The organism is Neisseria subflava, from assembly GCF_005221305.1.
GTDB lineage: Bacteria > Pseudomonadota > Gammaproteobacteria > Burkholderiales > Neisseriaceae > Neisseria > Neisseria subflava.
The window spans coordinates 576,141-691,483 of record NZ_CP039887.1 but is presented as its reverse complement, the minus strand read 5'-3'; the positions used below and the strand labels follow the sequence as shown (position 1 = coordinate 691,483).

Genomic DNA, 115,343 nt, shown 5'->3' with positions numbered 1-115,343 from the left:
GGATTTCAGACGGCCTTTTATTCAATACTGCTTAAAGCCCCAATGCCTGAGCATGAAACTCAATATGCGAATCGATAAAGCTGGCAATAAAGAAATAGTCATGCCCATAGCCTGGACGTACTTTATATTGGATATTGAAACCTTTTTCGCGTGCTGAGCGGACAAACCCTTCCGGTTGCAGAACTTCAGGATACAAAGCATCTTCACTGCCGACATCAATCAAAACAGGCAATTTATGCGAGGCGGTCTGAAGCAGCTTTGTACTGTCATAGTGTTTCCATGTTTCCACGTTTTGACCCAAATAAGCTGAAAACGCCTGCCTGCCGCCTTCCGTATCGATAGGATGACATAAAGGCGCAAAGGCAGAAACCGCAGCATATCGGCCAGGATAGTTCAAAGCCAAATGCAGCGCGCCATACCCACCCATGCTGAAACCTGCAATGCTGCGCTCTTTCGCTACCGGGAAATTATGCTCGATCAAATCAGGCAATTCTTGGCTGATATAGCTTTCCATTTGATAATGCTGTGCCCAAGGTGCTTCAGTTGCGTTAACATAAAATCCGGCACCCTGTCCAAGATAATGTTCCTCGCTGTCGGCAACATGCTGACCGCGTGGCGAGGTATCCGGAAAAACCACGATAATATTCCATTGCGCCGCAAAGCGCTGGATTCCGCTTTGCCGAACCAATTCAGAACCATCACTATTTAGGCCGGAAAGAAAATATAAAACAGGCGCGGGATAACCTTTTAAGACTTGTGGCGGCAGATAGACATCAAATACCATATCCGTCTGGCAGGTTTGAGAAAAGTGGTGGTAGCGTTCCTGATGCCCGTTAAACATCTTTCTGCGTTCCAGCAAATGCAATTCTGAATTTTTCATTTTATTCCTTGTGAGGAAACAGCAATAAGCAGAATGTTAGCGCAAAACCTGTCCATCGTGTTGTTGCCCCATCTTTATTAGGGCAACCAAATCTGCTTTAAACAAGACTTACCAATCATGCGAAATCATTACGCCGACGGCATTTAAAATCTATACACAATCTCTGTGGATAAATCTGTTGATAAGCTTTGGGTAATCGTAAAATTTTCTTTAGGAACAAACCAAGTCTTAAATTGACTAAAATTTAATCAAATAAAACATAATAAAATCAAATAGTTATATTTATAAGATTTTACTATAATCATACAGTGAAAATTTATAGGTAAAACAAGGTTATGCGGCTTTGTGCATAAATTAGGGTTGACATCCCTAGAAATCGCCCCGAATCAAAAGCTCTGTGAAACAACGGCCGATTTCATCAGGTGCCATTCAAAAGACACGCAGCCATACATTTTGCGTTACAATACGCACTTATTTTTAAGAAAGAAAAATACGCCATGAAAGCCTCCCAGTTCTTCATTTCTACCCTTAAAGAAGCCCCTGCCGAAGCCGCACTTGCCAGCCACAAGCTGATGATTCGTGCCGGCTTGATCAAAGCCAACGCATCCGGTCTTTATACTTGGATGCCGATGGGCCTGCGCGTATTGCGCAAAGTTGAAAATATCGTGCGTGAAGAAATGGCCCGTGCAGGTAGCGTGGAGCTGCTGATGCCGGTGGTACAACCTGCCGAACTGTGGCAGGAATCCGGCCGCTGGGAGTTTTACGGTAAAGAACTGCTGCGCCTGAAAGACCGTCATGACCGCGATTTCTGCATGGGTCCGACTTGTGAAGAAGTGATTGCCGACATCGTGCGCAAAGAAGTCAACAGCTACAAACAACTGCCAAAAAACTTTTACCACATCCAAACCAAATTCCGCGATGAAGTGCGTCCGCGCTTTGGTGTGATGCGCGCGCGCGAGTTTGTCATGAAAGACGCTTATTCCTTCCATGCCGACTATGCCTCGCTTCAGACGACCTATCAAGATATGTATGACGCTTACTGCCATATCTTCACCCGTTTGGGTTTGAAATTCCGTCCTGTTGCCGCAGATACCGGCAGCATCGGCGGTACCGGCTCTCACGAATTCCAAGTGTTGGCTGAAAGCGGCGAAGACGTTATTGCATATAGCGACACTTCCGATTACGCCGCCAATATCGAATTGGCACCGACTTTGCCGCTTAAAGGCGAACGCGCCGCTGCTCAGGCCGAGTTGACCAAAGTACATACGCCAAACGTTAAAACCATTGAATCTTTGGTTGAATTCCTCAATATTCCAGTTGAACAAACCCTCAAATCCATCGTGGTTGAAGGCGAAAACGAAGGCGAACTCGTCCTGCTGCTGTTGCGTGGCGACCATGAATTTAACGACATCAAGGCAGAAAAACTGGCCGGCGTGAAATCGCCACTGACCATGGCAAGCCCTGCCGCGATTGTTGAACAGTTCGGCGCAAACGGCGGCTCTCTCGGCCCTATCAACTTCAAAGGTAAAGTCTATGCTGATTTTGCCACCGAAAAAGGGGCAGACTGGGTGATTGGTGCGAACGAAGACGACTACCACTATACCGGCTTCAACTTCGGTCGCGATGCTGCCGAGCCTGAATTTGTCGATTTACGCAATGTCATCGAAGGCGACATCAGCCCCGACGAACAAGGCCGTCTGAAACTGGCGCGCGGTATTGAAGTCGGTCACGTTTTCCAATTACGCAACAAATATACCCAAGCCATGAATGTCAGCTTCTTGGACAATAACGGTAAATCCCAAATCATGGAAATGGGCTGCTACGGTATCGGTATTACCCGCGTTGTGGCTGCCGCCATCGAGCAAAACAACGACGAAAAAGGCATTGTTTGGACCAAAGCAATGGCGCCGTTTGAAGTCGTTATCGTGCCGATGAACTACAAAAAATCAGAAGCCGTACGCGAAGCCGCTGACAAAATCTATGCCGAGCTTTTGGCTGCCGGTGCGGATGTATTGTTGGATGACCGAGACGAACGTGCGGGCGTATTGCTGAATGACTCCGAGCTGTTGGGTATTCCTCACCGCATCGTAATCGGCGATCGCGCATTGAAAGAAGGCAATGTCGAATATGCCGAACGCCGTGACAATCAGGCTCAAGCCGTTGCGGTATCAGAAGTTGTCGCCAAGGTTCTGACTGCATTGAACGCTTAAGTCTTTTTCAATCATAAAAAGGCCGTCCGAAACTGATTATTTCGTTTCAGACGGCCTTTTTCTGTTTTAATAAATAATGTTTTTTCCGTAGCTCTCTAATATTTCTTTGATTTTCAAAATGGTTTCTTTAGGCGGCGGATGTACGCCTTTTAATTTGTATTCATCGCCGCACAAAGCCCATTTATGTGCGCCCAATTCGTGATACGGCAAAAGCTCGACCATTTCGACATTATCCATATCACCGATAAACTCACCCAATAAATGCGCTGAACGCTCATCATCGGTATAACCGGGAACAACCACATAACGTACCCGTGTCGGCTGATTGCGTTCCGCAAGATAGCGTGCAAATTTCAGCGTTTTGGTATTAGGGATACCGACAAGTACTTTATGAATTTCAGGATCGATTTGTTTTAAGTCGAGCATGACCAAATTGGTATGAGCGAGCAAATCATCCAAAATCGAGTCATAGTGCAAAGCATAGCCATTGCTGTCGAGACAGGTATGGATATCGTGTTCCCGACAGGCCGTAAACCAATCGCGTACAAACTCATATTGCAATAACGGCTCGCCGCCGGTTGCCGTTACGCCTCCGCCTGTCGCACGCAGATAATGACGATAGGTCATGACCTGCTTCATCACGGTTGCCACATCCAATTCCTGCGCCTGCTCGGTATGGAGATCCCATGTGTCGCGATTATGGCAATACAGGCAGCGCATCAGACAACCTTGCAAAAAGAGCACGTAGCGCAAGCCCGGACCATCGACAGCACCGCAAGATTCAATCGAATGAATAATGCCTTTGCCGTTATAGTGACGGTGGCCAAGGTCTTTCAGTTCCGGCTTGGGGGTAATGGCAAAAGTCGTGGACATAGTGTTCGGCTCAAAAATGTTTTTGCTTATATGGATTGTACGATAATAAAGGCCGTCTGAACATTTCAGACGGCCTTGGAGCTTTGTTTCAAAACAAACCAAATGCAAATTTAGCTTCTGGTTTGTTTCCCCACTCGGATTACATGGTTTCTGTGAACGTACGGGTAATCACGTCAAGCTGTTGTTCGCGGGTCAGCGAGTTGAAGCGAACCGCATAACCGGACACACGAATGGTCAACTGCGGATATTTCTCCGGATGGTGCATCGCATCTTCCAAAGTCTCGCGATTCAATACGTTGACGTTCAAGTGTTGACCGCCTTCCAAAATACCGTCTTCATGGTGGAAATAACCGTCCATCAGACCGGCAAGGTTGCGTTCGCGAGAATGCTCGTCTTTACCCAACGCGCCTGGAATAATGGAGAAGGTATAAGAAATACCGTCTTTGGCAAACTCAAATGGCAGTTTGGCTACGGAAGTCAATGAAGCGACTGCACCGTTGACGTCACGGCCGTGCATTGGGTTTGCACCCGGACCAAACGGAGCACCTGCACGGCGGCCGTCTGGAGTATTACCGGTTTTCTTACCGTAAACAACGTTGGAAGTAATGGTCAGTACGGACTGAGTCGGCGTTGCGTTGCGGTAAGTTTTGTGGGTTGCCACTTTTTTCATGAAGCGTTCCACCAAGTCGCAGGCAATATCGTCCACGCGGTCGTCGTTGTTACCGAACTGCGGGTATTCGCCTTCGATTTCAAAGTCGACGGCAATACCGTTTTCGTCGCGAATCGGTTTGACTTTGGCGTATTTGATGGCGGACAGTGAGTCGGCGGCCACAGACAAACCGGCGATACCGCATGCCATCGTACGTTTCACGTCACGGTCATGCAACGCCATCAACGCGGCTTCGTAGCTGTATTTGTCGTGCATGTAGTGAATAATGTTCAGCGCGGTAACGTATTGGGTTGCCAACCAATCCATGAATTTGTCCATGCGCTCAAAGACAGTGTCGTAGTCCAAAACTTCGTCCATAATCGGCTCGGTTTTCGGACCAACTTGCTCTTTAGATTTTTCATCCACGCCGCCGTTGATTGCGTACAGCAGAGTTTTAGCCAAGTTGGCACGTGCGCCGAAGAACTGCATTTGTTTGCCGACCACCATCGGGCTGACGCAGCAGGCAATGGCGTAGTCGTCGCTATTAAAGTCAGGACGCATCAAGTCGTCGTTTTCGTATTGGATAGACGAAGTGTCGATGGATACTTTGGCGCAGTACTCTTTAAATCCTTGCGGCAGTTGTTCAGACCACAATACAGTGATGTTTGGCTCAGGAGATGGACCCATGTTGTACAAGGTGTGCAGCACGCGGAAGTTGGTGCGCGTTACCAAGGTACGGCCATCCAAGCCCATACCGCCGATGGATTCGGTTGCCCAAATCGGGTCGCCGGAGAAGAGTTGGTCGTATTCGGGCGTACGCAGGAAACGGACCATACGCAGTTTCATCACCAAGTGGTCGATAAATTCTTGCGCTTGGGTTTCGGTAATCACACCGTTTTTCAGGTCGCGTTCGATATAAATATCCAAGAACGAAGACACACGGCCGAAGGACATCGCTGCGCCGTTTTGAGATTTAACGGCGGCAAGGTAGGCAAAGTAAGTCCATTGGATGGCTTCTTGTGCATTTTTTGCAGGGCCGGAAATGTCGTAGCCGTAAGAAGCCGCCATTTCTTTCATTTGACCCAAGGCTTTGTATTGTTCGTTGATTTCTTCACGACGGCGGATCACTTCTTCCAAGTCCACACCGTTTTCCAAATCGGCTTGCAGTGAATTGAACTGGTTAAGTTTGTCTTTCATCAAGAAGTCGATACCGTACAATGCAACACGACGGTAGTCACCAATAATACGGCCACGGCCATAAGCATCCGGCAGACCGGTAATCACGCCTGATTTACGGCAACGGCGGATGTCAGGAGTGTAAACGTCAAACACGCCTTGGTTATGGGTTTTGCGGTATTTAGTGAAAATTTCGCTGACTTCAGGGTTCAACTCAACGTTGTACACTTTGCACGCGTCTTGCACCATTTTCAAACCGCCAAACGGCATGATAGAGCGTTTCAAAGGCTCGTCTGTTTGCAGGCCGACGATGGTTTCCAAATTTTTGTCGATATAGCCTGGAGCATGACTGGTAATACCGGAGACGATTTGCGCGTCGATTTTGTACGGCTCGTGCGTACGGTTTTCTACTTTAATGCCTTCCAATACGTCTGCCCACAGTTTAGTTGTGGCTTCGGTTGCTGGTGCCAAGAAAGAAGCATCGCCTTCATAAGGCGTGTAGTTTTTCTGAATAAAATCGCGAACATCTACGTTGGTTTCCCAGTTGCCACCAGTAAAACCTTCCCAAGCGGCTGGACGTTGCTGAACATCATTTGACATATCAAGCTCCTAATTTTATTGAAAATATAGACCGTAAATTTTCTGAAAGGATAGCACTAATACCCTTCCATTTACAGGAGTTTTCTTGAAATAAAATTACAGACTAGCCTTTTCTTGACTTACATCAATGAGAATAATTGTTACTTGGCACTACATCTCGGTTTCCAAACACTCGCGTTTAAAAACGGCGTAGAATACGAAATTAAGCCCTGAAGACAGACATCCTTCAGGGCTGAATTTTTATTGCATTTCATATAAAAGGCCGTCTGAAACATTCAGACGGCCTTTTATTCACTTAATCAATTAAGCAAACGGGTGGTGCAAAACGATGGTTTCTTCACGGTCAGGACCAGTTGAAACAATGGCTACAGGTGCACCGCACACTTCTTCAATACGTTTCAGATAAGCTTTAGCGTTTTCAGGCAGCTTGTCATATTCTTTCACGCCGAAAGTCGACTCGCTCCAACCCTGCATGGTTTCGTAAATCGGTTTGCAGGTTTCTACCGCATCGGAGCCGCAAGGCAGAATGTCGGTTTTGCTGCCATCAGGCAATTCATAACCTACACAGATATTGATGTTCTCAATACCGTCCATCACGTCCAGCTTGGTAATGCACATGCCGGAAATGCCGTTAACTTGAATAGAGCGTTTCAGAGCAGCCGCGTCAAACCAGCCACAACGACGCGCACGACCGGTTACAGAGCCGAATTCATGGCCGCGTTCAGCCAAGCCTGCGCCCACTTCGTCAAACAATTCAGTCGGGAATGGGCCGGAACCCACGCGGGTAGTATAGGCTTTAACGATACCCAAAACGTAATCCAGCATTTGCGGACCTACACCTGCACCGGCAGAAGCGGCACCAGCCAAGCAGTTGGAGGAAGTCACAAACGGATAAGTACCGTAGTCGATGTCCAGCAACGTACCTTGTGCACCTTCAAACAACAGGCTTTCGCCTTTTCGGTTTTTCTCGTTCAAAACACGGGAAACATCGGTAATCATCGGCGTAATGCGCGGTGCAACTTTTTCAATGACCGCCATCACATCTTCAACTTTTACCGGCTCGGCATTGTGCAGGTGTTGCAACTGAACATTGTAATAAGCCAAAACAGCTTCCAGTTTCTCAACCAGTTTTTCAGGGTGCAACAAGTCCACCACGCGAATCGCGCGGCGGGCAACTTTATCTTCATAAGCGGGGCCGATGCCGCGACCGGTTGTACCAATTTTGCCTTTACCCCGGGAAGCTTCGCGAGCTTGATCAAGCGCGATGTGGTAAGGCAGAATCAATGGGCAGGTTGGCGCAATTTTCAGACGGCCTTCGACGTTTTTCACACCGGCAGCGTTCAATTCATCGATTTCGCCCAACAATGCTTCAGGAGAAACGACAACACCTGAGCCGATGAAGCAGTCCAAAGTCTCATGCAAAATGCCGCTTGGAATCAGGCGCAAAATGGTTTTTTTGCCACCGACGACCAAAGTATGGCCGGCATTGTGGCCGCCTTGGAAACGTACTACACCACTGGTTTCTTCCGCCAGCCAGTCAACAATCTTACCTTTGCCTTCATCACCCCATTGGGCACCGATTACGACAACATTTTTAGCCATAGCCATCTAACCTTATTTCAGATACAAAATTTCAAAATAAAACTCAATCGTTCAAAGCGATTACTTTCCAAACGCCGTCTACCTGTTTCAGACGGCCTGTAACCTCTTCCGAACCGTTATAGCCGATACCGTAATCGATAACGACACATTGTCCTTGTTCGCGCAAAGCATCTACCGCTTCTTGAGCCGCAGGCATGTCTTTTACATCGACAGCCACCACGGATTCCCGTCCGATAGCAGGAAGGCGGCCGATAAAGCTGCGTAAATCAAAACTGAATCCGGCTGCAGGACGCGCGCGTCCAAAGTATCCGCCCAATCCGTCATAACGGCCGCCGCGTGCCACGGCATCATGACGGTTTGAACCATAAGCCGCATAAAGCAAACCGGTATGGTAATTGTCAACGCGCAGTTCCGACAAATCGATATGTACTTTTTGATTTGGGAACGCATCGCATACTGCCTGCAATTCATCCAAGGCCGCACTGACTGCGGACAATTCCGGTAATTTCTCTCTAGCCAAAGTCAGCACTTCACGACCGCCGTACAGTCGGGGCAACAATGAAAACGCTTTTGCCCACATACCGTCGAGTTTCCACTCTTTGACCAACTGGCTGACGACCTCGGCATCTTTGTCCTGCATTGATGAAAGCAAGGTTGCCGATTGCTGCTCATCCAAATGCGCGGCATTTGCCAAAGCACGGAATACGCCGATATGACCCAATGAAAGCAAAACTTCGCCCATATCGGCGATTTTCATGCTTTTCAGCATCAAATCAATCAATTCAATATCCGCTTCAATGCCTTCCAAGCCGTACATTTCCGCACCGGCCTGTAAAGGCTCGCGCATATTGAGCAATCCGTCAGGCCGCGCATGAAGCACTGAACCTGCATAGCATAAGCGGTTAATGCCTTGATTGGCGGAAAGCAAGTGGGCATCAATACGCGCCACCTGCGGTGTAATATCCGCGCGGATACCGAGTTGACGGCCACTGAGCTGATCAACGACCAAAATGGTTTTCAAAGACAAACCGGCATCGATATGCGTCAATAAGGAATGGCTGTATTCCATCAATGGCGGTTGCACCAATTCATAACCATGCACGCGGAACAAAGCCAATAGCCGCTCACGGGCGCTTTCCAGTTGTCGGGCATTGGTCGGTAACACGTCGGCAACGTGTTCAGGAAGCTGCCAAGACTTCATGAGAATCTACCTCTGTTTTTTTGTAAACATAAAGGGCTGCTTAAATTTAAAACCAAATCAGCCTGACGACTGAAATTTTCCTGAATGCATCAATAGCAAATCTGATGCGGCTTCAACAAAACTGATTTTAAATTTAAACAGCCCCTGAGTAACGGCTTCAAACCGTCGAGTTATTAAAATCAGACTTTACCATATTAAAACGAATTTTGCACCCTGTTTACAGAGAGCGTAAAAAAACATTAAAAACAAAGGCCGTCTGAAAACCAAATGCATAGCTGCATCGTTTTCAGACGGCCTTATTCATGCCTGAACAACCCGACGCTTAACGCCAGTAACGCCACCAAGGCATATCGTCAGATCGCCATTCGTGTTGCAAGAACGGGCTTTGTGGGAAGTTAGTTTCCAAAACGCGGCGTGTATCGGCAGCCAGTTGCGGCTTGTCCAGTTTTTTGTACGCCAGTTCCATCATCGCCAAAGCTTCTTCAACGTAACGGGTATTTTGGTAACGGCTGACGATTTTTTGCGCACGGTTGGCCGCTGCAACATAAGCACCGCGTTTCATGTAATAACGCGCCACAGACATCTCGTTACCGCCCAAAGCGTCCACCAGCTTGGCCATACGCTCGGTTGCATCGGCAGCGTATTTGCTGTTTGGATAACGTTGCACCAACTCGGCAAACGCCTGATAAGCATCGCGGTTGGCTTTCGGATCGCGGTCGGACCAGTCTTGGGAAGCCAGCTTGTTCAAGAAAGACTGGTCTTCGTTAAACAGAACCAAACCTTTCAAGTATAGCGCGTAGTCCATATTCGGATGTTGCGGATGATGGCGTTGGAAGCGCGCAATGGCAGCCAAGGCTTTTTCCGGTTCATCGTCTTTGTAATAGGCATACGCCGTATCCAACTGGGACTGCTGGGCATAGCGGCCGTTTGGAAAACGGGATTCTAAAATTTCGTATAACTTGACAGCTCGCGTATAATTGTTGCTGTTCAATTCGTCTTGCGCTTCGGCATAAAGCTTTTCCACACTCCAATCTTGAGTAATTTGGGCGTCTTTATCGATTGTGCCTTTATTTGCGCAGGCACTCAGTGCCAAACCTAAAGAAACTACTAAAAGAATTTTTTTCATGCAGAATACTTCCTTTGATAACGAAGCCGATTATAGCGATGATTTAGACTTTCCGTCATCCCCTGAAACAGAAAGTTGTGTTAATTTGACCGTTCCGCTCGAAATGGCGGGCGGAAGGCTGGATGCCGTATTGGCCAAACTCATGCCCGACTACTCGCGCAGCCGCCTGAGTTCGTGGATTAAAGAGGGTGCAGTCATTGTAAACGATAAGCCCGCGCAACCCAAAGATAAAATGATAGGCGGTGAATTGATTGCCGTTACGGTACGTCCGAGCGAAGAAAACCTCGCATTCACGCCAGAACCGATGGATTTGGACATCATTTATGAAGACGATACCGTCATCGTCATCAACAAACCGGCCGGATTGGTCGTCCATCCTGCCGCAGGCAACTGGAGCGGCACCCTGCTCAACGGCCTGTTGGCGCACTGTCCCGAATTAAGCCAAGTACCGCGTGCGGGCATCGTACACCGTTTGGACAAAGAAACCAGCGGCCTGATGGTGGTCGCCAAAACCTTGCCGGCGCAAAACTCACTGGTTCAACAGCTTCAAGAGCGCACAGTCAAACGCATTTACCGCGCAGTCGCCAACGGCATTGTTCCTTTTGACGGCAAAATCGAAACCCAAATCGGCCGCGATCCGCACAACCGCCTGAAAATGGCAGTCGTCAAATTCGGCGGCAAACCTGCCATTACCCATGTCAAAGTGTTGGAACGTTATCTGGCGCACAGCTACATCGAATGCTCGCTCGAAACCGGCCGCACACACCAAATCCGCGTCCATATGCGCGAAGCCAACCATCCGCTGGCCGCCGATCCTGTTTACGGCAACCTGCGCCATCCATGCAGCGACGCGGTTAAAGAAGCCATCAAAACCCTCGGCGCGCGCCAAGCCCTGCATGCCTACCGCTTGAGCTTTGTGCACCCGAAAACCGGCGAAACCGTTTCCTTTGAAGCGCCTATGCCTGACGATATGTACCACCTGCTTTCCGTCCTGCGTCTGGAAGCCGGTTTGGATTCGTCCCTAAGCAACGAGGAAGAATGGCAAGAGAAATTCGGCATGGACGATGACGACGATTGGAATGAAGACGACTACGATGTCGAAGTGGTTTATGTAAGGGATTAAACCCATACTTTCAGACGGCCTCAAATAATATTTTAGGCCGTCTGAAATCAATCCGTTCCAATATTTCAGCGATTCTAAAATTATGAAAACCATCACAGATACCCTAAACCTCGCCCCGCAAGGCAAGAACTTTTTGACTGCCGACTGGCCAGCCCCTGCCAATGTCAAAACGCTTATTACCACGCGCAACGGCGGTGTCAGCGAAGGCGTGTACCGCAGCCTGAATGTCGGCTCACACGTCGGCGACAATCTGGAAGCCGTACTCCGCAACCGTGAAATCGTGCAGGAACAAGTCGGCCTGCCCGTTGCCTACCTTAATCAAATCCACAGCACCATCGTTGTAAATGCCGCCGAAGCATTAGGCAATACGCCTGATGCCGATGCCTCGGTTGATACGACGGGTACGGTCGCCTGTGCTTCGATGACTGCCGATTGCCTGCCTGTCTTGTTTTGCGACAATGCAGGTACAGTCGTTGCAGCGGCTCATGCAGGTTGGCGCGGTTTGGCCGGCGGCGTTTTGCAAAATACCATTGAGGCAATGAATGTCGAGCCGCTGGAAATCATAGCCTATCTTGCGCCTGCCATCGGCCCTGATGCGTTTGAGGTCGGTCAAGATGTATTTGATGCGTTTTGCACCCCCATGCCGGAAGCTGTCGATGCGTTTGAAGACATCGGCGGCGGCAAATACCTTGCCGACATTTACGCTTTGGCGCGCATGATTCTGCATCGCGAAGGCGTGAACATGATTTATGGCGGCACCCATTGCACTGTTTTGGAACGCGATACTTTCTTCTCCTACCGCCGCGACGGACAAACCGGCCGCATGGTCAGCCTGATTTGGTTGGAAAAATAAGATTTGCGCCATCAAAGACAAGGCCGTCTGAAATACTTTCCGTTTACGGTTTCAGACGGCCTAAACATTATTCGTTATAATCCGACGATACCGTAACCGGTTTCAACGAAGGAATATCCAATGAAAAAAATCCTATTGCCTGCACTCGTCCTATTGCTTGCCTCTTGCGGTTTCCACCTAAAAGGCACAGGCGTGACTTCGCAGCCGCTGCCTTATCAAAACTGGCATGTAGAAGGCAGAGCCGTCATGCAAAAAGCGCTGGAAAATGCCTTACGCCGTGCCGACGGTCATCCGGTTAGCGAAGCCGAATCACAAATCACCCTGCGCGTTGTCGACTTCCAAAAACGCCGCGATATCTACACCATCACCCGCGCTGCTGCAATCAACGAATACCTGCTGGCCATGACCGTCAAAGCCCAAGCCTTCCGTAACGGTGAGCCGGTTGGAGAACCGATGGAAGTTAAGGTTCACCGCACCATGGACTACGCCGATAGCGAAGTTTTGGGTAAAGAGGAAGAGGAAGAAACCATTTGGTCTGAAATGCGCATCGACGCCGCAGATCAAATCGTCCGCCGCCTGACTTTCCTGAAGGCGCAATAATGGCTGCCGCGCCCATTGAGAGCCTGCGCCACGATACGCCGCTCCAACCGTTGTACATTATTCACGGCGAAGAGGATTTATTGCGCATCGAGGCGTTGGATACACTGCGTGCAGCCGCAAAAAAACAAGGCTATCTCAACCGCGAAGTCTATACCGCCGAAAACAATTTTGACTGGAACGAGCTGTTGCAAAGTGCCGGCAGCGCAGGTTTATTTGCCGATTTAAAACTGCTGGAAATCCACATCCCCAACGGCAAGCCCGGCAAAAACGGAGGCGATGCCCTGCAAACCTTCGCCGAACGCCTGCCCGAAGATACGGTTACGCTCATCCTCCTGCCTAAGCTTGAAAAAGCGCAAATCCAGTCCAAATGGTTTTCCGCATTGGCAGGCAAAGGCATCGTCTTAGAAGCCAAAGCCGTTGCACCACATGCTTTGCCGCAATGGATACAGGGCCGTCTGAAACAGCAGGGTTTGGATATCGAACCTGAAGCACTTGCCCTTTTTGCCGAGCGCGTCGAAGGCAATCTTTTGGCCGCCCGTCAGGAAATCGAAAAACTCGCCCTGCTCCACCCCCAAGGCCATTTGATCAATATTGCCGATGCAGAGGCTGCGGTTGCCACCGTCGCCCGCTTCGACGTATTCCAACTGGCAGGCGCATGGATGAAAGGCGATGCCCTGCGCGTTTCCCGTTTGCTGGACGGTTTGGAAGAAGAAGGCGAAGAGCCGGTTTTGCTGTTGTGGGCGGTTGCCGAAGACATCCGCACCCTAATCCGCCTCACTGCCGCACTCAAGCAAGGCCAAAACATCCAAAGCCTGCGCAACAGCCTGCGCTTATGGGGTGACAAGCAGACCCTTGCACCGATGGCTGCCAAACGCATTTCCATCAACCGCCTGCTCGACGCGCTCAAAACCTGCGCCAAAATCGACCGCATCATCAAAGGCGCGGAAGAAGGCGATGCATGGACTGAGTTCAAACAACTCGTTACCTCGCTGGCCGCCTGAAACCGTTGCCACGCATCAAGAAACTTGCACGCAATACGCCCCAAAAACAGAAAATACTGTAAAATAGCGTAAACTTAAATTCAGGCCGTCTGAACCTCGCATTTCAGACGGCCTCTTCCAGCAAAAAACAAGGAAACACCAACCATATGGATAATAAAACCAAACTTCGCATCGGCGGCCTGGCCCTGCTGACCACTGCTGTATTAAGCCTCATCATCGTTCTGATCGTCGATTCATGGCCGCTGGCCATCCTGTTGTCCGTCATCATCGTGGCCGCTGCCGCAGGCGGTTTCGTTTGGACTTCACGCCGTCAGCAACGCCAATTCCTCGAGCGCCTGAAAAAATTCGACATCGATCCGGAAAAAGGTCGTATCAACGAAGCCAACCTGCGCCGTATGTACCACAGCGGCGGCCAACATCGAAAAGACGCGATTACCTTGGTTTGCCTGTCACAAAAATGTTCCGTTGACGAAGCGCACGCCATCTTCAAAAAACGTCCGACCCGTCAGGAAATGAACCAAATGGCTGCCCAACAGGCACGCGGTCAAAAACGTCCACATCGCTAATCCCGACAGTAACAGGCCGTCTGAACATCCTATCCCGTTTCAGACGGCCTGTTTTTATTTCCATCAAACCCATTTCCGTTTCCATCGCATTATGACCCGTCTTCCTACCGCACCACTCAAACGCCGCCTCGCCGCACTGGTTTACGAACTTCTGCTGACCGGCGCCGTTACCAGCATTGCCGCCCTTGCAGCCGGTATTGTCGCCATCTTTCTCAATCCCATTTCCACGCGCCTGTCCATGCTGGCAACCTGTCTGATTCTGTTCTACGCATGGTGGCTCTACTTTCGCGCCAACTGGCACAAAAAAGGCCAAACCCTCGCCATGCAGACATGGAAAATCGGTTTAGCCGATAAAAACGATATCCAGCCGCCCCTGCCACAGCTGCGCCTGCGCTTTATTTGGGCAAGCATTTTCATTGTGTTCATTCCCCTGTTTGCCTATGCCGGATTGCGACATCTGCTCAATATACCGCCCAAAGGCGCATTCGGCGCCGCACTCATTTGGCTCATCCTGCCATGGGGCTTCGCCCTGTTCCATCCCGACCGCCAGTTCCTCTACGACTTCTTGGCTGGAACAAGGCTGGTGGATTTAAATCAGAAGAAAACAAACGAATAAAATCCAAAAGCGGCTCAAGCTCTAAATAAAATAAAGGCCGTCTGAAACTCAAGATAAGTTTCAGACGGCCTTTAATCATAACATCAAGCAACAATTATTCTTGCCAACGTTTGAACACCAGCGAAGTATTGACGCCGCCAAAAGCAAAGTTATTGCTGACCACATAATCGGTTTGAATCTCGCGTCCGCCTGTTTGAATGTAATCCACCTTGCCGCAACGCGGATCAATATTTTCCAAATTGATGGTCGGCGCAAACCAGCCGTTGTTCATCATTTCGATGGTAAACCAGGCTTCCAATGCGCCGCACGCGCCGAGTGTATGGCCGAGATAGCTTTTTTGCGAACTCATCGGCACAAAACCAAACACTGCCTCAGTCGCCAATGTTTCGGCAATATCGCCTTTTTCGGTCGCCGTACCGTGGCCGCTGACATAGCCGACTTTATCAGGCGTAATACCGGCATCTTTCAGCGCAAGCTCCATACATTTTTGCATGGTTTCTTTTTGCGGCTGGGTAACGTGGCTGCCGTCACTGTTGGCGCCATAGCCGACAAGCTCGGCATAGATTTTCGCACCGCGCGCACGGGCGTGTTCCAATTCTTCCAATACGAATATGCCTGCACCTTCGCCGATGACCAAGCCGTCTCGAGCGTTGTCGTAAGGGCGTGGCGTCAGCTCAGGTTCGCCGTTGCGGCGGCTGGCGGCATAAAGCGAGTCGAATACATACACTTCAGACGGACAAAACTCTTCACCGCCGCCAGCCAGCATCATGTCTATCATGCCGTATTTAATCGCTTCATAAGCATAACCAATGCCTTGACTGCCCGAAGAACACGCGCTTGAAGTCGGAATAATGCGGCCTTTCAAGCCGAAGAAAATACCGATATTGGCGGCAGTCGTATGCGGCATCATGCGCACATAAGTATTGGCGTTAAAATTGCGCGATGTGCCGGTGAGCAAAAGTTCGCCCATATCGCCGATGTCTTTGGTACTGCCGACAGACGAACCGCACGCTACGCCCATACGGCCGTCTGTAATGCTTTCATCACCCAGCAAGCCCGCATCCGTCAAGGCTTGTTCCGCCGCATCGACACACAAATGCGATACGCGCCCCATGCTTCTGAGCTGCTTGCGCGTCCAATGTTCGGGAGGAGAATAGCCTTCAATCGGCGCACCCAGTTGCGCTTCTAATTCAGGAAAGCGTTCGCTCCAGTCCATATGTTTGACTGCGTTTTTTTCGGCTTTAAAGGCCGTCTGAATACTTTGCCAATCACGGCCGAAGGCGGTAATACCGCCGATACCTGTTACTACGACTCTTCTGGTATTCAACACAAACCTCCGTTCACAGCAATCACTTGGCGCGTAATGTACGCCGCTTTTTCATCCATTAAAAAGCGCACCGCATGCGCCACTTCCTCGGGCAATCCCATACGTGCGGCAGGGACGGCCTTTAAGATTTCTTCAACAGGTACGTTCTCATCGATAATATCGGTATCGATAAGGCCCGGCGCCACGCAGTTGACGGTAATTTTGCGTTTTGCCAACTCAACCGCCAAGGCTTTTGCCGCGCCGATCAGGCCCGCTTTGGACGCGCTGTAATTGACCTGACCGCGGTTGCCCGTCAAACCGGACACCGACGCCATGCACACAATCCGTCCTGCTTTGCGGCGGCGGATCATCGGCATGGTCAAAGGGTGCAATACATTATAAAAACCGTCCAAATTGGTACGCAGTACCAAGTCCCAATCGTCATCTGTAAACGCAGGAAACGCATTGTCTCGCGTCAGGCCGGCATTCAGCACCACGCCGTAATATGTGCCGTTTGCCTCAATGTCGGCAGTCAAAATTTCACGGCAGGCTTCTCGGTCGGACACGTCAAACTGCAACACGCGCGCATTTCTACCCAATATACGGATTTCTTCCGCGACGGCTTCCGCTTCATCGCGGCGGCTGCGACAGTGGACGACAATATCAAAGCCATCCTGCGCCAAACCAAGCGCGACGGCTTTGCCGATACCGCGATTAGACCCTGTAATTAAAATAGTTTCACTCATACGTTTTCTCACTATATCGACAGGCCGTCTGAATCTTTGTCTTTTCAGACGGCCTTGTAAACGGTTTAAATGATTTAACCGTCTTTCGGACTGTACACATTTAAAGAAGCTTTTGCCAGCAAACCGTCCGTCGGCAACAGATGCTTCACATCTTCCGGCGCATCCATCCAGCGCAACTCGCAATCAAATACGCCCATGCCGCCCAAATCTTGAATGGACACATGCGCCCTGACTTCCAGCTCAGTACCGACAGGCACGGAATCGGCAAACAAATCCAGCTTGCGCGTTCCCAATAAAAAACCCAAGCGGACAGGCTCTCCGGCCTTTAAAGCCTCAATGCCTGCGAACGCGCCTATGCCCTGCGCCATCAATTCCATATAAGCCATAGACGGCAACACACCATCCTGCAGCAAAATATGCTTGTCGCCAACCGGCGCACGGCAAACCGTGTAGTCATCGCCAAATTCTTTCACACAATCGATTAGCACCATATGTCCGCTGTGCGGAAGCAGCGAAGCCACATCATAAATCGGGGCACTCGGTATTGAAGGCATAAAATGTCATCCGGGAATAAATTACGTTACAATATACATTATAACAGAGCCTAGCTTTTACTAACCCATTTCATTACAATGTATGAAAATGTAAAACATTGAAAGACATCATGCCTCAAAACGTTTGCCGTTTCAGCTTTAATATCGCCGCGTGGCAGGCCTCCTCCAGCAGAATCAGTACGCCGGAGCAATGGCAGGACTGGGCGCAGGGAAAACTCGATACCGCCTCACTACCGGAGTGCAAACCCGCGCTCTCCTTTTTGCCGCCTATGCAACGCCGCCGCTTGGGAAAAGCGGCGCGCTTGGTTTGTGATGCGGCATGGAATCTAGCCGACCAATATCCTGAAAGCGTACCGGTGTACGTTTCGCACGACGGCGAAAGCAACCGCAGCTTTGAATTGTGGCAAGAGCTTTTGAACACGCATACCGTATCGCCGACCTCATTCGGCCTGTCCGTTCACAACGCGACGATTGGGCAATGGTCGATGTTGCGCAAAGACATGAGCGAACATACCGCGTTGGCCGTTGCCGCCGATTCCTTTGAAACCGCGCTGACCGAGGCATTTGCGCTTTTACAAGACGACGCAACATCCGTTTTAGTGATTGTTGCCGATGATCCGTTGTCTGAAGACTATCCCGTCTTGGCTACACGTGCGCCGTTTGCCTATGCATTGGCACTGGTCATCACCAAAGGCGAAGACTATACCTTAAGCTTGGAAACCACATCCGAGAGGCCGTCTGAAAACCCTAACGATACAACAGTCGAGCCCTACTGGAGCAGCTTGGAGTGGGTACGCTTCCTGCTTTCAGACGACCGACAACACACGCAACACTATGCCGGTAGAAACTGGCACTGGCAGAAAAACGCATGAAGACTTTAGACTATTTCCGTCGCTTTTTTGCCACACTCTTCGGCTTCATCCTCTTCGGCGTTGCAGGCGTATTGTTCAAAATCGCACTTTTGCCCTATACGCTCAAATCGACCAAAGGCGACATCAAACGCCAACTTGAAGCAAGACGCATGATAGGCAGAGTTTGGCGTTTCTTTGTCGGCTACCTGCAATGGTCGGGAGTATTAAGCGTCCGTTTCAACGGATTGGAAAAACTCGGCAGGCCCGGCCAGCTCATTCTTGCCAACCATCCCTCGCTTTTGGATATCGTCTTGCTGATCAGCCACTATTCCGAGCCGAACGTACTGGTTAAAAAAGACCTGTTGCACAACCCCAGCATGAAAAGCCAGATTATCGCTTCAGGCTACATCCCCAACGACGAAAGCATGGAAATGCTGGAAGAAATCGACGCCGTGGTCAAAAGCGGGCAAAGTTTGCTGATTTTCCCCGAAGGCACGCGCACAGGCTGGGATGGACAGGTTAAAATGCACCGTGGCGCGATATCGCTCGGTTTGCGCAGCGCATCGGTCATCACCCCCGTGTGCATCAAAATGACGCCGCCCAATTTCAAAAAAGGCCAGCCTTGGTACAAAATACCGCCGCACAAAATCCATTATGAAATCACCGTCGGCGACGACATCCTGCCCGAAGAATGGCTGGAGGAAAAACCCTTACCCATCGCCGCAAGGCGTTTAAACGAATACCTTCAAGACTATTTCACAAGGAAAACCACATGAATAACTTAGAAAACCAAATCAAAGAATTAATCATCGACAGCTTGGGGCTGGAAGACATCACCCCTGCCGACATCGGCAGCGAAGACCCGCTCTTCGGCGACGAAGGCTTGGGTTTAGATTCCGTCGACGCGCTGGAACTCGGTTTGGCAGTGCAAAAAACCTTCGGCTTCCAGCTCGACGGTGAAAACGACAACCTGCGCGAAAACTTCGCCAACGTCAAAACACTGGCCGAGTTCGTCAAGAGCCGCCAAGCATAAGGGAGAGACAAGATGACCGAACAAGAAGTACGCACCCTGCTGACCGATGCACTGGTTAACCTGTTTGAAATCGGACCGGAACGCATCAAACCCGAAACCAACCTCTACGAAGATTTGGAAATCGACAGCATCGACGCCATCGACCTTATCGACCACATCAAACGCGAAACCGGCCGCAAACTGCAAGCTGAAGACTTCCGTAATGTGCGTACTGTAGAAGACGTGGTTCAAGCGGTTTTGAAAGTACAACAAGATTCCTGATTCCGCTTTGAATCAGCATATTTTCAGACGGCCTTGTCAATCCGCAAGGCCGTCTGAAAATCAATCATAACCATGAAAATATTAGGAAAACTCCTACTGACCCTCGCCAGTCTCGCCTATCCGCTTCTATGGTATTACGGCAGGGAAAACGGCGCATTTTTCTGGCTTGCAGCGGCCATGTGTGTGTTATGGCTGATACGCGCCGCCATGCCACAAACCACAGCCCAACGCATTACAGCGATTATCCTTGCCGCTTTTTTTGCGGCAGTACTGGTTTTCAGACGGCCTGACTCGATGTATTGGTATCCCGTCGCCGTCAACGCGCTGATGCTTGCCGTTTTCGGTGGCAGCCTATTTGCCAAACAAACGGTTATCGAACGCCTCGCCCGACTGCAACACCCCGACCTGCCGCCCGAAGGTGTGCTGCATACCCGCCATGTCACGCAAATCTGGTGCGCGTTCTTTATCTTCAACGGCGCAACCGCCGCCATTTTGGCAGGCTTGCAATATTACGATTGGTGGGCGGCTTATACCGGCGTCGTGTCGTATGTGTTAATGGGAATCTTATTTGCCGGAGAGTGGGTGTATCGGAAATTGGTTTTGAAGGTTTAATCCATTAAAAATATTTCATCAATTAGACGAATAACCATAATGAAAAAAATTATCCTACTCACCCTGATTTCCTTCACATTTACCGCATGTTCTTCGACGTCTAAAACGCCTTTACACCCTGAAGAAAAGGCAGAAGCCGAATACAAGAAAAATTATACGGAAGTTGCCAGCCACACCATCAAAACGCGCTCGGGAAACCTGACCGTCATTGACCGAATACACAATAGTTATTCTGACGATACTACAGCCAGCAGCATGAATTTGATGATTATCCGGAAATCCAATACGGTAAAAGCAAGGGCTGCACAAACAGCCGTATTTACAGCAACTTTTGCATTACTGATTCTTGCACGCAACAGCAATCATTTTGGATATGAAGGCCCTGACCTGCTGGACAAACACAATTTAAGCGGAAAGCCTATTAAACCGAATTTTGCGAATCCAGCTTTTGAACAATTCTCCCCAAAAGTTCGCGATTGGGCGGCAAAACGGTCATTTAAAGGCAATAGTGCCAATAAGAAACTATTTGTCCAACCGGGCCGTTTCTATTTGGTTTATGAAAAATTCAATAAACGAGACCACTTCTTTCTGAACAATGAAGTCAGCCTTTTTGTAGACGGACAAAACGGTAAAACCGATCGGTTACTCCATTGCTTCAAAAGAAGTGAAAGCCATTCATTGGGAGAGTGGCAGGCAAATGATTACGAATTGGTACGCCAAACGACAAACAAACAATACGATGAATGCTTGGCTCAATTCAAAGAAGATACCAAGGCAAATACATCAAAATTATAAAACCTTTGAACCATTATGCACCTAACCCGAATCCTATCCCCCGATCTACCCCAACACGATCTTATCGCCACCCATCCGAATTGGACGCGTGCTGATTTCAACCGTGCGGTTTTTCATCTGTCAGGCCGTCTGAAACAGGCAGGCGTGCAAACAGCCGCGTTGTGGTTTGACGATGCCGCGCTGTTTGCCTGTGCCGTATTGGCAGTGTGGCATTCTGGCGGAAAGGTTTTATTGCTGCCCAATTTGGCGCAAGACAATTTGGATTGGGGCAAAACGGCAGAAGCGTTTTTAACGGATTCAACAGATAAAAAGCTGTCTTCAGACGGCCTGAACATCTGGCACTTGCCTGATGTATTAGCTAAAACAGATTTGGAAGGGCTGAACACCTATCCTGAAAACCATCTGATTCCCGACCATGCCGAAGCATGGCTGAAAACGTCGGGCTCCAGCGGCGAAGCGCAGATTATTGTGAAAACCGCCGCGCAAATGCAGGCAGAAGCCCTGACTTTGGCAAATACGCTGCCATTTGGACAACATGGTGAAACTGTGGTCGGCAGCGTGATTCCGCAACACCTTTACGGCTTCACGTTTCGCTTCGCACTCGCTCTGACAATGGGTTGGACTATGGAGCGACAGCAGGCGGTTTATCCGGAAAACCTGCTTTCCAGCACGGCCGCACATGATAAAGTGGTTTGGATCGCCAGCCCGGCCGTACTCAACCGCTTGGGTGAAAACCGCAACTGGCAAAGTATCGGCCATAAAATTGTAGGCATTGTCTCGGCCGGAGGCGCATTGCCCGCAGCTACGGCAGATTTGCTGCAACAGGCTGCCGTCCGCCCGTTTGAAGTCTATGGCAGCACCGAAACCGGCGTGATTGCCTCACGTTGCGAACGCCAAGAATGGCAGACTTTCAAAGGCGTGGAAATCGGGCAAAACGAAGAAGGCGCACTTTGGGCTTCTTCGCCTTGGTCGCCCGAACGCCGTCAAACAGCCGATTTGATCGAGCCGCAAGATGACAGTTTTCTGTTACTCGGTCGCCAAGACCGCATTATTAAATTTGAGGACAAACGCGTGTCGCTGACCCAAATCGAACACGAACTTTTACAACATCCTTGGATTGCCGATGCCCATTGCGGCCGCCATCCGCAACACCAACGCATTGCCATATGGGCGGCATTGAACGCAGACGGTATCGCCGCCTTGCGCGAGAAAGGCCGTGCTGTAGTTGCCGATACGCTCAAACGCCATCTGGCCGCCACGCAGGACACCATTGCCCTGCCGCGTTACTGGCGTTTTACCGACAGCCTGCCGCGCAACGCCCAAGCCAAAATCGCCGCGGCGGATTTTCAGACGGCCTTTACCGTTGCCCAGACTTCGCCCGTTTGGTCGAAAACTTCATCTGACGACGAAACCAATACCGAAACTTTTATCGGGCGCGTGCCTTTGGATTTGGTTTATTTCGGCGGTCATTTTGCCACCTTCCCGCTGGTTCCCGGCGTGGTCGAGCTGCAATGGGTGCGCAGCCTGATCGCGCCCAAGCCGTGGGGCAAACAGCGCGTCATCCGCATCGAAAATCTGAAATATCAGCAGTTTATCCGTCCTCACGATGAAGTGTCGGTAGAGCTGAAATTTGATGAAAGTAAAAACAAACTGAGCTTTAAAATCAACAACGGAGAGCATCCGTGTGCATCAGGACGGATTGTGTTTGAGGCCGTCTGAATATACTTATTAACTTTTTAGTGGAAAACCAACAATATGCAACTCTTCCCTGCCCTAGAACAACGCTATTCCCACGAACACCAGTCCGCAGGCGAGGCGCAACGTCTGGCTCAAGAAATCGCTTTTGCACCGATTGTGTTCCAAGTTTCCCGCCTGATGGTGAAATTTGGCATTCTGGATTTGCTGAACGACCATCCAGACGGCCTCACTCAAGCCGAAATCGCCGAAAAAGCGAAAATCAGCAACTACGCAGCACAAGTCCTGCTGGAAGCTTCGCTGTCTATCGGCACTGTCTTGACTCGCGACAACCGCTATTTCATCAGTAAGGCCGGTTGGTTTGTCCTCAAAGACAAAATGGCTCGCGTCAACATGGATTTCACGCAGGAAATCTGCTACCAAGGCATGTTTGATTTGGAAAAAACCCTGCAAACCGGCAAGCCCGAAGGCCTGAAAGTATTCGGCGACTGGCCGACCATTTACGAAGGCTTGTCTTCATTGCCAAGCATCGCGCAGGAAAAATGGTTTGCATTCGACCATTATTATTCCGACAACTCCTTCACCGAAGCACTCAACACTGTGTTCGCCAAACCGGTTAAAAAACTGCTCGATGTCGGCGGCAATACCGGCCGCTGGGCGGAACAATGTGTCAACCACAATGCCGAAGTCGAAGTAACCATCATGGATCTGCCGCAACAAATCGGTTTGATGCGCGAAGCGACCAAAGGCAAAAACGGCGCAGACCGTATCCACGCCCATCCGGCCAACCTACTTGATCCTGAAATTCCGTTCCCGACCGGTTTTGATGCGATCTGGATGAGCCAATTCCTAGACTGTTTTACCGAAGAACAAGCCACCAGCATTCTTCAACGCGCCGCTGCATCCATGAGCGAAAACACCAGCCTCTACATCATGGAGCCTTTCTGGGACAGACAACGCTACGAAACCGCCGCCTACTGTCTGACCATGACCAGCCTGTATTTCACTGCCATGGCCAACGGCAACAGCAAAATCTTCCACTCTGAAGACCTGATCCGTTGCGTTGAAAAAGCCGGATTGAAAGTAGCGGAAATTTCAGACGGCATCGGCCGCGGCCACAGCATCTTGCGCTGCGTTAAGGCCGTCTGAACATCATCTTTTAAACCCTAAAAACAAACCGACCCCAACAGCCATTTCAGCTATCGGGGTCGGTTTGTTTTTAGGTATCAGCATTAAAACATCAGCCGCGCAACATCCATACTGCGCACACTAAAGCAATCGCCACCAACAAAGCGGCAAACAGTTGTCCCATTCCGGCCAATTTAGGCTGCTTGGCATCGATGGTTTTAAAGCCGTTAATCATCGGCGTAATCAAATCCTGTTTTTTCACAAAGCGATACAGCAAAACAGCCGCGATATGTACGCCCGCCAAAACAGCTAAGACATTAAAGAAATTGACATGGATTTTTCGCGCCAGCGTACCGGCGTGTTCGCTGACCAAATGATTCAAAAAGCCGGAATTGGTAAACGTATTTTCATCGGCGGCAAATAAGCCTGTGGCCGTCTGAAAAAACAACACGGCCAATAAAGCGATCACCATCAGCGCGCCCAAAGGATTGTGACCGACCAATTCGTCTTCAGACATTTGACCTTGCGTGTAGCGGCGGATTTCGGAAAACGGGCGCACAAATCGGCTGAATTTTGTCGTATCGCTACCCCAAATCCCCCAGCACATGCGGAAAACCACCAAAGCCAGCATCAACAAGCCGCCGCGTAAGTGCCATACCAGCATATCGCCGCCTTGGGTTGCGCTGTACCACATGAATCCCATCATTAGCACCAAGAGCCAATGGAACAGGCGCGTAGGTGCGTCCCAAACTTTTATTTTTTGCTTCATTACCTTTTACTTTCTGATTTAAAATTAAATTTCTTATCTTGGAAGGTTACGCCATGCAGCCCATCTACACGCTTCCCGAATCGCTTCAAGCTTTTCAGACGGCCTTAGCATTTCCCGACGTATTCCGCCCCCGCGCCCAAGAATCACACAAAGGCACATACGGCACGCTTGCCATTATCGGCGGCACAACGGGAATGAGCGGCGCGGTCGTTTTGGCAGCCACAGCCGCGATGTATCAAGGGTGCGGCAAGGTTTGGGCGGGCTTCAACCAAGCCACGCTACCTTTTGCCATTATTCCCGAACGTCCTGAAATTATGCTCGCCACTGCGACCCAACTGATGGAGCGCAACGATGTCGGCGCACGGGTAATCGGCTGCGGCTTTGGCTTGGACGGATTATCAGAGCAGCTGCTGCCCCAAATCCTGTCTACACACCATAACCAGCCTTTATTGCTCGATGCAGATGCTTTGACACTGCTTGCCCGTTCTTCCGAATTAGCCGAACGCCTCAAATCGTACAAACATATCGTCCTGACACCTCATCCGGCCGAAGCCGCCCGCCTACTCGGCACCGATACCCAATCAGTTCAAGCCGACAGACAGAAAGCCGTAACCGAAATCAGCCGTAAATATGGCGCGACCGTCGTGTTGAAAGGCCATCATACATTGGTGGCCACGGCAGACGGCATAGTCTATACCAACACCAGCGGCAATGCCGGTTTGGCCACTGCAGGCAGCGGCGATGTCTTGAGCGGCATTATCGGCAGCTTGCTGGCACAAGGCATTCCGACATTCCAAGCCGCCTGCGCCGGCGTATGGCTGCATGGTGCGGCGGCCGATGTCATCAAACACAGCGGCCAAATCGAAACCGGTATGCTCGCCGGAGAAATCGCACCTGCCGCCCGATGGCTGCGCAATATTTTATCAAAAGAATAATGCCGTCTATATAGCAAATACAAATCACAGGCCGTCTGAAAATCAATTCTTATCTTCAGACGGCCTTATTTATTTTAAGCCATTTTGCAAATTAAGGTTAAGGCGTGTATCCTTGGTTTCCCTTAAAAACAACTTCACAACATATCATCATGAATACCCTCAACAAAATCAGTAATTTTATCGGAAAGACCTTTTCCCTCTGGGCCGCGCTCTTTGCTGGCATCGCTTTTTCTGCACCCGACACCTTCAAATGGGTCGGCCCTTACATTCCTTGGCTACTGGGCGTCATCATGTTCGGCATGGGCTTGACCCTCAAACCCTCCGACTTTGACATTTTGTTCAAACATCCCAAAGCCGTCATTATCGGCGTGATTGCCCAATTCGCCATCATGCCTGCAACTGCCTATCTGCTGGCGAAACTGTTGAACCTGCCTGCCGAAATCGCGGTCGGTGTGATTTTGGTCGGCTGCTGTCCGGGCGGTACGGCTTCCAATGTGATAACCTATTTGGCGCGCGGCAATGTGGCTTTGTCGGTTGCCGTTACATCGGTTTCTACCCTGATTTCCCCATTGCTGACCCCTGCCATCTTCCTGATGCTTGCCGGTGAAATGCTGGAAATCCAAGCGGGCAGTATGTTGATGTCCATCGTCAAAATGGTTTTGTTCCCCATCGTTTTGGGCTTGATTGTCCATAAAGTCTTGGGCAACAAAACTGAAAAACTGACCGATGCGCTGCCGCTGGTTTCCGTTGCCGCCATCGTGCTGATTATCGGCGCGGTAGTCGGCGCCAGCAAAGGCAAGATTATTGAAAGCGGCCTGCTGATTTTCGCGGTTGTCGTACTTCACAACGGCATCGGCTATCTGCTCGGCTTCTTTGCCGCCAAATGGACCGGCCTGCCTTATGACGCACAAAAAACGCTGGCCATCGAAGTCGGTATGCAAAACTCAGGCTTAGGTGCCGCCCTTGCCGCCGCACACTTTGCCGCCGCGCCGGTTGTTGCCGTTCCCAGCGCATTGTTCAGCGTGTGGCACAATATCTCCGGCTCGCTTCTGGCAACTTATTGGGCAGCCAAAGCCGACAAAAATCAACACTCCTAACTACGTATAATTATAAGGCCGTCTGAACAGATTCCGTTCAGACGGCCTTTATTTTGAAATCAAGCAGGATTATTGTTTTACTGCTTCGATTTGGATATTGATGTTTACTTTTTTGCTCATACCGGCACTTACCAAATAATCCAAACCCCATTTGGTGCGGTCGATGGTGGTGCTGAAGTCGCCGCCGCACACTTCTGCTTTTGCCATCGGGCTTTGGTAGCAGTTGAATTTATCGGCTTTGAGTTTTACCGGCGCAGTTTTGCCGTTCATGGTCAGGTTGCCGTCAACGGAAAGCAGTTTTTTGCCGTTGAAATTGAATTTGGTGGATACAAAACGAATTTCAGGGTATTTGTCTGCATTGAAAATATCGGCAGATTTCAAATGTTGGGTAAAGTGGTCCGAACCGGTTTGCAGTTTGGACAAAGGCAATACGATATCGATAGAGCCTTGGCGTTTGGCACGGTCAAATTCCAAATTGCCGGTCAAACCATAAATACCGCCGACGTTGGTGCTGGTGTTGAAATGGTCGATGGCAAAGCGGGCATTGGCATGGAATTCGTCCACTTTATAAACAGCGGCAGACGCAGCAGAAGCCAACATGGCCGAACACAATGCAAACATGATTTTTTTCATCGTCTTATCCTTAGAAATGTGAGAAGTTCCCTATCATATCACTTTTTGATGCCAACATCTTTTGCAACTGAGAAAGACAGCGTTTCATCCTAAGAAAACTTCAGGCCGTCTGAAAGAATGATCAGCAAATTCAGGTGAAGCAAATACAGTTTAGTTTTATTACAAAATAGCGTGCTTTATCGCTCGTAATTGGTATAAAATACCCAGTTATTTCTACAACGGGCCGCCAACCAACCAGCCTATTTCAGACGGCCTCAGCATAAAATAAAGGAACAAAAATGCCTGAATACCGCTCCAAAACCTCTACCCACGGCCGCAATATGGCGGGCGCGCGCGCATTGTGGCGCGCCACCGGCGTGATGGAAACCGACTTCGGCAAGCCCATCATCGCCGTTGCCAACTCCTTCACCCAATTCGTGCCCGGCCATGTCCACCTGCACAATATGGGCCAGCTGGTTGCCCGCGAAATCGAAAAAGCCGGTGCAATCGCCAAAGAATTCAACACCATCGCCATCGACGACGGTATTGCTATGGGACACAGCGGCATGCTGTACTCCCTGCCCAGCCGCGATTTGATTGCCGACTCCATCGAATATATGGTCAACGCCCACTGCGCCGACGCGCTGGTGTGCATTTCCAACTGCGACAAAATCACCCCGGGCATGCTGATTGCCGCCATGCGCCTGAACATTCCGACCATCTTCGTTTCCGGCGGCCCGATGGAAGCCGGTAAAGTTATCGGCGTAGCCAATATTCAGCCTGAACGCCGTTTGGACTTGATTGATGCCATGATCGAATCGGCTGACGACAATATTACCGACAAACAAGTCGAAGAAGTCGAACAAAACGCCTGCCCAACTTGCGGCTCCTGCTCCGGCATGTTCACCGCCAACTCCATGAACTGCCTGACCGAAGCGCTCGGCCTGTCCCTGCCCGGCAACGGCTCCTACCTTGCCACCCATGCAGGTCGCAAAGAATTGTTCCTCGAAGCAGGCCGCATGATTGTCGAAATCACCAAACGCTATTACGAGCAAGACGACGAAACCGTGTTGCCGCGCAGCATCGCCACCAAAAAAGCGTTTGAAAACGCCATGACCATGGACATCGCCATGGGCGGCTCCACCAACACCATCCTGCACTTGCTCGCCGTCGCCAACGAAGCGGGCGTAGATTTCAAAATGGCCGACATCGACCGCTTAAGCCGCGTCGTCCCCTGCATCTGCAAAACCGCGCCAAACAACCACGACTACTATATGGAAGACGTGCATCGCGCAGGCGGCATCTTCGCCATCCTGAAAGAATTGGACAAAGCGGGCAAACTGCACACCGACGTGTACACCATCCACGCGCCGACACTGAAAGACGCGATTGAAAAATGGGACGTGACCAACCCTGAAAACACCCATGCCATCGAGCGTTTCAAAGCGGCTCCAGGCGGCGTGCGCACTACTCAGGCGTTCTCGCAAAACCGTATGTGGAAAACCCTCGACCTTGACCGCGAAAAAGGCTGTATCCGCGATGTTGAGCATGCCTACTCGCAAGACGGCGGCTTGGCAGTATTGTTCGGCAACATCGCCGAGCGTGGCTGCGTGGTGAAAACCGCAGGCGTGGACGAGAGCATCCTCAAATTTACCGGCCGCGCCCGCGTGTTTGAAAGCCAAGAAGACGCAGTAGAAGGCATTTTGGGCAACCAAATCGTTGCCGGCGACATTGTCATTATCCGCTATGAAGGCCCTAAAGGCGGCCCGGGCATGCAAGAAATGCTGTACCCGACTTCTTACCTGAAATCCAAAGGTTTGGGCAAAGCCTGCGCCCTTTTAACTGACGGCCGCTTCTCCGGCGGTACTTCCGGCCTGTCCATCGGCCACGCTTCGCCTGAAGCGGCAGAAGGCGGCGCTATCGGTTTGGTACACGAAGGCGACACCATCGAAATCGACATTCCAAACCGCAGCATCCGCCTTGTTATTTCCGATGAAGAGCTTGCCGCACGCCGTGCCGAAATGGAAGCGCGCGGCAGTAAAGCATGGAAACCGGAAAACCGCGACCGCTACGTCTCCGCAGCCCTGCGTGCCTACGGCGCAATGGCGACTTCCGCCGACAAAGGCGCAGTACGCGACGTATCGCAAATCGAACGTTAATTAACCTGACATTAAGGCCGTCTGAACGCTTTCAAGTGTTTCAGACGGCCTTCATTCAAACGGACAAATATGGACAAATTCATTTTAGCGATGATCGGCATGGCCATTGCCCTGTTGATTATTATTGGCGGCGGATTTATCGCTGTCGAATATTTCAAATCCCATCCTGAAGCCTTCCAAGTCAAGCCGCTATCAAAATAATCATTTAACGGCATGAGTTTCAAAGGAAAGAGCCGTAGCTCAAGGCCGTCTGAACGCAGTACATATAATGAAACACATTCTTTACTGGCTGGGTGGTTTTGCCGTCGCCCTCGGCATATTCAAATACTACGAAACCCATCGCTATTCCGAAGACCAGCTCATCTACGCCCAACCGCCGCAAAATCGTTCTGCCGTTGCCGATTTTGACGCCTTGGCGTATTTAAACTTCCTCCGCTCCTCAGCCAATCTGCCCGCACTGGCGCACTCAGACACACTCGAACGCGCCGCGCGCAATCATGCCCGCTATCTGCTGCAAAACCCTGACGACGGACATGACGAACACAATACGCGCAATCCCTTTTATACAGGCCCACGCCCATCAGACCGCACGCGCAAAGCCGGTTATGCCTATAAAGGCGTGCACGAAAACGTCAGTACAGGCCAGCATCCGCCAAACGAAAAAATCAACGACCATCTACCTGCCCAACATCAGCTGGACAATCTGATGACGGCGATTTACCACCGCCTCTCCTTACTCGACCAAAATATCGACGAGGCCGGAGCCGCATTTGAATCGCAAGGTAAACAAATCGCGTTGAGCATCAATCAAGGCGACAGCAGATTCAACAACCTCTGCCAAAAAAACCGCCCCCTATCCGACCTCAGCCGCTCGTTTTATCAAGATGCCTGTCATGGCCACGCTATTATTTATGCGGATGAAATTTCCAACCGCAAACTCCGGCCTTACATCACCTATCCGCAAGGCAACTTCGCCTCGCCGGTTTTCCATGGCGAACGTCCCGACCCTATGCCACATTATGAAATGACCGGCAATCCGGTCAGCATTGCCTTCTCAGAGCAATCGCCTCCGGTCAAAATGCGTTCGTTCAAACTGTATCAGGACACAAAAGAAATCAGAGACGTCAAAATCTTAGATAAAGATAATGACCCAAACCGCCTCCTGACCGAACGCCAATTTGCGCTATTTCCTTTACAGCCATTGGAATACGACACCGACTACCGTGCCGTGTTCGCATACCGTCAAAACGGAAAAGACAAAACGGCCGAATGGACATTCAGCACACAAAAACCCGATTATCCTTACTTCATCGTCAAAGGCGGCGAAACGCTGGCCATCGAGTCCGGACAAAAATATTTTATCCATTGGCAGGATTTTTGGTGCTTGAAGCAATGCGAACGCTACAACTACCGCATGAACCGCGACACCCAAATCGACATTATCGAACGGCAGGCCGGCGGCATCATTATCCGTGTCAACGGAAGCAAAGGCAGCAGCATCCGCTTAATGCCCGAAGGCGAAGACAGGCGCGCCATTACACTTTATTTATGGAAATAAAGCCGTTTTCAGACGGCATGAAGCACCAAAAAGCTGATAAAATACCGCCTCATCACCCTACGGCAAGCTATCCAACATGACCAAACATCCGCAAACAGCAGCCAATACCCGCTATGCCTTTACCAGCATTGCCGCCATGTTGGCCGCGTTTTTACTGTTCGTTGCCGTGATGTTGCTGCCTTTGGGGCTGACGGCGGACACCCAAGTGAGCCTGATACGGTTTTCACTCTACGCAATCGTGCTGTTTGCCGTACTTGGCGGTATTTTTTCTGTACGCGTTGCCTATTTGCGTAAAAAGAACGGAGCATGACATGACCCAAGCCGATAAAATTCCACAAGAAATCCGCCTCCAGCAAGAGCGGCGCGTACTGACTTTGGTTTATGTTGACGGTGCCAAAAGCCTTCCTGCCGAATACCTACGCGTGTATTCGCCCAGCGCGGAAGTGCGCGGACACGGTCCAGGTCAAGATGTTTTGCAAACAGGCAAAGCCGAAGTCAGCATTACCGATTTGGACCCCGTCGGCCAATACGCATTGAAAATTACTTTTTCAGACGGCCACAACAGCGGCCTTTACGACTGGGACTATCTCTACCGACTGGCGCACAATCAAGACGCGCTTTGGCAAGACTATCTCGACCGCCTCGAAAAAGCCGGTGCGTCCAGAACCCCAAGTGCCGAAGATTTGAAACCCAAACACACACATTCCTGCGGCAGCGGCGGTTGCGGCGGAAAGGCCGTCTGAAAAAGGCGAGACCGTAATATTGGACGACGGCAGAATCATTGACGGCAAAGCATTCCTCTCCCCGCCCAAAAAAGGATGGGTAGCGGCCATCTTCGGCGATACCAAAGCCTGCCTTCAGGCAGTGCGTGCCGCACAAAACGCAGACGTTTTGGTGCATAAAGCAAGCTTTGCTGCAGGAGATGTGAAGAGACAGCGGAACGAGTGTTCCGTTCAACCGTATCCAATGCCGCCAAGCTGGCCTTGCAAGCCAATGTGAAACAACTTTACCTGACCCACATCAGCGCACGTTATACCGAAGAAGAGCAATGCCTGATGCTGGAGCGGCAGGCACAAACTATATTTCCCGCGTCGAAAGTGGTTGGCGATTTCGACGTATTCGATATCTGAATCCGTATTATTTTAAGAAGGCAGACACTATGAGCGACCACAAAACCCATTTCGGCTTCTCTACCGTTGACGAAGACGAAAAAGCAGGCAAAGTTGCCGAAGTCTTCCACTCCGTGGCAAAAAACTACGACATTATGAATGACGTAATGTCCGGCGGTCTGCACCGTGTTTGGAAACATTTCACCATCAATACCGCCCGCCTGAAAAAAGGCGACAAAGTATTAGACATCGCCGGCGGTACTGGCGATTTATCCCGAGGCTGGGCGAAACGTGTGGGCAAAGAAGGCGAAGTTTGGCTGACAGACATCAACTCCTCCATGCTGACCGTCGGCCGCGACCGCCTGCTCAACGAAGGCATGATTCTGCCTGTATCGTTGGCAGACGCTGAAAAATTGCCGTTCCCCGACAACTATTTCAATTTGGTTTCCGTCGCATTCGGCCTGCGCAACATGACGCACAAAGATGCCGCGCTGAAAGAAATGTACCGCGTATTGAAACCGGGCGGTACTCTGCTGGTGTTGGAATTTTCCAAAGTATACAAACCTTTGGAAGGCGTGTACGATCTCTACTCTTTCAAACTGTTGCCGATTATGGGCAAACTGATTGCCAAAGATGCCGACAGCTACCAATACCTCGCCGAGTCCATCCGTATGCACCCCGACCAAGAGACCTTAAAACAAATGATGCTGGATGCAGGTTTCGACAACGTGGATTACCACAACATGAGCGCAGGCATTGTTGCCCTGCATAAAGGCGTGAAATTCTAAGGCCGTCTGAAACGAACAAAAGGGCGTGATTAATAGACACGCCCTTTGTTTTTATAGTGGATTAAATTTAAATCAGGACAAGGCGACGAAGCCGCAGACAGTACAATTAGTACGGCAAGGCGAGGCAACGCCGTACTGGTTTAAATTTAATCCACTATAAACCTTATCCAAGCCAATCTGACACAAACCAAAGGCCGTCTGAACAGCCGTAAAACGAAATCAAAGATTTCGGTTACACCATTCAGACGGCCTTAATATGTTTAAATCAACTTATGTCCCTGCTTTCACGCTTTGCCATTGACGGACCATAAATTTCAACGCCGCAGGTTGGATAGGCACCATGATAAAGCTGTTTTTCAAATCCTCATCGGTCGGGAAAATCGTATTGTCGTTTCTAAACTCTTCATCCATCAGCTCTTGAGCCGGTTTGCTGGACGGCGCATAAGTAACAAAATTGCCGTTTTTCGCCGCAACTTCAGGATCTAAGAAATCATTGATATACGCATGGGCATTGGCTACATGTTTGGCATCTTTCGGAATCACAAACGAATCCACCCAAATCCCCACGCCTTCTTTCGGCATCATCACACGGATTTTTTCCTTGCCGCCTGCTTCTTCGGCACGGCGTTTGGCAATGTTCAAATCGCCGCCAAAACCAATCGTTACGCAAGTATCGCCGCGCGCCAAATCATCGATAAAACCGGACGAGGTAAAACGCTTGATGTACGGACGGTTTTTCTTCAAGACTTCCGTAGCTGCCTTGATATCCGCCGTTTCGCTGCTGTTTGGGTTTTTACCCATATAGTTCAACACCATAGGATAAATTTCCGCCGCGCTGTCCAAATAGCTGATGCCGCATTGCTTGAGTTTGGACGTGTATTCGGGGTTAAACACCAAATCCCATTGATTGTCCGGCAGCTGATCCGTACCCAAAGCCTTTTTCACACGCTCGGTATTAATGGCGAAAGTATTGGTACCCCAATAAAACGGCACCGCATATTCATGCCCCGGATCGACACCTTCCATCAGTTTCATCAACTGTGGATTCAGGTTTTTATAGTTGGGAATCAGGGACTTGTCTATTTTCTGATACGCACCTGCCTTAATCTGCCTACCGACAAACGCATTGGAAGGACCCACGATGTCGTAACCCGACTTGCCGGTCAATACCTTGCTCTCCAGCGTTTCATCGCTGTCATATACATCGTAAGTTACTGAGATACCGTGCTTTTTCTCAAACGCGGCAACCGTCTCAGGATCGACATATTCCGACCAGTTGTAAATGCTCAATACCTTTTGATTATCGGTTTGAGCCGCCTTGTCGGCAGAAGTTTTGTCCGAGCCGCCGCAGCCGGCCATTGCCAGCGCAGTCAGTACGATGAGGGGCAGATGTTTGGTCATTATCATTCCTTGCGTATCCGGTTGAAAATAGAGAGGCATTATAAAGCAGGCAAGCCCGAGCGGATAGGCTTCATTGTTAAAAGATATCGCCCCGCTTAAGGCCGTCTGAAAGACGGATTGCAGCCAACTTAAAACCTTTCTGCCGATAGCTTGAAATATGGTTTTGCGGTAAGATAACGCCCATTCGTTTTTAATCGCAACGCGCCGTCCGGGCCGTCTGAAATCCTTGTAAAAAATTTATCGAGACATTATGAAAACCACCGAACTACGCCAAAAATTCCTGAAATTTTTCGAATCTAAAGGCCACACCATCGTCCGCTCTTCCTCGCTCGTGCCACACGACGACCCGACCCTGCTGTTTACCAACGCAGGCATGAACCAATTTAAAGACGTATTCCTCGGCTTTGACAAACGCCCCTACAACCGCGCCACTACCGCACAAAAATGCGTACGTGCCGGCGGCAAACACAACGACTTGGAAAACGTCGGCTATACCGCCCGCCACCACACCTTCTTCGAAATGATGGGTAACTTCTCCTTCGGCGACTACTTCAAACGCGATGCCATCCACTTCGCTTGGGAATTCCTGACTTCCCCAGAATGGTTGAACATCCCTAAAGACAAACTCTTGGCAACCGTTTACGCAGAAGACGACGAAGCCTACAACATCTGGTTGAACGAAATCGGCATGCCTGCCGAGCGCATCGTCCGCATCGGCGACAACAAAGGCGCAAAATACGCGTCCGACAACTTCTGGCAAATGGGCGACACCGGCCCTTGCGGCCCTTGCTCCGAAATTTTCTACGACCACGGCGAAGAAATCTGGGGTGGCATTCCGGGCAGCCCTGAAGAAGACGGTGATCGCTGGATCGAAATTTGGAACTGCGTATTTATGCAGTTCAACCGCGACGAGCAAGGCAATATGAATCCGCTGCCTAAGCCTTCCGTTGATACCGGCATGGGCTTGGAACGTATGGCCGCCGTCATGCAGCATGTCCACAGCAACTACGAAATCGACTTGTTCCAAGACCTGCTCAAAGCCGTTGCCCGCGAAACCGGCGCGCCGTTCAGCATGGACGAGCCAAGCCTGAAAGTCATCGCCGACCACATCCGCTCCTGCTCATTCCTGATTGCAGACGGCGTATTGCCTTCCAACGAAGGCCGCGGCTACGTATTGCGCCGCATTATCCGCCGCGCCGTACGCCACGGTTACAAACTGGGTCAAAGCAAACCATTCTTCCACAAACTGGTGGCCGATTTGGTCAAAGAGATGGGCGATGCTTATCCTGAGTTGAAAGAAAAACAAGTTCAAATCGAAGAAGCGTTGAAAAACGAAGAAAGCCGTTTTGCCCAAACTTTGGAAACAGGTATGGCTTTATTAGAGAAAGAATTAAATACTGATGAATTTCTGAACATTTGGAATGTATTACCAAAAGGAGAAGATGGAGGTAGGGACTTCAAACTGCCAGATTTTCAAAAATTTACTGCCGCAGCTTGTGTTAAAAACTCCGAAAAAACTATCGTTGTATGGGAAAAAAGTGTAATTAATAAAAAAACAATCAAATCTAATGACCCGCTGCCTGATAGTGTAGATAACACCTACTATTTAACATTGGATAGTTATCAATCAGATTTTTACAGAAAATATCTTGATGCGCTACATGGTGAATTAGAATTTCAAAAAGTGTTGCGCCCTAATAAGTTAAATGGTTCTATTATTTTTAAACTTTATGACACTTATGGCTTTCCATATGATTTAACTGCCGATATTTGTCGTGAACGTAATGTCGCAATGGACGAAGAAGGCTTCAACCGCGAAATGGAAGCCCAACGCGCACGCGCACGCGCCGCACAAAGCTTTAAAGCCAACGCCCAACTGCCTTACGACGGTCAGGACACCGAGTTTAAAGGTTATAGCGAACGTCAAACCGAATCCAAAGTCCTCGCCCTCTACAAAGACGGCGAGCAAGTCAACGAATTGAACGAAGGCGATGAAGGTGCCATCGTTATCGACTTTACCCCGTTCTATGCAGAATCCGGCGGTCAAGTCGGCGACGTCGGCTATATCTTTGCAGGCGAAAACCGCTTTGAAGTACGCGATACCCAAAAAATCAAAGCGGCTGTATTCGGCCAATTCGGCGTGCAAACTTCAGGCCGTCTGAAAGTCGGCGACAGCGTTACCGCCGAAGTGGATGACGAAATCCGCAATGCCAATATGCGCAACCACAGCGCGACCCACTTAATGCACAAAGCCCTGCGCGATGTATTGGGTGAACACGTTGAACAAAAAGGCTCTTTGGTTACCGCCGAATCCACCCGTTTCGACATTTCCCATCCTCAAGCGGTAACTGCCGAAGAAATCGCCGAAGTCGAACGCCGCGTCAACGAAGCCATCTTGGCCAACGTTGCCGTCAACGCCGCCATTATGAGCATGGAAGATGCCCAAAAAACCGGTGCCATGATGCTCTTCGGCGAAAAATACGGCGACGAAGTGCGCGTACTGCAAATGGGCGGTTTCTCTACCGAATTGTGCGGCGGTACACACGTTTCACGCACCGGCGACATCGGCCTCTTCAAAATCATCAGCGAAGGCGGTATTGCCGCAGGCGTGCGCCGTATCGAAGCCATTACCGGCCTGAACGCACTCAAATGGGCGCAAGATCAAGAGCGTTTGGTGAAAGACATTATTGCCGAAACCAAAGCCCAAACCGAAAAAGACGTACTGGCGAAAATCCAAGCAGGTGCGGCACACGCCAAAGCACTGGAAAAAGAATTGGCACGCGCCAAAGCCGAACTCGCCGTCCACGCAGGCGCCAAACTCTTGGACGATGCAAAAGACTTAGGCTCAGCCAAACTCGTTGCCGCACAAATCGAAGCCGACGCAGCCGCCCTGCGCGAAATCGTTACCGATTTAACCGGTAAATCCGACAACACCGTGATTCTTTTGGCGGCAGTAAACGACGGCAAAGTTTCCCTGTGCGCCGGCGTATCCAAACCGTTAACCGGCAAAGTCAAAGCAGGCGATTTGGTTAAATTTGCAGCCGAACAAGTCGGCGGCAAAGGCGGCGGAAGACCGGATTTGGCGCAGGCCGGTGGTACAGATGCTGCGAAATTGCCTGAAATGCTGGGAAGCGTGGAAGGTTGGGTGAACGGCAAGCTGGTTTGATGAGTAATATGTAGGTACAAAGAAGGTCGTCTGAAAAATTTTCAGACGGTCTCTTGTTAGAAGGTTAATTTCATTTAAGCTTTCCTCTAATACATTAGAAAGCTAGGTAGAAGAATTGTTCTATATTCAGTTTAATTTAAAAAACAATCTTGACAAACAAGGAAATTATTATGGCAGTTAATTCTGAATCAACAAAAGAAGTAATCAGATCATATCTAGATAAAAATTCATTAAGATATAAAGATAATAATAAAGATGTTGATAGCTTTGTATTGGGTTTTTCTTATAGGAAAGATCAGGACATACAATTCAAGCTAGTAATCTCTGTGCAAGAAGGTGGTGATTTTATACAATTTTTTTCTTTATTAAAATTAAAACCAAATTTCCCTGACTTTCAAAAAAGATTACTTCAAGAAAATCTAGAGAAAAAGCTAATTAAATGGAGTGCTGATGAAGAAAAGAATGTTGTTTGTTCAGTTGATATATTAATTGATTATAAAGAAGAAATTTCACATAATCAAATTGAGCGTGCATTGCAGAGCATACAAAGCAGTATTGTTGCATTATCAGATTTATTCTCTTTTGAATAGTGGTGTTTAATTATGTCTAAAAATACTGATACTGTATCTCAAGATGATAAAAAAACTAGAAAGAATACTTGGAACATTATTTGGAATGTTTTTTGGTTGCTAATCATATTTGGTTTATTTATTATCATATTTAGAATCTCTCCATTTAACCAATCAAGTAATATACAAAGTAGTAGTAAGAGCTATTTAGATAAAAGCTTGCTTGAAAATACAACAATTTCTTGCACAAACAGAAAAGAATGTCAGGCTATAAAACGAGAATTTCAGCAGATTAAGGATGATATTTATAGGGTAGATATAGAAAAGATACAACTAAAAATAGATAACCAAGATAAAATAATTAACTCTCTAACATTTTCAGTTTCTTTGTATGCTGTATTAATAACTGTAATTTCTATATTTTTCTCATTGCGAGAATCTCAAAGAATTGATAAAGCATTAGATGATATTAAGAATTTTAAAGAAAAAGAAAGAGATGAAAAACTGAGTGTAATAGATAAAAAACTGAGTGTAATAGATAAAAAACGGAGTGCAATAGATAAAAAACTGGAGAAGTTAAACAGTAAAGTTGATGATTTTAAAGGTGAGTATAATGAATTTGTAAAAGAATTGGACAATTCATTTAGCGGAAATAAAGAAAAAAATGGAGATTTTATTCAGCAATCTGTCGGTAGGGATACGGATATAAGTGATGAAATTAAAAACGACGTATTGAAAAATAAAACCGATGAAAATAACAAAAATAAATTACATTTCAAAGAAAAATGAATTATATCTTACTCTTTCCTTTATAAAAACTAGCAAGCCATAACCTGCATCCCTCCCAACCGCGTGCGTGGCTACGCCACACACCCTACCTGCGGGCGACGCAAACCTTAAGATTAAGGTGTAGGGTGTGTGCGGTACGCACGCACGCGGTTTTTGTTGCTACCGAATGATTCCAAACCATGCCGTAATCCAGTCAGAAGCAAACGCAGCTTGGGTCATGTACCAACAAAACTCAATATCAAAGGCCGTCTGAATTTCAGGCGGCCTTTCTGTTTTCATTTCAAGCTGATATTTAAGCTTTTTATTCAATCATCTAACAATCAATCTTTCTCAACCGTGAAAAACAGTTCTTCCTGTTTCAAAGCATTGCCGTCTGCATCGGTTAATGCTGCTTCTGCTGCGGAAAACTTGATAACGGCAAGGCTGAGGCTGCCTTGCTCAGTCAGTGCCGTGTTAAGGATAACGCCTGCTTCTTCCTCGCCGACTTTGACGGCAATACCGGCGGCTTCCAAAGAATCACCGCTTAATACAGCCAGACCGCGTTTGACTTGGCCTCGGTATTGGGCGCGGGCGATGATTTCTTGGCCGGGGTAGCAGCCTTTACGGAAGTGGACTGCGCCGATGATGTGTTGGTTGAGCATTTGGGCAACAGCCGCTTCTTTGGTTGCGGCGCAAATCCACGGATAGCCGCTGCGGATTTCGTGCAGGTTCCACGCGTTTTCGGCTCCTGCTTGATATTCGGCTGCGTTTTCGGCTGCTGAAATTTTCAGACGGCCTGTGTGCGGCAAGGCAATTTCTACGGCGTTTTCTTGAATTTGGGCTGGGAAAGACAGTTGCGGTTCGGCAGCAGGATGAGGTTCTGCATTGTCTGCCAACTCGCCGCTGACTACTAAATCGGGCATCAGCTCGAAGACGACTTTTGCACGCAAGACAAACATTCTCAGGCGTTTGACGATGGCTTCGGTCAAATCTTGCGCCATGACCAACAGTAAATCTTCTCCGCGATTGACGACCAGCATATTCGCCAACACACGGCCTTTAGGCGTATTGTATGTGGCGTAACATGCCTGACCGGAAGCTAAATTATTAATATCATTGGATAATTGACCATGAAGAAATGAAGCTCTGTCTTCTCCGCTGACACGGACAACGCCGAAAAAAGGCAGGCGGGTTTGCATAATCGACTCCTTAAATTGTAGATGCTGAATTATCGCTCAAATTGCTACTTATTATCAAATAAATAAATTTAGGCCGTCTGAATGTTTCAGACGGCCTGTTGTTTGGGTTCAAACAATCAAAATTATTTGATGATGACTTTGCGGATAATCACGGCTTCGGTTGGAACGTCTTGGTGGAAGCCGCGTGTTGCTGTTTTTACTTTGCTGATTTTACGGACCACGTTCATGCCGGAAGTGACTTTACCGAAAACAGCATAGCCGTAGCCTTGAGGGGTTTTGCTTTTGAAATTCAAAAAGTCGTTGTCGGCTGTATTGATAAAGAACTGGCTGGTTGCTGAATTCGGATCGCCGGTACGCGCCATGGCGATGGTGCCGACGTTATTTTTCAAGCCGTTGTATGCTTCGTTGTTGATGGCTTTATCGGTGGATTTTTGAATCATATTCTCGGTAAATCCGCCGCCTTGAATCATAAAATTGTCGATAACACGGTGGAAAATCGTGTTGTCGTAAAAACCTTTTTTGGCGTAATTGACAAAGTTTGCCACGGTTTTCGGCGCTTTGACTTCATCCAGCTCCAGTTGGATGTTGCCCATATTGGTTTCAATCACGGCATGGGTAACTGCTTGCGCTTGCACGGAAAGTGAGAGTGCGAGGGCGCACAGGGTCAGTTTGATGGATTTTTTCATATGTCTTCTCGAAGGATGTATTGTGAAAATGGAATATTAACCTTGTTTCGCGTGAAATCCATAAAAAACATGTAAGATTTTTCAAGCAAAAAACATAAGGCAATCAAATCAGGCCGTCTGAAAAGGGATAAAAACCAAATTCTTGCTCTTTATCATTCCCTTTCAGACGGCCTGCTATTACGGTCAAACCGAAATCAGATTAGAAATCCAATTCCGCTTTCAGCCAATAAGTGCGCGGCATACCGACAACGGCGAAGCTGCGGTCGTATTGGCCGCGCTGTACTTGCCAGTAGTTTTTGTTAAACAGGTTTTCTACCGAGCTGCTGACGGTCAGTGTGTTTTTGCCCAGCTTGGTTTTGTAGCGCGCGCCTACGTCAACCAAAGTGTAGGACGGGAAGGCGTATTGTTTTTGCGTGTCTTGGTAAGACTTGCCGAAATACGAAACATTGCCGTTCAAGGTTAGACCTTTGACAAACGGTGTGTCCCATTCCACGCCCGCTTTGGCAATCACGCGCGGGTTGGCGACTTGTACGCCGTTAACCAAATTATCGGCGAAATTCGGATAATCTTTTACGGTTGATTGTAGATACATCAGACCAAAAGTCGGACGCAGGGTTTTGTTCAACAAGTTGGCATAGGTATTGAACTCAATACCGCGGCTGCGTTCTATGCCTTGCTCCGAACCGCTATAAGCCAAGCCTGCATTTTTGCGCGCTGCGAAATCAGTTCCTGAAGTCGTGTTGCCGCGCCAGTAGCCCGGGCGTTTGATTTGGAACACGTTTAAAGTGGTGACAAAGTTGCCCCAGTTTTTGCGTACGCCGACTTCAAATTGGCGGCTGACGCGCGGATCTGCCATCGTTACATGACCGTCGTCATCGGTACGGATGTCGGACGGCTCCAAATCTTCCATATAGTTTCCGTAAACCACCAAATCAGGCTGCGGAACCCATGCCGCCATCAACATCGGGCTGAAACGGTTCGCATCCGCTTTGCGGCCGTTTAATTTGTTTTTCTGCTCGACGGCTTGGAAACGTCCGCCCAAAGTGAGTCGGTATTTGTTGTCGGCAAAACCAAGCGTGTCGGAAACTGCCAAACTGTTTACTTTGATCACGGTATCCAATGAAGGTGTTGTATTCCATGCGCTGCCTAAGTTGGAATCCAATTTTGCCAATTGAGTAGGAATGTCGATGCTCGGATCGATAACGCTGCTTCTTGTTTGACGTGCGCCTTGATAAGTAGTGCGTTTGCGGTCGATGCGGTCAAATGCGGTACTCCAGTTGTGGCTTACCGGACCGGTTTCAAATTCGCCACGTGCAGTCAGATTCATACTGAGCGTTTTAAAACGCTGGTCGGTCAAACGCGCGCGACCTGAATTGTAGGTCAAACCGCTGCTCGTAACGGTAGGAGAGGCGAAATTACCGTAATAACGTGCATTGTTGTAGCCGATGCCGCCTGTAATTTGGGCATTTTCAAATGCATCCCATTCGAAGGTCAGCATATTCGTTTGACCGCGCGTGTTTTGAGCCTGCCAGCTCGGCGCCAAATTCACTTTGCCTTCAGGTGCGTCAAACAAGCGGCCGTTGGCGTTTTGAATGTCCTGCATACGCGCGCGACCGCCGTTGGTTTTGCGTTTCGCGTAGATGGAATCGAACGCCACGCGCAGTTTTTCGCCTCGATAGTCAGCATTTAAGGCAAATTCTTTGTTGTCTTCGCTGTAACCGTGACGCGGAGTGTCGCCATGGCGCAGTTTGCCGTTGGCGCGCACGCCGAATTCTTTGTTTTCTCCGAAGCGTTGACCTAAATCGAACGTACCTTGGGCGCGGTTGTTGCTGAACCAGCCCAAACCGATTTTGCGGTTGCCTTCATCGGCGGCTTTTTTGGTTTCAATATTGACGGAACCGGATACCGCGCCTTCAGGGTCCATGCCGTTTACGGCGGTGGAGGCGCCTTTAATCAGTTGCGCGGAGCCAACTTGCACGCTGGCCGTGCCTTGCGTGCCGTACATCCCTGCCAAACCGTTGACGCTGAATTGGCGCGCATCAAGCTGATAACCGCGGAAATACAAACCGGTAAGCGTGTTGCTTTCGCCGCCGAACTGCCAAACGGAAGCGTCTTTTTTCGCTACGGCATCCACCAAAGTACGCGCCTCAGTATTGTTGAGGGCTTGTTCGTCGTAGTTGACGACGGTAATCGGTGCGGTAAAGGCATTGGCTTTGCCCAATACGCCCAAGTTCACGCGGTCGCGCAAGTCGCCGTCGCTGGCGATGGAGTAAGAACGGGCGGCTTTGACGCGTTTGGCGTCGGCGCGGACATTGACTTCCTGCAACTGCTGTTGCACAGGGGTTTCGGGTGTCGCTTCATCGGCGGCATAAGAAAACGCGCTCATAATCAAAAGCGGCATCAGGGCTAATTTGCTATTCATAGATTCCTTCTGTCTTTGAGGTGGGTTATTTTTGTTGCAATAAGCGTTAAAAATCACAAAGTAATTTTGCTGCGGAATTATATTTGATAACATTCTGGTTTTCTATAAAAAGTGATGATAACTATTTGTAAAAACAAAAATACAACATCAATCAAAACTTTATCCATAGTAATTGTAAATTATTTTATTAAGCGGAGAATCAGGGTTTCAGACGACCCCTGCCCGCTGCCTGCCTCAAGAGACAACGCACATGCAAAAATGGCAAACCGAGCTTTATTCCACGCCGTCTTGGCTGTTACAAACCTTATTGATGGTCGCCGCCGCCTCGGCGGTGATTCTGTTTTTGGCACGTAAAACGCGCTTCGGGCGTGAGTTTGCCTATATCCTGCGGCTGTGCCTGACACCGAAAAGCGCGGTCAAAGTATTGCTGCTGATTACGGCGATGATTGCGCTGCTGTTAACCGAAGTGCGGCTGAATGTATTGAGTACCTTTATGTCCAAAGGGCTTTACGACTCGATGCAGGATTTGAACGCCTCCGCGTTTTGGATGTTTGCAGCGATGAACGCGGGCGTGGTGTTGATACGGGCGTTTAACAACGTCATCAACGACTTTCTCGATCAAGGCTTGGCGATTAAATGGTCAGAGCGGCTCAATGAAGTTTTGACTTCGCGCTGGCTTGCCGACAAAAACTACTACCGCCTGCAAATGCGCCGCCATGCACCGGACAACATCGACCAGCGTATCCAACAAGATGCGCAGGATTTCATCGCCTCGACCATCGAATTTGTGCGCGGCATGGTCAATTCAGTCGTTACCTCGCTCGAATTTGCCGTTGTTTTATGGGGTTTGGCGGGCATCCTGACCGTGTTCGGCTTCGACATTCCGCACGGCATCGTTTGGTTTGTCTATATGTTTGTGATTTTGGCGACCTTTGTCGCCATGTGGATAGGCAACCCTTTGATTCGTTACAACTATGAAAACGAAAAGCTCAACGGCGACTACCGTTACTCCCTCATCCGCGTGCGCGACCATGCCGAAAGCGTGGCGTTTTACAGCGGCGAAAAACACGAACACGACCAGCTTGCCGACCGCTTCAAAGCCATCATCCGCAACCGTTGGCGCATCGCCCGCCAAAGCGTTTGCCTGAGCGGCTTTAACGATATGTTCACCAACGGCATCAAGCTTTTTCCCATTATTTTGCAAGCCCCGCGCCTGTTTGCCGGACAAATCAAAATCGGCGACATCCAGCAGACCGTCCAAGCCTTCGCACGACTGCAAAACGCACTGTCTTTCTTTCGAATGTTCTACAACAAATTCACCGCCTACCGCGCTCGACTGGAGCGTCTGTACGGCTTTTTGCTGAGCACGGAAGAAAAACACACCGCACGACAACCCGACCTTACCGAAGTTTCAGACGGCCTGATCTTAGAAAACGTTGCCCTATACCGCCACAACGGCGAAGTTTTATTAGACGGTATCAACATCAACCTCAAAAACGGCAACTCCCTGCTAATACGCGGCCCGAGCGGTTGCGGCAAAACTTCGTTGCTGCGCGCGCTGGCTGGACTTTGGCCTTTCGGTAGCAGCGGTAAAGTCAGCCATCCGCCGCATCAAGACATCCTCTTCCTGCCGCAACGCCCGTACACGGCACAAGGCAGCCTGCGCGATGCGATTTGTTACCCCGACATCGACAAACAACATCCCGAGTTAGCCGAAGCCATGAACACCTGCCGTTTAGGTTATCTAATTGATAAATTGGATAAAACCGACGACTGGCAACACAAACTCTCCCCCGGCGAACTGCAACGCGTCGCCTTCGTCCGCGCCCTGCTCACGCAACCCAAAGTCATCCTTCTCGATGAAGCCACCGCCGCCTTGGACGAACCGACTGAAGCCATGCTCTACCGCGCCTTAAAGCAAAAACTGCCCGACAGCATCATCATCAGCATCGGCCACCGCAGTACGCTCAACGAGTTCCATGATTTATGCCTCGATGTCGGTCATGTACAATGCTGAATTAATGGCATATAAAAGGCCGTCTGAAACAGTGAAAAACGAAATCAAACGATTTTGTCATCGCCGTTTCAGACGGCCTCTTTTCAAACGCCATGGCATGTTTATTTGCTATACTCTGCACTGTGTTAACGTCGTCTAAAAAATATTTATGAAAACCCTGGCCCTTATTCCACATTACAACCACCCGACCACCATCAGCCACGTTGCCCAAACCATGCGCGGCTTTGGTTTAAACGTTTTAATTGTGGACGACGGTTCACGCGAAGAATGCAAACCTGTATTGCAGGCTTTGGTTTCAGACGGCATTGATGTCCTTTACCGCCCCATCAACGGCGGCAAAGGCGCAGCGGTCAAAACCGGCTTGGAATACGCTCAAGAACATGGTTATACCCACGTTTTGCAGGTTGATGCAGACGGCCAGCATTGCTTGAACGATACGCCCAAACTCCTCGCCGCAGCAGAACGAAATCCCGAAGCCGTTGTTTGCGGCTGGCCGCAATACGGCGATGACGCGCCCAAAGCACGGCTTTACGGACGCAAAATTACCGATTTCTGGAATATGCTGCACACTTGGTCATGCGACATCAAAGACGGTATGTGCGGCTTCCGCCTCTATCCGCTGGCACCCGCGCTATCCGTCGTCCGCGAAGAAACCGTAGGTGACCGCATGGACTTCGACACGGAAATCCTTATCCGCCTGTACTGGCGCAACGTCAAACCGGTTTGGATTAAAACGCCCGTCCAATACGCCGCAGACGGCGTGTCTCACTTTGATGCCTTTGCCGACAATGTCCGCATCAGCAAAATGCACACACGGCTGTTTTTCGGTATGTTGAAACACCGATTGGGTAAAGTTTTCGGAAAGGCCGTCTGAAACCATGACCGACAATAAACAAACCCATTGGGCGGCGCAGCCCGAACGCGGCAGCCGCCTGTTTCTCGCTCTGACCACACTGATGGTGCGCTATCTGCCGGCTTTTTTCATGAGGCCGTGCATTTGGTTTGTGGTGCTTTATTTTTATGCAACCGCGCCCAAACCGCGCCGTCATGTCTTACGCTATCAAACCCGTCTTCAGACGACCTTTCCCCATATCGTCCTGCCGAAACACAGCGTATTCAAACAATTCGTCGCATTTGGCGAAGCGGTTTGCGACCGTTTTGCCGTGTGGCAACGCAAAATCCGTTATAAAGATTTGGTGATTGAAGATCCGGACGACATCTATTCGCAAATCAAGCGCAACGAACGCGGCCAGATTTTTGCCTGTTCGCACTTGGGCAATACCGAAGTTTGCCGTGCGCTGGTGTCGCACCATAAAGATTTCAGACTCAACGTATTGGTGCACAGCAAACACGCGCAGGCATTTAACGAGGCATTGCAAAAAGCCGGTGCAGATCATATCCGTCTGATTCAAGTAACAGATTTGGACACCACCCTGATGATGGAATTGAACAGCCGTATCGAAAACGGCGAATGGATTGCCATCGCGGCCGACCGCGTGCCTGTACGCGGCGAGAAAACCGCCGACATTAATTTCTTAGGCCATACCGCCCCTATGCCGCAAGGCGCGTGGCTGTTGGCTTCGCTTTTAAAAACGCAGGTAAACACGCTGTTTTGCGTCAAACAAAACGGCCACTATCATTTGAAACTGCGCCGCTTTACCGATACTTCCAGCTGGAAACGCGGCAACCGCGAGGCTGCCGTCAAAGACGCGATGCAGGGTTTTGCCGACATTTTGGCGCAAGAATGTGCGCAAAATCCGCTACAATGGTTCAATTTTTATGATTTTTGGGGCGAAGACGCCGTCTGAAACCATCACATTCACTCTTTTAAACCATGAAAAAACACATCTACTGCCAACACAGCTTTGAAACTGAAGTTCCTTTTTTTGACGTAGATGCCATGCACATCGTGTGGCACGGCAACTATGTCAAATACCTTGAAACCGCACGTTGTGCTTTTCTGTCTTCCATCGGTTACGACTACAACGTAATGGGACGGCAAGGGTACAGCTGGCCGATTGTGCAGATGAACCTCAAATACATCCGCCCTGCCCGTTTCGGCCAAAAAATCCGCGTTGATATGGACATTGTCGAAATCGAAAGCTGCCTGCGTATCGATTACACCATTTACGATGCCGAAACCAACGAAAAACTGACTCGCGCTTCGACTACCCAAGCCGCGGTTTCGCTTTCAGACGGCCTGATGCAGTTTCAAACGCCGGACAGCTGGTTGGAAGCAGTAAAAAGACATCCGACATTTAAGGCCGTCTGAAAAATTTAGCGATTAAACAACATATTGTCTGCTTATCAGCTTTACCCTTTATAATTTTAAGTTTCCATTTCAGACGGCCTTTATCCTCAATCCACACATCATTATGCTACTGAACCTCAACCGCTTTACCTTTCCTGTTTTCTTAAAAGAAACCCGCCTGCTTACTGCCCTTGCCCTGCCTATGCTGTTGGCGCAAGTGGCGCAAGTGGGTATTGGTTTTGTCGATACGGTAATGGCCGGTGGCGCAGGTAAGGAAGATTTGGCCGCGGTGGCTTTGGGCAGCAGCGCATTCTCGACGATTTACATTACCTTTATGGGCGTGATGGCGGCATTGAACCCGATGATTGCCCAGCTATACGGCGCAGGTAAAACCGAAGAAGTCGGCAAAACAGGAATGCAGGGCATTTGGTTTGGCTTGTGTTTGGGCGTATTCGGCATGCTGTTGATGTGGGCGATGATTATGCCTTTCCGTCATTGGCTGACATTGAACGATTATGTCGAAGACACGATGGCACAATATATGCTCTTTACCAGCTTGGCAATGCCGGCCGCCATGATACACCGCGCCCTGCATGCTTATGCCTCCAGCTTGAACCGTCCGCGCGTGATTATGTTGGTCAGCTTTGCGGCATTTGTGTTGAATGTGCCGCTAAACTATGTGTTCGTTTACGGCAAATTCGGTATGCCTGCTTTGGGTGGCGCAGGTTGCGGCATGGCAACGGCGGCGGTATTTTGGTTCAGCGCATTGGCTTTGTGGCTTTATATCGCCAAAGAAAAATTCTTCCGTCCGTTTGGTTTGACGGCAAAAATCGGCAAACCCGATTTGACGGCTTTCAAACAGATTTGGAAAATCGGCGCACCTATCGGCTTGTCTTATTTTCTAGAAGCCAGCGCGTTTTCGTTTATCGTCTTTTTGGTGGCGCCATTCGGCGAGGATTATGTCGCCGCCCAACAAGTTGTTATCAGCCTGTCGGGCATTTTGTATATGATTCCGCAAAGCGTCGGCTCTGCAAGCACGGTACGCGTAGGCTTTTCACTCGGACGACGCGAGTTTTTGCGGGCGCGTTATATTTCAGGCGTTTCGCTGGTATTGGGCTGGGTACTTGCCACCTGTACCGCGCTGCTCTTGGTCATCTTTCGCTTTCAGTTGGCCGGTATGTACACCAACGATGCGGCAGTATTGGACATTGCTGCGACCGTTTTATTTTTCGCTTCCCTATTCCAACTGGCAGATGCCACCCAATGTATCGCTTCATATGCGCTGCGCGGCTATAAAGTGACCAAAATGCCGATGTTCATCCATGCCGTGGCTTTCTGGGGTTGCGGCCTGCTGCCCGGCTACCTGCTTGCCTATCATGTCGATATGGGCATTTACGGCTTCTGGACTGCGCTGACCGTTTCACTGACGATTGCCGCCATCGCATTGGTATGGTGCTTGGAGCTTTGCAGTAAAGAGATGGTCAGATCGCATAAGGCCGTCTGAAATTTCTTTCAGACGGCCTCCATTGATATTTCATTTACGGCTTATTCACTTTTAAGAAAAAAAAATGTTTTCAACTTCCATTATAGAAAAACTTGCTTACTATATTTATTGCTTGATTGACCCTAGAGACGGCAATATTTTCTATGTAGGTAAAGGCGTGGGCAATCGCGTTTTCCATCATGCCCTAGGTTCATTACAAGAAACAGAAACGCCAAGTGATAAAATTGCTTTGATTAGGGAAATACATAAAAGCGGAAACCAGCCCGTGTATTACATTCTGCGGCACAACATCCAAACAGACAAACAGGCTTTTGAATATGAAGCAATGGCAATAGACCTACTCTCCCTAGTCAAGCCGAGCCAGCAGCCGCTGACTAATATTCAAGGCGGCACGCATTCTTCTGAAGTAGGATTGATGAGCTTGTCCGAATTAAAACGAAAATATGATGCGCAAGAATTGAAAACTGATAAACCTATTGTTTTAATTACGATTAATAACGAATACGAGAAACTGAAAAAAGACATCAGATCAGGGAATATTCCTGAAGCCGATAGGCATAAGGAAATTTATGAGCGCACACGGAAATATTGGAAAATCGGAAGCCGACGTGAAAAAGCAAAATATGCAGTTGCAGTCTATCGCGGCTGGACATTGGCAGTGTATGAAATCGAAAGATGGATTTCTGCCGACGATATTATTCAAGGTCGCTGGATGTTTGAAGGCAAGCCGTTGCCAAAAGAGTCCGACATTTATCAAGAAATCGTGGACAAGCTGACCTATTCTTCCCAAGAAAACTATAAAGCCCCCCAAAACCCCATTACCTATCGTAATTGTTAAATAGTAAGTTTTCAGACGACCTGAATCCATAAAATCACAAATCATCATGCAACCCATCCAATACCAAACCGACCTTACCCCTTACAACACTTTCGGCCTGAAAGCCAAAGCCCAAGCCTTTATCGCGCTCAAACATGCCGACGAGTTGCGCGACATCGTCCGGCTGCCTGAGTTCAACCAAGATACTGTGTTATGGCTCGGCGGCGGCAGCAATATCCTTTTGATGGAGGACTACGCCGGTCTGGTTGTTCATATGGAAAACAAGGGAATACGCGAAATTGAGCGTTCAGACGGCCTGGTTTATATCGAAGCTCAGGCCGGGGAAATTTGGCATGATTTTGTTTTGCATACGGTTGAACTGGGTTTAAGCGGGCTGGAAAACCTCAGCCTGATTCCGGGCACAGTCGGCGCGTCTCCGGTACAAAATATCGGTGCATATGGTGTTGAAGCGAAAGATGTTATCCATAGCGTACGCTGCTTTGATTTGGATACGGACACCTTTGTCGAGCTTTCCAATGCCGACTGTGACTTTGCCTATCGTGAAAGCCTGTTCAAACAGGAAGGCAAAGGCCGTTATGTGATTGTTTCGGTTGTCTTTGCGTTGAAAGAGCATTTTGTGCCGAACTTGGGCTATGGCGATTTGGCGGCAGCGGTTGCCGAACTAAGCCAAGGCCGTGAGGCAACGGCCAAAGATGTTTCCGATGCAGTGTGTGCAATCCGCAACAGTAAACTGCCTAATCCTAACGTACTTGGTAATGTTGGGAGTTTCTTTAAAAACCCTGTTGTCTGCGCTGAAAAAGCGGCCGATTTGTTGCAACAATACCCCAATATGCCACGCTATCCGCAGCCTGACGGTTCGGTCAAACTCGCAGCCGGCTGGCTGATTGACCAATGCCGTCTGAAAGGCCATCAGATTGGCGGTGCGGCAGTGCATGACAGACAGGCTTTGGTTTTGGTGAATAAAAACAATGCATCCGCGCAAGATGTCCACCAGCTGGCACAATATGTTTGTAATACAGTATTTACTCAATTTCAGGTAGAATTACACGCAGAACCCAACTGGCTGCCTACTTCATACAGCCTATAAAACAAAGGAGTGTATCCCATGCCGCGCATTGCTAAAGTCAACACTTACACACGAATCATCAATGCCAGCCTCGCCTTGTTCAACGAAGAAGGCGAGCGCAATATCAGCACCAACCATATTGCCGCCCACTTAGGCATCAGCCCGGGCAATCTCTACTACCATTTCCGCAACAAAGACGAAATCATCGTCCAATTGTTCAAACGTTACAGCGATGCCCTGCTTGCCTACCTTAACGAAGCCGTGTTGCCGTCTAATGTTGAAGACTCCATCAACTACATGGCCGGTATTTATGATGTGATGTGGGAATATCGTTTCCTCTTCAGCGATGTGAACACCCTGCTTGCCCGCAGTGCCGAATTATTGGGCGAACACAATACCTTTACCCAAGCCAAAGTTTCCCCGCTGTTGGTCAACCTGCTGACCCAGCTCAACGGTCTGAACATCATCAGCGCAGACCAAACCGCCATGAACGACCTTGCCGTCAATATGTGGATGGTGACAAAATACTGGTTCGACTTCGACAGCTCCCTGCGCGGCCGCGCCAAGTTGACCGAAGATTCCAAAGTACGGGGCATCAGCCGCACACTCAGCCTGTTGCGCCCTTACCTCCTGCCGGAACACCGTGCCGAATTCGACCAAAAAATCGGCAGCAACCATTAATTCTTCCATACAAAGGCCGTCTGAAAACGTGGCTTTAACTAAGTTAAAGCTATTTTCAGACGGCCTGTTAATTTTCGGATGCTTTATTTATGCACCTCCCCGATATTTCTATTCTCGGCTTAGGCTATCTCGGCCTGCCGCTGGCGCAAAAATGTTATGAACAAGGCAGTCAGGTAGCCGCCATCAAACGCACCCTGACTTCCGACGACATCAATCTGCCGATTGAACTCGACATCATCGATTTGAATCAAGACGATATTTTTCACAGTTCGGCATTGTGGCAAAACCATATCAACAAGCCGACATGGTTTTGCCTGCTTCCGCCTTCGTCATTAAACCATTACGCCGATACCCTGAAAAAATGGATTCAACTTGCCGAGCAATCTAAGGTACAACACATCATCTTTACCAGCAGCACCAGCATGTATGGCGACCAAGCACGCATATGCGATGAAACCACGTCTCCCGATCCGCAAACCGAATCCGCCCGTCAAATCCTCGCAGTCGAGCAAGCTTTGTTTGAAAGCGCCGTCCCCCATATCGACATACTGCGACTGGGCGGACTTTATTCTGCCGACCGTCATCCTGTTACCAAGCTGGTTCAAAAAACACGCATTCAAGGCGGCAATCAACCTGTTAATATTCTTCATAAAGACTTGGCCGTCCAAGTCCTTTTTCAGACGGCCTGCCAAGCTGACGGCAAGCATATCCGCAATATTGTCGAACCCCGCCACCCAAGCCGGGCCGAATTTTATACTGCCGAAGCGGCCAAACTCGGCCTACCGGCTCCTGATTTCATCATTGATGACAAAAGCAACGGCAAAATTGTAAATACCGTTTGCGCAGACGGGCTAAGCCTGTAAAATTGCGACTCAACCCATTCATCCGTTTCAGACGGCATTTAGAGTAAACCATGTCCGCCCTATTTCCCCTTATCAACCACCTGATACAGCAAAATCCAGAGCAACAGCGTGAGCTGTCTGAATTTGCAGGCAGCATCATCTGCATCAGCCTGACCGGTTTCCGACTGACCGGACGCATCAGCGAACAAGGTTTTCTTGAAACCACAAACGAAACCGCCGACACCAACATCACATTCCACAACAGCGCCATCCAAAAAATCCTCCAAGGCGGCCAGCCCGGCGTGGGCGACATCAGCCTCGAAGGCGACTTGGTCTTGGGCATGTCCGTCCTTCCTATTTTAGGTGGACTGCGCTATTATCCAAGCGACGATTTGGCACGTGTATTCGGTCATGTGGCCGCAGAAAGCATCAGCTCGCGCGCCGGCGACATCGGCCACACCATGAAAAAAATCGGCAAAAGCATTGCCGAGCAAATCAGCGACTTTTCACGCGAACCCGAGTCCCCTGTTATCGACCAAGCCACACTTGCTGCATGGTTGGAAGAAGTGGACAAACTGCGTGACGATGTTGCCCGCCTAAACGAACGCCTCGACCGGCTCGAGCGCGATATCTGGATAGATTAGACACTTAATTTCAGACGGCCTACTACCATGAAAAGCCCATTTAAAAACATCGGTATCGTTACACGTCCTAATACGCCCGAAATTCAAGATACCGTCCACACATTGGTTTCTTTTCTGCGCGAAAACGGCTTTACCATCTATCTGGATGAATTGAGCGTAGAAGAACACTGCGTCTATATCCAAGATTCCGCCTACTGCGAAATCGTAAACAAAGCCCAGCTGGGCAAATATTGCGACCTCGTCGTTGTACTCGGTGGCGACGGTACCTTCCTCTCCGCCGCCCGCGAAGTCGCCCCCCGCGCCGTCCCCATTATCGGCATCAATCAAGGCCACTTGGGCTTTCTTACCCAAATCTCACGCGACACCATGGTTGAGGGCATCCGCCCCGTATTGGAAGGCAAATATCTGCCCGAAGAGCGCATCCTCATCGAAGCCAGCATCATTCGTGACGGCGAAACCATCGAACGCGCCCTCGCCCTCAACGACACCGTACTGTCTCGTGGCGGCGCAGGCCAAATGATTGAATTTGAAGTATTTATCAATCAAGAATTTGTCTATACCCAACGCTCAGACGGCCTGATTATTTCCACGCCGACAGGTTCGACCGCCTACGCGCTTGCCGCCGGCGGCCCCATCATGCAGGCCGGTTTGCACGCCTTCACACTTGTGCCTATCTGTCCGCAATCCATGACCAACCGTCCGATTGCCATCCCCGACACCAGCGTGATTGAAATCCTCATCACCAAAAGCGGCGACGCACGCGCACACTTTGACGGACAATCCCATATCGACGTGCAAAACTTCGACCGCATCATCATCCGCCGCTATCATAACCCCTTGCGCGTCCTTCATCCAACCGATTACCAATACTTCAAGACCCTGCGTCAAAAGCTGCATTGGGGCGAACAATTAATTTAACCAACTTCAATAAACAGGCTTACCATGAAAACCATTTCAAAAACCTTAATCATTGCACTGTGTACTCTTTCCTCCCTATCCGTCTCCGCGCACGGCATGCACAAAAGCAAACCTTTATCCTTTGAAGAGTTGCCGAAAATCTGCCAGCAATACTTTACCCGTGCAGATGCGTGTTATCAAAAAGCAGGCGATAAAGCATCGTTCCAACGCGACAACACAAAATACCTGCGCCAAATCCTGCCTGCCGCCGACGTAGGCCAACGTGAACACATGTGCCAAATTGCCATGGATACATTCGCCGAAAAAACAAAAGGCTTAAATTGCGAATAAAGACCTCTGTCTTGACTCTAGCAATTTTTGGTTTCATAAAAAGGCCGTCTGAAATTTCAGACGGCCTCCTTTACTGCCTGTAGCTTGCTCTAATGCTAACTAATGTATCATTGGAAGCCAAGTCAATGGCGATAGCTTCCATCACGCCAAGCATGACATGTGAAAATCGTTGGCAGCACATAGTATAGCTATTTTTGAAAGAACAGGTCAGTTTTATAAACAAGAGGCATAAAATAAAGATGCACGCAACCTTGCCAACCGTACCGCAAGACCGCAAAACTCCATGCTCAAATATATCGCACCATTGCCGGGCCGCTCCGTCCGCGCCGGTGTAAGGCTGACGTTCTAAGTTGAAAATAAAACAAACCGGATTTCCAGTTGATGGAAATCCGGTTTTCTTTTTTGATTATTTGATTTTCAGACGGCCTTTTATACAACTTAAGAAAAGACATAAATCATAAGCAACTTATTTCAAGATGGCCCGTTTTCATCTGATACTACAAATATTCCTTTAAAGCCTATTATATTTTCCCCACCATATTTCCTTGTTTGGAAACCAAAAGTTGGTCGATTTTCAAATTTTCAGTATCGATGATTTCAAACTTATAACCGGCATAAACCAGAAAATCCGTACGCTTCGGGATTTTGCGCAGGGAATACATCATAAAGCCGGCGATGGTTTCATAATTTTCCGAATTGGGAAACTCTTCAATATCCAGCGCGCGCATGACATCGGTAAGCGGCGTGGCACCGTCCACCAACCATGTATCTTCGGTACGGCGGATGATTTGCGGCTCTTCTTCGGTATTAACCAGCTCGCCCATCACAATGCTCATCACGTCTTTCAGTGTTACTACCCCAACCACCAGTGCGTATTCGTTCACCACTACGGCAAAGTCTTCACCGGAAGTTTTGAAGGTCTCCAATACATCATAAAGCGACAGCGTGTCGGGAATAAACAAGGCTTTGCGCAACACACGCTTGTCGGTCAGGCGGACGTCTTTCTCTTTTAAAAACAAGGTTAGCAGCGTATGCGATTCGATATAGCCGATAACGCGTTCCAAGTCGCCGTCGCATACGAGGAATTTATTGTGCGGTTTTTCCGACATCATTTCCAACACGGTATCGCTGTCGTCGTGTTTATCAAAATAGGCGATATATTCGCGCGTACTCATGGTGGAAGTGACCGTACGCTCCTGCATATCGAAAATGTTTTCAATCAGATAGTGTTCTTGTTCTTTCAATACACCAGCCTGCGCACCGGCATCAACGACGGCATAAATATCTTCCGAGGTCAGCTGCTCCTGACGGACGGTTGAGATTTTGAAGAGTTTGAATATTGCGTTTGCCAATCCGTCAAAAACCCAGACAAGGGGCTTTAAGATAAAAATCAGAAACATCATCGGACGCACAATGCGTACCGCCACCGCTTCGGGATGGGTCATTGCCATGCGCTTGGGCATCAGGTCGGCAATTAAAATAAAGCTGCCTGTAACCAGCGAGAAAGTCAGCAAAGAGGCAACTGTGCTACCCCAACTGCCTACATTCTCCAACAGCTTGCCAAAATACGGACGTATTGCCGCCTCGCCGACGATACCGGCAAGAATGGCGACGGCGTTCAAACCGATTTGGACAACGGTAATAAAACTGCCCGGCTGCTGCTGCATATTGATTACGTCAAGCGCACGCGTATCGCCGCCATCTTTCGCCATAACCTGCAATTTGATTTTGCGTGCCGAAGCAAGCGCGAGTTCGGAACAGGACACAAACGCACTAATAACAATCAGCAGGCACAATAATAGTAAGGCTTCAAAAATATTCATGAAAATTTGTGTGTATGGTATAGGTTAAAAATATTCAAACAGCAAAGGCCGTCTGAAAAACTCAATTTGATCTTAGATTTGTATTATGTTCATTTACTGTTTTAATCATCCAGCGCATCTTCATCCAAGGATTTCAGCCATTTCAGCTTTTCGCCAATTTTGATTTCCAATCCACGCGGGACGGGTTGGTAGAAATCGGGTTCGTCCAAGCCATCGGGCATATAGCTCTCACCGGCAGCGTAGGCATTCGGCTCGTCGTGGGCATAGCGGTATTCACGTCCGTAACCCAACTCTTTCATCAACTTGGTCGGCGCATTGCGTAGGTGGACAGGCACTTCGTCGCTGGCATTTTCTTTGACGAAACGGCGCATTTGGTTGTATGCCTTATAGCCTGCATTAGATTTCGCGGCGGCAGCAAGGTACAACACGGCTTGAGCCAAAGCGAGTTCCCCTTCTGGCGAGCCTAAGCGCTCATAAGTAGCGGCGGCATCATTGGCAATCGTTAAGGCACGCGGATCGGCCAAGCCGATGTCTTCCCATGCCATACGGACAATGCGGCGGGCGAGATAACGCGGATCGGTACCACCGTCGAGCATACGGCAGAACCAATACAATGCCGCATTAGGATGCGAACCGCGCACAGATTTGTGCAACGCGGAGATTTGGTTGTAGAAACTCTCGCCACCCTTATCAAAACGGCGGATTTGCGCACCCAAACTGTCTGCCAGAAATTCGGCGGTTAAGGTTTTCAGACGGCGTGTATCGGCAGCGCGTAAAAGCTGTTCGATCAAATTCAACAATCTGCGCGCATCACCATCGGCGGTATTCACAAGCAATTCTTGCGCATCCGCTTCAATCGTAAAATCTTGGTATTCGGGCAAAGCCAATACTTTAGCAATCAACTTTTTCAGGTCGTCTGAAGACAAGGATTGCAAAACATACACCTGCGCTCTGCTGAGCAATGCCGGATTGACTTCAAATGACGGGTTTTCCGTGGTGGCGCCGATAAAGGTTAACAAGCCACTTTCGACATAAGGCAAAAATGCGTCCTGCTGCGCTTTGTTGAAGCGGTGTACCTCGTCAACAAACAAAATCGTCGCGCGCCCTTGTTGCAAGGCAATTTCAGCTTTTTCTATTGCCTCGCGTATGTCTTTCACGCCGGAAAATACGGCGGAAACAGGCAGAAACTGGGCATTGAAACTCTGCGCCAAAATCCGCGCCAACGTGGTTTTGCCTACACCCGGAGGCCCCCACAGCAACATAGAATGCGGCTTTCCACCCTCGACCGCCACGCGCAAAGGTTTGCCTTCGCCGATCAAATGATGTTGCCCAATGACATCGTCTAAAGAATGCGGACGCAGGCGTTCGGCAAGCGGCGCATCGGGTTGGCGGGTGAAAAGGTCGGACATGGCGGTTTCCGTGAAAGAGAGGTTTCAGACGACGTGGATTATAGCAGGTCGTCTGAAAGGGGGATTAACGCTCTTTGGGCGTAATATCAATATAATTTTCATTCAAAATTTGTAGTGATTTCCCGCTGATGACGATACATTCCTCAGCTAATTTCGCAGCTTCCTCTTTTCCTTTGTTGTTTTCAGCAGTCGGTGGGCAGAAGACCTTAGTGTCACCTAAGTTCCAAGCCATGTAGCCGTATAAGGCATTGTTGCGTTGTTCAGGTTTCGGAGAACAATTAATATCTTTTTTTAATTTTTCATTTTCTGAAAGTATGGGACATTTGAATTTTTGTTTTAATTTAACCAAGTCATTTTTGTTAATGCCATTGATTTCTTGGAAGCCATTGTTTTGTTGAAAGTTATTATGTAATAAATACCATGAAGAGTTTTTAGGAATTTCCACAAATCGAACAGGATGAAGCATATGTGTTGAAAAATTATTTGAAAAAACTGACATTAAAAAGAATGAGCTTATTGCGAGCATAATTGGAAGAATATAACTATTTTTATTCTTGTTATTTTTTGAATATGCCTCATCAGCTACTGCACGAACGTTAAGGAATATAAAAAATATAAAAAAGATAGAAAAATATATTTAATATAACTATCTAGAAGCCAGTTTAATGCAAAAACTATTAAGAATATTGAATAGATAAAAATTGAGCAGTATATCAAGAATGATAAGGCTAATGTTGGTAATAATCTAAAAAATGATAGAAATATATTATAATTTTTAATACTTTGATAAATAATGAGAAAAAATATTAACGGAATTAGGGCAATAAGCCATATAATTAATAAATATATTGAATATAATGTATAAAGAATAGTTGTAATGATTTTATCAAAACTTAATTCTTTATTATTTTTATCGCAAATTAAGGCTGTAAATATTTTATTATAATTAATACGGTATATTATTTTGGGTAGAAAATTGACTTTATCCTGTATAATGTAGATAAAATATGGTGAAATTATTGTAAATAAGAAGCATAATCCAATTATTGGTTCTAGTGGTATGTTTATCTTTTCATAATCAGAAAGAAGTAAATATATTACTAATATTGGAAAGCTTAAAGTCGAAGCAAGTAGAGATGGGAATAAGTTCTTAACTTTAATCCCTTGTGCTTGAAAATCTTTGGAAATAAATATAAATGTGTATGGGGATAGAAATGGGACAGCAAAGATTAAGAGAATCAAAGCAAAAACAAATATGATAGTCGTTAAGCTGGATGCAGAAGCTATTGTCTCTGGAAAAATACTAGAATACCCGATAAAAATTAAATAGCGATAAGTCAAAATACTTCCCAGTATCAATCCAAGTGCAGCTAGGGATGGAATTGATTTGCTTAATAGGCTAATGACAGTGGTCAGCCATGATCGTAAACCCGATTCATTTGGCTCAGAGAGCAGTAATATCCTAAGCAGCTTTTGTTTGCTCTTCTTAAAATGATTCATGTCTAGAAATGCCTTATTTTTGAATAAATGTTGAATTATACCTCACTCTCTCTAATCCCCCCGTCTCACACCGCTTACGGTATAATACGCGTTTGTTTAAAGACTTTGCGGGGCGTTTCAGACGACCTTGCGGCAAAGGATGGCTATGAATATGAAAAAGATTGTTGCCGTTGCCTCTGTAGCGGCGTTGTTGGGCGGTTGCGCTTATGATTCTGACTCGGCGTTCGGCGGTTTAGGCGGCGGTACGGGTATCGGCGGCAGCGTGGTGAAAATGGCGGTCGATCATCAATGCCGTTCGGAATTGAACAAGCGCAATGAGTGGCGTTTGATCGCGCTGACGATGAGCGCAGACAAGCAGCGCGAGTGGGAAGATAAAATCTGCGGCTGCGCGAGCGAGGAGGCGCCGAATCAGGTGTCCGCGCAAGAGTTGATGGATGTTTTGAATCCTTCTTCGCGTGATCGGGCGATTGCGTCGGTAACGATGAAAACCGTCAATGCTTGTTTCAAGCGTTTGTATAGATAATGTTTTTCAGACGACCTCTGTGTATCAAGGTTGTCTGAAAGTTTATAGTGGATTAAGGTCGGGATAGGGCGGTTTGCGGGATGGTCCTCAGGCGGGTTTCCTGTTTTGACCAGCAATATTTTTGTTTTTATAGAGAAGAAATCATGAAATACATCAGCACCCGCGGTGCAACCGCACGCAAGCAATTCAGCGAAGTTTTATTGATGGGTTTGGCTCCTGACGGCGGTTTGATGCTGCCTGAGCAATACCCTCAAATCGACCGTGCTACCTTAGACCAATGGCGCACACTCAGCTATCCTGAGCTGGCGTTTGAAGTCATGAGCCTGTTTGCCACCGACATCCCTGCTAATGATTTACGCGACATCATCAACCGCACCTACACCGAAGAAGTATTCGGCACCAAAGCCATTACTCCAGTACGCACACTTTCAGACGGCATCAAAATCCAAGCCCTGTCCAATGGTCCTACTTTGGCATTCAAAGACATGGCCATGCAATTCTTGGGCAATGCGTTTGAATATGTATTGAACAAAGAAGGCAAAGAACTCAATATCTTGGGCGCTACCAGCGGCGATACCGGATCTGCCGCCGAATATGCCCTGCGCGGTAAAAAAGGCGTCAATGTCTTCATGCTGTCTCCGGAAGGCAAAATGAGCGCATTCCAACGTGCGCAAATGTTCAGCCTGCAAGATGCCAACATCCACAACATCGCTGTTGAAGGCATGTTTGACGACTGCCAAGACATCGTCAAAGCCGTACAAAATGATGCCGAGTTCAAAGCCAAATACCACATCGGCACAGTCAACTCGATCAACTGGGGCCGTATCGTCGCTCAAGTCGTGTATTACTTTGCCGGTTATTTCAATACCACTTCGAGCAATGATGAAAAAGTCAGCTTCTGCGTACCAAGCGGCAACTTCGGCAATGTCTGCGCCGGCCATATCGCACGCCAAATGGGTCTGCCTATCCACCGCTTGATTGTTGCCACCAATGAAAACGACGTATTGGACGAATTTTTCAAAACCGGCGCATACCGCCCGCGCAACAGCGAACACACTCACGTTACTTCCAGCCCGTCTATGGACATTTCCAAAGCCTCCAACTTCGAGCGTTTTGTGTTTGACCTGATGGACCGCGATGCAGACGAAATCAAAACCTTATGGGCTGAAGTAAGCTCCGGCAAAGGTTTCAATTTGGAATTTGTCTTAAACAAAGTCCATCAACAATATGGCTTTGTTTCCGGCAAATCGACCCATGCCAACCGCCTTGCCACCATCAAACAGGTTTACGAACAAGACCGTGAATTGATTGATCCGCATACAGCCGATGGCATCAAAGTAGCGCGTGAAGTACGCGAAGCCGGCGAAACCATCGTCTGCCTCGAAACCGCATTGGCTGCCAAATTTGAAGCCACCATCCATGAGGCTGTCGGCGAAGTTACTATCCCCCGCCCGGCTGCATTGGAAGGCTTGGAAAACCTGCCGCAACATGTCCGTGTTGTCCCTAATAACGCAACGACAGTAAAAGACATCATTAAGGAAGCTTTGGCTTAACCGGCTGTCTTTGACGACTGAAGAGGCCGTCTGAAACTTTTTCAGACGGCCGCAACTGGTGTTTGAGAAGTGGGCAGCGTTATTAACGACCCCACCGCATCACAGTCGTTCTCATTATAAAATCAAGGCGTTAAAATAATACCAACTCCTTTTGACTTTCAATTGCAAACATTGTAATGACAGATATTTTCGTTTAGAATTGCATGTTTGCTCTAAATCTGGATTGATATGCAGACAACACAAGCCACATCCAACTGGGAGCTGTACAAGCGTTTGCTTGGATATTTAAAAAGCTATTGGAAGATGTTTATCGTCTCCGTAGTAGCCATGCTGATTGTCGCCGGTACGATGCCGGCTTTCGGTTACTTGCTCAAACCTTTGATTAATGAAGGTTTTGTCGATAAAAACATGAAAAGCATGTCATGGTTGCCGCTGGCAATTGTGGCGCTGTTTTTCGTTCGCGGCCTGTTCAACTTCATTAACGAATATTGCACGACTTATCTGTCCAGCCACTTGGTGCAGCGTTTGCGCGGTGAAATGTTCAATAAAATGATGCACCTGCCGACTTCGTATTTCAGCAGCAATACCGGCGGCCGTCTGATGTCGCGCATTTTAAACGACGTCAACCAAATTACTGATGCAGGATTTAACGTCATTACCGTGATCGCCAAAGACGGCGTGAGCGTGGTCGGTCTGTTGGGCTTGTTGACTTATCTAAACTGGCGTTTGACCCTGATTACTTTTATTATTTTGCCGGTCGTTGCCGTATGTATCCAAACGGTCAGCAAACGCTTGCGCAAATTGTCTGCCAACAATCAAATTTACATCGGTCAGCTGATGCAGGTTTTGGGAGAAAGCATCAATGGTGAACGTGTTGTGAAAATCTATGGCGGTCAAGATTATGAAAATCGCCGCTTCAACCGTATTGCCGACGATGTGCGCCGCAACCTGCTCAAACAGGTTTCCGCCAGCTCTGCCGGTACCGGCATTACGCAATTAATGGCTTCGGTTGCACTGGCTGCGATTATTTACGCAGCGGCACGCCAAGCAGGGCTTTCAGGATTTAGTGCAGGCGATTTTATGTCGTTTTTGTCCAGCATGATCATGATGTTTGACCCCATCAAACGTATGACCGGCGTGATGCAATCCCTGCAACGCGGTTTGGCGGCGGCAGAAAGTGTCTTTACCTTTTTGGATCAACCCGAAGAGAGCAACGAAGGCAAACAAATCCTCAGCCCAAACCCTGGAGATATTGAATTTTGCGATGTTGTACACCGCTATCCTGAAGCCGAACGCAACAGCTTGAACCACATCAACCTGCTTGTACCGCAAGGCAAAGTGACTGCATTGGTCGGCGCATCAGGCTGCGGTAAAACCACTCTGGCCAATATGTTGCCGCGCTTCCTCAATCCGGATGAAGGCAAGGTTTTGATTGGCGGCGTCAACATCAAGGAATATACACTCGAAAGCCTGCGCAGCCGCATGGCATTTGTCGGCCAAAACGTTATCCTGTTTAATGGTACGATTGCTGAAAACATTGCCTATGCTCAAGCTGACAAATTCAGTGAAGAAGAAATTATCAATGCTGCAAAAGCCGCGAATGCTTGGGAATTTATCCAAAAAATGCCGCAAGGTTTGCACACTGAAGTTGGCGAAAACGGTTTAAAACTGTCCGGCGGCCAACGTCAACGCCTCGCCATTGCGCGTGCGCTTTTGAAAAATGCGCCGATTTTGATTTTGGACGAAGCCACCAGCGCATTAGATAATGAATCCGAACGTTTGGTACAAACCGCATTGGAAAACCTGATGCAAAACCGTACCACATTGGTGATTGCCCACCGACTTTCAACCATCGAAAAAGCCGACAATATCGTTGTGATGCACGAAGGCAATGTAGTCGAACAAGGCACTCATCATGAATTGATCAACGCAGGCGGACGCTATTCCGACCTGCACAGCCTCAGCGAAAAATCAGCCAAACCGGCAAGCAAGTAGCTGAACACCATATTCCATTCTTTTTATTAACCTCGGCCGCCCCTACCTATTCTTTTCAGACGGCCTTATCCGACAGGAAATATCAATGGCAGCATTCAACACCCAGAAAGTCTTGTCCGTACACCACTGGACCGACGCTTACTTCACTTTCACCTGTACCCGTGACGAGTCTTTGCGCTTTGAAAACGGCCAATTCGTCATGGTCGGCCTGATGGTAGACGGCAAACCGCTGATGCGCGCATACAGCGTGGCTTCTGCCAACTGGGAAGAGCATCTGGAATTTTTCAGTATCAAAGTACAAGACGGCCCATTGACCAGCCGCCTGCAACACCTTAAAGTCGGCGACGATGTCCTCATCAGTAAAAAACCGACCGGTACACTGGTTGCCGGCGACCTGAATCCGGGCAAACATCTCTACCTCTTGAGCACCGGTACCGGTATCGCCCCTTTCTTGAGCATTACCAAAGACCCTGATGTTTATGAGCAATTCGAAAAAATTATCTTGGTTCACGGCGTACGCTACAAAAAAGACTTGGCATACTACGACCGCTTCACCAAAGAATTGCCCGAACACGAATACTTGGGCGACTTGGTTAAAGAAAAACTGATTTACTACCCGATCGTTTCACGCGAAGAATATGTACATCAAGGCCGTCTGACCGATTTAATGCGCAGCGGCAAACTCTTTGAAGACATCGGCCTGCCTAAAATCAATCCGCAAGACGACCGCGCTATGCTGTGCGGCAGCCCAGCCATGTTGAAAGACACCTGCAACGTTTTGGACGAATTCGGACTGACCGTTTCTCCGAAAACCGGCGTTCGCGGCGACTACCTGATTGAGCGCGCATTCGTCGATCAATAACGTACGTTAGCAACAGGCCGTCTGAAACCCTTCTTTCAGACGGCCTAAACCTTAATAATTTATCCCACATTATGCCTACTCTACTCATCATCCGTCCGTCCAACCGTCCACAGCAAGATATCCAAACCTGCCATACAGCCGGTTGGCAGGCTCAGGTATTGAGTCCGATTGAAATAGAGGTGGATTGTTCGGCGCAAAAAAAACTCCCCGAACAATTCAAGCAAGCCGACGTCGTGTTTTGGGTCAGCCCGACCGCTATTGAAACCGCAGCGCCGCATCTGAACTTTTCAGACGGCCACAAAGCACACATTACCGTCGGCCAAACCAGCCAACATACTTTGGCGCAATTCTCCCCCTATCCCGTATTCTCTCCCGAAGACGGCAACGACAGCGAAGCCGTCTTGAGAATGCCTATTTGGAAAAACCTGCCACCCAACGCCCGAGTTCTAATCATTCGAGGTCATGGCGGCCGTGATTTTTTAGCAGACAAACTGACCGAACTGGGTTTCCAAATCGACATCGCCGAAATCTATTTCAGACGGCCACACGCCATCGATTGGCAGAACTTTAAAACTGAAGACATCGCTGCCGCCTACGTCACATCCGGCGAGCTCGCGCGCGAATTTTTCCATCAGATTCCGCCGCAATTTTCCCGATTCTTCGAATCCTTGCTATACTTTACCCACCATCCGCGTATTGCCGATGCACTTCGCATCGTCGGCGCCAAACATGTAGAAACCGTCACTTCTTTATCCGCTGCACTTTCATCCATGCCACAAAGGAGCCAAGCAGTGAACCCAGTCGAAGACAATAAAGATACCCAACAAGTTGCCAATACGGCAGCTCCGGTGCCTGAACGTTCTGAAAACACAAGGCCGTCTGAACAAATCAAACCTACCCAACCTCAGCGAGTGGAGGCGAGCATGCCCGAGTCCAACAATCTCCCACAAAACAACGCCCCTGTTATCATCAAACAATCTGGCGGCAAAGCCTTGGCCGCAGGTGCAACCGTCTTGGCACTGCTTGGCTTGGGCGCGAGCGGATTCCTGTTTGTACAGGGCCAAAATGTTTTAAAAAACCAAGAGCTCGAATTCAACCAAAAAATCGACAAAGCTGCATTGGGCGAATCTGAAAACGCTAGCCTTCTAAAAGACAACCTCAACCGCCAAACCGCTATTCAAGCCGAGTTAGACCGCCTGAACAACGGTCAAAAAAACAATAGCGATCAAATCCTGCAATTGCAGAAAGCTTATCAAGAGTTACTCAAAGGCCGTATCAACTGGCTGGTCGACGAAGCCGAATCCATGTTGAACACTGCTTCGCAACAATTGATGCTGTCAGGCAACCTCCAAGGCGCGGTCAGCGTATTGGAACACATCGACAGCCGCTTAAGCCGTTTTGAACAACCTGAACTTATCCCCATCAAACAAGCCATCAGCAATGATTTGGCCGCGCTGAAAAACCGTCCTTATGTCGATATTTCCGCTACTGCCTTGCGTCTCGACCGTTTGGAAAGCGGTATTTCAGGCCTGCCTTTGGTTTTGGACGGCGTATTGAAACCGGGTGCCGCGCCTGTCGAAGTCGCCAATTCAGGAACTTGGTGGGAAAACACATGGGAAAAATCCCTCAATGCCCTCAAAGGCTTGGTTGAAGTCCGTCATCTGGACAGCAACGACGCCATGTTGATTTCGCCCGATCAAACCTACTTCATCCGTGAAAACCTGCGCCTGCGCCTTTTGGATGCGCGCATTGCCCTGTTGCAACACAACGGCGAAGTGTATCAAAGCGATTTGAACAACGTTGAAGCAACCGTGAAGCAATACTTCGACAGCAAATCCCCTGCTACCCAGTCATGGCTGAAAGAGTTGGCCGAACTCAAAGCCCTTGATGTCCGCATGATTTCAGACGACAGCCTGAAAGCCAGCTTGAGCGCCGTTCGCGCTTATCAAGAAGGTTCGCGTATACAAATGACGACCGAAGAAGCTGCACAAACCCAAGCTGCCGAGAAAACCGCTTCCGCTCCGGCTGCAACTACCGAGCAAACCACAACTTCCGCACCGGCGGCCGCTTCCGCTCCTCAATCTTTAGAAGCACCTGCATTGCCCTCTGAAAACAAAAAAGAACCGGCCGCCGAAGCTGCCAAACCACAAAACCAAACCAAGCCTGCTGCCAAAATTAAAGGAGAGCAAGCATGAAAACCGTCGTTTGGATTGTCATTCTGTTTGCCGCCGCCGTCGGTTTAGCGTTGGCTTCCGGCATTTATACCGGCAACGTGTATGTCGTGGTTGAGCAAACCATGCTGCGTATCAATCTGCATGCCTTTGTTTTAGGCCTGCTGTTGAGCGTATTCGTCTTGTATTTCCTGATTAAATTCGTGTTCGGCCTCTTAAATATTCCGGCGCGTATGCAACGCTTCGGCATTGCCCGCAAAGGCCGTCAGGCTTCTGCCTCTTTGAACAGCGCAGGTCTGGCATATTTTGAAGGCCGTTTTGAAAAAGCCGAACAAGAAGCCGCCAAAGTCTTGCAAAACAAAGAAGCAGGCGACAACCGCACCCTGGCTTTGATGTTGGGCGCGCATGCGGCCGACCAAATGGAAAACTTCGAATTGCGCGACCGCTACCTGCATGAAATCGAACACCTGCCACAAAAACAACAGCTTTCCCGTCATCTTTTGCTGGCCGAATCTGCACTGAGCCGCCGCGATTATCCGACTGCCGCACAAAACCTTGAAGCCGCAGCAAAAATCAATAGCAACTTAAGCCGCCTGGTCCGCCTGCAATTGCGTTATGCCTTTGATCATGGCGATGCTGCAGATGTCTTGGCAAAAGCAGAAAAACTGGTTAAAGCCGGCGCCATCAACGATTACGAAGCCGAACAGTATCAAAATTGGGCATATCGCCACCTCTTAAGTGAAGTAACCGATGCAGGCAGTCTGAAAGCTTGTTTGAAACGCATTCCTGAAAGCTTGAAATCAGGCGAATTGTGTGTCGCGATTGCCGAAAAATGCGAGCGTTTGGGTTTGTATGCCGAGGCGGTCAAATGGATTAAAGCCCATTATCCGCAAACCCGTCAGCCTGAGCTTTTGGAAGCATTTGTCGAATCCGTACGTTTCCTAAGCGAGCGCGAGCAACAAAAAGCCATCGACTTGGCAGACTCTTGGCTTCAGGAACAACCCGACAATGCACCACTGTTGATGTATCTTGGCCAACTGGCTTACGGACGCAAACTTTGGGGCAAAGCCCAAGGCTACCTCGAAGCCAGCATCGCCCTGCAACCCAGCGTATCCGCACATTTGGTCTTGGCCCGCGTGTTTGATGAAACCGACCAACCGCAAAAAGCGCAAGAACAACGCAATCTGGTTTTGGAAAGCGTGGCCGAAGAAGAACATCCGGCAGCCCTTACTCAACCCAATTGATGTGCTGATTTCGCACTAAGCGACAATATGAAATCTACAACAAAACCAACCATTTAATCATTTCAGACGGCCTCAATACATATCTAAGGCCGTCTGAACTTTGTCCAACACACCAAATCAGAAAGCCTCTCTACCATGACTGCTCTGAAAAACGACACTTTCCTCCGCGCCCTGCTCAAACAGCCTGTCGAATACACTCCTATCTGGATGATGCGCCAAGCCGGGCGCTATCTGCCTGAATACAAAGCCACACGCGCACGCGCAGGCAGCTTTCTCGATTTGTGCAAAAACACCGAGTTGGCAACCGAAGTTACCATCCAACCTTTAGAACGTTTTGATCTAGACGCGGCAATTCTGTTTTCCGATATTCTGACCGTTCCCGATGCCATGGGTTTGGGCCTGTATTTTGCCGAAGGCGAAGGCCCGAAATTTGAACGCGCCTTGCAACACGAAGTCGACATTGCAAAACTGCAAGTTCCTGACATGGAAAAACTGCAATACGTCTTTGATGCCGTAACTTCCATCCGTAAAGCACTAGACGGCCGAGTTCCGCTGATCGGCTTCTCAGGCAGCCCATTCACACTTGCCTGCTACATGGTTGAAGGCGGCAGCAGCAAAGAATTCCGCACCATCAAAACCATGATGTATTCACGCCCTGATTTGCTGCATAAAATCCTCGACACCAATGCTCAAGCCGTTACCGCCTACCTCAACGCCCAAATCGATGTCGGCGCACAAGCCGTACAAATTTTCGATACTTGGGGCGGCGTGTTGAGCGATGCCGCATTTAAAGAATTCAGCCTGAAGTACATCCGACAAATCGTTGCCGGACTCAAACGCGAAAGCGAAGGTCGCCGCGTGCCTGTTATCGTATTTGCCAAAGGCGGCGGCTTATGGCTGGAAAGCATGGCAGAAATCGGCGCAGATGCATTGGGCTTGGACTGGACCTGCAACATCGGCGAAGCCCGCCGTCGCGTCGGCGAACAAGTTGCTCTGCAAGGCAACTTCGACCCGTTTGCCCTCTTCGGCACACCGGAGTCTATCCGCACCGAGGTCGCACGCATTCTTGCCGACTATGGCAACGGCAGCGGCCATGTATTCAACCTCGGCCACGGCATCAACCAACACGCCGATCCGGAACACGCCAAAATTTTGGTCGATACCGTACACGAATTATCCCGTCAGTATCACCATTAATTAAAACAACTCAAAGGCCGTCTGAAAACAGAAACACGATTATCGTGTAAATTTGTTTTCAGACGGTTTTTCTATATACTTAATATCTGAAGCTTATCAGCTGACACCTTCAAACTTAAAAACACATCCACTCCCGCTACCGAATATGAATTTTTTTAAAGACATCACCTGGACCGAAATTTTCATCTTCGCCCACACCTGCGCCGCACTCGTCTGTATGCTGCGCGTGTTGTACAAACAAAAAAACATCGGCTCAACCTTTGCCTGGCTGATTATCCTATTCCTTTTCCCCGTATTCGGAACCATCGCCTACATCCTTATTGGAGAGCCTCGTCTAGGCACCGCCCGCGCCAAACGTACCGGCGAAATGAACCGCTTCTACCGCAACTTTGCCGCCACCCATCTAGCCGATATCTATCTCGACATTGCCGACCAAGTCAAATCACGATACCACGGCATCAGTAAAGTTGCCGAAAAAGGAACGGGGCTGGGTGCAACCAAAGGCAACGCCATGAGCCTGCTCTCTACCACAGATGCCATCATCGACAGCATGCTTGCGGACATACGCGCCGCAACCCATTCCTGCCTGCTGGCCTTTTACATTATCGAACCCAAAGGCCGCATTGAAGAAATTTTAAATGAAATTCTTGCAGCCGCAGATCGAGGCGTTGACTGCGCCATTCTGGCCGATGCCGTCGGCAGCAGGAGTTTTTTTGAAAGCGATTGGGTAGAGATACTGCGCCAAGCAGGCATTGAAGTACATACCTCATTGCCTGTCGGCATTTGGCGCACATTATTTACGCGTACCGACCTGCGCAACCACCGCAAAATCCTCGTTATCGACAGCAAAATCGGTTACACCGGCAGCTTCAACCTCGTCGACCCGCGCTATTTCAAACAAAACTCCGGCGTCGGAGAATGGGTCGATGTCATGATGCGCTGCACAGGGCCTATGGTTTTGGAACTGTCTGCCGTCTTCTTCGCCGACCTTGCCGTCGAAACCGATGAAAACCTCCAAAACGTACAAACATACCTCAACCAAGCCCAAAGCCTGCTGCCCCAAATCCTTCCTGAAAAAATGCAGCAAGACGATATCGTTGCCCAAATCATTCCATCCGCCCCCGAGCAAGGCAGCTTCGTTATTTACGAAACCATTATCAGCGCCATCTATGCCGCCACCAAACAAATCACGATTACCACCCCCTACTTTGTCCCCGACGAGCCGCTTCTCATGGCATTAACCGTTGCCGCCAAACGCGGCGTCAAAGTGACCCTGATACTGCCTGCCAAAGTCGATTCACTGATGGTTCGCTACGCCTCACGCGCCTACTACCCTATGTTGCTGGAAGCCGGCGTCAAAATCGCCATGTTTGAAGGCGGTCTTCTACATGCCAAAACCATGACTATTGACGAAGACTACTCCCTCTTCGGTACGGTCAACATGGACATGCGCAGTTTCTTCCTCAACCTAGAAATCAGCCTCGCCATCTACGATCGCGATACCACCAAACAAATCTGCAACCTCCAACGCAGCTACCTTAAAAACAGCAGCTACATTGCCATCAAATCATGGCAACAACGCTCCAAACTCCGCGGCCTCGTGGAAAATGTCGTCCGCCTGATGAGTCCTTTACTGTAAAACATAAATATTTAAGCCGTCTGAAAAATACTTTTCAGACGGCCTTTTTTATATATAAAAATTATATCGTTCTTTTATTTTAAATCAGATGCTTAAGCGATCATTTACACCAACCAAACAAACCAATACCTATCCCTATTCCAAACTGCATGGTTACAAATAATTTGACAAAATCATTTTTAGGGATATAATATTTCTCATATATGATTTTTATTATATATATATTTATTTATAGATAATTCATTCTGAAACAAGGAGCAATAAAATGAAACGAAACTTGGGTACTTTGGATCGCGTAATCCGTATTGTTATCGGCGTAGCGCTGATTGCTGTGGCCGCTACCGGACACATTGGCTGGTGGGGTTGGCTGGGCATCATCCCCCTGGGTACAGCACTGATTGGCAACTGCGCGCTGTACAGCTTATTGGGCATCAACACCTGCCGCATCAACAAAAAATAAAGAAGGCAAAACATGAGTACGGTCGGACAACTCCCGCAAATCAAGCCTTCCGAAGCAATGGCAAAAATCCGTGAGGGCGCGTTGGCAGTGGACATCCGAAGCCAAGCCGAATATCGGGGCGGGCATATTGGTGGCGCATTATCCCTTCCGCCTGAACAGCAGCGAGACAAACTGCCCGATGATACAGCCCCATGCCTGATTTTTTATTGCCTGAGCGGTAAACGTACAACACGGGCAGAAACAATATTGTCAGCGCTTGGCCAAGGTCGAGAATGTTATATTCTAGAAGGCGGCTTACTTGCATGGAAAGCTGCAGGGCTTCCTATTGTTGCCGACCGTGCCGCACCGGATATCATGCGGCAGGTGCAAACCATTGCGGGCAGTTTGATTCTGTTAGGCGTGCTGGCAGGTTGGCTGGTATCGCCTTGGTTTTATCTGATAGACGTGATAGTCGGCGCAGGCCTATTAACGGCCGGGCTAACCGGATTCTGCGGCATGGCTCGCCTGCTAGCCAAAATGCCATGGAACCATTAAGCAAAGGCCGTCTGAAAGTTGCTGCTGAGGCCATTATGACTGATAATTCGACCTCTTCATTTGCCGAAAAGCGTGAAAAATGACCATTGCCGACAATCAACCGCCCTACGAAGAAGCCACCGCTTTTCTCAAACTACTGGCCAATCCCAACCGCCTCGCCGTATTGTGCAAACTACATGAAAGACCGCACAATGTAACCGAGTTGGCTGAATCATCCGGACTGCCGCAAGCGGCAATGTCCAGCCAATTAGCGCTACTGCGTGAAGCCGGTTTGGTATCGTTTGAAGTGAACCATCGGGAACGGCAATATTACATTGCCGACCCGAGGGTAACCGAGATGATACAGTTGCTGTATTCCTTTTTCTGCGCAGATAAACCTTGAAATGTTGCCGAAATAGGATAGTCAAAAAATCTATCCTATTTATAATTTTAAAGGCCGTCTGAATCTTTTTCAGACGCCCTTTATTGTATTTTTAGTCTTGCCATATCATCTCGTGTTTAGAACCATAAGTAATCTTCTTGATATTGCTTTCAAGAGCAATTTCTTTATCTAATGTTCCTGAGTATTCCGAACCTGCTAATTTTTGAAATAAAGTAATATTCAGCTCATCGTTGCGGCTAGTTGTTTTGATATCTGAAATACCCATTGCACTATTGCCTAATAAGCCTGTCAAATGCACCTGCCTATTCCCCTTAGCTTCATTGACAGTAATTTTAAAATTCTGAATATCTTCCAACTTAATTTCATCAGTGAAAAAGCAGCCGGATAATATCAAGCCTGTTACTCCCAGCATCATTACCCTCATTTTCATAATAATTCCCTGTTCGATTTAGTAATCTCAAAACTGACAGTTTCAGTATTTTCAGACGGCCTTTTCCTAACCTTTCTACTTAACCATCACCCTTTCTTTCAAAGTCTTCAATACGTTCTTCACTGTATTAATCCGCACTTCGATATTTTCCATCTCTGCGGTAAATCGCAGCTTATCCGCGCCGACAAGGCGGTATTTTTTGTCGTTCTGAATCAGCAGGATGATTTCGGTTGGATCGACATTATTGTTTTTGCCAAAGGTTACCGTTACCGCTTCGCTGGTCGCATCAATGGCATCGATACCCAGTTCTTTTGCCGCAAGCCGCAGGTGGTGGCTTTCGATGAGGGTTTTGACGGGTTGTTCGGGCAGGCCGAAGCGGTCAACGAGTTCTTCGTATATGGCGTTGATTTGTTGCACGGTTTCGCAGACGGCGAGGCGTTTGTAGAGGACGAGGCGCTCGTGAATGTCGGGGCAGTAGTCTTCGGGCAATAATGCCGGGCTGTGCAGCTTGATTTCAGTGGTGATGCCCAATGGCGCGTCAAGGTCGGGTTGGCGGCCTTTTTTGAGGTCGCGCACGGCTTGTTTGAGCATTTCGGTGTAGAGTGTGAAGCCGACCTGTATCATTTCGCCGGATTGTCCTTCGCCGAGGATTTCGCCTGCGCCGCGGATTTCCAAATCCTGCATGGCGAGGGTGAAACCTGCGCCGAGTTCGTCTGCCGCCGCGATGGCGTCGAGGCGTTTTTCTGCGTCTTTGGTGATGTATTCGGGCGTGAACAGGTAGGCGTAGGCTTGGTGGTGGCTGCGGCCGACGCGCCCGCGAAGCTGGTGCAGTTGCGCCAGCCCGAATTTGTCGGCGCGGTTGATGATGATGGTGTTGGCGTTGGGGATGTCGATGCCGGTTTCGATGATGGTGGAACAGAGCAACACGTTGAATCTTTGCTGCAAAAAGTCGCGCATGACTTGTTCCAGCTCGCGCTCGCGCAGTTGTCCGTGTGCCACGCCGATGCGGGCTTCGGGCAACAAGGTTTCCAGCCGCTCACGCATGTTTTCGATGGTATCCACTTCATTGTGCAGGAAAAATACCTGTCCGCCGCGTTTGAGTTCGCGCAACACGGCTTCGCGCACGCTGCCTTCGCTGAAGGGTTTGACAAAGGTTTTCACGGCGAGGCGGCGGCTGGGTGCGGTGGTAATCAGTGAGAAGTCGCGTAGGCCTTCAAGCGCCATGCTGAGGGTGCGCGGAATCGGTGTGGCGGTCATGGTGAGGATATCGACATTGGCGCGCAGGCGTTTGAGCTGCTCTTTCTGGCGCACGCCGAAGCGGTGTTCTTCATCAATAATCACTAAACCTAAGTTTTTGAATTTGATGTCGTCCTGAACTAATTTGTGCGTACCGATAACGATATCGACCGTGCCGTCCGCCATGCCTTCCAGCGCGACTTTGGTGGCTTTGCTGTTGTTGAAACGCGAAAGGCTGGCGACTTTCACGGGGAAATCGGCGAAGCGGTCGGCGAAGTTTTGCGCGTGCTGCTCGACCAGAAGCGTGGTCGGGGCGAGTACGGCAACCTGTTTGCCGCCCATCACCGCCACAAACGCGGCGCGCAGGGCGACCTCGGTTTTGCCGAAACCGACATCGCCGCACACTAGGCGGTCCATCGGCTTCGCCTGCGTCAAATCTTTAATCACGGCGGCGATGGCGGCAGCCTGGTCTTCGGTTTCCTCGTAGCCGAAGCCGTCGGCAAACGCCTGATAGTCCAACTCGTTGATTTCAAACTTGTGTCCCGATTGGGCGGCGCGTTGGGCGTAGAGGTTGAGTAACTCGGCGGCGGTATCGCGCGCTTTTTCGGCAGCTTTGCGCTTCGCTTTGTTCCACGCGCCGCTGCCGAGCTTGTGCAGGGCGACGTTCTCATGCGCCTGACCGGAGTAGCGGCTAATCAAATGCAGTTGCGAAACAGGCACATAAAGCTGCGCTTCGCCCGCATATTCGAGCAACATCATTTCGTTGGTTTCGCCGCCCAAATCCATCGTTACCAAGCCCATATAGCGCCCGATGCCGTGTTCTTCGTGTACGACGGGGTCGCCGATGTTGATTTCGGCAAGGTCGCGCAACAGGCCGTCTGAAACGGCGGCGTGTTTCTTACGATGATGTTTGCGCGAGCGAGCAACATATTGATAAAGATCGGATTCGGTAATGACCGCGATGTTTTGATCTTCTAATTTAAACCCGTAAGCCAACGGCGCCACTGTGATCATCAGCGGCTCGTGCGCCGATAAAAAGCCCTGCCAGTCGGACACAGGTTTGGCTTTCAAACCGTTTTGCTGCAAGAAGCCGAGCATGGTTTCGCGCCGTCCCAGACTTTCGGCGCACAGCAAAATCCGTCCTTCAAAGGTCGTCTGAAAATCCTTCAAAGCCTGCAACGGCTCGTCGGATTGGCGGTTGACGGCAAGGTCGGGCAGGGTGTGTTCCTTGCCGGAAACATCGGGCAGCACTTGTCCGTAGTTTTTCAGACGGCCTGCAAATACATCGGCAGAGAGATACAAATGTTGTGGAAGCAAAGGCGGATAGGTTTCGTCGCCCTGCGCCATGGCGTAACGCGATTTAACGTCGCTCCAAAAACGGTTTGCTTCGGCGTGAACATCGCCCAATGAAACAAACAACGCATCTTCGCCGATATAGTCAAACAGCGTTTCCAACTCGTTTTCAAAAAACAGCGGCAGATAATATTCCACGCCCGCACCGAAATGGCCGTTGCTGACGGCTTTGTACACAGCCGCATCGTTCGGATTGCCATCGACTTCTTCACGGAAGCGGCTGCGGAAGATTTTCTGCGCCTCGCTGTCGGTGGGGAACTCGTGCGCCGGCAGCAGGCGGATTTCGGAAACGGGGGAGATGGTGCGCTGCGTTTCCGTGTCAAAGGTTTTGATGCTGTCGATTTCATCGTCGAACAAATCAATGCGGTACGGCATTTCGCTGCCCATCGGGAACAAATCGACAATGCCGCCGCGCACAGCGAACTCGCCCGCCGCAACAACGTGGGAAACATGGTTATAACCTGCATCCACCAAATCGCTTTTCAGACGGCCAATATCCAAAGTCTGTCCTGTTTTCAGCCAAAACGTGCGCCCTGCCAGAAACGGCACAGGCGGCAGCTTCTGCATCGCCGTGGCAACCGGTACGAACAACACGTCCGCCGCGCCGCTTTTAATCTGCCACAACGCCGACAAGCGCTCCGACACCAAATCCTGATGCGGCGAAAAACGCTCGTAAGGCAGCGTTTCCCAGTCCGGCAGGAACACCGCCGTATCGTGCGGACGGAAAAACAGCCAGGCCGTCTGAAGGCGTAGCGCCTGTTCCGCATCTTGGGTCAGGATAACCTTGAGCTGCTTATGCGGCAAATGACGCGCCAAAGCCAAGGGCAGCGAGCCTTGAGACAGATTGAGCCAACGGGATTTTTCACGGGGTTTGGGAATCGGATAAGTCATGACAAAACAGTTTGTAATAAGTAAATACAAGCACCATAGGCCGTCTGAAAAATTTTCAGACGGCCTTTAGCGATCAAATAGATTTTCAATTTTACTGGATACAGGTTTAAAAGAATATAAGGCCTTACATTCAGACAGCCACGCCTGCCAGTTTTCCAATAAATCCGGTTATCACCAATGCCGCAACGCCCCATAAGCACACGCGCAAAACGGCAGGAACGACAGGCGCGCCACCAAGTTTGGCGGAGACATAACCCAGTCCGGCCAGTCCGCATAAAGTGGAAACTGCCAAGGCCGGAACAATGGCGGTAGAAGCCGTCAACGCGACCAGTAAAGGCAAAATCGCGCCGGCACAAAATGAAGCGGCAGAAGCCAGCGCGGCCTGCATGGGTTGGGCGGCAGAGGTTTCGGTAATGCCGATTTCGTCGCGCGCGTGGGCGGCGAGCGCATCGTGTTCCATCAATGCTTTGGCCACCTCTGCGGCGAGCGGGTCGGACAAACCGCGACGGCGGTAAATTTCAGTCAGCTCTTCCAACTCCGCATCAGGATTATTTGCCAATTCGTAGCGTTCTTTGTGCAAATCGGCTTTTTCCGTATCCGATTGACTGGACACAGAAACATACTCCCCCGCCGCCATTGACACCGCGCCCCCGATAAGCGCCGAAACGCCCGTCAACAGCAGGGTTTGGAAATCTGGCGCGGCTGCGGCTACGCCCGTTAACAGTGAGGCAGTGGAAATCAGGCCGTCATTGGCACCCAATACGCTTGCCCGAAGCCAGTTGTTGCGGTCGCTGAAATGGCGTTCGCTGTGGTATGAATACATATATACTCCGATAAATTGGCTGTTTCCAGATGATGATAACATTGTATTGTTTTTTGAAATCAATGTCAGTTTATCCCTTCAGATCAAGTATTCTTAAATCTTTCTGCTGCCATTTCAAGCCATAAAAACCAACTCTCCTCATTGGATTTTTTCAGACGGCTTTAACGCTTTTACAAGCAAATTTATTGTTCCAAGTCATGGCATTATCACAAGGCAGTTTTGTGCTGCTTGGTTTATCCGCTTAAAGATGCTATCTTTATGAATCTTTCCACTCCTCAATCCATTGAAAGGATGTATCATGGCCGAAGAAAACAAAATCAAAGTAAACGATTTGCCTGAAGATAAAAAAGAGCAAACCGAAGAAACCGAACTGCCCGTTATCAATAACGAAGAAAAACGCGGCGGTCACAGCGAAGGCGGTTGCTGCGGCGCATGCGGCGGCTAATCTTCCCAACCAAAGCCTCAAGGCCGTCTGAAAAGTCTTACTTTTCAGACGGCCTTTTCCTTTCTAAACACTTACAGGTAAATCAATGAAAGGATGCAGGAGAAGAATTTAAACCCAACCGCGTTTGTGCTACATTCACATCTTTACAAACCACAACAATCTGCACCCGCAGACACACAAGGAAGAAAAAAATGTTTTGGTATATCGTCGGCTTTTTCGCCATTATCGTTTCCCTACTCGCCCTCTGGGTCAATGCCAGCGCGTTCGGTATGCAGGAAGACGGCACGCCGCAATCCGAATACGAAAAAATGTTGGGTCTGGGCGCGAAACTGAAAGACAAAGATACAGTTGCTAAGGAACGCGAAGCGGCGCGCTTTCATCCTGACGATTAAGTCTTATTAACTGGACAATCTTGCCGAACTGGGCTAATGTTCCAAACGCATAATGCACACCAACACAACTATACGAGAAGGTAAGAGAAATGACTGTACGAATCGAACACGATTTACTGGGCGACCGCGAGATCCCTGCTGAAGTATATTGGGGCATCCATACTTTGCGTGCCATTGAAAACTTTAAAATTTCCACACAAAAAATTTCCGACGTACCGCAATTTGTCCGCAGCATGGTCATGGTTAAAAAAGCCACTGCGCAAGCCAACGGCGCATTGGGTGCCATCAAGCCGGAAATCGCGGCCGCCATCGAAAAAGCCTGCGATGAAGTATTGGTCAAAGGCCGCTGCCTCGACCAATTCCCGTCCGACGTTTATCAAGGCGGCGCCGGTACTTCGGTCAACATGAATACCAACGAAGTCATTGCCAACCTCGCATTGGAAGTCTTGGGTCACGAAAAAGGCCACTACGACATCGTCAATCCGATGGACCATGTCAACGCCAGCCAATCCACCAACGATGCCTACCCTACCGGCTTCCGCCTTGCCGTGTATTACAGCATCGGCGAATTGCTCGACAAACTGACCATCTTGAAAAACGCCTTTGCCGCCAAAGCCGAAGAATTTAAAGACGTTTTGAAAATGGGCCGCACCCAGCTTCAAGATGCCGTACCGATGACTGCCGGTCAAGAATTCCAATCTTTCCAAGTGTTGTTGGAAGAAGAAATCCTCAACCTCGACCGCACCCGCTCCCTGCTGCTTGAAGTCAACCTCGGCGCCACCGCCATCGGTACGGGCGTGAATACGCCTAAAGGCTATGCAGCTTTGGTTGTTGAGAAACTCTCCGAAGTCAGCGGCCTGCCTTGCAAACTGACTGAAAACCTGATCGAAGCGACCTCCGACTGCGGCGCATATGTGATGGTACACGGCGCATTGAAACGCACAGCCGTCAAACTGTCTAAAATCTGTAACGACCTGCGCCTACTCTCTTCCGGTCCGCGCGCTGGTTTGAAAGAAATCAACCTGCCTGAATTGCAGGCCGGTTCTTCCATCATGCCCGCCAAAGTCAATCCCGTGATTCCTGAAGTCGTCAATCAAGTCTGCTTCAAAGTCATCGGCAACGACACCACCATCACTTTCGCAGCCGAAGCAGGTCAGTTGCAGCTGAACGTTATGGAGCCGGTAATTGCCCAATGTATGTTTGAAACCATTTCCCTCTTGGGCAATGCCGCGGTCAACCTGTCCGACAAATGCGTCAAAGGCATTACGGTCAACCGCGAAATCTGCGAACACTATGTCTTCAACTCCATCGGTTTGGTCACTTATCTGAACCCATACATCGGCCACCGCAATGGCGACTTGGTCGGCAAAATCTGCGCCCAAACCGGCAAAGGCGTGCGCGAAGTCGTACTGGAGCGCGGTTTGTTGAGCGAAGAAGAGCTCAACCGCATCCTCTCCCCAGAAAACCTGATGAATCCTCATCTGTAATCAGGATTTGAAATCAAAGGCCGTCTGAAACTTTAAACATTTAAAGTTTCAGACGGCCTTTTCGTATTGATATTGATATTTATCGAATTTTTTTGCGAAATTCAGAATTAAAAGATAGCCTGACCGTCAGGTTTGATTTAACATGGTGTTGCCCCAGCCTGTTTCTTCCTTAAGGTTATGCCGGTAATGATGACTCAAAAGGAACCGAATATTGGCAAAACGGTCAAAATAACATCTTCATTTATTAGGAAAACCAGATGAATCAAATTACACGCGAACAAATGCTGCAAGTATTCGAAAATCGCTGCTCCACCCGTTATTACGATCCCAATAAAAAAATCAGCCAAGAAGATTTTGCAGCGATTTTAGAATTTGCCCACCTCTCCCCAAGCTCTGTCGGCTCCGAGCCATGGAAATTCTTGGTGATTCAAAACAAAGCCCTGCGTGAGAAAATCAAGCCTTTCAGCTGGGGGATGCAATCCCAACTGGACGACTGCAGCCATCTGGTGATTATCCTTGCCAAAAAAAATGCCCGTTACGATACCCCATTCTTCCGCAGTGTTGCCGAACGCAAGGGCCTGCAAGGAGAACAACTGGAAAAAGCGTTGGCAAAATACAAACGCTTCCAAGAAACCGACATTAAAATTGCCGACGACCAACGCGCACTCTTCAACTGGAGCGGCAAGCAGACCTATATTGCTTTGGCCAATATGCTCACAGGCGCAGCGGCCATCGGCATCGATTCCTGTCCAATCGAAGGCTTCAACTACGACAAAATGAACGAAGTATTGGCAGCAGAAGGCCTGTTTGATGCCAACGAATGGGGCGTATCCGTAGCGGCAACATTCGGCTATCGTGCCAAAGAAATCACCAAAAAATCACGCAAACCGATTGAAGAAATGGTGACTTGGGTCGAATAAATCTTTTAGATTCATAGGGCGGCGAGTGGTTGCCCTTTTACTTTTCTAAAAAGTGAAGCAAATTCCGTAACAACAAATACTTCTAAATTTAAAATCAGAAGGCCGTCTGAAACCATGTGTCAGAAATCTTAGATTTCATTTCACACCGTTTCAGACGGCCTGATTTGATACGCTTCTACTTAAAACGATACTTTCAAACTGCCGTAGAAGGCACGGCCATGCTCGTTATAAGTTTGTGCGCCGGCAGTTGTGCGGTACAGTTTTTTGTCAAACAGATTGCTGATACCGCCACGGACGGCCACGCGTTTGTTCCAGTTGTAGCCTGCATTGATGCCCCAAATGCCGTAAGAGCCGACTTGAGTTTGGCTGTGTTCGGAAGACAACGCTGCCACGCCTGCACGAGGATTGCCGTCTCGTTCCAATCTATTAATCGCCACGCCGCGCGGTTTGGTGCGGCCGTAGTGGGTAAAGGTCAGGTTGGCATCGAAGCGTTCGTTCGGCGTCCAAGACAGTGTGCTGTTGATGGTGTGTTTCGGCACCAAAGACAATGGATTGCCTTGATAATCTTCGGATTTGTGCATGTAAGTGAAATTGTTGCTCCACTTGAGTGTGTCATGCAACGGAATCACCAAGTTGCCTTCGATACCCGAAATAGTCGCTTTCGGCGTATTTTCCCATTGCAAGAGCCAGTTGCCGATATTGCTGGTGGCAATAAGCTGGTCTCCGATCACGATTTTATTGCGATACGCATTATGGAAATAAGTAGCCGAAGCCTGCCAGCCGTTTTTGTTGAACTCAAGGCCGATCTCTTTATTGATACTGGTTTCAGGTTTCAAATTGCCATTGCCCATGTAGTAGCAGCGGACACTGTTCGGCGCATTGAGCGGACAGCCCTGACCGCGTGTGTACAGGATAAAGTCAGGATTGGTTTGATACAGGTTTGGCGCTTTGTACGCACGGGCAATACCGCCTTTGACCAACCAGTTTTCGCCGATTTGATGCGAGAAGTTCAAAGCCGGACTCCAGTTGCTGCCGCTGTCGCTGTTGTGGTCGAAGCGGATGGCCGGAATCAGATGGGTTTTGTCGGTCAACGAAATATTGTCTTCAACGTAGGCAGCCCAGTTGCGTTGCGAAGCCTTGCCGCCGCGCGTTGCGGAGATACCGTTAAACGCATCGGTTTTACCTTGATCTTTAAATCCCTGAGTATTGGAAGCAGGATCATCCAATTTGCTGTCGGTAAATTCCGCACCGACCGTCAACACGTTATCAACACCAAGTTTAAAAGGAATATTCGCTTCGCTGCTGAAACGCAGGTTTTTCAGACGGCTTTGAACAAAATCCAAGCCTGTATAGCTGCCTTCTGGACCACCTGCCAAACCTTCAGGTAAGTGGCTGTTGATTGTGCGCTCATAACTGATCACGTTTTTGGTATCGCCCCATTCCCATGCGCCATCATGCGTTAAAGAATAAGCGGAACGGTATAAGCGGGCAGTTTCGGCTTTGCTGTCGGCCAAAGAATTAACCAAAGCAGAACGCGGATTGCTGTTTTGCGTATCGCCGTTGTAGATATTGCCCTGACGGCTGTAACTGCTGTCCAAAATCAGCGTTTGCGCTGGGCTGATTTTCCATTGCAGACGGCCGGCAATGTCTTTATTGCGTACGCCTTCGACACCGGCCGCGCTGTCATTACCGTGTCCGGCATTAATATCGGCAGCATCTGCATCCGTTTTATTCAGGTTGCCGTAAATGCGGAAACCCAATACGTCCTGAACAATCGGGCCGCCGAGGTTAAAGCCGATGCGGCGGGTTTCGCCTTCCTTGCTGTCTTGCGGCTGGTTGGCATACAGGTTGATTTGGCCTTTGAATTCTTTCGGTACTTTTTTGGTAACGATATTGACCACGCCGCCCATTGCGCCGGAGCCGTAACGGGTTGCCGCCGGACCGCGCAAGACGGTAATGGATTCGATTTCTTCAACCGGCACCCAGTTGCTGTCGCCACGCGTATTGCGTTCACCGCGCATACTGATACGCTCGGACTGGCGTGAATTAACCGGCTTGCCGTCAATCAAAATCAAAGTGTTTTCAGGGCCCATACCGCGCAAGTCGATTTGGCGTTTGTTGCCACGCTGACCTGTTGCCGTATTACCGGTCAGGTTGACACCCGGCATGGTACGGACAAATTCGGGAATATCATTGGCTACAGGGCGTTTGTCGATGTCGTCTTTTGAAATACGCGATACGCCGAGCGACTGTTGCAACTGCTTCTCGGCAGTAACGTAAACGGTATCGACTTCAGCCTGCTCAACGGCTTTCTCTTCAGCTGCGTGTGAGAATGCACTAATTAACGCCAAAGGCAAAATGGCGAGTGTGAATGTTTTCATTGCATTGTTTCTCTTGGTTTTGTTTGTTTAAAATTAAAATGAAAATTATTTTTGATTTTAAATAAACTTAACAGAGTTTTCAATGCAATTAAGAGTGATTTACAATTAAAAGTTAAATTGTGCTAATAGAAATAACAAAATACCAAACAACTAAAAAGGCCGTCTGAACTAGTATGAACCGAAATCCGAGATTCCTATCATACCGTTCAGACGGCCTTATTCAATTTTTAATTATTTGTCTGCTGCTTTTTGCAGAATAGCATACAATTCGTCTTTGAGTTTGAGTTTAGCTTTTTTCAGCTCTTCAATCTCTTCGGCTCCGCTGGTAACAGGGTTGTTAACCAAACCGGTGATTTTATCGTCCAGCTCATTGTGCTCGTCAAACAAACGGGCAAAGTGTGCATCCTCTTGTTTCAGTTTAGAAATCAAATCGCGATATTCTGGAAACATTTTGTTTTCCTCTCTTGTTAATTAAATAAAAAAGTACTACGGTCAAAAACTAGGACGAATCAATCTTTAGCCTCATTATAACAAACACGGGCGTTTTATCCAGTCTTTTTTAAGTCGAAACTGTTTTACATCAAAAATTAATAATATCAACATAAGTTAGTGCCAAAATAGAAAGAAACGGCTTTATAGACGGCTTGCCGACTTGGGCATACAATCGGGCTTATGCGTTTACATAATAGTCGAACCACCCTATTCCGTCATATCAACGGCATGGACGGACAATTTATCCTGCTTGAGAACCATCCTTCATGGATGCCGGTCAATGATGCCGATTTCAACCATGCCGCGCCCCTGCCCGACGGTTTGGCCGTACACGAAGAATCGTTTTATCCATTTGAAATAATAGATACCGAATCGGCAGACAATATCAAAATCTTCAGCGAAGAAGCCCTACGGCTGGAGAAAGAACGATTAAATGCGGTAGCCTTGGTAGAACTGGCAAAAAATCTTAAAGCCGCCCAAGCCGAAGCCGATTTGGCCGCGCTTCTAGAAAAAATGGATTTTCATTTAAAACAAGATGATATTTTCAAATAACCCCTTCAATCTCAGGCCGTCTGAAACCAAACACCCGACACAATTGTTGACAATGCAAGAAAAATAGTTCATCTTGAACCAATCCGCAGCACTCCATCCTATATTTTCAGCCCATCACAAAGGAATCGAGAACATGTTTTCAAAAAGCGTTACCCTCGCACAATATGACCCCGATTTGGCAGCAGCCATCGCCCAAGAAGACAAGCGCCAGCAAGACCACGTCGAGCTGATCGCCTCTGAAAACTACGTCAGCTGTGCCGTTATGGAAGCCCAAGGTTCGCAATTGACCAACAAATACGCTGAAGGCTATCCTGGCAAACGCTACTACGGCGGCTGTGAATACGTTGATATTGTTGAACAATTAGCGATTGACCGCGTAAAAGAACTGTTTGGCGCCGCCTATGCCAACGTTCAACCGCACTCCGGCTCGCAAGCCAACCAAGCCGTGTACGCTTCCGTTTTGAAACCGGGCGACACCATTTTGGGTATGTCTCTGGCACACGGCGGCCACTTGACCCACGGCGCAAGCGTTAATATCTCCGGCAAACTCTACAACGCCATTACTTATGGTTTGGATGAAAACGAAGTTCTCGATTATGCCGAAGTAGAACGCTTGGCTCTTGAACACAAACCCAAAATGATTGTGGCCGGTGCATCTGCCTATGCGTTGCAAATCGACTGGGCAAAATTCCGCGAAATCGCCGATAAAGTTGGCGCATACCTCTTTGTCGATATGGCGCACTATGCCGGCCTGATTGCCGGCGGTGAATATCCTAACCCAGTGCCATTCTGCGACTTCGTCACCACCACCACCCACAAAACCCTGCGCGGCCCTCGCGGCGGTGTGATTTTGTGCCGTGACAATACCCACGAAAAAGCGCTGAACTCTGCCATCTTCCCAAGCCTGCAAGGCGGCCCGTTGATGCACGTTATCGCTGCCAAAGCCGTAGCGTTTAAAGAAGCGTTGCAACCTGAGTTCAAAGAATACGCAAAACAAGTGAAAATCAATGCTGTCGCCATGGCGGAAGAGTTGGTTAAACGCGGTTTGCGCATCGTTTCCGGCCGTACCGAAAGCCACGTTTTCCTCGTTGACCTGCAACCGATGAAAATCACCGGTAAAGCCGCTGAAGCCGCTTTGGGCAAAGCACACATCACCGTCAACAAAAACGCTATTCCGAATGATCCGGAAAAACCATTCGTTACCTCCGGCATCCGCATCGGCTCCGCCGCCATGACCACACGCGGCTTTAACGAAGCCGACGCGCGCGTATTGGCGAACTTGGTTGCAGACGTATTGGCCAACCCTGAAGACGAAGCCAACCTCGCCAAAGTCCGCGAACAAGTGACTGCTTTGTGCAATAAATATCCGGTTTACGGCGCATAAGCATTTCCGACTTGGATAAAATAACAGGCCGTCTGAATGTTCAGACGGCCTTTTTTTATTTCAACTTTTCTTTTAAATTTCAAAACTGTTTGCTTCGCTGACTTTGCGTATCATGCCTGCCGCGATAGTATGGTTGGTGGCTTCGTCAATCAAAATAAACGCGCCTTGTGCATGGTTATCTTCGTATGCGGCAGCGGCGAGTGGCTGCGGGGTTTTGAAGCTGATGCTGCCGATATCGTTGAGCTTGAGCGTTTCTGCGGATTCGGCAGCGCGATTAAGTTTGTCAATCTGGTCGGTCAGTAAGGTTTTGCCGTCGTAGAGCAGGCGGCCGATGAGGTTGGATTTGCCGTCATCGACACTGCCGGTGGTAATGAAGCGCAAAAGCGGAGCGGAAGCTGCGATCATGATTCTTTCCCATTTCTCGTGATTTCTCAAACTGAGTGCTACTTTAAACAGGCCGTCTGAAAATGGGAAAGAATGTTTGGTTGTTAAAAAAGCTGTTTTCGTTATATCGCAAAGCTATGGGATATTGCCTCACGCCATCCGTTTTCTCCGTGTCGCCAACCAACACACAATCGATCCTAAGCACACCATTCCGGCCCCCTTCCAAAACGTCATGGACAAAGGCGCACTAATCAAAAACGAGGACACTACCGCAGACAATACCGGAATGAAATAAGATGCACCAGCCAATACGGTCAGGTTGCCACGCGAAATACCGATATTCCACACCGCATAGCCCAGCCCCATACAAGCTGCAGCGGCAACGGCATAGCCGATCGATACAGTATCAAAATTCAACGTATTCGCGCCGCTGAGAAAGTATTCGATCCACAACAATATCGACACCAGCGCAAAGAAGAAGCCAACGCTGCTGCCCTCTGCTTTCACACGCGCCGTCAGCGTGCAATATGCCGCCCAAAGCACGGCATCTACAAATGCCATGATATAGCCGCCGGGATTGGTGCGGACATTGTGGTAGATGCCGGAAATCGACAAGCCGACATCGCCGCCCAGTACAGTGGCAATCCCCAAAAACGACAGTACAAAGCCGATGACTATCCACCATTTTGATGGCTGCTTGTTGAAATACACCGCCCCGACAATGGTAAACGTCGGCCATAAATAATTGACCATACCGATTTCTACTGCCTGTCTCGCGTTTTGCGCGAAACCGACCGATAACGACAAACACAGTTCGCAGCCGACAAAAAACACGCTCGCCCAAAACAAATAGCTGCGTTTGTAATTGCGCAAATGCGGCCGACCGAAAATCAGCCAAATCAATACGGTGGACAAGGTGTACATCATTGCCGCGCCGCTCACTGCCCCCATATGCAGGCTCAAAGAGCGTATCAGAGAAATGACGAAGCTCCACAAGGCAACGGCAAGCAGCCCGATGGCAGTGGCTTGTTTGGATGAAATGTTTTGAGATAAGAAATGAATCATGGCGTATGTGTTGAAGATATTATTAGGTTTATCGTAGTTTGAATATATCGTTTCTACATTAATTATTTTAACGGTTTCAAGGCCGTCTGAAAATGATTGCTTCAGACGGCCTTCTATTTGCAATTAGTCCTAAATATGACTATAATCCGTATCTAATTAGTCAATATAGAGACCAATTTATGAATCAACTTGACCAACTCGGTATGCGCATCAGCCACATAGACAGCGCATTCGACCAATGGATTAAACAGCAAAACACCAACTACAACACTTTAGCCGTTCTCTACACTTTGGCCACCGAAGGCAGCCGCACTCAAAAATACATAGGCGAAGAATGGAGCCTGCCCAAGCAAACCGTTTCCGGCACATGCAAAACGCTGGCGGAACAAGGCTTGCTGACATTTCACGAAAGCGAACAAGACAAACGCGAACGCTTATTGTCGCTGACCGAACAAGGCAAGGAATCCGCCGCACCATTGGTGCAAAACATGCAGGAATTCAGCAAACGAATTTTTACCGCCTTCGGTGAAAAACGTGCAGCCCGACTGTTTGCCGATTTGGACGCGTTGGCCGAATTAATGGCGCAAACCCTCAATACTAAATAAGGAGGGCAACCATGTGGAAAATGTTGAAACACATCGGTCAAACACACCGCCGCAAACTCATCACAACTTTCTCTCTCGTCGGCTTGGATAATCTGCTCTTGCTGGTGTATCCCGTGTTTGGCGGCTGGACGATTAATGCCGTTATGGAAGGCAAAGTCTGGCAGGCAATTAAGTAAAATAATATTTGTCTTGTTAAAAATTATGGTATTATATAAAAATAGCATATTTAAAAGGAAATATCTTATGCATATTAAATGTAAAAAATGTGGTCATAGGGAAGAAACAACAAAAGAATTTTTTGTTAAAGTAATTGGTGGTGCAATGCCAATTGGTGGATTTGGAGCCTGGGTAACCTATTTCTTTGCAGGGACAGGGTTTGCATTTGCAATTTGTTCAGCAATGATTGTGGGAGGGGTTGCATTATTGGTTTTTAAAGATGAAATTGTTGAATTTCTCTCAGATAGATATAATTGCCCTAAGTGTAATAGTAAATCTTGGAAAGCTGAAAAATAATTAGAATACACATAAGGATAGAGGAAAACATCCAAAATTTTTTATAGATTACTTACTTTACCTATAAAAATAGGCCGTAGCTAAACGGCCTATTTTCTTCGAGACTATTCTTTATCCTTAATATTATACTGAAATACAATTTGATAAATTTAGGAGTAATAAAAATATTGTTGTTTTCTCTAATAGGGATAATCATAGAATCCATCCTAATAAATAAGTACCAAAGAAAAAATCTATAGTATATAAAATCGGATAAATAGCTGATTTTAAAGAACCGAATCCCGTTTGTGCTTCTATTAATATAGGGGCAACAATAAGTCTAAAAATAATAACAGTTGTATGGTGTGGTGGTTTTATTAATGTGGATAATCGGAGCCGCCCGCCGAGCAGCCGATACGCGTACGTTTACCCAAATCTATACCGAAATAGCCGTCCCGGTCGTTTTGGAACAGCGCAAACGAGAAGTACCGCATTCCGCCATTACCGCACGCGTTGCCCTATCGCGTGAGTTTGTCAGTTTTTTTGAAGAACACCTGCCCATCGCTGCTACTTCGCTGGTCTCCATCTTCGGTGCATGTATGATGTTGCTGATATTGGAATTTTGGGTGGGCGTATTGGCTGTCGCGATACTGGCCCTGTTTTTATGGTTGCTGCCGCGTTTTGCCGCCATCAGCGAAAACCTATATTTCCGTTTAAACAACCGGATTGAACGCGACAACCACCTTATCCGCGACGGCAACGAGCATCAGCTCTACCGCCACTATGGCTGGGTTGCCAAACTACGCGTGCTGATTTCCAATCGCGAAGCCTTAGGCTATCTCAGTATCGGCATAGCGATGAGCGTATTGTTCGGCTTCGCCTTTATACACATGACGCTTAAAGGCTATGGCAGTGCCGGCCATATCTATTCCGTCAGCACTTATTTATGGATGTTTGCAATGAGCTTGGACGATGTACCGCGCTTGGTCGAACAATACTCCAATCTAAAAGATATCGGACAACGCGTTGAACTCTCTGAAGAAAACAATCTTTCCAAGGCCGTCTGAAACCTTAACACACTATCAGGACATATTATGAATTGGTTTTATTTAATCTTAGCCGGTATGCTGGAAATCGGCTGGCCATTGGGCTTAAAGCTGGCACAACAGGAAGGCTACCGCTGGCATGGCTTTGCCACCGCGCTTGCCTGCATTGCCGGTAGCGGATACTTCCTTTACCTTGCCCAAAAAAGTATTCCGATGGGTACAGCCTACTCCGTCTGGACAGGCATAGGCGCGGCAGGGGCGTTTTTGGTGGGTGTTGTATTTTTCAACGATGCCGCCAACTTCGGCCGCTGGCTCGGCGCCTTTCTCATCATCTCCGGCGTCGTAGTGATGAAACTCTCCAGCGGAAACTGAAAATCTCGTTTCTATTAAATCTAAGGCCGTCTGAACGAGCATGTTCAGACGGCCTAATACCTTCCCGAATATAACGAAATCATCTTAAATTAAAACCAAGCATTCTTTCCTTTTTTCAGACGACCTGTTTAAAGAGCCTGCTCGGATTGTTATCAATTCACCCGGTTTTGCATTATAATTGTGCAAATTTGACTCACTCGAAAGAAAATAAATTGGAAGGATTACAACAACTTGTAGATTTATTAGTGGGTTTTGTCGATTGGATATTGAAATTACTGGCATTCTTGTTTTAAACTACGTTTCATTCTTTTATACATTAAAGACGTATTTTCATCATGCAAACCGCGCAACGCTCTGCTACTTTCTTCTATTGGTACCACACAAACGTGCGGTACTTTTTTGCGCTTGTCTGAAACAGACCAAGTTGAAAATACGCAAATTAGAGCCGCCTCATTTGAGCGGCTTTTTTTATACCCATCATGGCCGCTTAAATCCACCCATTTTTAAGAAATAAGGAATACAGCCATGACTGCCTCAACTAAAATCCACAGCCAAACCCAAATGTTACACACCTGCCGCATGGTCGTTGACAGCAACAGCCACAACAGTATGCTCAACATGCACACTTTGCCTGATTCGCCTGACAGCCTCATCAGCGAAGCCCTGATTCCGCAAGTGCGCACCATCGCGACTTTGATTGCCGCAGAGCGCCACGACTTCAATCAAAGCAGCCCTAACGTTTTTACTGATGAAGCGGATTTCTTCGCAGCACGTATTTTGGTTCTAGGCGTACGCCGTTTCCATTTGGATATTACCCTGCTGCCTATGCTCAAAACCGCCAACAAACGCGCCGAAGCTTTCGCCAAACGTCATCACATGCCCTTCTCTCCCGCTGAAATGCAAATGTCTCTGCACACCCGCCGCCCTGCCAACCTGTTGATTATCGAAACCGAACACGAAATGCCTGCACTGGGCAATCTGGCTGCCAACAGCCGTGCATTTGCAGCGCAACTTTCCAATATTATTTTGTAAAACCACTTGAAAAACAGGGGAATGGTTTAATATTAGGCAAACACACTCCGCCGAAATCTCGGCAAAGACAAACCTCTCTCAGGAAAAACAATGAAAAAACTGATTGCCTTAGCCGCCCTTTCCACTTTTGCCCTCGCTGCCTGCAAAGACAATACCCAGGCGCAACTTGAACAGCAACAAAAACAAATCGAAGCATTGCAACAACAGTTGGCACAACAAAACGGCCAACAAGAAGACAATACGGTTTACCAGCTCACGCCCGAAGCCGTGAAAGACACCATTCCTGCCGAAGCACAAGCCAACGGCAACAACGGCCAACCGGTAACCGGTACAGACGGCCAACAATACATCTATGACCAATCCACCGGCAGCTGGCTGCTGCAAAGCTTGGTGGGCGCGGCAGCCGGTGCATTTATCGGCAACGCATTGGCGAACAAATTCACACAGGCACGCAATCAAAACAGCCCGATTGCCCGTCAAGCCCGTGCCAACTATTATCAAACCGCACGTCCAAACGGACGCACCAGCCAACAACTGAATACGCGCACCCTGCGTGCCCAACAGCAACAGCGTTACCGCGAAACCGCGCGTCAGCCTTCCAACTACCGCCGCCCAAGCATGGGTCGGAGCTTTGGCCGCCGTCGCTGATTCGGTTTATATCCCATCTTTGACATAAATACGCACAATATAAAAGGCCGTCTGAAAATCAGATTTTCAGACGGCCTTGATATTGAACAGGACAAACCGATTAGGCTTGTTTGTTCCAACGTTCGATAGATTCTTTGATGACTTGTTTCGCTTCTTCTACATCGCCCCAAGATTCAACTTTAGTGGTACCTGCTTTTTTCAGGTCTTTGTAGTGGTTGAAGTGGAACTCGATTTGTTTGATCAGTTGTTGCGGCAAATCGGCCAAAGTTTTGTAGGCATTGCCGTTATTTCGGTCGTCGGCCGGAACGCAGACGATTTTGTCGTCCACTTCGCCGTCGTCAACGAATTTCATCACGCCGATAACGCGTGCTTCCAGAAAAATACCGGTTACCAAAGGCTGCTCGGTCACCAGCAATACGTCCAATTCGTCGCCGTCTTCGTCCAAAGTTTGCGGAATGAAGCCGTAGTTGGTCGGTTTGGCGAAAATTGCCGGTTCAACGCGGTCGAGTTGGAACGCGGCCAGTTTGCGGTTCCACTCGATTTTGTGGTTGCTGCCGGCGGGGATTTCGTTGACAACGTTGATGATGCCGCCGTCCACGTCGCCCGGGGTCAGGATTTTGTTGAAGTCTGCCATGATGGTTTCCTTTGATTTTAAAGAGAGTCAAACGGCGAAAGTATAGCAAACCCAAGGCCGTCTGAAAATGTGAAACTGTCGTATTCAGACGGCCTTTTTGGCATTCAGCCTTTTGACCAATTCTAAAATTGCGCGTTTATTGGAAGGGGAAAACACTTTTTCCGCCGCTTCTTCCGCACCAAACCAACCGTAGGCAACGTGTTCGTCCGGTTGTAGCATGATGGGCGTATCACGCGGAATTTGGGCGGAGAAGATGTGTTCGCGGTTTTCAAAAACGCCTTTGGGATAGCGATGGCGCCAGTGATGATAGATTTCATAAACGGTGCTGTCGTGCCAGTTTTCCAGCTGGCCGTCTGCAAGGCGGATACCGGTTTCTTCCCACACTTCGCGCCATGCGGTTTCTTCGATACGCTCGCCCTCTTCCAAGCTGCCGGTAACCGACTGCCAAAAACCTTGCGGCGCCGTGCGTTCAATCAGCAGGATATTGCCGTCTTTATCATGCAAAACGACCAAAGCAGAAACAGGATACTTCAAAGGCTTACCGCTCATGACTTGTCCTTGCCGGATTGATTGGGGAGGCTGATTTTTTGTAGTAAGTAAGCCAAAAGGTTTTCCATGTATCACTCAAAAATGGGAAATTGATATTCAGACGGCCTTTGCCGGAAATCCGCAAAGGCCGTCTGAAATTATACCTGATTTAACTGCGCCAGTTTCCGAGACACCAGCTCTGCTGCTTCTTCCGGCGAGTTGGCCTTCAACCCTACTTCGCCAAAATACGAAATTTTAGGCAAATCACACAAAAACTTATCGACGTCTTGCGCCGTCAAAAAACGGCCGTGCAAATCAAATCCGACATTTAAAGCACGCCCTTTGATTGCCGCCACCCTGTCATGCAAATGGCCGTACAAGTGATACCAGCCCTGATAGCAGCCGTCCCATTCCTGAATCGGATAGTGAAAAAGAACCAGCGTATTCTTAATTTCCGGCAATTTGAGTTTTAAATACGGCCGTATGGACGACAGCAGCGGATGGCCGTCATGCTTGGTTTGGCTGCGGAAAAAATCGGCATGCTGCCGAATCACATAATCATGATTGCCATAAATCAAGTGATGTTGCCCGTTCAACCGCGATAAAACGCGCTCTATCTGCTTGTGGTCTTGGGCAAAGGAAAAATCGCCCAGGTTGTACACCGTATCTTCAGGCTTAACGGTTTCATTCCACGTTTGGATTAAAAATTCATCCATCTGCTCCACGTTATCGAACGGTCGAAATTGCGGGCAGAATTTGGCAATATTTTTATGTGAAAAATGTAGGTCTGATGTGAAGTAGGTTTTGCTCATGCCGTGCTCTCTGCGTTGCAAGCTTGAATCGTATCACGCGCGGGCGTATGCTAAACAATGTTTATTGTATTCTTCAAGGAGTTTTTATGCGTTTGGTTATTGCCGCGCCGGCCAACGGCGCAATATTGAAAGACGCACTCAAAACGCATCTGCAAAACGACCCGCGCGTCAGCAACTTGGTCGATTTATCTTCACCCGAAGGAAGCTATCCGCAACTCTCGTTTGCCGCAGCCGAAGAAGTCGCAGCAGGGCGCGCCGACCGCGCGCTGTTGATTTGCGGTACCGGCGTGGGTACGGCAATCGCCGCCAATAAAGTGCGCGGCATACGGGCGGCGACAGCGCACGATTTGCTCACCCTCCGCGGCTCGGTGGAAAACTATGATTCGCAGGTCTTATGTATGGGGCAAAACGTGATTGCCGCTCCGGCTGCTTGGGCATTGGTCGATATTTGGTTGGATTTGCGCCACGACACAAGCAGCGGTTATGCGCCTAAAGTCGGCGAGATTGAAGCATACGAGCGCGAAAAATAAATACGTGTTGCTCCATATATTTTCAGACGGCCTTGTTACGTTTCGCTTTGCTGTAGAAACTAGTAGCGTTGTTTACAGTATTTCCAGGAGAATACTGAAACATGAACATGCACAAAAACACCCGTCTCACCCCGCACCACCGCCAAGCCATTTGGCTGGCCTACACGCAGGGGAAGGAAAGCGTCACCTCCCTGGCACGCCGCTACCAAGTCAGCCGCGTCACCATTTACCGCGCACTTAAAGCCGCAAGAGGCAGGCTGCTCAAACCCCAAACCAGTACCAACAACCGTTTCAAACAGGCAAAGTACGGAATGAAACGCCTGGCCAAGGTAGAACGCAGCATTCAGGAAAAACTCAAAAGGCAGGCCAAACGCTACAATAAATCCTACCCCGGAGAGCTGGTACATCTCGATACCAAACGGCTGCCGCTGCTCAAAGGACAGAAAGCCACCGATAAGCGGGATTACCTGTTTGTCGCCATCGACGATTTCTCAAGGGAGCTATACGCCGCCATTTTGCCGGACAAAACCGCAGACAGTGCCGCCAAGTTTCTGACTGGACACCTGATTGATCCCTGTCCATACCTGATTGAGTGCGTTTACTCTGACAACGGTACGGAATATAAAGGCTTGGCCAACCATACTTTCGGTGTAGCCTGTTATGAGAACGGGATTGGTCAAAAGTTTACCCGGGTTGCCCGTCCGCAGACCAACGGTAAGGCGGAACGGGTTATCCGCACCCTGATGGAGATGTGGCATGGGAAACAGTTGTTTGACAGTCCGGAACACCGACGAAAGGAGTTGTGCCGCTTTGTTAATTTCTATAACACTGTGAAGCCGCACCGCAGTTTGAACGGCGATACGCCGTTTGAGGTCTTGTAGGCTTCATTCTCAACCTGTGGTGTAAACAACGCAACGTTTTCCTACACACTCCATCCGCCAGCGCCATACTAACACAAGCATACGGCATTTTTTCAGACGGCCTTACAACTGCTTCAAAAACTCCTGAATGAACGCGATTTTATCTAGTTCAGGCATAGCGTTGAACGCTTCCTGATGCTCGTGGATATAGTCAATTAAAGGATAAAACTCTTCATCAACATGGCGTTTGTCGAGTTTTCGGCCGATATTGCCCTCATTGCTTCGTCCTAAAAACTTGGAAATCAGGTAATACGGTGATTTGAGTTTGAACAGCATTTCGCCGTTTTGGGCATCAAATACCATAAAACCTTCGTGTTCCATATTTTTCAGACAGGGTTTCGTATTGCGCGCAGTGTGCGGCGGTCATGTCTGCAAACACGCTATCAAGCGAACCGGTAGTCGAATAGATGAATACCAAGACATCAGTGAAGAACACTACCGGCTTGTTTCTGCGCTTGCGGGTAGGAAGCGGGCTAAAGAAGACAAGCTGACCATTCTGGCGGTCAGCGACGATGACCAAAACATCTACGCCTTCAATGGCACGAGCAACGAGTACATACACCGTTTCCAAAAAGACTACGACGTTGCCCAACCCGACTATTTGACCTACAACTACCGCAGTACACAATACATCATCAGCGCTGCTAACAGCGTAATAAACGGCATGACAGGTCGTCTGAAAACACTGCATCCGATTGTTATCAACCCTGAACGTCAAACACAGCCCAACGGTGGTGTATGGGCTGCAACAGACAGCGAAAGGCAGGGGCGTGTGCGCCACATCAGCCTGCCGTTCGGTAGCAACAGCAACATACAGGCACAAGCTGTTATCACCGAAATAGGTCGTCTGAAAACCTTGAGCGAAGTCGCATGGAATGAGATTGCAGTTTTATCCCATCATAATGCCAGTCTCAAACCTATGCAGGCATGGTGTGAACAAAACGGCATACCTTATTTTTTGAGTGCCGACAAAAGCAGCAAAATCAAATTGCGCCACACCCGTGAGTTTGTCCGCCTGATTGATGGTGTGGAAAAACAAACCGAAGGCTTTACATCACAAGCTTTTGCAGAACTTATTAGTGAACAAGTGAAAAAAAGTGGTGGCAGTTGGTGCGTTTGGTTTAGGCAATTACAAACTGATTTCTTAAACGAATATCCACTGCAAGATGAGAAGCTACCTGAAAAGTCGGATAACCTTGCAGAGAGTCGTGAGGCAGAAATCCAAGCGTCTCCCATAGAAGACAACGGGTCGTCTGAAAACGGTAGTGGCAGTGTTAACCGATATTCGTCCGCCTTTCTGAAAAGCTGGCTCTACGAGTATGTAGGTGATGAACATGAAACCCGTTCGGAAGGTATATTTCTAGGCACGGCACACGCAGTCAAGGGGTTGGAGTTTAAGCACGTCTTCATTTTAGACGGCGGTTAGCAGGGAGTTGACGAAGCCGAACAGAGGCTTTATTACGTCGCTATGACTCGTGCCATAGAAACACTGACCCTACTGCAAACTACCCCAGAGCATCCTTGGGTGGCAAAGCTACCTGATGATATTGAAAACGTGGCTCAAATCTTTACCGAATTACCTAAGTTGAATACCGAATACAGACGTTTGGCAGCTTATCGAAACACGGCAGTCGAGGGAGAAACCGATAGCAAAAGTGATTTGGATATCGACTTCATTGTCTGTCACAACAATGTCGAAACTGTGAAACAACGTCTGTTTGCTGCTGCGAAGCTGAAAAAAGACGACCCACTGGAAATGAAGCGGACGGAGGATGGCAGATATATTTCCCTTTCTGATGATATTGAAGTTGCCCGTACCGTCAAATTACCACCGTTGCCGACAAAAACTACCGCCTATGCCAACACTTTCAGAGTACGTTATTTAGACGAAGTCGGAGAATCATTTCGCCAACGTATCCCAGAAAAAATCGGCACTAAAAAGCTGGAAAAATGGATGCTTGTTATTCCTATGTTAGTGATACCGTCTGAGTAAAAAGAGTTTTTCAGGCTATCTCAAACATGAAGAAGGCAGCTTGAATACAAGGCTATCTGAGACTCAAACGGAATAAAAGATGAGTAACAAAAAACAAGTCGCCGTCAGTTTTCTCGGCACGGTATTGGACAGCGGTTTCGGTCAAGGGCGTTGGCAGAAGTGGCGGCCGAATGTCGCCATGAATCAACGTCAGGATTTTCAGCTTGACCGTATTGAGCTGTTTTATGCGGAGAAATACCGCGAACTGGCGGATCATGTAAAAGCCGATATTCAGCAGGTATCGCCGCACACAGTCGTCAATCTCGTGCCTATGGAGCTGGCAAACCCGTGGGATTTCTCCGAGGTTTATACTAAATTGCACGACTGGGCAGCAGGCTATCCATTTGATACAGACGAAGAAACCTATCTCACCCACATCACCACAGGTACACACGTTGCCCAAATCTGCCTGTTCTTATTGGTGGAATCGCGTCAAATCCCCGGCGTACTGTTACAAACCGCTCCTCCCAAAAATCAAAGACGCAGTATGGAGAACGGCAATGTAGGCAGTTATGAAATCATCGATTTAGACTTGGCTCGTTACGACGTACTGGCTGAACGCCTTGCCGCCGTACGCGATGACGCAGTGCGCTACCTGAAAAGCGGCATTTCCACCCAAAACGCCGTCTTCAACCGCATGATTGCTGAAATAGAACAAGTCGCACTCAACTCCCCTTCCCCCATTCTGCTTTCCGGCCCGACAGGCGCAGGCAAATCGATGCTGGCGCGCAGGATTTTCGAATTGAAAAAGGCGCGCCACCTGATTAAAGGCGGGTTTGTCGATGTGAATTGCGCCACCTTACGCGGCGACGGCGCGGCTTCCGCCTTGTTCGGCCACAAAAAAGGCGCGTTTACCGGCGCGGCGGAAAAGCGCGAAGGCTACCTGAAAACCGCCGACGGCGGCGTGCTGTTCTTGGACGAGATCGGCGAATTGGGATTGGACGAACAGGCTATGTTGCTCAAAACCATTGAAGAAAAACATTTTTATCCCGTCGGCAGCGACAGCGAAGTTAAAAGCGACTTCCAGCTCATCGCCGGCACCAACCGCGACCTGCGCCACGAAATCCGTGCCGGACGCCTCCGTGAAGACCTGTTCGCCCGCATCAACATCTGGAATTACCCACTGCCCGCACTCGCCAACCGTCGCGAAGACATCGAGCCCAACGTCGAACACCAGCTCGCCCTAGCCTCGCAAGAACTCGGCCGAACCACCCGCTTCAACAAAGAAGCCCTAGCCGCCTACCTTGACTTTGCCCACTCCAACCAAGCACCATGGCGCGGCAACTTCCGCGACCTCGCCGCCAGCATCATGCGCCTGGCCACACTCGCGCCACAAGGCAGGATACAGGTAGAACAAGTCCAAGCTGAAATCGAACGCCTCAGATGGTTATGGTCGGAAGAACCCTTTTCAGACGGCCTCCTACATAAAAGGCCGTCTGAAAAAACACAAGACTACCCCGATAAAGTCGATTGGGATACATTGGATTTATTCGACAAGCTACAACTGCAACACGTCATCGACGAATGCCGCAAACATCCCAATATGGCCGCCGCCGGCCGTGCATTGTTCAACGTCTCCCGAACAGAAAGGGCAAAAGTCAATGACAGCGACCGATTGAGGAAATATTTACAGCGATTCGGATTGGAATGGGGAGATATTTAAATAGAGTGGGCAAGGAGGTTTTGCAAAGGCCTCCTCATACTGATTCCAGGAAGTAGATCATTTTAATAATACTTTTATTATTATTTATAAAAATAAAAGGCATCAATCTGATGCCTTTTATTTTCGTTAACATAAAAAATTAACGTTCATACCAACGTTTGATCGATTCACGACGAATCACTTCCTTGGTTTACTTCAAAAATGCCGCATGATAGGCAATATGCTCACCAATAAAACTGGCGATGAAATAATAGCTATGATCGTAGCCTTTATGGAAGCGCACATCGATCGGCTGGTTTGCCGCACGACAGGTTTCAATAAAATCTTCGGTACGCAATTGTGTTGGCAAAAACTCATCTTCTAAGCCCTGATCAATGCGTATACCTTGCACTTTATAGCCTTGTTGAATGAGCGAGTTGGCATCATATTGCTGCCATTTTTCGCGATCTTTTCCTAAATAAGCAGAAAAGACTTTCTCTCCCCAAGGCACAAGACTTAGCGACAAAATAGGCGAAAAGGCAGAAACACTTTGATAACGTTCTTGGTTTCGCAATGCCAATACCAATGCGCCGTGTCCGCCCATTGAATGTCCCATAATGGAACGTTTGCCGTTGGTAGGAAAATTTTCCTCAATCAGACGGGGCAACTCATTCAAAATATAATCATACATTTGATAATTCGTCGCCCAAGGCTGCTCGGTTGCATTAAGATAAAAGCCCGCACCTTGCCCTAAATCGTAAGCAGCATCGTTCGGCACTTGCTCTCCGCGAGGGCTGGTATCGGGAGCAACTACAATCACTTGATGTTCAGCCGCATAACGCTGAAAGCCTGATTTGGTAATAAAATTTTGTTCAGTACAAGTCAAGCCGGAAAGCCAATAAATCACACCAAGTGGTCGATTCTCCTGATTATCCGGCAAATAGACGGCAAATTTCATTTCGCATTGCAACGCTTGGGCATGATGTGCCCAAACTTGTTGCGAACCGCCGAAAATTTGATGTTGTTCAATCAGTTTCATCTCGGGCCTTAGTAATGAATAACAGCGCGGATCGATTTGCCTTCGTGCATTAAATCAAAGGCTTCATTGATTTGATCGAGTGTCAGTGTGTGGGTTACAAACGGTTCTAACTCGATGTCGCCTTTCATTGAATCTTCGACCATTTTCGGAAGTTCGGAGCGGCCTTTCACGCCACCAAACGCCGTGCCTTTCCAAACACGACCTGTTACCAACTGGAACGGACGAGTTGAAATCTCTTGTCCTGCACCCGCTACGCCGATGATAATGGATTGTCCCCAGCCACGGTGCGCACTTTCTAATGCTTGACGCATTACGTTTACATTGCCGATACATTCAAAGGTATGGTCAATACCCCATTTGTTAATGTCTAACAACACATCTTTGATCGGTTTATCGTAATCGTTCGGGTTCAAACAATCAGTTGCACCAAACTGTTTTGCCAACTCGAATTTTGCAGGATTAGTATCAATGGCGATAATACGACCGGCTTTGGCTTGACGCGCACCTTGCACCACAGCTAAACCAATCGCTCCCAAGCCAAACACGGCAACAGAGTCGCCTTCTTGCACTTTTGCCGTATTATGTACCGCGCCAATACCTGTGGTAACGCCGCAGCCGAGCAAACATACTTGTTCGTGGTTGGCTTCCGGGTTGATTTTCGCCAGTGAAACTTCCGCAACAACAGAATATTCGCTGAAAGTCGAACAGCCCATATAGTGATAGATCGGCTGACCTTGATAAGAAAAACGCGTCGTGCCGTCCGGCATTAAGCCTTTACCTTGCGTCTCACGTACTGCAACGCATAAGTTGGTTTTGCCTGAATGACAAAACTCACATTCACCACATTCAGCGGTGTAAAGAGGAATGACGTGATCACCTGGTTTTACGCTTGACACACCTTCGCCCACAGCAACAACCACACCCGCACCTTCGTGCCCAAGCACCACAGGGAATACTCCTTCAGGATCGCTCCCTGATAATGTAAATGCATCAGTATGGCACACGCCCGTATGGGTATTGCGGATTAACACTTCGCCTTTGCGGGGCATTTCTACATCGATTTCCACAATTTGTAAGGGTTGATTTGGGGCGAATGCTACCGCAGCACGAGATTTGATGGTTGAATTGGTTTGTTTGATTTCCATTATTTTTTCCTTTTAATTCATTAATTAAAGTTATCTAGCCTAAGAAAGAGAACAACAGCTTATACTTTGGAATTAACTACAAAGCAAGCATTTTTGCAATTTTCGCTCCGGCGGTAGCATGATCGACTGATGGGCCACCATACAATCGGCGGTTAAAGGCTTCCGAATGTTTCCCTAAGTCATGAAGCTGTCCCGTTTGGCAGGCAATTTCCTGCGCACCGAAGAAGAGTAGCCTGCTTGGACGATATTTGAACATACAGCCACCCAAAGGCGGCTGACGGAATAGGTCGTCATAGAGTTCGTAGTTACTAGAGTTTCAGCACACAGCCGCCTGAAGGCGGCTGGAAAATTATTCCTAACCTGCCTATTCCAGAAGGCGTTTCAACACACAGCCGCCCGAAGGCGGCTGGACAAACCCTGTGATTACGATCAATAGTGCATATAGTTTCAACACACAGCCGCCCGAAGGCGGCTGGTTGATAATACAATTACGAGCCGGCCATTCTTTTAAGTTTCAACACACAGCCGCCCGAAGGCGGCTGGAGATCATTCTGTCTTTTTGAAGATTGATACAGAGGTTTCAACACACAGCCGCCCGAAGGCGGCTGGCCTTCCTGCCCACCAGCCGAAAGCGTGTTTTTTTGTTTCAACACACAGCCGCCCGAAGGCGGCTGGGCCCGAAAAACGGCGCGGCGGCCACGCTCTGTTTGTTTCAACACACAGCCGCCTGAAGGCGGCTGGAGCCTTCTTCAGTAGTGGTATAGGCAATATTGCGGTTTCAACACACAGCCGCCTGAAGGCGGCTGGATTTAAATGCGGCAGACCGTGCCGCGCGGTTTATGTTTCAACACACAGCCGCCTGAAGGCGGCTGGGTTGTTGATTTCAATAGCTAAAACTTCTAAAGATGGTTTCAACACACAGCCGCCTGAAGGCGGCTGGATAGGTTATTTCCGAAATCTCCTAAAGCAAGTACAGTTTCAACACACAGCCGCCTGAAGGCGGCTGGGGACGGCCATCACGTCGGCACCTGCGACCACGAGCCGTTTCAACACACAGCCGCCTGAAGGCGGCTGGGTGGAGGCGATTGCCGACGCCATGACCGGGCAAAACGTTTCAACACACAGCCGCCTGAAGGCGGCTGGTGCGGAGACGACAATGGCTCGCTAGGTATCGGCCCGTTTCAACACACAGCCGCCTGAAGGCGGCTGGCAAGTTTCGGCTTATGCAAAAAATTTAGGTGGTATGTTTCAACACACAGCCGCCTGAAGGCGGCTGGCCGCGCCCTGACGCTCTCGCAACTCTTCGGTACGGTTTCAACACACAGCCGCCTGAAGGCGGCTGGCAACCTCTTACGCTATCAAGGCGCATTGCACAAAGTTTCAACACACAGCCGCCTGAAGGCGGCTGGCCTTGTTCATGCCTGCTCTTGTTGCCTACCGCATGTTTCAACACACAGCCGCCTGAAGGCGGCTGGGCGTCTGCCCGCAAAGACGTTTAATCACAAAAGGTTTCAACACACAGCCGCCTGAAGGCGGCTGGTTTCCAACCCGTTAAGAAAGGCTGATTGAATGCAGTTTCAACACACAGCCGCCTGAAGGCGGCTGGCAGTAACCGCTTGTAATTGTGGCAAGCCACAATGTGTTTCAACACACAGCCGCCTGAAGGCGGCTGGATTTGGTCGGCCTTTTGGGGCTCGCTGGTATTCCCGTTTCAACACACAGCCGCCTGAAGGCGGCTGGGGATTAGCGCATCTTTCCCATTCGACCATACGCCGTTTCAACACACAGCCGCCTGAAGGCGGCTGGAACGATTAACCCAAGATGCCTTAGGCAGGACGGGTTTCAACACACAGCCGCCTGAAGGCGGCTGGGTTGCTGTCTTTCCAGCTTTCGCTCGTGGCTACGGTTTCAACACACAGCCGCCTGAAGGCGGCTGGATCTAACGTGAGCCGACCCACTCGCGCATTTGCGGGTTTCAACACACAGCCGCCTGAAGGCGGCTGGGTTGTACAGCGTGATGTGATGCCCCCATAGGTTGTGTTTCAACACACAGCCGCCTGAAGGCGGCTGGTTTTGTGATCTCTTTAAGCGGTGTACCTTGAGATGTTTCAACACACAGCCGCCTGAAGGCGGCTGGCCCTGATACCGCGCTTAGTGCGCCGTACACCCCTGTTTCAACACACAGCCGCCTGAAGGCGGCTGGGTTACCGCCTGATGAAAATTAGAAAGGTGCGAAGATGTTTCAACACACAGCCGCCTGAAGGCGGCTGGGGATACACCCGTAGCATCCATGCCTTCATGCGCTGGTTTCAACACACAGCCGCCTGAAGGCGGCTGGGGATTGATACCTGCGTTTACAAGGGCGTACTTTTGGTTTCAACACACAGCCGCCTGAAGGCGGCTGGAATCATCGAGACCATCGCCAAAAAGCACAAATACGTTTCAACACACAGCCGCCTGAAGGCGGCTGGATTTATTTAAGATCTAAGTCTTTTTTGATTTTTTGTTTCAACACACAGCCGCCTGAAGGCGGCTGGCCATAACAAGGGGCGGGGAATTGGGCTATCAAAAGTTTCAACACACAGCCGCCTGAAGGCGGCTGGGTGCGCCCCTTCCAGGCTAAAAACCTGCAGGGTGTTTCAACACACAGCCGCCTGAAGGCGGCTGGGTGCGCCCCTTCCAGGCTAAAAACCTGCAGGGTGTTTCAACACACAGCCGCCTGAAGGCGGCTGGGATCTAAAAGAAAACGGCGTTTCAGATTTTGGTTTTGTTTCAACACACAGCCGCCTGAAGGCGGCTGGAAGTAGTAGGCCTCTTGTTTATCCAAGCCTGTTCTGTTTCAACACACAGCCGCCTGAAGGCGGCTGGAGCACTTGCAAGCATGGCGAACATTCATGCTTCTGTTTCAACACACAGCCGCCTGAAGGCGGCTGGGTATCCTGTAAGTATTCCGTTCCCACCGGTAAGCAGTTTCAACACACAGCCGCCTGAAGGCGGCTGGATATTCTGGTTTGTAACCAATGTTTTTTGTAAACGGTTTCAACACACAGCCGCCTGAAGGCGGCTGGTTCGACCTTTTTGGCTTCTTCGCCATATTCACACTGTTTCAACACACAGCCGCCTGAAGGCGGCTGGCAGATGAAACGGATTGGACGACGAGCCGTATGAGTTTCAACACACAGCCGCCTGAAGGCGGCTGGAAACCGCCTTAAATTTAAAACTAATTAAGGAGCTGTTTCAACACACAGCCGCCTGAAGGCGGCTGGTTACGCCGATGGTTACGATTGCAACGGCAATGCCGAGTTTCAACACACAGCCGCCTGAAGGCGGCTGGATTCATAAAGGGTACGATAACGTTCGACCGCTTCGGAGTTTCAACACACAGCCGCCTGAAGGCGGCTGGCTGCAATGATGGTTTTCAGAACCGTCAATTCGATGTTTCAACACACAGCCGCCTGAAGGCGGCTGGCCAATGTTTATGTAGGTGGCGCATTGCTGGCCTACGTTTCAACACACAGCCGCCTGAAGGCGGCTGGCCGACTATTAACTTATAACATCCAAAAAGTATCTGTTTCAACACACAGCCGCCTGAAGGCGGCTGGCTATTAACAAATCCATTTGGGCTAATCTTAGCTGGTTTCAACACACAGCCGCCTGAAGGCGGCTGGGATACGATATAATCAGTCGCAATTTCACTTGACTGTTTCAACACACAGCCGCCTGAAGGCGGCTGGATAAAATTTTGACGATTTAATGCGTTATTGGGATAGTTTCAACACACAGCCGCCTGAAGGCGGCTGGTTACTGGGCGCTTAAAAAAATGGAAGACCAACGCAGTTTCAACACACAGCCGCCTGAAGGCGGCTGGAGTGACGATTTTGAGCAAATATTCCAAATTATAAGTTTCAACACACAGCCGCCTGAAGGCGGCTGGGCTTGAGCAAGGTTTGGTTCACGTAGATATGAAGTTTCAACACACAGCCGCCTGAAGGCGGCTGGTTGCCGACTTGACCAGTTTGGGTGTCGATATTGCCGTTTCAACACACAGCCGCCTGAAGGCGGCTGGCAATTGCCTTTGATTTCCCTTGTGTGAATCCAGTGTTTCAACACACAGCCGCCTGAAGGCGGCTGGGACCATATCAGCAAACATTGCGGCGCACGAATGAGTTTCAACACACAGCCGCCTGAAGGCGGCTGGTTAACCATTTCAGTCATTTCAAAATCTCCAAAAGGTTTCAACACACAGCCGCCTGAAGGCGGCTGGAAAACAGCCTGTATAATGCATTCATTGGTTAGGCGTTTCAACACACAGCCGCCTGAAGGCGGCTGAACAATGTTTATTACACCCAAAAGCCTACTTATGTTTCAACACACAGCCGCCTGAAGGCGGCTGTGCCTTGCATTGCCTCATGAGCGTTTAACTCTTTTGTTTCAACACACAGCCGCCTGAAGGCGGCTGGTGCCAAGCATTACCAACATTAAAAGAGGTTAAAAGTTTCAACACACAGCCGCCTGAAGGCGGCTGGAAAAGCAGTTACCGAGTTATTAAACGTGCCAAGCATTGCGTTTCAACACACAGCCGCCTGAAGGCGGCTGGCTGCAATAGGTAAGGCCATATTGGCCGGTATTAAGTTTCAACACACAGCCGCCTGAAGGCGGCTGGTATACGGCAAGCCGTATAGCATAATTTAGGAGCAGTTTCAACACACAGCCGCCTGAAGGCGGCTGGAATTGCCCATATTGCTAACGCGGTAAATACTAAATGTTTCAACACACAGCCGCCTGAAGGCGGCTGAACACACGTTAACTTAGATTAACATTACTATTGTGTTTCAACACACAGCCGCCTGAAGGCGGCTGGTATTGTGTAAACAATAAAAAGTATTTAAACATTAAGTTTCAACACACAGCCGCCTGAAGGCGGCTGGAACGGCAAGTAAAAGACCCTCGACAAGCGTATGGCGTTTCAACACACAGCCGCCTGAAGGCGGCTGGGTTTTAACGTTCTGGACGGTCAATATGCTGGTCGTGTTTCAACACACAGCCGCCTGAAGGCGGCTGGGAGTATTAGCCATTTTAAGCTCCTTAATTAGTTTTGTTTCAACACACAGCCGCCTGAAGGCGGCTGGAACGCCTTAATTTACTAAAACTTATAGGAGTATTGTTTCAACACACAGCCGCCTGAAGGCGGCTGGTTTCTCCGGATTTTTTGCTCGCCGATTTTTTTTTTGTTTCAACACACAGCCGCCTGAAGGCGGCTGGGATGGTGCCCAATTCGGACACGCCGTCGCCGTCGTGGTTTCAACACACAGCCGCCTGAAGGCGGCTGGGTACAGGGTGCGGACATCGAAGATACGGGTGTATGTTTCAACACACAGCCGCCTGAAGGCGGCTGGTAAAGCTCGACAAGCTGTACCCATACGAACAATCAGTTTCAACACACAGCCGCCTGAAGGCGGCTGGCGCCAGTGCCAACATTGCATCGCGACGTTCAAGGGTTTCAACACACAGCCGCCTGAAGGCGGCTGGCGACGGACGCGCCCAAATTAGGATTCGTAATGTAGTTTCAACACACAGCCGCCTGAAGGCGGCTGGTGTCGCAAACTGCCTTAACAATGGCGCAAAATTCAGTTTCAACACACAGCCGCCTGAAGGCGGCTGGGCCCTCAATGGGCTGATTTACTCATTCAGGGCTTGTTTCAACACACAGCCGCCTGAAGGCGGCTGGATTTGCGTTATTACGGCTTTAAACATAAGCGAATGTTTCAACACACAGCCGCCTGAAGGCGGCTGGATGGCGGAGTTCGGTTAATTCTTGGATATAGGGCGGTTTCAACACACAGCCGCCTGAAGGCGGCTGGGTAAAACATCATCTGCTCGATATGCTTTTGCGGTAGTTTCAACACACAGCCGCCTGAAGGCGGCTGGGCCTGCCAGTGCAGCGACCGGCTGGGCGTTTTCAATGTTTCAACACACAGCCGCCTGAAGGCGGCTGGTCGTAGCCACGACGTTGCAAGGCTTGGTCACTTGGGTTTCAACACACAGCCGCCTGAAGGCGGCTGGCTATTTGAGCCGTTGCTAACCCTAACCCACGCTAGTTTCAACACACAGCCGCCTGAAGGCGGCTGGGTAAACCGCCCGCCTAATACCCAAATATTTTTTAGTTTCAACACACAGCCGCCTGAAGGCGGCTGGCGAGCCGGTCGCCGGCGCGGTTTACACCGGTGCGGTTTCAACACACAGCCGCCTGAAGGCGGCTGGACCGACTAGCCCAAACAACCCAAACAAGCCTAAAGTTTCAACACACAGCCGCCTGAAGGCGGCTGAGCAGCATAACAGATAGGGAGCGGCGGCAATTAGTTTCAACACACAGCCGCCTGAAGGCGGCTGGCCCAATGCGTGCCTGTCTCTGCAGGTGCTGACCCAGTTTCAACACACAGCCGCCTGAAGGCGGCTGGCAAGCATGCTTGTCTTGTGCATATTTGCATACATGTTTCAACACACAGCCGCCTGAAGGCGGCTGGCAAGCATGCTTGTCTTGTGCATATTTGCATACATGTTTCAACACACAGCCGCCTGAAGGCGGCTGGTGATTACACTAATTACAGGCGTTCCCGGCTCAGGGTTTCAACACACAGCCGCCTGAAGGCGGCTGCTGCTATAGCTAAGGCTATTTTGGCTGCTATTAAGTTTCAACACACAGCCGCCTGAAGGCGGCTGGCTTTGTAGATTGGCATTGGTCTGTTGGCTCTATTGTTTCAACACACAGCCGCCTGAAGGCGGCTGGCGGCTTTGACCGTGCTGAAATTGAGGACGGTACTGTTTCAACACACAGCCGCCTGAAGGCGGCTGGAAGTGAAGCGCGCCGAAGTCGGCGAAGCGGTGTGGTTTCAACACACAGCCGCCTGAAGGCGGCTGGTGTAGTTTGCTACAATTGTTAAAACAACTGATTGGTTTCAACACACAGCCGCCTGAAGGCGGCTGGGGCAAGGGACTACAAGGCAGGCGGCTGTAAAGGCGTTTCAACACACAGCCGCCTGAAGGCGGCTGGGTTCTAATAAGGCTGCGTACTGAGCAGCCAAAGCCGTTTCAACACACAGCCGCCTGAAGGCGGCTGGGTCTGAGTTTCAGACGACCTTTTTTATTTGGAGAACGTTTCAACACACAGCCGCCTGAAGGCGGCTGGCTGCTGGTTCTCGCAAATGGCGAGAACAGCTAAGGTTTCAACACACAGCCGCCTGAAGGCGGCTGGGTCATCTTCTGATAGATGTGGCTTCGGCGGTTCAGGTTTCAACACACAGCCGCCTGAAGGCGGCTGGCTAAAAAAGAGCTTGGCTTTACTGGCACTTTTGAGGTTTCAACACACAGCCGCCTGAAGGCGGCTGGCAGGGCGTACTTCGCTTTGTTTTTCAGATTTTGGTTTCAACACACAGCCGCCTGAAGGCGGCTGGATGAATGCGCCGTCTTCCCTGCCGCGTCTTAGCGGTTTCAACACACAGCCGCCTGAAGGCGGCTGGTCAAAAAACTATTGAAATGCTTGATACTATTGGTGTTTCAACACACAGCCGCCTGAAGGCGGCTGGATGGCTATGCCTCATTAATGGGCGTGTAGCTATTGTTTCAACACACAGCCGCCTGAAGGCGGCTGGCCAAGCTCTTTACTGGTAACCCCTTTGTAATAGTTGTTTCAACACACAGCCGCCTGAAGGCGGCTGGCAATGACATACGAGGACGAGTTAATCCAAATTGAGTTTCAACACACAGCCGCCTGAAGGCGGCTGGACCCCAAAATAAGTCCCCTTTTATTTCGTTTTGCGTTTCAACACACAGCCGCCTGAAGGCGGCTGGCTATAATCGGTCTTTAAAAATTAGCTTATCAATTGTTTCAACACACAGCCGCCTGAAGGCGGCTGGTTGTTGGAGTTTCATTTTGACCATCTCGAGAGATGTTTCAACACACAGCCGCCTGAAGGCGGCTGCTCATTAACGGGCAAACCCTCGCTACACTCACTAGTTTCAACACACAGCCGCCTGAAGGCGGCTGGCATATTGTTGAGTTTGCACTGCAACAGGAGCATGTTTCAACACACAGCCGCCTGAAGGCGGCTGGCATTCTGCAATTTCAGACCAGTTTTTCATCACATCGTTTCAACACACAGCCGCCTGAAGGCGGCTGGGGGATTATTGCGCCAATAATCCAAAAGTTGAAATGTTTCAACACACAGCCGCCTGAAGGCGGCTGGAGACGGCATATCTCCTAAATCGCCCGAACTATCTGTTTCAACACACAGCCGCCTGAAGGCGGCTGGAATAAATTGCTCCAATGGCTCGCCATAAAATAGCGTTTCAACACACAGCCGCCTGAAGGCGGCTGTTTCCAAGTCGTTGCGCCGTTGTTGTTTAACACTGTTTCAACACACAGCCGCCTGAAGGCGGCTGACGATGGCAGCCTCAATAAGGGCGATCACGGCCGTTTCAACACACAGCCGCCTGAAGGCGGCTGGGCGAACAGGCCGCGTGATTTGAGCCAGTCTTTGCGGTTTCAACACACAGCCGCCTGAAGGCGGCTGGCCGTATCGCCGGCGTAGGGTAGCGGTATCCGCCCGTTTCAACACACAGCCGCCTGAAGGCGGCTGGACCTAAGTTTGAACGAACGTCCAAACATTTCCGTGTTTCAACACACAGCCGCCTGAAGGCGGCTGGAGCCCATTTTGAGTATACTGCCCAAAAAGCTGAAGTTTCAACACACAGCCGCCTGAAGGCGGCTGGTTTTATTGATTTTCAAAAGGATTAAATGATGACTGTTTCAACACACAGCCGCCTGAAGGCGGCTGGCTTCTGCCGTTGTGTTGCCGTTGGAGTCTTTGCCGTTTCAACACACAGCCGCCTGAAGGCGGCTGGTGTAGTTACGGTAGACGCAGCATCATAGGATAGAGTTTCAACACACAGCCGCCTGAAGGCGGCTGGCCGTGATATTCGCCATTTAAGCTGCTCCAAAGTTGTTTCAACACACAGCCGCCTGAAGGCGGCTGGGATACACAAGTCCTTGATCAAGAAACATTTTTAAGTTTCAACACACAGCCGCCTGAAGGCGGCTGGATCACAACTACCGCCATTCAAATCGAAATTACACGTTTCAACACACAGCCGCCTGAAGGCGGCTGGATGATATTCATGATTTTTTCCTTTAAGTGAGTTGTTTCAACACACAGCCGCCTGAAGGCGGCTGGGGCTCGGTATAACCGCCCAATTTAGCCGTTTTAAAGTGTTTCAACACACAGCCGCCTGAAGGCGGCTGGTTATTGTATGCGTGGTTATTATTGCGGTACTAACGTTTCAACACACAGCCGCCTGAAGGCGGCTGGCGGTGTGATTTTTGACTATACGCGCGTTTTTATTGTTTCAACACACAGCCGCCTGAAGGCGGCTGGATTCGGGTCGGCTCTACCTGCCAGCGTTGAGATGTTTCAACACACAGCCGCCTGAAGGCGGCTGGACTACATTGCTTTATGCAGGAGCAAACCGCAAACGTTTCAACACACAGCCGCCTGAAGGCGGCTGGACAGCTGCCATTATAGCTTTAGCTATTGCTACGTGTTTCAACACACAGCCGCCTGAAGGCGGCTGGTCAGAGACTGCTCATCTTCGTTTGTCAGGACTAAGTTTCAACACACAGCCGCCTGAAGGCGGCTGGCTGCCCACTCCTTCTGAGCAGGCAGCAATTTGCCTGTTTCAACACACAGCCGCCTGAAGGCGGCTGGGGGATAAATTCGTCTTCCGGGTAGTCGATGTAGTCGTTTCAACACACAGCCGCCTGAAGGCGGCTGGCCTTGATACCGTGCGCCTCCATGTTTTTGGCAAAGTTTCAACACACAGCCGCCTGAAGGCGGCTGGGTCGGCGCGGTTGTGGCTGATGACGGTACCGTTGCTGTTTCAACACACAGCCGCCTGAAGGCGGCTGGTCCTGATAAGCCGCCTCACACCCCACTTCTTGATCGTTTCAACACACAGCCGCCTGAAGGCGGCTGAAGGACTTCTGTGTCTCTCATTTTTAAACGAAAAGTTTCAACACACAGCCGCCTGAAGGCGGCTGGACCCTAAAACAGGCATTTGGAAAGTTGATGTACAGTTTCAACACACAGCCGCCTGAAGGCGGCTGGTCGTCTTCTTTGCGTTTTCTGTCTGCTTCATACTGTTTCAACACACAGCCGCCTGAAGGCGGCTGTAACGGCGGATGGCAGATTTGTACGTCCTTACAAGTTTCAACACACAGCCGCCTGAAGGCGGCTGGTACCCCTCTTAAAAGCCTTGCTCCGTCAAGTTTCGCAGCCCCGATTTCGCTAAGCTCCCAAGAAAAGCGTGAACGCGAGTATAACACAGCCTTTTCCGTTACACCCGCATTCGCAATATCCTGATTGTTAAAGAACAATCCCAATTCGCCAACCCTGCCGCATTTTCATGAGAACCGTAGGTTGGCGATTTACACAATCAACGTATCCTTAAACACATCCACCGCTGGTTTCGCGCCGTGGTGTTCCACTTTGCGCCGCCATTTGCTGCCCAGATGGTAAAAGCGCAGGCTGTCGGTTTCAGGGTTGTAGGTTTTCAAAAGTTTGTCTTTTAAAACAACCCATTGGTCGGGCGCGATGTCGCATTCGAACACTGAATACTGCACGCGCACGCCGTAGTCCAGACACAATTTCGCCACGCGTCGCAGCCTTGCCTGTCCTTCCGCGTCCTCCAGCGAAATATCGTAAGTAATCAGCATCAGCATTTTGTATTCCCATGTGCAGGCTGCTTTAGAGGTCGTCTGAAAGCAGCCAACCCGTTTTCAGACGACCTGCAAACCTATCTCATCAAAAACGGCGGATATTCCGCCAAATCACCGCGCAAGTGCCGCGCCAACAGCATCGCTTGAATATACGGCAGTAGCCCGATTTCCACCTCTTCACCCAAAAACGGATGAACGATTTTCTCCTGCTTTTTCGCCTGTAATGCTTGGAACAACAGCTTACGCGCATCGGCTTTTAAGCTTACCGCGCCACTCGCCTCGGTAACAAAATCCTGCGGTTTGATTTGCCCTCGATTGATCAGCGACAACACTAGCCTGTCTGCCCACCATGCGCGGAATTCTTCCAAAATATCCTGCGCCAAACTGTCGCGCCCCGGTCGGTCGGCGTGCAGAAAGCCCACCTGCGGATCCAGCCCCACGCCTTGCAGCGCGCCGCTGATGTCCTTGCCCAAGATACTGTACACAAACGACAACAGCGCATTCACTCCGTCTCTGGGCGGACGGCGGTTGCGCCCGTCAAAAACAAAGCTGCTTTTTTCGCTCAAAAGCTGCCCGAACACGCCGAAATAACGCGCCGCCGCATCGCCCTCAATGCCGCGCACCACGTCCAGCTCCGCCGCGCTCTTCAACTGCCGCAGCGAAATGTTCAAAGCATCGACCGCACTTTGAATCGCCGCATTCTCACCATAATTACGAATCTGCCGCTGAAGCACCCGCTTACCCGCCTGAATCTTCGCCGCGATGATATTGCGCGCAATCGGCACGGGATTTTGCTCCGACACCCGATACTGCGCCCGACGCAGCAGCACATTACCGCTCTGCCGCCCCTGAAGTCGCCCCAAGAAACGCCCGTTTTCGGTAAAAAACGCCAAATTCACATTATTTTCACCGCAAAACCCCAGCAAAAACGGCGACACCAGCACATTCCCAAAACAGAAAATATGCCCGATGGAATGCACCGGCAACTGCGCCACCTTTTTACGTTCCTGCTCCACTACCAACGTCTCCCGCTCCTTATGCAGATAGCTGCCTTGGGTGGTGATATAGAGCGTGTTTTGCAGTTTGCGCATGGGGACTCCTTAGGGGTTGGGCGCACTTTTTTGGGTGTTTAACAATATTGGGCTACCTGAAAGCAGCGGATAGGTTGTGTTAGGTAGGATGCTTTAACCCAACACAATAGCTTAACTTTTCTAATTATAGATTTTCAAACAACCTTGGTTAAGCATTTCGGCATTTTGTTGGATTATGTCTACGAGCTAACCTACTCTTACCACATAGACCAAATAAAAGTAAGTACCGCCCCCGAAAAGAGGCAGTACCACTAAATCAAAATCAAATAAGAAATAATTAAGGTTTCAACACACAGATATAAAATACCTGAATTCATAAAATGATATTCCTAGATACCGCCTCCTTTAAAAGGAAAAATACCAACTTAATCATTAACATATACTTTATATTCAAAAAAGTATAAGAAAATATTCACATATCCAATAGACAAGCATCACAATTACAACCACTGGAAAGTGAATAATCTGCCTAAAACCCTTAACACAAAATAAAAGTTCATCATTATCTTTCTTTTTTAGACGAATTTCCCAGCCAAGTTTGTTTCTATTAGCCATTCTCTATTTCTCCTGTCATAAGATTTACAAGAGTCCATAATAAGCTATCTCAAATCATTCGTCAACTTCCTTAAATATTTATTATATATAATCCCTCCACATACCCCACACTCCTATCACGTTTACCCAGCAACTCCGGCTGGCAAATCTCTACCAGCGAGCAGGCTTTGCAGCGTTTGCTGTAGTCGGGCGGCGGGGTTTGGCCGCTGTTTAGGAGTTCGCGCACGGCGGCGATGGTGGCGAGTGTTTGGGCGCGCAGGTCGTCTGAAAACACGACGGGAACGCGGTGGCGGGTTTGCATATACCACAGCGCGCCCTCAGAGATGGTTTGCTCCGTCATTTCTTCCAAACACAAACCTTGGGCACAAAGCTGAATTTCGTCCATCGGGTCGGGTTTGGGCTTGCCGCGTTTGTATTCCACAGGTTTCAGACGACCTGTTTTCGTGTCCACTTCTACCAAATCCAACACGCCGCTGATACCCAGTTTTTCCGCAGACACATGCACCGTCCGCTCAAAACGCACGCCCTTGCGCGTTTCCGGTTCGCCCGAATCCACCCGCTCGTGCAGCGCTCTGCCCTGAGCGGTCAAATAATTCTCCGCCCACGCCTGCTCGTTGTGAATCAAGGCACATTGACGCGGGCAGAAGGCGTAGTGTTGCAAGGCGGAAAGGGGAATCGGGCGAGAGTCCTGATTTTCCCCTTGGGTATCGGTTAAAAGTGCGGTCATCTTTTTGAATGTTTTTAGAAGCCGTCAATTTCCTGCGGAATTAGACCATCAAGTTTTTCCAGTTTATAGCTGCCATCGACATTCACTTTCAGGCTGCCGTGCACTTTGGCGGAAGAGTATTGCCCTGCTTTGCTGTTGTGTTCCCACCAGATAAGTTTCAACACCTGCATGCTGCCTTCGGGGCGGGCGGATGATGCGTCTCCTTCAAAGAGTTTAGTGAGTACGGCTTTGATTTTTTTGGCATCGTCATCTGAAAAACCGGTGCGCTCGGCAAGCTGCGGCGACATCGCGCCGAAGGCAACGTACACGCCCTGATCTACGCGGTGTTTCATGCCCATGGTGTCAGAGGATTTTTTCGTGCCGTCGCCTTCGCCACTGACGCTTTTGGTGATCTGGGTGCTAGTAATGTTTATCGGCTCGACGCTGAATGCGGATTGAATGGTAACCGGGCCGCGCACAGCGATGGATATGCCGCTGCTACCTTCGCCGCTGAATGCGAAAACCTGTCCGAAACTGCGCACGTCCAGCCATTTTTCGCAAGCTTTTTTGGCAGTGTCGTCTTTGTTGGCTTTTTTTGCATTAAAGGCATCCGCACCCAAGCCGACATCTTTGTCTTTGGCGCGGTTGGCCAGGCTGGTCATGCCATCGGTTTTCTTTTCGTCCGATTGCACAAAAATGCTCTCACCGCTGTCTTGCAGGCGGTCGCGGATTTTGCGTTTCAGGCACACGTCGGTCATTTCACCAAAACCTTGGAAATCGGCACGCGGGCGGTTGCCGTTCAAAGGGTCGCCGTTGGGGTTGGCGTTGGTTACTTTCAGGATTAAGGCGAAGTCGATTTTTTTGGTTAAGCTCATTTTGGTTTTCCTTTAAATGGGTTATTCATGGGTTTTGGATTTGTTGGCGGAAAGCTCGGCAATACGGCGGGCAATTTCCATTTTTTGGCAGTGGTAGCCCAAGAGAAATTCGCCGCTTAATTTGTCGTCGCAGGTGAAATCATCGGTGGCAAATAATTCCATGATTTCGCCAATTGCCTGTGCACCGGTATCCTTGCCGTTGTTGCGCAGGCGTTCTTGATAGGGTTTCAACGCCAGCTCGATATTGCGCCATGTGGCAAACGGATGCTCGGCAAAACGCTGCATATAGCGTTCAGCGGTAGTGGCGCGTTTTTCGCCTGCCAAATACAGGGCGTAGGATTCGGTGTTTTCGGCGACGGCAAGCAGCCTGCCGTACAAGTAGTCGCGTGATCGGTTTTGGGTATCCAAGCTCATAGGGTAAGTTCTCCGTTGTGATAAATCGTGATGACGGGCGCGCCAGCCTTTGTATAGGGCACAGGCAACGCCGATGTTTCTTTGCCATTCCCAGTTTTCGCAGCCATTAGGATTGCAGGCTGCCTGAAAACTTTGACGCATCAAATCTTCAGGAATCGGCACGGATGTTCCGCCTGCGATAACAGGCAGAAGTCGGGCGTAAAGCTGTTTTTTAAGCGTGTCGGACAAGGATTTGCCGTACACGGCTTCGGCAATGCTGTAAGGTGACGGCGGGACGAAAGCCCAAAGGGTTTTCTTTTTATCTGATTTTTTAGCATTCGGTTGCTCAATGCTGTAACGCTGATACCAGGAAAAATCATCAATCCATGCATCCAAATTGGCGAAATAGTCGGCAGGCAGAAATTCTTGGTAATAAGTCAATGCCATACGACCTGGCGTGGCGGAATCGAGCATAATCAGGGAGATTTGTTCGTGGGCTTTCAATTCTGCCTGATAGCCGTGCAGTTTCTTTTTGATGATTTGCGCAGCAGCACGCCCGATATTTACCGACCAATCTGGGGCTGCTTCCGAATTTTCAGGTAGCCTTTGCGCGACGGCTTCATCGGGTTTTTCAACCGCACTGATGTCCCAGTTTTCCATATCCGACCAATCCAGTTCGGTGGAAATATCTTTCATCGGCGACGGGACGGGTTTGCCGCTGATTGCCCAGGCGACGGTAACTTGATCTCCGTTTCGGATGCCTTGACGGGAAATCAACCAACGCAGAGCGCTGTGCGCCTTGGCGGACACGTCTGCCGATACGCTGGCGGCTTCTTCAGCGGTAGCAAAACGCCCGCGAAAGGTGTAGCCCGCTGTATCGTTGGAAGAAATCAGCTTGGCTTTATCGCCCGTGTGGCGCAATTTGGCGGGGTGCATGGTGGAAATGACGGCTTCTTTGCCCTGCACCAAGCAAAAGCCTTTTTCGGCTTTTTCCGAAGCGGCGTAATCCGCCCAAGATTGCTGTATGGTTTTGTCCGTCCAAGTTTGGCTGTGTACGTCGCCCGCAATTTCCACCTGCCAGCAAACCAATGCTGAACCGAATTCGATTTCGCCTTTAGTTTTGGGTAGCACCGAGAAAATCGACGGTGCATCGCCTTCTGTTTCCCATTTGTTCAACACTTTGCCCTCCGAATCAAGCGGAAATATGCCTGCTTTCACCAGATCAGCAACCACCCGACCTTTGGCAACATAGTTCAACACAGCCTGCACTTTGGGATGTGTAAAAGGCGATTCGCACCATGCTTTGAGTTGTTTCAGGTAGCCGTCAAAATAGGCTTTCTTTTCGCCGCCGTAATCGGCGTAATCCTTGGCAACATATTGGATTTTGTCGGCAAGCGGATGCGGAGCTTCGCCGCTAGTGCGGTTTTCAGACGACTCGGTGGCAGGCAGCAGAATCGCCGTTTTCGGCGGCATAACGCGAGCCGTCTGGAAATTGCCCTGACCGTCAATCGCGATAACGATATGCGCGTTTTGGATGGTATGCCCGACCGGCGTCAGTGGCT

General features: G+C 49.3%; 102 protein-coding genes, 5 pseudogenes and 1 CRISPR repeat array (1 of these 108 only partly in view). Of the genes and pseudogenes, 69 read left to right on the top strand and 38 right to left on the bottom strand.

The genetic code is table 11. The features are described from left to right. Positions 1-31: 31 nt before the first annotated feature. Positions 32-880 carry an S-formylglutathione hydrolase gene (fghA, locus tag FAH66_RS03390; protein WP_137040699.1) on the bottom strand — a complete coding sequence of 283 codons (849 nt, stop codon included), beginning with the start codon at positions 878-880 and terminating at the stop codon, positions 32-34. Between the two features lie 497 nt (positions 881-1,377). Between fghA (FAH66_RS03390) and FAH66_RS03385 the strand changes: the two genes are divergently transcribed. Then, positions 1,378-3,090 (top strand): proline--tRNA ligase, encoded by a 1,713-nt coding sequence (locus tag FAH66_RS03385; protein ID WP_137040698.1) that lies wholly within the window; start codon positions 1,378-1,380, stop codon positions 3,088-3,090. 66 nt (positions 3,091-3,156) lie between these two features. Here the strand turns inward: FAH66_RS03385 and pflA are convergent, their stop codons facing one another. The 5 genes from pflA to FAH66_RS03360 all read right to left on the bottom strand — a co-directional run bounded on the left by pflA (position 3,157) and on the right by FAH66_RS03360 (position 10,317). Further along, positions 3,157-3,963: a pyruvate formate lyase 1-activating protein gene (gene pflA, locus FAH66_RS03380; protein WP_137040697.1), complete on the bottom strand. Its 807-nt coding sequence runs from the start codon at positions 3,961-3,963 to the stop codon at positions 3,157-3,159. Between the two features lie 139 nt (positions 3,964-4,102). Further along, positions 4,103-6,388, bottom strand: coding sequence for a formate C-acetyltransferase (gene pflB / locus FAH66_RS03375; protein ID WP_137040696.1), 2,286 nt, complete (start codon positions 6,386-6,388; stop codon positions 4,103-4,105). 303 nt (positions 6,389-6,691) lie between these two features. After that, a complete protein-coding gene (locus FAH66_RS03370; protein WP_049351236.1) occupies positions 6,692-7,990 on the bottom strand; it encodes an adenylosuccinate synthase in 1,299 nt (432 codons plus the stop codon). Positions 7,991-8,033: 43 nt separating this feature from the next. Then, positions 8,034-9,191, bottom strand: a complete 1,158-nt coding sequence (locus FAH66_RS03365; RefSeq protein ID WP_137040694.1) for an ATP phosphoribosyltransferase regulatory subunit — start codon at positions 9,189-9,191, stop codon at positions 8,034-8,036. A 322-nt stretch (positions 9,192-9,513) separates the two neighbouring features. Beyond that, entirely contained in the window at positions 9,514-10,317 is an 804-nt protein-coding gene (locus tag FAH66_RS03360; protein ID WP_004519923.1) for an outer membrane protein assembly factor BamD, read from the bottom strand. On the opposite strand from FAH66_RS03360, the gene rluD reads away from it, so the two are divergent. The 6 genes from rluD (at position 10,316) to FAH66_RS03330 (ending at position 15,076) form a co-directional block, all read left to right on the top strand. After that, complete coding sequence (rluD, locus tag FAH66_RS03355; RefSeq protein WP_137040693.1) at positions 10,316-11,440, top strand: 23S rRNA pseudouridine(1911/1915/1917) synthase RluD; 1,125 nt, start codon at positions 10,316-10,318, stop codon at positions 11,438-11,440. The genes FAH66_RS03360 and rluD overlap by 2 nt on opposite strands. An 82-nt stretch (positions 11,441-11,522) precedes the next feature. Further along, positions 11,523-12,293, top strand: a complete 771-nt coding sequence (pgeF, locus tag FAH66_RS03350) for a peptidoglycan editing factor PgeF (protein ID WP_137040692.1) — start codon at positions 11,523-11,525, stop codon at positions 12,291-12,293. Positions 12,294-12,413: 120 nt separating this feature from the next. Further along, entirely contained in the window at positions 12,414-12,893 is a 480-nt protein-coding gene (locus tag FAH66_RS03345) for an LPS-assembly lipoprotein LptE (protein ID WP_137040691.1), read from the top strand. Then, positions 12,893-13,894: a DNA polymerase III subunit delta gene (gene holA / locus FAH66_RS03340; RefSeq protein ID WP_137040690.1), complete on the top strand. Its 1,002-nt coding sequence runs from the start codon at positions 12,893-12,895 to the stop codon at positions 13,892-13,894. The genes FAH66_RS03345 and holA overlap by 1 nt, the downstream gene beginning before the upstream one ends. A gap of 146 nt (positions 13,895-14,040) precedes the next feature. Continuing rightward, complete coding sequence (locus FAH66_RS03335) at positions 14,041-14,460, top strand: hypothetical protein (RefSeq protein WP_137040689.1); 420 nt, start codon at positions 14,041-14,043, stop codon at positions 14,458-14,460. Positions 14,461-14,551: 91 nt separating this feature from the next. After that, the gene (locus FAH66_RS03330) at positions 14,552-15,076 is read left to right on the top strand and encodes an RDD family protein (RefSeq protein ID WP_137040688.1); all 525 of its coding nucleotides are present in this window, start codon (positions 14,552-14,554) and stop codon (positions 15,074-15,076) included. Positions 15,077-15,170: 94 nt separating this feature from the next. Here the strand turns inward: FAH66_RS03330 and FAH66_RS03325 are convergent, their stop codons facing one another. From FAH66_RS03325 to FAH66_RS03315, 3 genes are all read right to left on the bottom strand, one after another. Next, positions 15,171-16,406, bottom strand: a complete 1,236-nt coding sequence (locus tag FAH66_RS03325) for a beta-ketoacyl-ACP synthase (protein WP_137040687.1) — start codon at positions 16,404-16,406, stop codon at positions 15,171-15,173. Next, positions 16,400-17,128, bottom strand: a complete 729-nt coding sequence (gene fabG / locus FAH66_RS03320; protein ID WP_070633570.1) for a 3-oxoacyl-ACP reductase FabG — start codon at positions 17,126-17,128, stop codon at positions 16,400-16,402. The genes FAH66_RS03325 and fabG overlap by 7 nt, the downstream gene beginning before the upstream one ends. A gap of 74 nt (positions 17,129-17,202) precedes the next feature. Further along, positions 17,203-17,682: a hotdog family protein gene (locus tag FAH66_RS03315; RefSeq protein ID WP_167480310.1), complete on the bottom strand. Its 480-nt coding sequence runs from the start codon at positions 17,680-17,682 to the stop codon at positions 17,203-17,205. Between the two features lie 110 nt (positions 17,683-17,792). Here FAH66_RS03315 and FAH66_RS03310 point away from each other — a divergent pair, with 110 nt between their 5' ends. From FAH66_RS03310 to FAH66_RS03275, 8 genes are all read left to right on the top strand, one after another. After that, positions 17,793-18,554, top strand: coding sequence for a beta-ketoacyl synthase chain length factor (locus FAH66_RS03310; protein ID WP_137040686.1), 762 nt, complete (start codon positions 17,793-17,795; stop codon positions 18,552-18,554). Further along, the gene (locus FAH66_RS03305; RefSeq protein WP_137040685.1) at positions 18,551-19,309 is read left to right on the top strand and encodes a lysophospholipid acyltransferase family protein; all 759 of its coding nucleotides are present in this window, start codon (positions 18,551-18,553) and stop codon (positions 19,307-19,309) included. The genes FAH66_RS03310 and FAH66_RS03305 overlap by 4 nt, the downstream gene beginning before the upstream one ends. Continuing rightward, the gene (locus FAH66_RS03300; protein WP_003757545.1) at positions 19,306-19,566 is read left to right on the top strand and encodes a phosphopantetheine-binding protein; all 261 of its coding nucleotides are present in this window, start codon (positions 19,306-19,308) and stop codon (positions 19,564-19,566) included. Before FAH66_RS03305 ends, FAH66_RS03300 begins: the two co-directional genes overlap by 4 nt. Before the next feature lie 12 nt (positions 19,567-19,578). After that, positions 19,579-19,827, top strand: a complete 249-nt coding sequence (locus tag FAH66_RS03295) for an acyl carrier protein (RefSeq protein WP_070633561.1) — start codon at positions 19,579-19,581, stop codon at positions 19,825-19,827. A 72-nt stretch (positions 19,828-19,899) separates the two neighbouring features. Continuing rightward, positions 19,900-20,439 carry a COG4648 family protein gene (locus FAH66_RS03290; RefSeq protein WP_137040684.1) on the top strand — a complete coding sequence of 180 codons (540 nt, stop codon included), beginning with the start codon at positions 19,900-19,902 and terminating at the stop codon, positions 20,437-20,439. Positions 20,440-20,478: 39 nt separating this feature from the next. Further along, positions 20,479-21,234 (top strand): hypothetical protein, encoded by a 756-nt coding sequence (locus FAH66_RS03285; RefSeq protein WP_137040683.1) that lies wholly within the window; start codon positions 20,479-20,481, stop codon positions 21,232-21,234. 15 nt (positions 21,235-21,249) lie between these two features. Next, positions 21,250-22,953 carry an ApeI family dehydratase gene (locus tag FAH66_RS03280; protein ID WP_137040682.1) on the top strand — a complete coding sequence of 568 codons (1,704 nt, stop codon included), beginning with the start codon at positions 21,250-21,252 and terminating at the stop codon, positions 22,951-22,953. Between the two features lie 36 nt (positions 22,954-22,989). After that, positions 22,990-24,078: a FlxJ family methyltransferase gene (locus tag FAH66_RS03275; RefSeq protein ID WP_137040681.1), complete on the top strand. Its 1,089-nt coding sequence runs from the start codon at positions 22,990-22,992 to the stop codon at positions 24,076-24,078. A gap of 91 nt (positions 24,079-24,169) precedes the next feature. Here FAH66_RS03275 and FAH66_RS03270 read toward each other — a convergent pair whose 3' ends face one another. Next, a complete protein-coding gene (locus tag FAH66_RS03270; protein ID WP_137040680.1) occupies positions 24,170-24,826 on the bottom strand; it encodes a cytochrome b/b6 domain-containing protein in 657 nt (218 codons plus the stop codon). Between the two features lie 53 nt (positions 24,827-24,879). Here FAH66_RS03270 and FAH66_RS03265 point away from each other — a divergent pair, with 53 nt between their 5' ends. Both FAH66_RS03265 and FAH66_RS03260 read left to right on the top strand, forming a co-directional pair. Next, positions 24,880-25,761: an NAD(P)H-hydrate dehydratase gene (locus FAH66_RS03265; protein WP_137040679.1), complete on the top strand. Its 882-nt coding sequence runs from the start codon at positions 24,880-24,882 to the stop codon at positions 25,759-25,761. 149 nt (positions 25,762-25,910) lie between these two features. Continuing rightward, positions 25,911-26,858: a bile acid:sodium symporter family protein gene (locus FAH66_RS03260; RefSeq protein ID WP_137040678.1), complete on the top strand. Its 948-nt coding sequence runs from the start codon at positions 25,911-25,913 to the stop codon at positions 26,856-26,858. Positions 26,859-26,927: 69 nt separating this feature from the next. On the opposite strand, the gene FAH66_RS03255 is transcribed toward FAH66_RS03260, so the two are convergent. Next, positions 26,928-27,491, bottom strand: coding sequence for a YceI family protein (locus tag FAH66_RS03255; protein WP_070589246.1), 564 nt, complete (start codon positions 27,489-27,491; stop codon positions 26,928-26,930). 278 nt (positions 27,492-27,769) lie between these two features. On the opposite strand from FAH66_RS03255, the gene ilvD reads away from it, so the two are divergent. The 7 genes from ilvD to ubiE all read left to right on the top strand — a co-directional run bounded on the left by ilvD (position 27,770) and on the right by ubiE (position 33,084). Then, the gene (gene ilvD, locus FAH66_RS03250; protein WP_137040677.1) at positions 27,770-29,629 is read left to right on the top strand and encodes a dihydroxy-acid dehydratase; all 1,860 of its coding nucleotides are present in this window, start codon (positions 27,770-27,772) and stop codon (positions 29,627-29,629) included. Positions 29,630-29,698: 69 nt separating this feature from the next. Next, positions 29,699-29,830 carry a hypothetical protein gene (locus tag FAH66_RS11120; protein WP_256388404.1) on the top strand — a complete coding sequence of 44 codons (132 nt, stop codon included), beginning with the start codon at positions 29,699-29,701 and terminating at the stop codon, positions 29,828-29,830. Between the two features lie 67 nt (positions 29,831-29,897). After that, positions 29,898-31,187 carry a CAP domain-containing protein gene (locus tag FAH66_RS03240; protein WP_137040676.1) on the top strand — a complete coding sequence of 430 codons (1,290 nt, stop codon included), beginning with the start codon at positions 29,898-29,900 and terminating at the stop codon, positions 31,185-31,187. Between the two features lie 76 nt (positions 31,188-31,263). Continuing rightward, positions 31,264-31,497, top strand: a complete 234-nt coding sequence (locus tag FAH66_RS03235; RefSeq protein ID WP_137040675.1) for a cytochrome b6 — start codon at positions 31,264-31,266, stop codon at positions 31,495-31,497. A gap of 1 nt (position 31,498) precedes the next feature. Next, a complete protein-coding gene (locus FAH66_RS03230; protein ID WP_137040674.1) occupies positions 31,499-31,930 on the top strand; it encodes a gamma-butyrobetaine hydroxylase family protein in 432 nt (143 codons plus the stop codon). A gap of 201 nt (positions 31,931-32,131) precedes the next feature. Beyond that, entirely contained in the window at positions 32,132-32,317 is a 186-nt protein-coding gene (locus FAH66_RS10885) for an MBL fold metallo-hydrolase (RefSeq protein ID WP_208648103.1), read from the top strand. A gap of 29 nt (positions 32,318-32,346) precedes the next feature. Continuing rightward, positions 32,347-33,084, top strand: coding sequence for a bifunctional demethylmenaquinone methyltransferase/2-methoxy-6-polyprenyl-1,4-benzoquinol methylase UbiE (gene ubiE, locus FAH66_RS03220; RefSeq protein ID WP_137040673.1), 738 nt, complete (start codon positions 32,347-32,349; stop codon positions 33,082-33,084). 270 nt (positions 33,085-33,354) lie between these two features. Here the strand turns inward: ubiE and FAH66_RS03215 are convergent, their stop codons facing one another. Continuing rightward, on the bottom strand, positions 33,355-34,485 hold the full coding sequence (locus tag FAH66_RS03215; protein WP_137040672.1) for a polyamine ABC transporter substrate-binding protein: 1,131 nt from the start codon (positions 34,483-34,485) through the stop codon (positions 33,355-33,357). Positions 34,486-34,735: 250 nt separating this feature from the next. Here FAH66_RS03215 and alaS point away from each other — a divergent pair, with 250 nt between their 5' ends. The 3 genes from alaS (at position 34,736) to FAH66_RS03200 (ending at position 39,009) form a co-directional block, all read left to right on the top strand. Beyond that, positions 34,736-37,651 carry an alanine--tRNA ligase gene (alaS, locus tag FAH66_RS03210; RefSeq protein WP_137040671.1) on the top strand — a complete coding sequence of 972 codons (2,916 nt, stop codon included), beginning with the start codon at positions 34,736-34,738 and terminating at the stop codon, positions 37,649-37,651. A gap of 170 nt (positions 37,652-37,821) precedes the next feature. Next, positions 37,822-38,241: a hypothetical protein gene (locus FAH66_RS03205; protein ID WP_137040670.1), complete on the top strand. Its 420-nt coding sequence runs from the start codon at positions 37,822-37,824 to the stop codon at positions 38,239-38,241. Between the two features lie 12 nt (positions 38,242-38,253). Further along, complete coding sequence (locus FAH66_RS03200; RefSeq protein WP_137040669.1) at positions 38,254-39,009, top strand: hypothetical protein; 756 nt, start codon at positions 38,254-38,256, stop codon at positions 39,007-39,009. 320 nt (positions 39,010-39,329) lie between these two features. Here the strand turns inward: FAH66_RS03200 and ygfZ are convergent, their stop codons facing one another. From ygfZ to FAH66_RS03185, 3 genes are all read right to left on the bottom strand, one after another. Further along, positions 39,330-40,187, bottom strand: a complete 858-nt coding sequence (gene ygfZ / locus FAH66_RS03195) for a CAF17-like 4Fe-4S cluster assembly/insertion protein YgfZ (protein WP_137040668.1) — start codon at positions 40,185-40,187, stop codon at positions 39,330-39,332. Positions 40,188-40,309: 122 nt separating this feature from the next. Then, positions 40,310-40,873, bottom strand: coding sequence for a peptidylprolyl isomerase (locus FAH66_RS03190; protein ID WP_137040667.1), 564 nt, complete (start codon positions 40,871-40,873; stop codon positions 40,310-40,312). Positions 40,874-41,072: 199 nt separating this feature from the next. Beyond that, positions 41,073-43,295 carry a TonB-dependent receptor gene (locus FAH66_RS03185; protein WP_137040666.1) on the bottom strand — a complete coding sequence of 741 codons (2,223 nt, stop codon included), beginning with the start codon at positions 43,293-43,295 and terminating at the stop codon, positions 41,073-41,075. A gap of 250 nt (positions 43,296-43,545) precedes the next feature. On the opposite strand from FAH66_RS03185, the gene FAH66_RS03180 reads away from it, so the two are divergent. From FAH66_RS03180 to FAH66_RS03125, 12 genes are all read left to right on the top strand, one after another. Further along, positions 43,546-45,312, top strand: a complete 1,767-nt coding sequence (locus FAH66_RS03180; protein ID WP_137040665.1) for an ABC transporter ATP-binding protein/permease — start codon at positions 43,546-43,548, stop codon at positions 45,310-45,312. Positions 45,313-45,460: 148 nt separating this feature from the next. After that, positions 45,461-46,186 carry a glycosyltransferase family 2 protein gene (locus FAH66_RS03175; protein WP_137040664.1) on the top strand — a complete coding sequence of 242 codons (726 nt, stop codon included), beginning with the start codon at positions 45,461-45,463 and terminating at the stop codon, positions 46,184-46,186. 4 nt (positions 46,187-46,190) lie between these two features. Continuing rightward, a complete protein-coding gene (locus FAH66_RS03170) occupies positions 46,191-47,120 on the top strand; it encodes an LpxL/LpxP family acyltransferase (protein ID WP_137040663.1) in 930 nt (309 codons plus the stop codon). A gap of 26 nt (positions 47,121-47,146) precedes the next feature. After that, the gene (locus FAH66_RS03165; protein WP_137040662.1) at positions 47,147-47,584 is read left to right on the top strand and encodes an acyl-CoA thioesterase; all 438 of its coding nucleotides are present in this window, start codon (positions 47,147-47,149) and stop codon (positions 47,582-47,584) included. A gap of 103 nt (positions 47,585-47,687) precedes the next feature. After that, positions 47,688-49,067, top strand: coding sequence for an MATE family efflux transporter (locus FAH66_RS03160; RefSeq protein WP_137040661.1), 1,380 nt, complete (start codon positions 47,688-47,690; stop codon positions 49,065-49,067). A 64-nt stretch (positions 49,068-49,131) separates the two neighbouring features. Next, positions 49,132-49,905, top strand: coding sequence for an LEM-3-like GIY-YIG domain-containing protein (locus FAH66_RS03155; RefSeq protein WP_137040660.1), 774 nt, complete (start codon positions 49,132-49,134; stop codon positions 49,903-49,905). A gap of 46 nt (positions 49,906-49,951) precedes the next feature. Beyond that, a complete protein-coding gene (gene murB, locus FAH66_RS03150; protein ID WP_137040659.1) occupies positions 49,952-50,992 on the top strand; it encodes a UDP-N-acetylmuramate dehydrogenase in 1,041 nt (346 codons plus the stop codon). A gap of 18 nt (positions 50,993-51,010) precedes the next feature. Further along, positions 51,011-51,652, top strand: coding sequence for a TetR/AcrR family transcriptional regulator (locus tag FAH66_RS03145; RefSeq protein ID WP_070585653.1), 642 nt, complete (start codon positions 51,011-51,013; stop codon positions 51,650-51,652). An 89-nt stretch (positions 51,653-51,741) separates the two neighbouring features. Beyond that, positions 51,742-52,515: a Rossmann-fold NAD(P)-binding domain-containing protein gene (locus FAH66_RS03140; RefSeq protein ID WP_137040658.1), complete on the top strand. Its 774-nt coding sequence runs from the start codon at positions 51,742-51,744 to the stop codon at positions 52,513-52,515. A 50-nt stretch (positions 52,516-52,565) separates the two neighbouring features. After that, entirely contained in the window at positions 52,566-53,138 is a 573-nt protein-coding gene (locus FAH66_RS03135; protein WP_137040657.1) for a ubiquinone biosynthesis accessory factor UbiJ, read from the top strand. 27 nt (positions 53,139-53,165) lie between these two features. Continuing rightward, positions 53,166-54,056, top strand: a complete 891-nt coding sequence (locus FAH66_RS03130; protein WP_137040656.1) for an NAD(+) kinase — start codon at positions 53,166-53,168, stop codon at positions 54,054-54,056. Positions 54,057-54,080: 24 nt separating this feature from the next. Next, a complete protein-coding gene (locus FAH66_RS03125; RefSeq protein ID WP_137040655.1) occupies positions 54,081-54,386 on the top strand; it encodes a hypothetical protein in 306 nt (101 codons plus the stop codon). A 521-nt stretch (positions 54,387-54,907) separates the two neighbouring features. On the opposite strand, the gene paeA is transcribed toward FAH66_RS03125, so the two are convergent. From paeA to FAH66_RS03110, 3 genes are all read right to left on the bottom strand, one after another. Continuing rightward, positions 54,908-56,209 (bottom strand): polyamine export protein PaeA, encoded by a 1,302-nt coding sequence (gene paeA / locus FAH66_RS03120; protein ID WP_137040654.1) that lies wholly within the window; start codon positions 56,207-56,209, stop codon positions 54,908-54,910. Between the two features lie 101 nt (positions 56,210-56,310). Next, a complete protein-coding gene (locus tag FAH66_RS03115) occupies positions 56,311-57,618 on the bottom strand; it encodes a replication-associated recombination protein A (RefSeq protein WP_137040653.1) in 1,308 nt (435 codons plus the stop codon). A 64-nt stretch (positions 57,619-57,682) separates the two neighbouring features. After that, positions 57,683-58,117: a hypothetical protein gene (locus tag FAH66_RS03110; protein WP_137040652.1), complete on the bottom strand. Its 435-nt coding sequence runs from the start codon at positions 58,115-58,117 to the stop codon at positions 57,683-57,685. A gap of 1,152 nt (positions 58,118-59,269) precedes the next feature. Here FAH66_RS03110 and FAH66_RS03105 point away from each other — a divergent pair. The 12 genes and pseudogenes from FAH66_RS03105 to FAH66_RS03055 all read left to right on the top strand — a co-directional run bounded on the left by FAH66_RS03105 (position 59,270) and on the right by FAH66_RS03055 (position 71,678). Then, positions 59,270-59,641 (top strand): hypothetical protein, encoded by a 372-nt coding sequence (locus FAH66_RS03105; protein WP_208648083.1) that lies wholly within the window; start codon positions 59,270-59,272, stop codon positions 59,639-59,641. Positions 59,642-59,784: 143 nt separating this feature from the next. Beyond that, on the top strand, positions 59,785-61,194 hold the full coding sequence (thrC, locus tag FAH66_RS03100) for a threonine synthase (RefSeq protein ID WP_137040650.1): 1,410 nt from the start codon (positions 59,785-59,787) through the stop codon (positions 61,192-61,194). 228 nt (positions 61,195-61,422) lie between these two features. Next, positions 61,423-63,189 (top strand): lipid A export permease/ATP-binding protein MsbA, encoded by a 1,767-nt coding sequence (gene msbA / locus FAH66_RS03095; RefSeq protein ID WP_049328974.1) that lies wholly within the window; start codon positions 61,423-61,425, stop codon positions 63,187-63,189. 85 nt (positions 63,190-63,274) lie between these two features. After that, positions 63,275-64,051: a ferredoxin--NADP reductase gene (locus FAH66_RS03090; RefSeq protein ID WP_049328975.1), complete on the top strand. Its 777-nt coding sequence runs from the start codon at positions 63,275-63,277 to the stop codon at positions 64,049-64,051. 71 nt (positions 64,052-64,122) lie between these two features. Beyond that, positions 64,123-64,865, top strand: a pseudogene (locus tag FAH66_RS10990) (uroporphyrinogen-III synthase). A 109-nt stretch (positions 64,866-64,974) separates the two neighbouring features. Then, the gene (locus FAH66_RS10985) at positions 64,975-66,246 is read left to right on the top strand and encodes a uroporphyrinogen-III C-methyltransferase (protein WP_244285050.1); all 1,272 of its coding nucleotides are present in this window, start codon (positions 64,975-64,977) and stop codon (positions 66,244-66,246) included. Further along, positions 66,243-67,466 (top strand): heme biosynthesis protein HemY, encoded by a 1,224-nt coding sequence (locus FAH66_RS03080; protein ID WP_137040648.1) that lies wholly within the window; start codon positions 66,243-66,245, stop codon positions 67,464-67,466. The genes FAH66_RS10985 and FAH66_RS03080 overlap by 4 nt, the downstream gene beginning before the upstream one ends. Before the next feature lie 135 nt (positions 67,467-67,601). Continuing rightward, a complete protein-coding gene (hemE, locus tag FAH66_RS03075; protein WP_137040647.1) occupies positions 67,602-68,663 on the top strand; it encodes a uroporphyrinogen decarboxylase in 1,062 nt (353 codons plus the stop codon). A gap of 145 nt (positions 68,664-68,808) precedes the next feature. Then, on the top strand, positions 68,809-70,302 hold the full coding sequence (cls, locus tag FAH66_RS03070) for a cardiolipin synthase (RefSeq protein ID WP_137040646.1): 1,494 nt from the start codon (positions 68,809-68,811) through the stop codon (positions 70,300-70,302). Positions 70,303-70,567: 265 nt separating this feature from the next. Then, positions 70,568-70,762, top strand: coding sequence for a YgaP family membrane protein (locus tag FAH66_RS03065; RefSeq protein ID WP_137040645.1), 195 nt, complete (start codon positions 70,568-70,570; stop codon positions 70,760-70,762). Between the two features lie 12 nt (positions 70,763-70,774). Then, on the top strand, positions 70,775-71,296 hold the full coding sequence (locus tag FAH66_RS03060; RefSeq protein WP_070748051.1) for a rhodanese-like domain-containing protein: 522 nt from the start codon (positions 70,775-70,777) through the stop codon (positions 71,294-71,296). Positions 71,297-71,375: 79 nt separating this feature from the next. Further along, entirely contained in the window at positions 71,376-71,678 is a 303-nt protein-coding gene (locus tag FAH66_RS03055; RefSeq protein WP_049328980.1) for an ArsR/SmtB family transcription factor, read from the top strand. A 91-nt stretch (positions 71,679-71,769) separates the two neighbouring features. Here FAH66_RS03055 and FAH66_RS03050 read toward each other — a convergent pair whose 3' ends face one another. The 3 genes from FAH66_RS03050 to FAH66_RS03040 all read right to left on the bottom strand — a co-directional run bounded on the left by FAH66_RS03050 (position 71,770) and on the right by FAH66_RS03040 (position 76,411). Next, positions 71,770-72,108, bottom strand: coding sequence for a hypothetical protein (locus FAH66_RS03050; protein ID WP_049328981.1), 339 nt, complete (start codon positions 72,106-72,108; stop codon positions 71,770-71,772). A gap of 75 nt (positions 72,109-72,183) precedes the next feature. After that, complete coding sequence (gene mfd / locus FAH66_RS03045) at positions 72,184-75,588, bottom strand: transcription-repair coupling factor (RefSeq protein ID WP_137040644.1); 3,405 nt, start codon at positions 75,586-75,588, stop codon at positions 72,184-72,186. Positions 75,589-75,718: 130 nt separating this feature from the next. After that, positions 75,719-76,411: a VIT1/CCC1 transporter family protein gene (locus FAH66_RS03040; protein ID WP_049328983.1), complete on the bottom strand. Its 693-nt coding sequence runs from the start codon at positions 76,409-76,411 to the stop codon at positions 75,719-75,721. 298 nt (positions 76,412-76,709) lie between these two features. On the opposite strand from FAH66_RS03040, the gene FAH66_RS10795 reads away from it, so the two are divergent. From FAH66_RS10795 to FAH66_RS03025, 4 genes are all read left to right on the top strand, one after another. Further along, on the top strand, positions 76,710-76,856 hold the full coding sequence (locus FAH66_RS10795) for a hypothetical protein (RefSeq protein ID WP_003685706.1): 147 nt from the start codon (positions 76,710-76,712) through the stop codon (positions 76,854-76,856). 191 nt (positions 76,857-77,047) lie between these two features. Continuing rightward, positions 77,048-77,248, top strand: coding sequence for a hypothetical protein (locus FAH66_RS03035; protein WP_003685538.1), 201 nt, complete (start codon positions 77,048-77,050; stop codon positions 77,246-77,248). An 89-nt stretch (positions 77,249-77,337) separates the two neighbouring features. Further along, positions 77,338-78,735 carry an aspartate ammonia-lyase gene (gene aspA, locus FAH66_RS03030; RefSeq protein ID WP_137040643.1) on the top strand — a complete coding sequence of 466 codons (1,398 nt, stop codon included), beginning with the start codon at positions 77,338-77,340 and terminating at the stop codon, positions 78,733-78,735. A 257-nt stretch (positions 78,736-78,992) separates the two neighbouring features. Then, positions 78,993-79,655 carry an NAD(P)H-dependent oxidoreductase gene (locus FAH66_RS03025; RefSeq protein ID WP_137040642.1) on the top strand — a complete coding sequence of 221 codons (663 nt, stop codon included), beginning with the start codon at positions 78,993-78,995 and terminating at the stop codon, positions 79,653-79,655. Positions 79,656-79,834: 179 nt separating this feature from the next. Here FAH66_RS03025 and FAH66_RS03020 read toward each other — a convergent pair whose 3' ends face one another. Together FAH66_RS03020 and FAH66_RS03015 are read right to left on the bottom strand one after the other, a co-directional pair. Then, on the bottom strand, positions 79,835-82,036 hold the full coding sequence (locus FAH66_RS03020; protein ID WP_137040641.1) for a FepA family TonB-dependent siderophore receptor: 2,202 nt from the start codon (positions 82,034-82,036) through the stop codon (positions 79,835-79,837). A 231-nt stretch (positions 82,037-82,267) separates the two neighbouring features. Further along, positions 82,268-82,486 carry an HP1242/YdcH family protein gene (locus tag FAH66_RS03015; protein ID WP_137040640.1) on the bottom strand — a complete coding sequence of 73 codons (219 nt, stop codon included), beginning with the start codon at positions 82,484-82,486 and terminating at the stop codon, positions 82,268-82,270. 222 nt (positions 82,487-82,708) lie between these two features. Here FAH66_RS03015 and FAH66_RS03010 point away from each other — a divergent pair, with 222 nt between their 5' ends. Together FAH66_RS03010 and glyA are read left to right on the top strand one after the other, a co-directional pair. Beyond that, entirely contained in the window at positions 82,709-83,080 is a 372-nt protein-coding gene (locus FAH66_RS03010; protein ID WP_137040639.1) for a hypothetical protein, read from the top strand. 133 nt (positions 83,081-83,213) lie between these two features. Beyond that, on the top strand, positions 83,214-84,464 hold the full coding sequence (gene glyA, locus FAH66_RS03005; RefSeq protein WP_137040638.1) for a serine hydroxymethyltransferase: 1,251 nt from the start codon (positions 83,214-83,216) through the stop codon (positions 84,462-84,464). A gap of 72 nt (positions 84,465-84,536) precedes the next feature. Here the strand turns inward: glyA and FAH66_RS11200 are convergent, their stop codons facing one another. The 3 genes and pseudogenes from FAH66_RS11200 to yddG all read right to left on the bottom strand — a co-directional run bounded on the left by FAH66_RS11200 (position 84,537) and on the right by yddG (position 85,913). Continuing rightward, complete coding sequence (locus tag FAH66_RS11200; protein ID WP_425271368.1) at positions 84,537-84,752, bottom strand: elongation factor 1-alpha C-terminal domain-related protein; 216 nt, start codon at positions 84,750-84,752, stop codon at positions 84,537-84,539. After that, a pseudogene (locus FAH66_RS11195) lies at positions 84,741-84,869 on the bottom strand (sulfate adenylyltransferase); the annotation flags it as partial. The pseudogene FAH66_RS11195 and the gene FAH66_RS11200, both read right to left, overlap by 12 nt. A 129-nt stretch (positions 84,870-84,998) precedes the next feature. Continuing rightward, on the bottom strand, positions 84,999-85,913 hold the full coding sequence (gene yddG, locus FAH66_RS02995) for an aromatic amino acid DMT transporter YddG (protein ID WP_244284989.1): 915 nt from the start codon (positions 85,911-85,913) through the stop codon (positions 84,999-85,001). 179 nt (positions 85,914-86,092) lie between these two features. Here yddG and FAH66_RS02990 point away from each other — a divergent pair, with 179 nt between their 5' ends. The 7 genes and pseudogenes from FAH66_RS02990 (at position 86,093) to FAH66_RS02960 (ending at position 90,108) form a co-directional block, all read left to right on the top strand. After that, positions 86,093-86,518 (top strand): MarR family winged helix-turn-helix transcriptional regulator, encoded by a 426-nt coding sequence (locus tag FAH66_RS02990; protein WP_049328990.1) that lies wholly within the window; start codon positions 86,093-86,095, stop codon positions 86,516-86,518. A gap of 11 nt (positions 86,519-86,529) precedes the next feature. Beyond that, positions 86,530-86,688, top strand: a pseudogene (locus FAH66_RS02985) (ABC transporter six-transmembrane domain-containing protein); the annotation flags it as partial. Positions 86,689-86,761: 73 nt separating this feature from the next. Then, entirely contained in the window at positions 86,762-87,031 is a 270-nt protein-coding gene (locus FAH66_RS02980) for a hypothetical protein (protein ID WP_208648082.1), read from the top strand. Between the two features lie 335 nt (positions 87,032-87,366). Continuing rightward, positions 87,367-88,077 (top strand): annotated as a pseudogene (locus FAH66_RS02975) (ABC transporter six-transmembrane domain-containing protein); the annotation flags it as partial. Positions 88,078-88,104: 27 nt separating this feature from the next. After that, positions 88,105-88,428: a DMT family transporter gene (locus FAH66_RS02970; RefSeq protein ID WP_137040634.1), complete on the top strand. Its 324-nt coding sequence runs from the start codon at positions 88,105-88,107 to the stop codon at positions 88,426-88,428. A gap of 525 nt (positions 88,429-88,953) precedes the next feature. Further along, on the top strand, positions 88,954-89,460 hold the full coding sequence (locus FAH66_RS02965; protein WP_137040633.1) for a hypothetical protein: 507 nt from the start codon (positions 88,954-88,956) through the stop codon (positions 89,458-89,460). A 90-nt stretch (positions 89,461-89,550) separates the two neighbouring features. After that, on the top strand, positions 89,551-90,108 hold the full coding sequence (locus FAH66_RS02960; protein ID WP_137040632.1) for a hypothetical protein: 558 nt from the start codon (positions 89,551-89,553) through the stop codon (positions 90,106-90,108). 100 nt (positions 90,109-90,208) lie between these two features. On the opposite strand, the gene FAH66_RS02955 is transcribed toward FAH66_RS02960, so the two are convergent. The 3 genes from FAH66_RS02955 to FAH66_RS02940 form a co-directional block, all read right to left on the bottom strand. Further along, complete coding sequence (locus FAH66_RS02955) at positions 90,209-90,742, bottom strand: inorganic diphosphatase (protein ID WP_137040631.1); 534 nt, start codon at positions 90,740-90,742, stop codon at positions 90,209-90,211. A gap of 84 nt (positions 90,743-90,826) precedes the next feature. After that, a complete protein-coding gene (gene nudB, locus FAH66_RS02950; RefSeq protein WP_070748522.1) occupies positions 90,827-91,291 on the bottom strand; it encodes a dihydroneopterin triphosphate diphosphatase in 465 nt (154 codons plus the stop codon). Positions 91,292-91,428: 137 nt separating this feature from the next. Then, complete coding sequence (locus FAH66_RS02940) at positions 91,429-92,082, bottom strand: phosphoesterase (RefSeq protein WP_137041598.1); 654 nt, start codon at positions 92,080-92,082, stop codon at positions 91,429-91,431. 86 nt (positions 92,083-92,168) lie between these two features. Between FAH66_RS02940 and FAH66_RS02935 the strand changes: the two genes are divergently transcribed. Continuing rightward, positions 92,169-92,612 carry an RpiB/LacA/LacB family sugar-phosphate isomerase gene (locus FAH66_RS02935; RefSeq protein ID WP_137040630.1) on the top strand — a complete coding sequence of 148 codons (444 nt, stop codon included), beginning with the start codon at positions 92,169-92,171 and terminating at the stop codon, positions 92,610-92,612. A gap of 101 nt (positions 92,613-92,713) precedes the next feature. After that, entirely contained in the window at positions 92,714-93,493 is a 780-nt protein-coding gene (locus FAH66_RS02930; protein ID WP_137040629.1) for an integrase core domain-containing protein, read from the top strand. A gap of 102 nt (positions 93,494-93,595) precedes the next feature. Here the strand turns inward: FAH66_RS02930 and FAH66_RS02925 are convergent. Continuing rightward, positions 93,596-93,941, bottom strand: a pseudogene (locus FAH66_RS02925) (RNA ligase); the annotation flags it as partial. Between FAH66_RS02925 and FAH66_RS02920 the strand changes: the two are divergent. From FAH66_RS02920 to rtcR, 3 genes are all read left to right on the top strand, one after another. Then, entirely contained in the window at positions 93,885-94,958 is a 1,074-nt protein-coding gene (locus tag FAH66_RS02920) for a 3'-5' exonuclease (RefSeq protein WP_244285048.1), read from the top strand. The pseudogene FAH66_RS02925 and the gene FAH66_RS02920 sit on opposite strands and share 57 nt — an antisense overlap. Before the next feature lie 42 nt (positions 94,959-95,000). Then, the gene (locus tag FAH66_RS02915) at positions 95,001-95,525 is read left to right on the top strand and encodes a hypothetical protein (RefSeq protein WP_137040626.1); all 525 of its coding nucleotides are present in this window, start codon (positions 95,001-95,003) and stop codon (positions 95,523-95,525) included. Between the two features lie 79 nt (positions 95,526-95,604). Next, a complete protein-coding gene (gene rtcR, locus FAH66_RS02910) occupies positions 95,605-97,227 on the top strand; it encodes an RNA repair transcriptional activator RtcR (protein ID WP_137040625.1) in 1,623 nt (540 codons plus the stop codon). A gap of 190 nt (positions 97,228-97,417) precedes the next feature. Here the strand turns inward: rtcR and fghA (FAH66_RS02905) are convergent, their stop codons facing one another. From fghA (FAH66_RS02905) to cas8c, 8 genes are all read right to left on the bottom strand, one after another. Continuing rightward, on the bottom strand, positions 97,418-98,245 hold the full coding sequence (gene fghA / locus FAH66_RS02905; protein ID WP_137040624.1) for an S-formylglutathione hydrolase: 828 nt from the start codon (positions 98,243-98,245) through the stop codon (positions 97,418-97,420). 8 nt (positions 98,246-98,253) lie between these two features. Continuing rightward, positions 98,254-99,390 (bottom strand): S-(hydroxymethyl)glutathione dehydrogenase/class III alcohol dehydrogenase, encoded by a 1,137-nt coding sequence (locus FAH66_RS02900; protein WP_137040623.1) that lies wholly within the window; start codon positions 99,388-99,390, stop codon positions 98,254-98,256. A gap of 76 nt (positions 99,391-99,466) precedes the next feature. After that, the gene (locus FAH66_RS11190; protein WP_003685447.1) at positions 99,467-99,646 is read right to left on the bottom strand and encodes an HD domain-containing protein; all 180 of its coding nucleotides are present in this window, start codon (positions 99,644-99,646) and stop codon (positions 99,467-99,469) included. 57 nt (positions 99,647-99,703) lie between these two features. Continuing rightward, a CRISPR array of direct repeats spans positions 99,704-109,681; the repeat unit is 32 nt; unit sequence GTTTCAACACACAGCCGCCTGAAGGCGGCTGG. A gap of 189 nt (positions 109,682-109,870) precedes the next feature. Then, positions 109,871-110,164, bottom strand: coding sequence for a CRISPR-associated endonuclease Cas2 (gene cas2 / locus FAH66_RS02895; RefSeq protein WP_003685729.1), 294 nt, complete (start codon positions 110,162-110,164; stop codon positions 109,871-109,873). 74 nt (positions 110,165-110,238) lie between these two features. Continuing rightward, positions 110,239-111,252, bottom strand: coding sequence for a type I-C CRISPR-associated endonuclease Cas1c (gene cas1c, locus FAH66_RS02890; protein ID WP_137040622.1), 1,014 nt, complete (start codon positions 111,250-111,252; stop codon positions 110,239-110,241). A 625-nt stretch (positions 111,253-111,877) separates the two neighbouring features. After that, positions 111,878-112,534, bottom strand: a complete 657-nt coding sequence (cas4, locus tag FAH66_RS02885) for a CRISPR-associated protein Cas4 (RefSeq protein ID WP_137040621.1) — start codon at positions 112,532-112,534, stop codon at positions 111,878-111,880. A gap of 14 nt (positions 112,535-112,548) precedes the next feature. Then, positions 112,549-113,388 (bottom strand): type I-C CRISPR-associated protein Cas7/Csd2, encoded by an 840-nt coding sequence (cas7c, locus tag FAH66_RS02880; RefSeq protein ID WP_137040620.1) that lies wholly within the window; start codon positions 113,386-113,388, stop codon positions 112,549-112,551. 21 nt (positions 113,389-113,409) lie between these two features. Then, a protein-coding gene (cas8c, locus tag FAH66_RS02875; RefSeq protein ID WP_137040619.1) for a type I-C CRISPR-associated protein Cas8c/Csd1 crosses the window boundary here: on the bottom strand, positions 113,410-115,343 show its 3' portion. The gene runs 70 nt beyond the window's last position; the window shows 1,934 of its 2,004 coding nt (coding positions 71-2,004); its start codon lies off the right edge, out of view; it ends in the stop codon at positions 113,410-113,412.

What these genes read in the sequence shown, in the direction of transcription:
- fghA (WP_137040699.1), bottom strand. Translation starts at nt 880, where the DNA reads ATGAAAAATTCAGAATTGCATTTGCTGGAACGCAGAAAGATGTTTAAC.
- FAH66_RS03385 (WP_137040698.1), top strand. Translation starts at nt 1,378, where the DNA reads ATGAAAGCCTCCCAGTTCTTCATTTCTACCCTTAAAGAAGCCCCTGCC.
- pflA (WP_137040697.1), bottom strand. Translation starts at nt 3,963, where the DNA reads ATGTCCACGACTTTTGCCATTACCCCCAAGCCGGAACTGAAAGACCTT.
- pflB (WP_137040696.1), bottom strand. Translation starts at nt 6,388, where the DNA reads ATGTCAAATGATGTTCAGCAACGTCCAGCCGCTTGGGAAGGTTTTACT.
- FAH66_RS03370 (WP_049351236.1), bottom strand. Translation starts at nt 7,990, where the DNA reads ATGGCTAAAAATGTTGTCGTAATCGGTGCCCAATGGGGTGATGAAGGC.
- FAH66_RS03365 (WP_137040694.1), bottom strand. Translation starts at nt 9,191, where the DNA reads ATGAAGTCTTGGCAGCTTCCTGAACACGTTGCCGACGTGTTACCGACC.
- rluD (WP_137040693.1), top strand. Translation starts at nt 10,316, where the DNA reads ATGCAGAATACTTCCTTTGATAACGAAGCCGATTATAGCGATGATTTA.
- FAH66_RS03360 (WP_004519923.1), bottom strand. Translation starts at nt 10,317, where the DNA reads ATGAAAAAAATTCTTTTAGTAGTTTCTTTAGGTTTGGCACTGAGTGCC.
- pgeF (WP_137040692.1), top strand. Translation starts at nt 11,523, where the DNA reads ATGAAAACCATCACAGATACCCTAAACCTCGCCCCGCAAGGCAAGAAC.
- FAH66_RS03345 (WP_137040691.1), top strand. Translation starts at nt 12,414, where the DNA reads ATGAAAAAAATCCTATTGCCTGCACTCGTCCTATTGCTTGCCTCTTGC.
- holA (WP_137040690.1), top strand. Translation starts at nt 12,893, where the DNA reads ATGGCTGCCGCGCCCATTGAGAGCCTGCGCCACGATACGCCGCTCCAA.
- FAH66_RS03335 (WP_137040689.1), top strand. Translation starts at nt 14,041, where the DNA reads ATGGATAATAAAACCAAACTTCGCATCGGCGGCCTGGCCCTGCTGACC.
- FAH66_RS03330 (WP_137040688.1), top strand. Translation starts at nt 14,552, where the DNA reads ATGACCCGTCTTCCTACCGCACCACTCAAACGCCGCCTCGCCGCACTG.
- fabG (WP_070633570.1), bottom strand. Translation starts at nt 17,128, where the DNA reads ATGAGTGAAACTATTTTAATTACAGGGTCTAATCGCGGTATCGGCAAA.
- FAH66_RS03315 (WP_167480310.1), bottom strand. Translation starts at nt 17,682, where the DNA reads ATGCCTTCAATACCGAGTGCCCCGATTTATGATGTGGCTTCGCTGCTT.
- FAH66_RS03310 (WP_137040686.1), top strand. Translation starts at nt 17,793, where the DNA reads ATGCCTCAAAACGTTTGCCGTTTCAGCTTTAATATCGCCGCGTGGCAG.
- FAH66_RS03305 (WP_137040685.1), top strand. Translation starts at nt 18,551, where the DNA reads ATGAAGACTTTAGACTATTTCCGTCGCTTTTTTGCCACACTCTTCGGC.
- FAH66_RS03300 (WP_003757545.1), top strand. Translation starts at nt 19,306, where the DNA reads ATGAATAACTTAGAAAACCAAATCAAAGAATTAATCATCGACAGCTTG.
- FAH66_RS03295 (WP_070633561.1), top strand. Translation starts at nt 19,579, where the DNA reads ATGACCGAACAAGAAGTACGCACCCTGCTGACCGATGCACTGGTTAAC.
- FAH66_RS03290 (WP_137040684.1), top strand. Translation starts at nt 19,900, where the DNA reads ATGAAAATATTAGGAAAACTCCTACTGACCCTCGCCAGTCTCGCCTAT.
- FAH66_RS03285 (WP_137040683.1), top strand. Translation starts at nt 20,479, where the DNA reads ATGAAAAAAATTATCCTACTCACCCTGATTTCCTTCACATTTACCGCA.
- FAH66_RS03280 (WP_137040682.1), top strand. Translation starts at nt 21,250, where the DNA reads ATGCACCTAACCCGAATCCTATCCCCCGATCTACCCCAACACGATCTT.
- FAH66_RS03275 (WP_137040681.1), top strand. Translation starts at nt 22,990, where the DNA reads ATGCAACTCTTCCCTGCCCTAGAACAACGCTATTCCCACGAACACCAG.
- FAH66_RS03270 (WP_137040680.1), bottom strand. Translation starts at nt 24,826, where the DNA reads ATGAAGCAAAAAATAAAAGTTTGGGACGCACCTACGCGCCTGTTCCAT.
- FAH66_RS03265 (WP_137040679.1), top strand. Translation starts at nt 24,880, where the DNA reads ATGCAGCCCATCTACACGCTTCCCGAATCGCTTCAAGCTTTTCAGACG.
- FAH66_RS03260 (WP_137040678.1), top strand. Translation starts at nt 25,911, where the DNA reads ATGAATACCCTCAACAAAATCAGTAATTTTATCGGAAAGACCTTTTCC.
- FAH66_RS03255 (WP_070589246.1), bottom strand. Translation starts at nt 27,491, where the DNA reads ATGAAAAAAATCATGTTTGCATTGTGTTCGGCCATGTTGGCTTCTGCT.
- ilvD (WP_137040677.1), top strand. Translation starts at nt 27,770, where the DNA reads ATGCCTGAATACCGCTCCAAAACCTCTACCCACGGCCGCAATATGGCG.
- FAH66_RS11120 (WP_256388404.1), top strand. Translation starts at nt 29,699, where the DNA reads ATGGACAAATTCATTTTAGCGATGATCGGCATGGCCATTGCCCTGTTG.
- FAH66_RS03240 (WP_137040676.1), top strand. Translation starts at nt 29,898, where the DNA reads ATGAAACACATTCTTTACTGGCTGGGTGGTTTTGCCGTCGCCCTCGGC.
- FAH66_RS03235 (WP_137040675.1), top strand. Translation starts at nt 31,264, where the DNA reads ATGACCAAACATCCGCAAACAGCAGCCAATACCCGCTATGCCTTTACC.
- FAH66_RS03230 (WP_137040674.1), top strand. Translation starts at nt 31,499, where the DNA reads ATGACCCAAGCCGATAAAATTCCACAAGAAATCCGCCTCCAGCAAGAG.
- ubiE (WP_137040673.1), top strand. Translation starts at nt 32,347, where the DNA reads ATGAGCGACCACAAAACCCATTTCGGCTTCTCTACCGTTGACGAAGAC.
- FAH66_RS03215 (WP_137040672.1), bottom strand. Translation starts at nt 34,485, where the DNA reads ATGACCAAACATCTGCCCCTCATCGTACTGACTGCGCTGGCAATGGCC.
- alaS (WP_137040671.1), top strand. Translation starts at nt 34,736, where the DNA reads ATGAAAACCACCGAACTACGCCAAAAATTCCTGAAATTTTTCGAATCT.
- FAH66_RS03205 (WP_137040670.1), top strand. Translation starts at nt 37,822, where the DNA reads ATGGCAGTTAATTCTGAATCAACAAAAGAAGTAATCAGATCATATCTA.
- FAH66_RS03200 (WP_137040669.1), top strand. Translation starts at nt 38,254, where the DNA reads ATGTCTAAAAATACTGATACTGTATCTCAAGATGATAAAAAAACTAGA.
- ygfZ (WP_137040668.1), bottom strand. Translation starts at nt 40,187, where the DNA reads ATGCAAACCCGCCTGCCTTTTTTCGGCGTTGTCCGTGTCAGCGGAGAA.
- FAH66_RS03190 (WP_137040667.1), bottom strand. Translation starts at nt 40,873, where the DNA reads ATGAAAAAATCCATCAAACTGACCCTGTGCGCCCTCGCACTCTCACTT.
- FAH66_RS03185 (WP_137040666.1), bottom strand. Translation starts at nt 43,295, where the DNA reads ATGAATAGCAAATTAGCCCTGATGCCGCTTTTGATTATGAGCGCGTTT.
- FAH66_RS03180 (WP_137040665.1), top strand. Translation starts at nt 43,546, where the DNA reads ATGCAAAAATGGCAAACCGAGCTTTATTCCACGCCGTCTTGGCTGTTA.
- FAH66_RS03175 (WP_137040664.1), top strand. Translation starts at nt 45,461, where the DNA reads ATGAAAACCCTGGCCCTTATTCCACATTACAACCACCCGACCACCATC.
- FAH66_RS03170 (WP_137040663.1), top strand. Translation starts at nt 46,191, where the DNA reads ATGACCGACAATAAACAAACCCATTGGGCGGCGCAGCCCGAACGCGGC.
- FAH66_RS03165 (WP_137040662.1), top strand. Translation starts at nt 47,147, where the DNA reads ATGAAAAAACACATCTACTGCCAACACAGCTTTGAAACTGAAGTTCCT.
- FAH66_RS03160 (WP_137040661.1), top strand. Translation starts at nt 47,688, where the DNA reads ATGCTACTGAACCTCAACCGCTTTACCTTTCCTGTTTTCTTAAAAGAA.
- FAH66_RS03155 (WP_137040660.1), top strand. Translation starts at nt 49,132, where the DNA reads ATGTTTTCAACTTCCATTATAGAAAAACTTGCTTACTATATTTATTGC.
- murB (WP_137040659.1), top strand. Translation starts at nt 49,952, where the DNA reads ATGCAACCCATCCAATACCAAACCGACCTTACCCCTTACAACACTTTC.
- FAH66_RS03145 (WP_070585653.1), top strand. Translation starts at nt 51,011, where the DNA reads ATGCCGCGCATTGCTAAAGTCAACACTTACACACGAATCATCAATGCC.
- FAH66_RS03140 (WP_137040658.1), top strand. Translation starts at nt 51,742, where the DNA reads ATGCACCTCCCCGATATTTCTATTCTCGGCTTAGGCTATCTCGGCCTG.
- FAH66_RS03135 (WP_137040657.1), top strand. Translation starts at nt 52,566, where the DNA reads ATGTCCGCCCTATTTCCCCTTATCAACCACCTGATACAGCAAAATCCA.
- FAH66_RS03130 (WP_137040656.1), top strand. Translation starts at nt 53,166, where the DNA reads ATGAAAAGCCCATTTAAAAACATCGGTATCGTTACACGTCCTAATACG.
- FAH66_RS03125 (WP_137040655.1), top strand. Translation starts at nt 54,081, where the DNA reads ATGAAAACCATTTCAAAAACCTTAATCATTGCACTGTGTACTCTTTCC.
- paeA (WP_137040654.1), bottom strand. Translation starts at nt 56,209, where the DNA reads ATGAATATTTTTGAAGCCTTACTATTATTGTGCCTGCTGATTGTTATT.
- FAH66_RS03115 (WP_137040653.1), bottom strand. Translation starts at nt 57,618, where the DNA reads ATGTCCGACCTTTTCACCCGCCAACCCGATGCGCCGCTTGCCGAACGC.
- FAH66_RS03110 (WP_137040652.1), bottom strand. Translation starts at nt 58,117, where the DNA reads ATGTCAGTTTTTTCAAATAATTTTTCAACACATATGCTTCATCCTGTT.
- FAH66_RS03105 (WP_208648083.1), top strand. Translation starts at nt 59,270, where the DNA reads ATGAAAAAGATTGTTGCCGTTGCCTCTGTAGCGGCGTTGTTGGGCGGT.
- thrC (WP_137040650.1), top strand. Translation starts at nt 59,785, where the DNA reads ATGAAATACATCAGCACCCGCGGTGCAACCGCACGCAAGCAATTCAGC.
- msbA (WP_049328974.1), top strand. Translation starts at nt 61,423, where the DNA reads ATGCAGACAACACAAGCCACATCCAACTGGGAGCTGTACAAGCGTTTG.
- FAH66_RS03090 (WP_049328975.1), top strand. Translation starts at nt 63,275, where the DNA reads ATGGCAGCATTCAACACCCAGAAAGTCTTGTCCGTACACCACTGGACC.
- FAH66_RS10985 (WP_244285050.1), top strand. Translation starts at nt 64,975, where the DNA reads ATGCCCGAGTCCAACAATCTCCCACAAAACAACGCCCCTGTTATCATC.
- FAH66_RS03080 (WP_137040648.1), top strand. Translation starts at nt 66,243, where the DNA reads ATGAAAACCGTCGTTTGGATTGTCATTCTGTTTGCCGCCGCCGTCGGT.
- hemE (WP_137040647.1), top strand. Translation starts at nt 67,602, where the DNA reads ATGACTGCTCTGAAAAACGACACTTTCCTCCGCGCCCTGCTCAAACAG.
- cls (WP_137040646.1), top strand. Translation starts at nt 68,809, where the DNA reads ATGAATTTTTTTAAAGACATCACCTGGACCGAAATTTTCATCTTCGCC.
- FAH66_RS03065 (WP_137040645.1), top strand. Translation starts at nt 70,568, where the DNA reads ATGAAACGAAACTTGGGTACTTTGGATCGCGTAATCCGTATTGTTATC.
- FAH66_RS03060 (WP_070748051.1), top strand. Translation starts at nt 70,775, where the DNA reads ATGAGTACGGTCGGACAACTCCCGCAAATCAAGCCTTCCGAAGCAATG.
- FAH66_RS03055 (WP_049328980.1), top strand. Translation starts at nt 71,376, where the DNA reads ATGACCATTGCCGACAATCAACCGCCCTACGAAGAAGCCACCGCTTTT.
- FAH66_RS03050 (WP_049328981.1), bottom strand. Translation starts at nt 72,108, where the DNA reads ATGAAAATGAGGGTAATGATGCTGGGAGTAACAGGCTTGATATTATCC.
- mfd (WP_137040644.1), bottom strand. Translation starts at nt 75,588, where the DNA reads ATGACTTATCCGATTCCCAAACCCCGTGAAAAATCCCGTTGGCTCAAT.
- FAH66_RS03040 (WP_049328983.1), bottom strand. Translation starts at nt 76,411, where the DNA reads ATGTATTCATACCACAGCGAACGCCATTTCAGCGACCGCAACAACTGG.
- FAH66_RS10795 (WP_003685706.1), top strand. Translation starts at nt 76,710, where the DNA reads ATGGCCGAAGAAAACAAAATCAAAGTAAACGATTTGCCTGAAGATAAA.
- FAH66_RS03035 (WP_003685538.1), top strand. Translation starts at nt 77,048, where the DNA reads ATGTTTTGGTATATCGTCGGCTTTTTCGCCATTATCGTTTCCCTACTC.
- aspA (WP_137040643.1), top strand. Translation starts at nt 77,338, where the DNA reads ATGACTGTACGAATCGAACACGATTTACTGGGCGACCGCGAGATCCCT.
- FAH66_RS03025 (WP_137040642.1), top strand. Translation starts at nt 78,993, where the DNA reads ATGAATCAAATTACACGCGAACAAATGCTGCAAGTATTCGAAAATCGC.
- FAH66_RS03020 (WP_137040641.1), bottom strand. Translation starts at nt 82,036, where the DNA reads ATGAAAACATTCACACTCGCCATTTTGCCTTTGGCGTTAATTAGTGCA.
- FAH66_RS03015 (WP_137040640.1), bottom strand. Translation starts at nt 82,486, where the DNA reads ATGTTTCCAGAATATCGCGATTTGATTTCTAAACTGAAACAAGAGGAT.
- FAH66_RS03010 (WP_137040639.1), top strand. Translation starts at nt 82,709, where the DNA reads ATGCGTTTACATAATAGTCGAACCACCCTATTCCGTCATATCAACGGC.
- glyA (WP_137040638.1), top strand. Translation starts at nt 83,214, where the DNA reads ATGTTTTCAAAAAGCGTTACCCTCGCACAATATGACCCCGATTTGGCA.
- yddG (WP_244284989.1), bottom strand. Translation starts at nt 85,913, where the DNA reads ATGATTCATTTCTTATCTCAAAACATTTCATCCAAACAAGCCACTGCC.
- FAH66_RS02990 (WP_049328990.1), top strand. Translation starts at nt 86,093, where the DNA reads ATGAATCAACTTGACCAACTCGGTATGCGCATCAGCCACATAGACAGC.
- FAH66_RS02980 (WP_208648082.1), top strand. Translation starts at nt 86,762, where the DNA reads ATGCATATTAAATGTAAAAAATGTGGTCATAGGGAAGAAACAACAAAA.
- FAH66_RS02970 (WP_137040634.1), top strand. Translation starts at nt 88,105, where the DNA reads ATGAATTGGTTTTATTTAATCTTAGCCGGTATGCTGGAAATCGGCTGG.
- FAH66_RS02965 (WP_137040633.1), top strand. Translation starts at nt 88,954, where the DNA reads ATGACTGCCTCAACTAAAATCCACAGCCAAACCCAAATGTTACACACC.
- FAH66_RS02960 (WP_137040632.1), top strand. Translation starts at nt 89,551, where the DNA reads ATGAAAAAACTGATTGCCTTAGCCGCCCTTTCCACTTTTGCCCTCGCT.
- FAH66_RS02955 (WP_137040631.1), bottom strand. Translation starts at nt 90,742, where the DNA reads ATGGCAGACTTCAACAAAATCCTGACCCCGGGCGACGTGGACGGCGGC.
- nudB (WP_070748522.1), bottom strand. Translation starts at nt 91,291, where the DNA reads ATGAGCGGTAAGCCTTTGAAGTATCCTGTTTCTGCTTTGGTCGTTTTG.
- FAH66_RS02940 (WP_137041598.1), bottom strand. Translation starts at nt 92,082, where the DNA reads ATGAGCAAAACCTACTTCACATCAGACCTACATTTTTCACATAAAAAT.
- FAH66_RS02935 (WP_137040630.1), top strand. Translation starts at nt 92,169, where the DNA reads ATGCGTTTGGTTATTGCCGCGCCGGCCAACGGCGCAATATTGAAAGAC.
- FAH66_RS02930 (WP_137040629.1), top strand. Translation starts at nt 92,714, where the DNA reads ATGAACATGCACAAAAACACCCGTCTCACCCCGCACCACCGCCAAGCC.
- FAH66_RS02915 (WP_137040626.1), top strand. Translation starts at nt 95,001, where the DNA reads ATGACTCGTGCCATAGAAACACTGACCCTACTGCAAACTACCCCAGAG.
- rtcR (WP_137040625.1), top strand. Translation starts at nt 95,605, where the DNA reads ATGAGTAACAAAAAACAAGTCGCCGTCAGTTTTCTCGGCACGGTATTG.
- fghA (WP_137040624.1), bottom strand. Translation starts at nt 98,245, where the DNA reads ATGAAACTGATTGAACAACATCAAATTTTCGGCGGTTCGCAACAAGTT.
- FAH66_RS02900 (WP_137040623.1), bottom strand. Translation starts at nt 99,390, where the DNA reads ATGGAAATCAAACAAACCAATTCAACCATCAAATCTCGTGCTGCGGTA.
- FAH66_RS11190 (WP_003685447.1), bottom strand. Translation starts at nt 99,646, where the DNA reads ATGTTCAAATATCGTCCAAGCAGGCTACTCTTCTTCGGTGCGCAGGAA.
- cas2 (WP_003685729.1), bottom strand. Translation starts at nt 110,164, where the DNA reads ATGCTGATGCTGATTACTTACGATATTTCGCTGGAGGACGCGGAAGGA.
- cas1c (WP_137040622.1), bottom strand. Translation starts at nt 111,252, where the DNA reads ATGCGCAAACTGCAAAACACGCTCTATATCACCACCCAAGGCAGCTAT.
- cas4 (WP_137040621.1), bottom strand. Translation starts at nt 112,534, where the DNA reads ATGACCGCACTTTTAACCGATACCCAAGGGGAAAATCAGGACTCTCGC.
- cas7c (WP_137040620.1), bottom strand. Translation starts at nt 113,388, where the DNA reads ATGAGCTTAACCAAAAAAATCGACTTCGCCTTAATCCTGAAAGTAACC.